This is a genomic window from Paraburkholderia strydomiana, assembly GCF_046030495.1.
Classification (GTDB): domain Bacteria; phylum Pseudomonadota; class Gammaproteobacteria; order Burkholderiales; family Burkholderiaceae; genus Paraburkholderia; species Paraburkholderia strydomiana_A.
Map to the genome: position 1 here is coordinate 1 of NZ_JAQQCJ010000014.1, position 115343 is coordinate 115343.

At 59.7% G+C, this 115343-nt stretch carries 98 protein-coding genes and 8 pseudogenes (1 of these 106 running past the window's edge); 79 read left to right on the top strand and 27 right to left on the bottom strand.

Annotation, left to right across the window (positions count from 1 at the left end; genetic code table 11):
• The first annotated feature begins 90 nt into the window (after nt 1-90).
• From PQQ53_RS19210 to PQQ53_RS19265, 12 genes and pseudogenes are all read left to right on the top strand, one after another.
• Nucleotides 91-1005 carry a LysR family transcriptional regulator gene (locus tag PQQ53_RS19210; protein ID WP_408150228.1) on the top strand — a complete coding sequence of 305 codons (915 nt, stop codon included), beginning with the start codon at nt 91-93 and terminating at the stop codon, nt 1003-1005.
• Nucleotides 1006-1138: 133 nt separating this feature from the next.
• A complete protein-coding gene (locus PQQ53_RS19215; protein ID WP_408150226.1) occupies nt 1139-2059 on the top strand; it encodes an intradiol ring-cleavage dioxygenase in 921 nt (306 codons plus the stop codon).
• A gap of 64 nt (nt 2060-2123) precedes the next feature.
• The gene (locus tag PQQ53_RS19220) at nt 2124-3002 is read left to right on the top strand and encodes a sugar phosphate isomerase/epimerase family protein (RefSeq protein ID WP_408325355.1); all 879 of its coding nucleotides are present in this window, start codon (nt 2124-2126) and stop codon (nt 3000-3002) included.
• Between the two features lie 41 nt (nt 3003-3043).
• Nucleotides 3044-4036 carry an inositol 2-dehydrogenase gene (iolG, locus tag PQQ53_RS19225; protein ID WP_408325358.1) on the top strand — a complete coding sequence of 331 codons (993 nt, stop codon included), beginning with the start codon at nt 3044-3046 and terminating at the stop codon, nt 4034-4036.
• A gap of 24 nt (nt 4037-4060) precedes the next feature.
• Nucleotides 4061-5149, top strand: a complete 1089-nt coding sequence (locus PQQ53_RS19230; protein ID WP_408150222.1) for a Gfo/Idh/MocA family protein — start codon at nt 4061-4063, stop codon at nt 5147-5149.
• A 96-nt stretch (nt 5150-5245) separates the two neighbouring features.
• Entirely contained in the window at nt 5246-6316 is a 1071-nt protein-coding gene (gene chvE / locus PQQ53_RS19235) for a multiple monosaccharide ABC transporter substrate-binding protein (protein ID WP_408325360.1), read from the top strand.
• Nucleotides 6317-6407: 91 nt separating this feature from the next.
• Nucleotides 6408-7946 carry a multiple monosaccharide ABC transporter ATP-binding protein gene (gene mmsA / locus PQQ53_RS19240; RefSeq protein ID WP_408150218.1) on the top strand — a complete coding sequence of 513 codons (1539 nt, stop codon included), beginning with the start codon at nt 6408-6410 and terminating at the stop codon, nt 7944-7946.
• Entirely contained in the window at nt 7939-9147 is a 1209-nt protein-coding gene (gene mmsB / locus PQQ53_RS19245; protein ID WP_408325363.1) for a multiple monosaccharide ABC transporter permease, read from the top strand. Before mmsA ends, mmsB begins: the two co-directional genes overlap by 8 nt.
• A 142-nt stretch (nt 9148-9289) precedes the next feature.
• A complete protein-coding gene (locus PQQ53_RS19250; protein ID WP_408150215.1) occupies nt 9290-9586 on the top strand; it encodes a Dabb family protein in 297 nt (98 codons plus the stop codon).
• 39 nt (nt 9587-9625) lie between these two features.
• The gene (locus PQQ53_RS19255; RefSeq protein ID WP_408150213.1) at nt 9626-10687 is read left to right on the top strand and encodes a maleylacetate reductase; all 1062 of its coding nucleotides are present in this window, start codon (nt 9626-9628) and stop codon (nt 10685-10687) included.
• Nucleotides 10688-10896: 209 nt separating this feature from the next.
• Nucleotides 10897-11037: pseudogene (locus tag PQQ53_RS19260) on the top strand (IS110 family transposase); the annotation flags it as partial.
• Between the two features lie 8 nt (nt 11038-11045).
• Nucleotides 11046-11462: a hypothetical protein gene (locus PQQ53_RS19265; RefSeq protein ID WP_408325365.1), complete on the top strand. Its 417-nt coding sequence runs from the start codon at nt 11046-11048 to the stop codon at nt 11460-11462.
• Here the strand turns inward: PQQ53_RS19265 and PQQ53_RS19270 are convergent.
• Nucleotides 11349-12068, bottom strand: a complete 720-nt coding sequence (locus PQQ53_RS19270; RefSeq protein ID WP_459252111.1) for an IS6 family transposase — start codon at nt 12066-12068, stop codon at nt 11349-11351. The genes PQQ53_RS19265 and PQQ53_RS19270 overlap by 114 nt on opposite strands.
• Here PQQ53_RS19270 and PQQ53_RS19275 point away from each other — a divergent pair.
• Both PQQ53_RS19275 and PQQ53_RS19280 read left to right on the top strand, forming a co-directional pair.
• Nucleotides 12061-12552, top strand: a complete 492-nt coding sequence (locus PQQ53_RS19275) for a hypothetical protein (RefSeq protein ID WP_408150210.1) — start codon at nt 12061-12063, stop codon at nt 12550-12552. The genes PQQ53_RS19270 and PQQ53_RS19275 overlap by 8 nt on opposite strands.
• A 553-nt stretch (nt 12553-13105) precedes the next feature.
• On the top strand, nt 13106-14245 hold the full coding sequence (locus PQQ53_RS19280) for a porin (protein WP_408150208.1): 1140 nt from the start codon (nt 13106-13108) through the stop codon (nt 14243-14245).
• A 39-nt stretch (nt 14246-14284) separates the two neighbouring features.
• Here the strand turns inward: PQQ53_RS19280 and PQQ53_RS19285 are convergent, their stop codons facing one another.
• A complete protein-coding gene (locus PQQ53_RS19285; protein WP_408325368.1) occupies nt 14285-15301 on the bottom strand; it encodes an ABC transporter substrate-binding protein in 1017 nt (338 codons plus the stop codon).
• Between the two features lie 207 nt (nt 15302-15508).
• On the opposite strand from PQQ53_RS19285, the gene PQQ53_RS19290 reads away from it, so the two are divergent.
• From PQQ53_RS19290 to PQQ53_RS19360, 15 genes are all read left to right on the top strand, one after another.
• On the top strand, nt 15509-16468 hold the full coding sequence (locus tag PQQ53_RS19290) for a LysR substrate-binding domain-containing protein (protein WP_408325371.1): 960 nt from the start codon (nt 15509-15511) through the stop codon (nt 16466-16468).
• A gap of 189 nt (nt 16469-16657) precedes the next feature.
• Complete coding sequence (locus PQQ53_RS19295) at nt 16658-17701, top strand: Bug family tripartite tricarboxylate transporter substrate binding protein (RefSeq protein ID WP_408325373.1); 1044 nt, start codon at nt 16658-16660, stop codon at nt 17699-17701.
• A gap of 42 nt (nt 17702-17743) precedes the next feature.
• Nucleotides 17744-18598 (top strand): amidohydrolase family protein, encoded by an 855-nt coding sequence (locus PQQ53_RS19300; protein ID WP_408325376.1) that lies wholly within the window; start codon nt 17744-17746, stop codon nt 18596-18598.
• Nucleotides 18599-18679: 81 nt separating this feature from the next.
• Complete coding sequence (locus PQQ53_RS19305) at nt 18680-20713, top strand: tripartite tricarboxylate transporter permease (protein WP_408325378.1); 2034 nt, start codon at nt 18680-18682, stop codon at nt 20711-20713.
• A 24-nt stretch (nt 20714-20737) separates the two neighbouring features.
• On the top strand, nt 20738-21268 hold the full coding sequence (locus PQQ53_RS19310; protein WP_408150199.1) for a carboxymuconolactone decarboxylase: 531 nt from the start codon (nt 20738-20740) through the stop codon (nt 21266-21268).
• A 16-nt stretch (nt 21269-21284) separates the two neighbouring features.
• A complete protein-coding gene (locus PQQ53_RS19315) occupies nt 21285-22226 on the top strand; it encodes a LysR substrate-binding domain-containing protein (protein WP_408150197.1) in 942 nt (313 codons plus the stop codon).
• Nucleotides 22227-22428: 202 nt separating this feature from the next.
• Nucleotides 22429-23400, top strand: a complete 972-nt coding sequence (locus tag PQQ53_RS19320; protein ID WP_408325380.1) for an ABC transporter substrate-binding protein — start codon at nt 22429-22431, stop codon at nt 23398-23400.
• 22 nt (nt 23401-23422) lie between these two features.
• Complete coding sequence (locus PQQ53_RS19325; RefSeq protein WP_408150193.1) at nt 23423-24448, top strand: amidohydrolase family protein; 1026 nt, start codon at nt 23423-23425, stop codon at nt 24446-24448.
• The gene (locus PQQ53_RS19330; protein ID WP_408150191.1) at nt 24448-25296 is read left to right on the top strand and encodes an amidohydrolase family protein; all 849 of its coding nucleotides are present in this window, start codon (nt 24448-24450) and stop codon (nt 25294-25296) included. The genes PQQ53_RS19325 and PQQ53_RS19330 overlap by 1 nt, the downstream gene beginning before the upstream one ends.
• A gap of 11 nt (nt 25297-25307) precedes the next feature.
• Nucleotides 25308-26165, top strand: coding sequence for an HpcH/HpaI aldolase family protein (locus tag PQQ53_RS19335; RefSeq protein WP_408325382.1), 858 nt, complete (start codon nt 25308-25310; stop codon nt 26163-26165).
• Entirely contained in the window at nt 26165-27715 is a 1551-nt protein-coding gene (locus PQQ53_RS19340; protein WP_408325384.1) for an acetolactate synthase large subunit, read from the top strand. The genes PQQ53_RS19335 and PQQ53_RS19340 overlap by 1 nt, the downstream gene beginning before the upstream one ends.
• A 34-nt stretch (nt 27716-27749) precedes the next feature.
• Nucleotides 27750-28643 (top strand): substrate-binding domain-containing protein, encoded by an 894-nt coding sequence (locus PQQ53_RS19345; protein WP_408325387.1) that lies wholly within the window; start codon nt 27750-27752, stop codon nt 28641-28643.
• Nucleotides 28644-28680: 37 nt separating this feature from the next.
• Nucleotides 28681-29976 (top strand): MFS transporter, encoded by a 1296-nt coding sequence (locus PQQ53_RS19350; RefSeq protein ID WP_408156759.1) that lies wholly within the window; start codon nt 28681-28683, stop codon nt 29974-29976.
• Nucleotides 29977-30005: 29 nt separating this feature from the next.
• Nucleotides 30006-31226, top strand: a complete 1221-nt coding sequence (locus PQQ53_RS19355; RefSeq protein WP_408325665.1) for an MFS transporter — start codon at nt 30006-30008, stop codon at nt 31224-31226.
• Between the two features lie 214 nt (nt 31227-31440).
• The gene (locus tag PQQ53_RS19360) at nt 31441-31719 is read left to right on the top strand and encodes a DUF4148 domain-containing protein (RefSeq protein WP_408150183.1); all 279 of its coding nucleotides are present in this window, start codon (nt 31441-31443) and stop codon (nt 31717-31719) included.
• Nucleotides 31720-31819: 100 nt separating this feature from the next.
• On the opposite strand, the gene PQQ53_RS19365 is transcribed toward PQQ53_RS19360, so the two are convergent.
• The 6 genes from PQQ53_RS19365 to PQQ53_RS19390 all read right to left on the bottom strand — a co-directional run bounded on the left by PQQ53_RS19365 (nt 31820) and on the right by PQQ53_RS19390 (nt 38562).
• Entirely contained in the window at nt 31820-32086 is a 267-nt protein-coding gene (locus PQQ53_RS19365; RefSeq protein ID WP_408150181.1) for a DUF4148 domain-containing protein, read from the bottom strand.
• Nucleotides 32087-33094: 1008 nt separating this feature from the next.
• On the bottom strand, nt 33095-33682 hold the full coding sequence (locus PQQ53_RS19370; protein ID WP_408325390.1) for a site-specific integrase: 588 nt from the start codon (nt 33680-33682) through the stop codon (nt 33095-33097).
• Nucleotides 33683-34091: 409 nt separating this feature from the next.
• The gene (locus tag PQQ53_RS19375; RefSeq protein ID WP_408325393.1) at nt 34092-35531 is read right to left on the bottom strand and encodes an MFS transporter; all 1440 of its coding nucleotides are present in this window, start codon (nt 35529-35531) and stop codon (nt 34092-34094) included.
• Nucleotides 35532-35945: 414 nt separating this feature from the next.
• The gene (locus PQQ53_RS19380) at nt 35946-36107 is read right to left on the bottom strand and encodes a hypothetical protein (protein ID WP_408325396.1); all 162 of its coding nucleotides are present in this window, start codon (nt 36105-36107) and stop codon (nt 35946-35948) included.
• Nucleotides 36108-36141: 34 nt separating this feature from the next.
• Nucleotides 36142-37485, bottom strand: a complete 1344-nt coding sequence (locus PQQ53_RS19385; RefSeq protein WP_408325398.1) for an MmgE/PrpD family protein — start codon at nt 37483-37485, stop codon at nt 36142-36144.
• A 12-nt stretch (nt 37486-37497) separates the two neighbouring features.
• A complete protein-coding gene (locus tag PQQ53_RS19390; protein ID WP_408325400.1) occupies nt 37498-38562 on the bottom strand; it encodes a CapA family protein in 1065 nt (354 codons plus the stop codon).
• 291 nt (nt 38563-38853) lie between these two features.
• On the opposite strand from PQQ53_RS19390, the gene PQQ53_RS19395 reads away from it, so the two are divergent.
• The 4 genes from PQQ53_RS19395 to PQQ53_RS19410 all read left to right on the top strand — a co-directional run bounded on the left by PQQ53_RS19395 (nt 38854) and on the right by PQQ53_RS19410 (nt 43781).
• A complete protein-coding gene (locus PQQ53_RS19395; protein WP_408325403.1) occupies nt 38854-40251 on the top strand; it encodes an MmgE/PrpD family protein in 1398 nt (465 codons plus the stop codon).
• Between the two features lie 121 nt (nt 40252-40372).
• Complete coding sequence (locus PQQ53_RS19400) at nt 40373-41179, top strand: alpha/beta fold hydrolase (RefSeq protein WP_408325405.1); 807 nt, start codon at nt 40373-40375, stop codon at nt 41177-41179.
• 455 nt (nt 41180-41634) lie between these two features.
• Nucleotides 41635-42519 carry a substrate-binding domain-containing protein gene (locus tag PQQ53_RS19405; protein WP_408149446.1) on the top strand — a complete coding sequence of 295 codons (885 nt, stop codon included), beginning with the start codon at nt 41635-41637 and terminating at the stop codon, nt 42517-42519.
• 356 nt (nt 42520-42875) lie between these two features.
• Complete coding sequence (locus PQQ53_RS19410; RefSeq protein ID WP_408325408.1) at nt 42876-43781, top strand: VOC family protein; 906 nt, start codon at nt 42876-42878, stop codon at nt 43779-43781.
• Between the two features lie 114 nt (nt 43782-43895).
• Here PQQ53_RS19410 and PQQ53_RS19415 read toward each other — a convergent pair whose 3' ends face one another.
• Nucleotides 43896-44861: a LysR substrate-binding domain-containing protein gene (locus tag PQQ53_RS19415; RefSeq protein ID WP_408156741.1), complete on the bottom strand. Its 966-nt coding sequence runs from the start codon at nt 44859-44861 to the stop codon at nt 43896-43898.
• A gap of 389 nt (nt 44862-45250) precedes the next feature.
• Between PQQ53_RS19415 and PQQ53_RS19420 the strand changes: the two genes are divergently transcribed.
• From PQQ53_RS19420 to PQQ53_RS19450, 7 genes are all read left to right on the top strand, one after another.
• Nucleotides 45251-46489, top strand: a complete 1239-nt coding sequence (locus PQQ53_RS19420) for an FAD-dependent monooxygenase (protein ID WP_408149440.1) — start codon at nt 45251-45253, stop codon at nt 46487-46489.
• A gap of 26 nt (nt 46490-46515) precedes the next feature.
• Nucleotides 46516-47400 carry a fumarylacetoacetate hydrolase family protein gene (locus PQQ53_RS19425; protein ID WP_408149438.1) on the top strand — a complete coding sequence of 295 codons (885 nt, stop codon included), beginning with the start codon at nt 46516-46518 and terminating at the stop codon, nt 47398-47400.
• 23 nt (nt 47401-47423) lie between these two features.
• Nucleotides 47424-48224 carry an alpha/beta fold hydrolase gene (locus PQQ53_RS19430; RefSeq protein WP_408156735.1) on the top strand — a complete coding sequence of 267 codons (801 nt, stop codon included), beginning with the start codon at nt 47424-47426 and terminating at the stop codon, nt 48222-48224.
• Between the two features lie 29 nt (nt 48225-48253).
• Nucleotides 48254-49690: a class II aldolase/adducin family protein gene (locus PQQ53_RS19435; protein WP_408325411.1), complete on the top strand. Its 1437-nt coding sequence runs from the start codon at nt 48254-48256 to the stop codon at nt 49688-49690.
• A gap of 102 nt (nt 49691-49792) precedes the next feature.
• Complete coding sequence (locus PQQ53_RS19440; RefSeq protein WP_408149433.1) at nt 49793-51199, top strand: MFS transporter; 1407 nt, start codon at nt 49793-49795, stop codon at nt 51197-51199.
• Nucleotides 51200-51281: 82 nt separating this feature from the next.
• Nucleotides 51282-52346 carry a porin gene (locus PQQ53_RS19445; protein ID WP_408325414.1) on the top strand — a complete coding sequence of 355 codons (1065 nt, stop codon included), beginning with the start codon at nt 51282-51284 and terminating at the stop codon, nt 52344-52346.
• A gap of 77 nt (nt 52347-52423) precedes the next feature.
• Nucleotides 52424-53263 carry a class II aldolase/adducin family protein gene (locus tag PQQ53_RS19450; protein ID WP_408325417.1) on the top strand — a complete coding sequence of 280 codons (840 nt, stop codon included), beginning with the start codon at nt 52424-52426 and terminating at the stop codon, nt 53261-53263.
• Nucleotides 53264-53494: 231 nt separating this feature from the next.
• Here the strand turns inward: PQQ53_RS19450 and PQQ53_RS19455 are convergent, their stop codons facing one another.
• Nucleotides 53495-54346, bottom strand: coding sequence for a LysR substrate-binding domain-containing protein (locus PQQ53_RS19455; RefSeq protein WP_408149427.1), 852 nt, complete (start codon nt 54344-54346; stop codon nt 53495-53497).
• 254 nt (nt 54347-54600) lie between these two features.
• Between PQQ53_RS19455 and PQQ53_RS19460 the strand changes: the two genes are divergently transcribed.
• From PQQ53_RS19460 to PQQ53_RS19470, 3 genes are read left to right on the top strand one after another with little or no spacing between them, the layout of a single operon-like run.
• Nucleotides 54601-55398 (top strand): ABC transporter ATP-binding protein, encoded by a 798-nt coding sequence (locus PQQ53_RS19460; protein WP_408325420.1) that lies wholly within the window; start codon nt 54601-54603, stop codon nt 55396-55398.
• Entirely contained in the window at nt 55395-56204 is an 810-nt protein-coding gene (locus PQQ53_RS19465) for an ABC transporter permease (protein ID WP_408149423.1), read from the top strand. Before PQQ53_RS19460 ends, PQQ53_RS19465 begins: the two co-directional genes overlap by 4 nt.
• Before the next feature lie 53 nt (nt 56205-56257).
• Nucleotides 56258-57244, top strand: coding sequence for an ABC transporter substrate-binding protein (locus tag PQQ53_RS19470; protein ID WP_408325423.1), 987 nt, complete (start codon nt 56258-56260; stop codon nt 57242-57244).
• Between the two features lie 245 nt (nt 57245-57489).
• Here the strand turns inward: PQQ53_RS19470 and PQQ53_RS19475 are convergent, their stop codons facing one another.
• Nucleotides 57490-57954, bottom strand: a complete 465-nt coding sequence (locus tag PQQ53_RS19475) for a recombinase family protein (RefSeq protein ID WP_408325668.1) — start codon at nt 57952-57954, stop codon at nt 57490-57492.
• Between the two features lie 33 nt (nt 57955-57987).
• Between PQQ53_RS19475 and PQQ53_RS19480 the strand changes: the two are divergent.
• Nucleotides 57988-59019, top strand: a pseudogene (locus PQQ53_RS19480) (PDDEXK nuclease domain-containing protein).
• Nucleotides 59020-59168: 149 nt separating this feature from the next.
• Here PQQ53_RS19480 and PQQ53_RS19485 read toward each other — a convergent pair.
• Nucleotides 59169-59771 (bottom strand): ANTAR domain-containing response regulator, encoded by a 603-nt coding sequence (locus PQQ53_RS19485; RefSeq protein ID WP_408149419.1) that lies wholly within the window; start codon nt 59769-59771, stop codon nt 59169-59171.
• A complete protein-coding gene (locus tag PQQ53_RS19490; protein WP_408149417.1) occupies nt 59768-60955 on the bottom strand; it encodes a transporter substrate-binding domain-containing protein in 1188 nt (395 codons plus the stop codon). The genes PQQ53_RS19485 and PQQ53_RS19490 overlap by 4 nt, the downstream gene beginning before the upstream one ends.
• Before the next feature lie 402 nt (nt 60956-61357).
• Between PQQ53_RS19490 and PQQ53_RS19495 the strand changes: the two genes are divergently transcribed.
• From PQQ53_RS19495 to PQQ53_RS19560, 14 genes are all read left to right on the top strand, one after another.
• Nucleotides 61358-62605, top strand: a complete 1248-nt coding sequence (locus PQQ53_RS19495) for an urea ABC transporter substrate-binding protein (RefSeq protein WP_408149415.1) — start codon at nt 61358-61360, stop codon at nt 62603-62605.
• Nucleotides 62606-62690: 85 nt separating this feature from the next.
• Nucleotides 62691-64301 (top strand): urea ABC transporter permease subunit UrtB, encoded by a 1611-nt coding sequence (urtB, locus tag PQQ53_RS19500; protein ID WP_408149413.1) that lies wholly within the window; start codon nt 62691-62693, stop codon nt 64299-64301.
• Nucleotides 64298-65434: an urea ABC transporter permease subunit UrtC gene (gene urtC / locus PQQ53_RS19505; protein ID WP_408149411.1), complete on the top strand. Its 1137-nt coding sequence runs from the start codon at nt 64298-64300 to the stop codon at nt 65432-65434. Before urtB ends, urtC begins: the two co-directional genes overlap by 4 nt.
• The gene (urtD, locus tag PQQ53_RS19510) at nt 65431-66186 is read left to right on the top strand and encodes an urea ABC transporter ATP-binding protein UrtD (protein ID WP_408149409.1); all 756 of its coding nucleotides are present in this window, start codon (nt 65431-65433) and stop codon (nt 66184-66186) included. Before urtC ends, urtD begins: the two co-directional genes overlap by 4 nt.
• Nucleotides 66187-66188: 2 nt before the next feature.
• A complete protein-coding gene (urtE, locus tag PQQ53_RS19515) occupies nt 66189-66893 on the top strand; it encodes an urea ABC transporter ATP-binding subunit UrtE (protein ID WP_408325426.1) in 705 nt (234 codons plus the stop codon).
• A 60-nt stretch (nt 66894-66953) separates the two neighbouring features.
• Nucleotides 66954-67949 carry an acetamidase/formamidase family protein gene (locus tag PQQ53_RS19520; RefSeq protein ID WP_408149468.1) on the top strand — a complete coding sequence of 332 codons (996 nt, stop codon included), beginning with the start codon at nt 66954-66956 and terminating at the stop codon, nt 67947-67949.
• Nucleotides 67950-67961: 12 nt separating this feature from the next.
• Nucleotides 67962-68732, top strand: a complete 771-nt coding sequence (locus PQQ53_RS19525; protein WP_408149406.1) for an SDR family NAD(P)-dependent oxidoreductase — start codon at nt 67962-67964, stop codon at nt 68730-68732.
• Between the two features lie 134 nt (nt 68733-68866).
• Nucleotides 68867-69979, top strand: coding sequence for a substrate-binding protein (locus PQQ53_RS19530; RefSeq protein WP_408325671.1), 1113 nt, complete (start codon nt 68867-68869; stop codon nt 69977-69979).
• A 25-nt stretch (nt 69980-70004) separates the two neighbouring features.
• Nucleotides 70005-70838, top strand: coding sequence for a branched-chain amino acid ABC transporter permease (locus PQQ53_RS19535; protein ID WP_408149464.1), 834 nt, complete (start codon nt 70005-70007; stop codon nt 70836-70838).
• The gene (locus PQQ53_RS19540) at nt 70831-72660 is read left to right on the top strand and encodes a branched-chain amino acid ABC transporter ATP-binding protein/permease (protein ID WP_408325429.1); all 1830 of its coding nucleotides are present in this window, start codon (nt 70831-70833) and stop codon (nt 72658-72660) included. Before PQQ53_RS19535 ends, PQQ53_RS19540 begins: the two co-directional genes overlap by 8 nt.
• Nucleotides 72657-73367, top strand: coding sequence for a branched-chain amino acid ABC transporter ATP-binding protein (locus tag PQQ53_RS19545; protein WP_408149402.1), 711 nt, complete (start codon nt 72657-72659; stop codon nt 73365-73367). Before PQQ53_RS19540 ends, PQQ53_RS19545 begins: the two co-directional genes overlap by 4 nt.
• Before the next feature lie 20 nt (nt 73368-73387).
• The gene (locus PQQ53_RS19550; RefSeq protein WP_408325432.1) at nt 73388-74326 is read left to right on the top strand and encodes a DUF1028 domain-containing protein; all 939 of its coding nucleotides are present in this window, start codon (nt 73388-73390) and stop codon (nt 74324-74326) included.
• A complete protein-coding gene (locus PQQ53_RS19555; protein ID WP_408149399.1) occupies nt 74323-75720 on the top strand; it encodes an amidase in 1398 nt (465 codons plus the stop codon). Before PQQ53_RS19550 ends, PQQ53_RS19555 begins: the two co-directional genes overlap by 4 nt.
• Complete coding sequence (locus tag PQQ53_RS19560) at nt 75717-76553, top strand: nitrilase family protein (RefSeq protein WP_408149397.1); 837 nt, start codon at nt 75717-75719, stop codon at nt 76551-76553. The genes PQQ53_RS19555 and PQQ53_RS19560 overlap by 4 nt, the downstream gene beginning before the upstream one ends.
• A 196-nt stretch (nt 76554-76749) precedes the next feature.
• Here PQQ53_RS19560 and PQQ53_RS19565 read toward each other — a convergent pair whose 3' ends face one another.
• The 5 genes and pseudogenes from PQQ53_RS19565 to PQQ53_RS19585 all read right to left on the bottom strand — a co-directional run.
• Nucleotides 76750-77535: an ABC transporter ATP-binding protein gene (locus tag PQQ53_RS19565; RefSeq protein WP_408325435.1), complete on the bottom strand. Its 786-nt coding sequence runs from the start codon at nt 77533-77535 to the stop codon at nt 76750-76752.
• Nucleotides 77535-78338, bottom strand: coding sequence for an ABC transporter permease (locus PQQ53_RS19570; RefSeq protein WP_408149393.1), 804 nt, complete (start codon nt 78336-78338; stop codon nt 77535-77537). Before PQQ53_RS19570 ends, PQQ53_RS19565 begins: the two co-directional genes overlap by 1 nt.
• On the bottom strand, nt 78335-79357 hold the full coding sequence (locus tag PQQ53_RS19575; RefSeq protein ID WP_408325438.1) for an ABC transporter substrate-binding protein: 1023 nt from the start codon (nt 79355-79357) through the stop codon (nt 78335-78337). Before PQQ53_RS19575 ends, PQQ53_RS19570 begins: the two co-directional genes overlap by 4 nt.
• Nucleotides 79358-79406: 49 nt before the next feature.
• The gene (locus tag PQQ53_RS19580; RefSeq protein WP_408325442.1) at nt 79407-81023 is read right to left on the bottom strand and encodes an amidohydrolase family protein; all 1617 of its coding nucleotides are present in this window, start codon (nt 81021-81023) and stop codon (nt 79407-79409) included.
• A 109-nt stretch (nt 81024-81132) separates the two neighbouring features.
• Nucleotides 81133-81225: pseudogene (locus PQQ53_RS19585) on the bottom strand (GNAT family N-acetyltransferase); the annotation flags it as partial.
• A gap of 241 nt (nt 81226-81466) precedes the next feature.
• Here PQQ53_RS19585 and PQQ53_RS19590 point away from each other — a divergent pair.
• Complete coding sequence (locus PQQ53_RS19590) at nt 81467-82411, top strand: cupin domain-containing protein (RefSeq protein WP_408325444.1); 945 nt, start codon at nt 81467-81469, stop codon at nt 82409-82411.
• Here PQQ53_RS19590 and PQQ53_RS19595 read toward each other — a convergent pair.
• The 3 genes from PQQ53_RS19595 to PQQ53_RS19605 all read right to left on the bottom strand — a co-directional run bounded on the left by PQQ53_RS19595 (nt 82408) and on the right by PQQ53_RS19605 (nt 85955).
• Entirely contained in the window at nt 82408-83361 is a 954-nt protein-coding gene (locus tag PQQ53_RS19595) for a LysR family transcriptional regulator (RefSeq protein WP_408325447.1), read from the bottom strand. The genes PQQ53_RS19590 and PQQ53_RS19595 overlap by 4 nt on opposite strands.
• 107 nt (nt 83362-83468) lie before the next feature.
• Nucleotides 83469-84524, bottom strand: coding sequence for a methyl-accepting chemotaxis protein (locus tag PQQ53_RS19600; RefSeq protein ID WP_408149384.1), 1056 nt, complete (start codon nt 84522-84524; stop codon nt 83469-83471).
• Between the two features lie 339 nt (nt 84525-84863).
• The gene (locus PQQ53_RS19605) at nt 84864-85955 is read right to left on the bottom strand and encodes a LacI family DNA-binding transcriptional regulator (protein WP_408325450.1); all 1092 of its coding nucleotides are present in this window, start codon (nt 85953-85955) and stop codon (nt 84864-84866) included.
• A 617-nt stretch (nt 85956-86572) separates the two neighbouring features.
• Between PQQ53_RS19605 and PQQ53_RS19610 the strand changes: the two genes are divergently transcribed.
• The 4 genes from PQQ53_RS19610 (at nt 86573) to PQQ53_RS19625 (ending at nt 92726) form a co-directional block, all read left to right on the top strand.
• Entirely contained in the window at nt 86573-87877 is a 1305-nt protein-coding gene (locus PQQ53_RS19610) for an MFS transporter (protein WP_408325453.1), read from the top strand.
• Between the two features lie 30 nt (nt 87878-87907).
• Nucleotides 87908-89071, top strand: coding sequence for a mandelate racemase/muconate lactonizing enzyme family protein (locus PQQ53_RS19615; protein WP_408325456.1), 1164 nt, complete (start codon nt 87908-87910; stop codon nt 89069-89071).
• Between the two features lie 256 nt (nt 89072-89327).
• A complete protein-coding gene (locus PQQ53_RS19620; protein WP_408325459.1) occupies nt 89328-90884 on the top strand; it encodes a methyl-accepting chemotaxis protein in 1557 nt (518 codons plus the stop codon).
• Between the two features lie 1071 nt (nt 90885-91955).
• Nucleotides 91956-92726, top strand: a complete 771-nt coding sequence (locus PQQ53_RS19625; protein ID WP_408325462.1) for a DUF3047 domain-containing protein — start codon at nt 91956-91958, stop codon at nt 92724-92726.
• Nucleotides 92727-93153: 427 nt separating this feature from the next.
• Here the strand turns inward: PQQ53_RS19625 and PQQ53_RS19630 are convergent, their stop codons facing one another.
• Nucleotides 93154-94506, bottom strand: a complete 1353-nt coding sequence (locus PQQ53_RS19630) for a sigma-54 interaction domain-containing protein (protein WP_408150737.1) — start codon at nt 94504-94506, stop codon at nt 93154-93156.
• 287 nt (nt 94507-94793) lie between these two features.
• Here PQQ53_RS19630 and PQQ53_RS19635 point away from each other — a divergent pair, with 287 nt between their 5' ends.
• Genes PQQ53_RS19635 through PQQ53_RS19645 form a run of 3 tightly spaced genes read left to right on the top strand, consistent with a single transcriptional unit; the run spans nt 94794 to nt 98239 of the window.
• Nucleotides 94794-95693, top strand: coding sequence for an MBL fold metallo-hydrolase (locus tag PQQ53_RS19635; protein WP_408325465.1), 900 nt, complete (start codon nt 94794-94796; stop codon nt 95691-95693).
• A gap of 38 nt (nt 95694-95731) precedes the next feature.
• The gene (locus tag PQQ53_RS19640; RefSeq protein WP_408150729.1) at nt 95732-97399 is read left to right on the top strand and encodes a bifunctional protein tyrosine phosphatase family protein/NAD(P)/FAD-dependent oxidoreductase; all 1668 of its coding nucleotides are present in this window, start codon (nt 95732-95734) and stop codon (nt 97397-97399) included.
• Between the two features lie 33 nt (nt 97400-97432).
• Nucleotides 97433-98239: a sulfite exporter TauE/SafE family protein gene (locus tag PQQ53_RS19645; RefSeq protein ID WP_408325468.1), complete on the top strand. Its 807-nt coding sequence runs from the start codon at nt 97433-97435 to the stop codon at nt 98237-98239.
• A gap of 114 nt (nt 98240-98353) precedes the next feature.
• Here PQQ53_RS19645 and PQQ53_RS19650 read toward each other — a convergent pair.
• Nucleotides 98354-99363, bottom strand: a pseudogene (locus tag PQQ53_RS19650) (tyrosine-type recombinase/integrase); the annotation flags it as partial.
• A gap of 1159 nt (nt 99364-100522) precedes the next feature.
• Between PQQ53_RS19650 and PQQ53_RS19655 the strand changes: the two are divergent.
• Together PQQ53_RS19655 and PQQ53_RS19660 are read left to right on the top strand one after the other, a co-directional pair.
• A pseudogene (locus tag PQQ53_RS19655) lies at nt 100523-100820 on the top strand (ATP-binding protein); the annotation flags it as partial.
• Nucleotides 100821-100966: 146 nt separating this feature from the next.
• A pseudogene (locus tag PQQ53_RS19660) lies at nt 100967-101257 on the top strand (universal stress protein); the annotation flags it as partial.
• Between the two features lie 229 nt (nt 101258-101486).
• Here PQQ53_RS19660 and PQQ53_RS19665 read toward each other — a convergent pair.
• On the bottom strand, nt 101487-102545 hold the full coding sequence (locus PQQ53_RS19665; RefSeq protein ID WP_408150725.1) for an AI-2E family transporter: 1059 nt from the start codon (nt 102543-102545) through the stop codon (nt 101487-101489).
• 241 nt (nt 102546-102786) lie between these two features.
• Between PQQ53_RS19665 and PQQ53_RS19670 the strand changes: the two genes are divergently transcribed.
• The 7 genes and pseudogenes from PQQ53_RS19670 (at nt 102787) to PQQ53_RS35095 (ending at nt 107894) form a co-directional block, all read left to right on the top strand.
• Nucleotides 102787-103932, top strand: a complete 1146-nt coding sequence (locus tag PQQ53_RS19670; protein WP_408325470.1) for an HAD-IC family P-type ATPase — start codon at nt 102787-102789, stop codon at nt 103930-103932.
• Complete coding sequence (locus PQQ53_RS19675; protein WP_408325472.1) at nt 103917-104618, top strand: HAD family hydrolase; 702 nt, start codon at nt 103917-103919, stop codon at nt 104616-104618. The genes PQQ53_RS19670 and PQQ53_RS19675 overlap by 16 nt, the downstream gene beginning before the upstream one ends.
• A 24-nt stretch (nt 104619-104642) precedes the next feature.
• Complete coding sequence (tnpA, locus tag PQQ53_RS19680) at nt 104643-105059, top strand: IS66 family insertion sequence element accessory protein TnpA (protein WP_408150721.1); 417 nt, start codon at nt 104643-104645, stop codon at nt 105057-105059.
• The gene (gene tnpB / locus PQQ53_RS19685; RefSeq protein ID WP_408325474.1) at nt 105053-105400 is read left to right on the top strand and encodes an IS66 family insertion sequence element accessory protein TnpB; all 348 of its coding nucleotides are present in this window, start codon (nt 105053-105055) and stop codon (nt 105398-105400) included. The genes tnpA and tnpB overlap by 7 nt, the downstream gene beginning before the upstream one ends.
• Nucleotides 105401-105649: 249 nt before the next feature.
• A pseudogene (gene tnpC / locus PQQ53_RS19690) lies at nt 105650-106990 on the top strand (IS66 family transposase).
• A gap of 14 nt (nt 106991-107004) precedes the next feature.
• Complete coding sequence (locus PQQ53_RS19695; RefSeq protein ID WP_408156155.1) at nt 107005-107496, top strand: hypothetical protein; 492 nt, start codon at nt 107005-107007, stop codon at nt 107494-107496.
• 134 nt (nt 107497-107630) lie between these two features.
• A complete protein-coding gene (locus PQQ53_RS35095) occupies nt 107631-107894 on the top strand; it encodes a TnsB C-terminal domain-containing protein (protein ID WP_494477700.1) in 264 nt (87 codons plus the stop codon).
• A 170-nt stretch (nt 107895-108064) separates the two neighbouring features.
• Here PQQ53_RS35095 and PQQ53_RS19700 read toward each other — a convergent pair.
• Both PQQ53_RS19700 and PQQ53_RS19705 read right to left on the bottom strand, forming a co-directional pair.
• Nucleotides 108065-108799, bottom strand: a pseudogene (locus tag PQQ53_RS19700) (transporter substrate-binding domain-containing protein); the annotation flags it as partial.
• Nucleotides 108800-108814: 15 nt separating this feature from the next.
• Nucleotides 108815-110368, bottom strand: coding sequence for a patatin-like phospholipase family protein (locus PQQ53_RS19705; protein ID WP_408325479.1), 1554 nt, complete (start codon nt 110366-110368; stop codon nt 108815-108817).
• A gap of 633 nt (nt 110369-111001) precedes the next feature.
• Between PQQ53_RS19705 and PQQ53_RS19710 the strand changes: the two genes are divergently transcribed.
• The 3 genes from PQQ53_RS19710 (at nt 111002) to PQQ53_RS19720 (ending at nt 114287) form a co-directional block, all read left to right on the top strand.
• Nucleotides 111002-111523, top strand: a complete 522-nt coding sequence (locus tag PQQ53_RS19710; protein WP_408325482.1) for a hypothetical protein — start codon at nt 111002-111004, stop codon at nt 111521-111523.
• Between the two features lie 175 nt (nt 111524-111698).
• Entirely contained in the window at nt 111699-113141 is a 1443-nt protein-coding gene (locus PQQ53_RS19715; RefSeq protein WP_408325485.1) for a sensor histidine kinase, read from the top strand.
• A 228-nt stretch (nt 113142-113369) separates the two neighbouring features.
• Nucleotides 113370-114287, top strand: coding sequence for a hypothetical protein (locus tag PQQ53_RS19720; protein ID WP_408325488.1), 918 nt, complete (start codon nt 113370-113372; stop codon nt 114285-114287).
• Between the two features lie 195 nt (nt 114288-114482).
• Here PQQ53_RS19720 and PQQ53_RS19725 read toward each other — a convergent pair whose 3' ends face one another.
• Entirely contained in the window at nt 114483-114866 is a 384-nt protein-coding gene (locus PQQ53_RS19725) for a hypothetical protein (RefSeq protein ID WP_408325489.1), read from the bottom strand.
• A gap of 396 nt (nt 114867-115262) precedes the next feature.
• On the opposite strand from PQQ53_RS19725, the gene PQQ53_RS19730 reads away from it, so the two are divergent.
• Nucleotides 115263-115343, top strand: partial view of an AI-2E family transporter gene (locus PQQ53_RS19730; RefSeq protein WP_408325492.1) — the 5' end (the start) only. 1056 nt of this gene lie beyond the right edge of the window; 81 of the gene's 1137 nt are visible here — the first part of the coding sequence; its start codon is at nt 115263-115265; its stop codon lies off the right edge, out of view.

The window sequence follows — 115343 nt, forward strand, 5'->3', positions numbered from 1 at the left end:
TGCGACAGAAAGAACGACTCAGCGAAGTCGCGCGTGCTCCTGTATCCGGTTCGGATACGGGCGGAGACAAAGACGTCACGGTGCCAGGGAATGGATCAGTTCAAGGAGATGCAGCTGTTTGTCGAAGTAGCCGAGTCCGGCAGTATTAGCCGCGCCGCTGAGGTTGTCGACCTGTCTATCTCGGCGGCGAGCCGGTATCTGATTTCGTTGGAGGCGAGACTTGGAGTTCAACTCGTACGCAGGACCACCCGCAATCTCTATCTGACAGAGGCGGGCGCCGAGTTCCACCGGCGCTGCAAATCCATACTCGCGGACCTCGGCGAAGCTGAGGCTGTCATCAAGGAGGCGGTGGTGCGACCCAGCGGCGTGCTGCGCGTCACAGCCTCTTTGTCATTTTGCATGCTGCACATCGCGCCGATGCTTCCTGATTTCACGGCGCGTTATCCCGACATCACGGTGGAGGTGGTGGCGGCTAACCGTTACTACGACATCATCGAGAACGGCATCGACGTTGCCATTCGCACGAAAGTCCTCGAGCCGGACAGCAACATCACGATTAGAAGATTGGCATCGACACGCCGGATTCTGGCTGCTTCACCCGGCTACATCGAAGCGAACGGCCGCCCGCGATTCCCGGCAGAGCTCGCGAAGCACAGGCTGCTGAACTATCAGCTCGCCGACAATCCACGCGAGCTCTCGTTCACGCGTGGGGGCGAGAACGTCGTGGTCAGGGTGAAGCCATTGGTCGAGTCGAATGACGGTCAGATATTGCGCGTCGCCGCGCTCGACAACATGGGCATCCTGGTGCAGCCCAAATACATCATCTACGACGATGTCAAATCCGGTCGCCTTGTGCCGGTGCTCGACGACTGGGATCTTCCCCGCCTGAACATGAACATCGCGTTTCAGACCCGCGCGCATCTTCCCGTGAAAGTGCGGGTGTTCATCGACGCGCTCGTGGAGCGCTTCCAGCAGAACGACTACGAGCGGCATTGGACGGCGTGAGCCTTGTGCTCCTCGTTGTCGCGGCTTCTTCCCACTCAGCGCGAAAGACTTTCCCTTTCTAGCTCTGTTTTGCCAGCCAAGGCGAATATAGACTCGTCTCAAAGCTGCAGAAAAAGATTGATGGAGACACTCGATGCAAAGCGCAACCTCTACAGTTCAGTCCACGTCGCCGTATTTCAGTGAAGCCCGCTCCGCGGAAGTCGTCAACGCGCGTATGGGCGAAGACGCCGATGCTCGCCTGCGCCAGGTGATGTCGGTTCTGGTCAAGCATCTTCATGCAGCGGTCAAGGAAATCGAGCCGACGCATGAAGAGTGGTTCACCGCCATCCGCTTCCTGACCGAGACGGGTCAAATGTGCACGGACTGGCGTCAAGAATACATCCTGCTGTCGGACATTCTCGGCGTTTCGATGCTCGTTGACGCAATCAACCATCGTCGTCCGAGCGGTGCTACGCCGAACACGATTCTGGGTCCCTTCTACATCGCCAACGCACCCGACTATCCGAACGGCGCGAACATTTGCCTGGACGGAAAGGGTGAGCCCCTGGTGGTCGAAGGCCGTGTAACCGATATCGATGGAAACCCGATTCCGAACGCGAAGCTCGAAGTGTGGCAGACCAACGACGACGGCTTCTATGACGTGCAGCAGAAGGGTATTCAACCCGATTCGAATCTGCGCGGCGTCTTCACGTCGGATGCTGAAGGCCGCTACTGGTTCAAGTCCGTCAAGCCGCGTCATTATCCGATTCCGTCGGACGGCCCGGTTGGGAAACTCCTCGGCGCCATGGGCCGGCATCCGAATCGCGCGGCGCACCTGCATTTCATCGTTACCGCACGTGGCTTTGACCCGGTCATCACGCACATCTTTACGCCCGATTGCCCGTATCTGCCTGAAGACGCGGTCTTCGGCGTCAAGCGTGAACTGATCGCCAATTTCAACAAGATCGACGACCCACGAGCCGGTGAGCGCGTTGGATTGTCTTCGCCGTTCTGGTCCGTGTCGTGGGACTTCACGCTCGCGACGGCCGGCCAGCCCACGCGAGAAAGCACGTAATCGCTCGGCGCGCACAGTGCGCCGTCAGATAACCGATCACATTGAGAGACACAGGAGTATACCTATGAGCGCGAAGAAAGAACTACTGGCTGCGTACTGGACCCTCGCTGGCGACGTTTATCCGTGTGCGCCGAACGAAATCAGCCCGTTCCCACTGCGCGATCGTTGCGAAGCGGCGTCGCGTGCGGGCTGGAGTGGCATCGGCCTCATTCTCGATGACCTTGAGTACAGCATCGGGAAGTACGGGGTGTCCGGCGTCAGGAAGATTCTGGACGATACGGGCATGAAGTACTTCGAACTCGAAATCCTGATGGACTGGTACTTCGACGGAGAGGCACGGGCCGCGTCGGACGACTGCCGTCGCCGTTTCATCGACCTGGGCGGCGAACTGGGCATGCGCAATCTGAAGATCGGCGCGAGCCCATTCGACAAAAATCCGGCCGACTTTCCGCGCATGACCGATGAATTCGCGAAACTTTGCCAGGACGTGGCGGCGGTTGACGCGACGGTCGCAATCGAATTCATGCCGTTCTCTCCGATCCGGAACATCGCAGAGGCGCTGAAGGTTGCTGAAGGTGCAAACCAGCCCAACGGCGGCCTGATGGTCGACCACTGGCACGTAGCGCGCGGCGGCAGCCCGTATAGCGAGGTCGCCCGAATTCCGGCGCGCTTCATCAAGGGTGTGGAAATGGACGACGTGGGTACGCAGGTCAAGGGCTCGCTATTCGACGACTCGACCTTCAACCGCCAGCTTTGTGGCGAAGGTGCAGGCGACTGCCCCGCGTTTGTGGATGCACTGGAGCAGGCAGGCTGCACGCTCCCGTACTACGGCGTGGAACTCATCTCCGAAGTGCACCGGAAATTCCCGCTCGACGAGATGGCAAAGCGCGCCTACGACACGACCATTGCGCAGTTCTCTGCAAAAAGTACAGCTTCCGTCTGAACCTCTTGACCTTAACCGACAAAGTATCTCTGGAGACTCACATGATTCGAATCGCCGTACTCGGTGCCGGCCGCATTGGTCGTATTCATGCTGGCAACGTCGCTGCGAGCCCCAACGCACAGCTGGTCGTGGTCGCCGACCCGGTGGAAAGCGCAGCCACGTCGTTGGCTACCCGTCTCGGGTGCGAAGCCTCGACAGACCCTGCAGCCGTTCTCGAGAGAAAGGACATCGACGCAGTCGTCATCGGCACGCCCACGGACACGCACATCACGTTCATGCTCGAAGCGGTCAAGCGTGGCAAGGCTGTGCTGTGCGAAAAGCCGATCGATCTCGACATGGACAAATCACTCGCCGCCGCCAACGAAGTTGAGCGACTCGGTGGGCGCGTCATGCTCGCATTCAATCGACGTTTCGACCCGACGTCGCAAGCGTTCCGCAAAGCGATTGACGCCGGCGACGTAGGCGAAGTGCGCCAGGTGATCATTTCGAGCCGCGACCCGGGCATGCCCCCGCGTGACTATGTCGAGCACTCGGGCGGCATCTTCCGCGACATGGTAATCCACGATCTGGACATGGCTCGCTGGCTGCTCGGCGAAGAGCCGGTCCAAGTAATGGCGATCGCCAGCCGTCTCGTCGATGAGTCACTTGAGAAGCTGACCGACTTCGATACGGTAATGGTGCAGTTGCGGACGGCGTCGGGCAAACAATGCCACATCAACTGTTGTCGCGAAGCCGTGTATGGCTACGACCAGCGGATGGAAGTGTCGGGTTCAAAGGGCATGCTTCTGCAGGAAAATCTTCGCCCTTCGACGATCCGTCGCTGGACCAGGGAAGCAACCGACGTCCGCGAGCCGCTGCTCAATTTTTTCCTCGAACGCTACGAGGCGGCGTACAAGGCCGAACTCGAAGCCTTCGTCGACGCACTGAGCGCGGAGTCGCCTTTGCCGACCTCCGTGCAGGACGGCCTGAAGGCGCTGCACCTCGCCGACTGCGCGCTCGAGTCCGCATTGTCGGGCAAAGCCGTCAAGGTGTAACTGGAAATCCGGAGGAGATAAGTCATGACGCGAAAGATCGGTCGCAACGAAACGCTCGGTGTCGCCTGCCTTGGCATTACGCACCCGCACACATCCGGGCGAGTCAAGGCAATCCAGCGTCGCACCGACGCGAAGATGCTCGGTGCCTGGGATGCAAGCCCGCTGCTCACGCCATTCGTCGACGCGCTCGGTCTCGAGGCCCGCTCGAAGGAAGACATTCTGGCGGACGAGAACGTTCATGTCGTGCTCGTCCACTCCAAGAGCGAGAAGATGGCCGACCTGACCATCGAGGCGCTCGAAGCAGGCAAGGCAGTGTTGTGCGAGAAGCCCGCGGGTCGCAGCTCGGTCGACGCGAAACGCATCGTTGACGCGGTAGAGCGTACCGGCGGCCTCGTGCAAGTCGGTTATTGCTGGCGTTTCGCCCCTTCGGTCGATGCGATGCAGGCCGCGCTCAAGAGCGGTCGTCTCGGGAAAGTCGTGCAGGTGCGGGCTCACGGCGGCTGTTCGCACGACGAGGCAGGCACGCCGCACATGACTCAGCCAGGCGATATCGGCGGTGCGGTGTTCGTGATCGGCTGCCACCTGATCGACCGCATCCTTTTGCACTTCGGCTTACCGCGTTCCGTGAACGCCCGCATCACGAAGTTCCCGAATTTCCACGGCGACGAATCGCGCGAAGACGCAGCAGGCGCGGTGCTGAACTACGAAGACAAGATCGTCACCGTCGACTTCATGTCGTGGGACGTCCTGCCGTGGACAGAAAGCTGGGACATCACCGCCTACGGGACAGAAGGCATCATGTCATCCCGCTCGCTGCCCGCTAGCTACAAGATTTATGACGCAGGCAAAGGTGAGCATCCCGAAGGCTGGACCGAGTGGCAAGAGACCAGCTTCCCGGAAATCTGGGCAACGAAGAAAACCGAGTATTCGCCCGATATCGCTGAAATCGGCAACCCGGTGTACTTCGACCGCGAGTCGAACGCATTCTTCGACGCGTTGCGCAACGGCACACAGTCGGTCGTGCCGGCCACGCAGGCCTACAACATCAGTCGCGTGATCGAGGCCATGTTCGCTTCCTCCAAAGAAGCCGGTTCAGAGGTCGCTATTGGTTAAGAGTTTGAACGGCTGACGCCCTTGGGCGTCGGCCTGGGATTCCGTACGTTGCTCACCGGAATCACAAATACGCATTCCTAAATAGGAGACGAAATCATGAAGATTCTGAAGAGTGTTGCGATCATCCTCGCCGCTTCGGCTGCGTTCTCGGCAATGTCCGATGCTGCTTTTGCCGAGGATAAGGGTGTCATTGGCATTTCGCTGCCCGACAAGACCGAATCCCGCTGGATTACCGACGGGAAAAGCATGGTCGACGCGCTGAAGGCGAAGGGCTATACGGCCGACCTGCAATACGCTAACTACGATGTTCCGACGCAGGTGAACCAGGTCGAGAACATGCTCGCGAAGGGTGTGAAAGCGCTGGTCATCGCGCCTATCGACGGCAAGACGTTTTCCGATGCGCTTGCACTCGCCCACAAGAGAGGCATCAAGGTCATCTCGTACGACCGCCTGATCAGCCAGACCAAAGACGTCGACTACTACGCAACTTTCGACAACTACGGCGTCGGCGTGCTTCAAGGACAAAGCATCGTCAGCGTGTGGCAGAAAGCCGGCAGCAAGGTCCCGCTCAACATCGAAGTATTTGGTGGTTCGTCGGACGATAACAACGCGCATATGGTCTACGCGGGCGGCATGTCGGTGCTCAAGCCTTACATCGACAGCGGCAAGTTCGTGGTGCGGAGCAAACAGATTGCTTTCGATAAAGTCGCGACACGCAACTGGGATGGCGCGACGGCTCAGTCCCGGATGGACAACCTGCTGAGTGCTTTCTACGGCAAGGACCACCTCGACGCGGTCTGGACGCCCAATGACGCGATTGCAATCGGCGTGATCTCGTCGCTAAAGGGCGTGGGATACGGCTCGGCTCAGCAAGTCATGCCGGTTGTCACTGGCCAGGACGCTGACATCCAGAACGTCAAGAACATTATTCGTGGCGACCAGACTTCGACCGTGTTCAAGGATACCCGCAAGCTCGCCGGCGTGACAGCCGAAATGGTCGACAACGCGCTCAGCGGCAAGCAGGTTCCCGTCAACGACACGAAGAGCTACAACAACGGGGCGAAGATCGTTCCGACCTATCTCGTGAAGCCCATCCTCGTCGACAAGGCTAATTACCAGGCGGAGCTGGTCACGAGCGGTTACTACACTCAGGCTCAAGTCAAGTAACGCGTCCGAACGTCAGCGTGGCAGGGCCCTTAACCGAGCCCCGCTTCTCGCAGGCACGCTCCCGAGCGTGACCAACTAGAGGAATTTGACCATGGATACCATTCTGGAGATGCGCGGAATTCAGAAAAGCTTTGGCGCTGTCAAAGCCCTGAATAACGTCAATCTGAGGGTACGTCAGGGAGAGATTCACGCCATCTGCGGAGAAAATGGCGCGGGCAAATCGACCTTGATGAAGATCCTCAGCGGCGTCTATCCGCACGGCTCTTATTCTGGCGACGTCCTTTACGACGGTCAGGAACGGACATTCGCCGATATTTCCGATAGCGAGGCGGTCGGCATCATCATCATTCATCAGGAACTGGCCCTCGTACCGATGCTCTCGATTACCGAGAACATCTTTCTTGGCAACGAGCAGTCGAAGCGCGGCGTCATCGACTGGCAGGTGTCGCGAGCGAAAGCCAAGGGCCTGTTGGCGAAGGTAGGTCTTAATGACTCGCCGGACGCGCCGGTCGGCACGCTCGGGATTGGCAAGCAGCAACTGATTGAAATCGCGAAGGCGCTCTCGAAAGAAGTTCGCCTGCTCATTCTCGACGAGCCGACAGCCAGCCTGAACGAGAAGGACAGCGACACGCTTCTTACGCTGTTGCTGGAACTGAAAGCGCGTGGCGTGACGTCAATCATCATCTCGCACAAGTTGAACGAAATCTCGCGCGTCGCAGATGGTATCACCGTCATTCGCGATGGTTCGACGGTCGACGCGCTCGATTGCAGCATCGACAGTGTGAGCGAAGACCGCATCATCAAGGCGATGGTCGGCCGCGAGATGTCCGACCGTTACCCGCCGCGTACGCCCGATGTCGGCGAAGTGATCTTCGAAGTCAGGGACTGGCGTGTCCAGCATCCGACACAGCGCGACCGTGCAGTGATCAAAGGCGTGAACCTGAAGGCGCGCAAGGGCGAGATCGTTGGAATCGCCGGATTGATGGGATCGGGGCGCACGGAGCTCGCCATGAGCGTGTTCGGCCGCACGTACGGTCAGGACATTACCGGTGAGGTATTGATGCACGGAAAGCAGGTCGATGTTTCATCGGTGCAGAAGGCTATCAACGCGGGCATCGCCTACGTGACCGAAGACCGCAAGGGCAACGGACTGCTACTCGACGACAACATCAAGCGAAACATCACGCTGGCGAACCTGTCCGGCATATCAAAGCTTGGGATCGTGGACGAACACGAGGAAATCACGGTCGCGACCGACTTTCTCAAGAAACTCCGAATTCGCGCTCAAGGTGTGACCCACGTCGTCGGTAATCTCTCGGGTGGGAATCAGCAGAAGGTCGTGCTGAGCAAGTGGTTGTTCTCCGAACCCGAGGTGCTGATTCTCGACGAGCCCACGCGAGGCATCGACGTCGGAGCAAAGTACGAAATTTACAACATCATCAATCATGCGGTTGCAGCAGGCAAGTGTGTGGTCATGATTTCCTCGGAAATGCCTGAACTTCTTGGCATGTGTGACCGCGTTTATGTCATGAACGAAGGCCGGTTTGTCGGCGAATTCACCGCAGAAGACGTCTCGCAGGAAAAAATCATGCGAGCGATCATGCGAAATGGAGGCATCGAAAATGCGTAAGGCACTCTCTCCGGTGGCCGCCGAAGGCGCCGAGGTTAAGAAAAGCGAAGTCTTTGGTGTGGTCAAGCGTATTGGCAGCGAATATGGTCTGCTTCTTTCGCTTGTCATCATCATGGTGTTCTTCCAGATTTCAACGAGCGGCGTACTGATGCAGCCGCTCAACCTGACCAATCTGGTGCTTCAGAACAGCTACATCGTCATCATGGCACTTGGCATGCTCATGGTGATCGTTTCAGGCCACATCGATCTCTCCGTCGGCTCGACGGCCGGCCTGGTGGGCGCGTTGGCGGCAGTACTGATGGTGCAGTTTGAGGTCAATTACGTCTGGGCGACCATCATCTGTATCGCGGCAGGCGCGCTGATGGGCGCTGTGCAAGGCTACTGGATCGCGTTCTGGCGGATGCCATCGTTCATCGTGACGCTGGCCGGCATGCTGGTTTTCCGGGGCATGACAAACCTTGTTCTGCAAGGCCAGTCCATCGGGCCGTTTCCCGACGCATTCGGCGCCGTGAGTTCGGGTTTCATCCCTGACTTCTTTCACGGACAGTCGCTTCACATCACGTCGATTCTCCTCGGCGTGCTTGTCGGCGCGCTTTTCTTTGCGATCGAGCTCCGCCAGCGTGCCGGTGCGGCGAAACATGGAGTCGAGAGCGGTTCGTTTTCGATGTTCGTGACGAAGAATGTCGTTCTGACGGCGTTGATCGTGTTCTTCTGCTACCTGCTCGCATCCTATCGCGGCTTGCCTACCGTGCTCGTCATCATGGGGGTGCTGATTGGCGTGTACACATTCATCATGAATCGCACGACGATCGGTCGTCGTATCTACGCGGTGGGCGGTAATGCGAAGGCAGCGAGATTGTCGGGCGTCAGCGTGCCGGCAGTGAGTTTCCTGACTTTTGTGAACATGGGTGTGCTGGCCGCGCTGGCCGGGCTGATTTTCGCCGCCCGTCTGAATAGCGGAACACCGAAGGCGGGTACCGGATTCGAGCTCGACGTCATCGCAGCATGTTTCATCGGCGGCGCCTCAGCCTCCGGTGGTGTCGGCAAAGTGGTCGGTGCGGTCGTGGGCGCATTCATCATGGGCGTGATGAACAACGGCATGTCCATCATGGGCATCGGCGTGGACTATCAGCAGGTCATCAAAGGCATCGTTCTGCTCGCAGCCGTGTTCGTCGACGTGTACAACAAGAACAAGGCGTAAGCGCTCTTTTCTACGGCAGACCAGATTTAGAAGTCAGTGGGGCATCGCGCGTCGCGGGGCCCCGGCTGACATGCACACTTGAGTCATGAGATTGCATCTCGAACATTTGGCCTGGTCATCAGCATTACTCATGGAAATAAATATGGTCAAGCATATCGTGATGTGGAAAGTTCGCGGCGAGACGCCCCAGCAAAAGAAGGAATCGGCGATGCTCGTAAAAACGGCGTTTGAGAGTCTGAGCGGCAAGATTCCCGGGCTTACCAGGCTAGAGGTCGGGCTGGATGTGAGTGCCGTGGATTACGCCTGCGACGTAGTCCTGTACACGGAGTTCGAAAGCCAAGAGCAGCTCGACGCCTATGCGTCTCACCCTGAGCATCTCCGAGTGAAGGAAATCGTGGGTGACGCTCGTATCGCTCGCCACCAGGTGGACTACATCTAAGCGGGTTCGTACCGTTTGACGACACAGGAAGCCAATCTCATGTACGAGTTCACCTATACCACGCAGGCGTCGAGAGTCGTGTTCGGTGCTGGGAGCATGAAGCTGATTCAACAGGAAGTGGAGGCACTGGGCGCCCGCCGGGCGCTGGTTCTCTGCACCCCCGAGCAAAAGGCTCAGGCCGAAGTCATTTCCGCTCTCCTGGGGCCTTCGAGCGCCGGGGTGTTCGACGGCGCGCAGATGCATGTGCCGATCGAGAACGCGCGCCGCGCACGCGAACACGCGAAGTCGGTCGGCGCCGACTGCGCAGTGGCGATTGGCGGTGGTTCGACTATCGGGCTCGGCAAGGCGATTGCGCTCGAATCCTCGTTGCCGATTATCGCGATCCCGACAACTTATGCTGGGTCCGAGATGACTCCCATTTACGGCATAACCGAAAACGGTCTGAAGAAAACGGGCCGGGATACAAGGGTCATCCCAAAGACAGTCCTGTACGACCCCGAGTTGACCATCGGGCTTCCGGTTCGCCTGTCGATTGTCAGCGGTCTCAACGCGATCGCGCATGCGGCCGAGGGGCTATACGCAAAGGACGGAAATCCCGTCATGTCGATGATGGCGGAGGAGGGCATTCGTTCGCTCGCCAGCGGACTGCGCGGAGTGAAGAGGGACAGCAAGGATAAGGCGGCGCGCAGCGAATGTCTCTATGGTGCGTGGTTGTGCGGAATGGTACTCGGCAATGTTGGCATGGCTCTGCATCACAAGCTGTGCCACACCTTGGGCGGAACATTCAACCTCCCTCATGCCGAAACGCACGCAATCGTTTTGCCTCATTCTCTCGCCTACAACAGCAGCGTTGCGGTTGAGGCCATGGCTCGAATCGCCAGGGCGTTGAATGTGAATTCAGCGCCTGACGGCCTTTACCAGCTCAACGAAGAACTTGGAATTCCGCGAGGTCTTCGCGAAATCGGACTAGGCGAATCCGATCTCGAGCACGCATGCAAGGTGGCATTGTCGAATCCGTACTGGAATCCGCGACCGATCGAGGAAGAGCCTCTCAGGGCACTGCTACAGCGTGCGTGGGAAGGGGCGCGTCCGGCTGCGTAGCCTGTGGAACGTTGGGCCTCTGGTCGGGGTCTGCAGTCGCGGAACGGCCGACGTGGTTATCCGGGCGCAGTGCACTCGAGCTGCCGGCTAGTAACGAGCGAGAACCGGTCCTGTATGCGATTAACTGCTTGAAGTACGGGATTACAGCCTGGTCAGGGGCAGCGCGGCCTTGAACATACGCCCGACGCGACGAGACGCGCCGTCATGAAGTCATTCTGCTGCATGCCAAATTCATTCGCCCAATCGTTCAAAACAACAAGACTGACGCGGCGGATGCTCGAGCGATATGTATCGCCGCACAACAACCGGGCATGCGCTTTGTGGCACAGAAGACGGCGGATCAGCAGGCGAGAACGTCATGAAGAATTCCGTAAAACCAACTGATACGATGATGTCGCAGGCGAAGACGTATCTGCCACAGAGGCATTCCCTCGGTTTCGATCTTAAGATTTCTGGCCCGATCCTGATGGACTTCGCTCGCTTCGCAGATGCCATGACCCATCCTGGCCCGATTACCGAAGAACTCGCTCTTGCCTGGGCCCATTCAACAAAGAGCGAAAGGGCCATTACCTGGGCGCGCCGAATTGAGGTGAAGGGCAACGTCCCGGCTCTGGTGAAAATAGCCGGTGGGGCGGAGATGTCTTCAATAAATATGGATACCTTATTTATTGAAGAGGGCGGCGTTCCAGATGGAGGGCGCAGCGGTATTCTTGATCCCGAGAGCACAGAGGTCGAACTGCCCCTTGCGAATGCGATGCATCAATTCGATGCCTGAAATCGTGGTCGCGGCACTCCTGAAACGTTTGAAGCCGAGCATCACGTTTGTTCTGGACTTGATGTTTCGATGATCCTGTTCGATCAGGTTGTTCAGGTACTTCGAGCTCCGGACCTTCGTGTCCTCAGGCAGCAGGCCATCAGCCTTCATCTCACGCACCGCCCGGTGCGTGGCAGCATACCCATCCAGTGTGATCGTCTCCGGCGGCTGGTCCTGATGCTTGACGGCCCTGGTGAAAAAGGCTTTAGCCGCAGCCACGTCTCGCTTTGCTCTGAGCATGAAGTCCACCGTCTGGCCGGTCCGATCTACCGCCCGGTAAAGATAAACCCACTTGCCCCGAATCTTCAGATAGGTCTCGTCAACCCGCCAGGACCGGCCCGTGGGGATACCAAACCGATTCCAGCGCTTGACGAACTCTGGCGTAAAGCGCTTTACCCAACGCATAATTGTCGTGTGCGCCAGCGACAGGCCGCGTTCGGTCATCATCTCGACCAGATCGCGCAGGCTGAGCTTGTAGCGAAGGTACCAGCGCACACAGAGAACAATTATCTCGCGATCGAAATTCCGTCCATCGAACATCCCCTCCAGACCTTTACGCTTGCTCATCACTGGCCACCAGATTGATTGGATAGCTACTTTAACCAATCCAATGGATCTAGTTGCACCAGAACCATCACAACCGCAGACTACGCCGACGGCTTCGGTATCTAGCTCATCTACGGCACAAAAAACGCAGCAGCCAACTTCAACCGCCGATGGCCGAAGCATCCAGAGGGTCCATGTTGGAAAAGCGGACGGTGAAATTGTCGGTGCACCTGCGAAGAACAGCAAATTTGCAAAACTTCGGATTGGTATGGGGCAGAGGGAAGTCGAAGACTTGATCGGTGTTCCGAATGACACTCACTCTTACACTACAGGCAAGGCATTTATTCCGTTCTATTTTGGAAAGGACGCTTATCGTATTGAAACTTTTTACAAGAAAGAAGGCTCTCTTACCTTCCAGGGCGGCGGTATTACCGGGTCCAGCGGGGTGCTCATCCGCGTGAGTGTCGATACGAAGGCGGACGGCTACGCACATGACGGCCAATAAATATTCATGGTGATTCCGGAGGCGCCCCAGAAAACTCAAGGTTAAATGAAGCGACCTCCAGATAGTTGCAGCCTCTCCCTGAACGACATTCACCAGGGCGCCAAACTCATCCCGTCAGGGCCAAAGCGCAGCCTGCAGCAGCTCGGCCTGCAACACTTTGGGGCGACAGGGGGAAGCGCATCGGGCAGCACGCGGCCAGTAACGGTCCTTTCCCGGTGCGGACAACCGGACATCTCGACGTCGGTTCCGCTCACGAACCCGTCATGCGGTTCCTGAAGAAGTGGGTCACCGGCGTCGCAACCCCGTTCCAAAGTCACGATCATCAGGGCGCCCGAAGCGCCCTTATTGCCTTGGTTTCGATCGACCGAGTCGTGGCGCGTTCGCGGCGGCATTAACCATTTCCTCAACCGGAATGCGGCTTTATTCAACTTGCAGATGGCATCGCGCTGGCAGAATTTGAACACTGCAATAACAAATCGAAAAACTCACAGGCGCGCGGCGGTCTCTACACCGCTTTCTCGCCTCAGTGAGCGACATGACGGAGACACGAGAAATGAAATACCGGACCGCGATGTGCGTCTGTGCCGCACTTCTTGGCGCTTCATCCGCATGGGCGCAAGACATAGAAGAAGACGCACCGCCCCCCAAGCCCGTCGGCGCCAGCTCTGTGACGCTTTACGGTTTGATGGATCAGGGCGTCGAGTTCGTCAACAACGTCGCCACCGGCAAGAACACGACCGCCAACGGATGGCGCACCGGCGACGGAACCGCCACGTCGTACTTCGGAATCAGGGGAAGCGAGGACCTGGGAGACGGAGTGAAGGCAATCTTCGATCTGCAAGGCGGATTCAGTCCGACGACCGGCGCATCACGGCAAGGCGGCCGCCTCTTCGGCCGGCAGTCGTATGTGGGTATCGACGGGAAATACGGCCGCCTGACGTTCGGCCGCCAGTACACGATGCGCTTCTACGGCATCTCTTTCATCAATCCGTTCGGAACGGGTGCACAAGGTCTCACGACACTCGACAACGGGATTGCCAACGCACGCGCCGATAACGCCGTCAGCTATCGCTACTTCCTGGGCGACTTCGAAGGCGGCGTCAACTACAGCTTCGGCCGCGATGCGGTCGCGGGCAACAGCAGCGTCGCCACGAATTGCCCGGGCCAGACGAGCCCTTCGAATCAGTGCAGGGAGTATTCGGCGCTGCTCAAGTACGAAGGGCATACCTGGGGTCTCGCGACTTCCTACGAGCGCAACTATGGCGGTACGTCTGCGACTTGGGGCGGACTGACATCGCCGGATCTCACGGACAGCCGCTTCACGCTAGGTGGTTACTTCATGATTCACAAGGCGAAGTTCGGCGTGGGCTGGATCAGGCGCGTGAACGAAGGCATCGCCACGCCGCGAAGCAACCTGCTGTGGGTCACGGGCACGGTACCGGTGACGCCGTTCTTCCACATCGACGGCATGTTGGCGCAACTCAAATACGAGCATTCCCCCAACAAGGCGCTGATCGAGGTCTTGCGCGGCGAATACCTGCTTTCCAAGCGTACGTTGCTCTATGTGACCGGTGAGCACATCCACAATTCCGGCAATCTGGCGCTCGCAGCGACCACGCTTTCTCCAGTGCCGACGCCTCCCGCAGGCAGTTCGCAGATCTCCGTCATTGCGGGTATCCGTCACACGTTCTGAGCGAGGCAAGGGGGAAGCGCATGCTTCCCCATAAATAGTCTATCGAACCAGTTTCGCGGCGGTGCCTGCCGCCGACATATCGGCCACTGCGCTGAACGCTTGCTTCCGTTTCAGGCTTCCCACGCCGATATCCATATCCTGCAGATATCCAATGTCTTTCTCAGTCAGCGACAGATCCCTCGAATATGGCCGCTGCGTCTGATTGAACTCCCAGATCGCCTGGGCCGATGCAACGTCGAATTTCTTCTGGGCGCGTTTGCGTGCGTCGAAGAACGCGTCATGCGACGCGGGCGACATCAGATAGTCGTAGAGCGCGCCGTAAGCGGCCATGACGGAGACCAATCCTTCGTGCTTTGCGCCGAGCGCCGAATCCGATGCGTACGCCGTTTGAAACACACAGTTCGGCAGCGCCTGCCACAAATTCCCTTCGCCGATAACGTTCGGACCCGCATCGTCGTTGAGATGGGAGATGCTGGCGCAGCAGGCATCGGCTGCACCGCTCGCGACTGCATCGAAGCATTGGTCGTTGCTGCCATGATCGACGAAGTCGATGGTCGAAGCGTCGATGTCTTTTTCCTTCATCAGTTGCAGGATGAGGGTATGCAGCAAGCCGAGCTTCGGCCCGACCGCGACGGTTTTCCCCTTCAGATCGGCGAGTGTTTTCGCGCCTTCGGGCCTGGCGAAAATCGTCAGTGCGCACTTCTTCATGCCAGCGCCGATGATCTTCACCGGCGCGCCCTGCTCGATGCGCGTCAGCACGAGGTTGTAGCCGGACACCATGCAGACGTCGGCGGCGCCACGCGCGATGGCATCGAACGGCCCGGTCGGGCCGGGCACCTGGATGATTCGCGCGTTGACGCCGAAGGTCCTGAAGTAGCCGAGTTCATCCATCAAGGCGTTCAGCGTTGCGTTTTCCAGCCCTGGATTGCTCACGATGCGGATTTCGGTCGAGGCGGCGTTGGCGAGGTGAGGCGCGGCGAGTCCGCCCATCGCCACACTCATGCCGAGGGCTCCCGCTCTGCGCAGAAAGCTGCGGCGGGTCGAGTCGTACGTCATCTGCATGTCTCCGAACGCCGGTCAAGCCGGCAGATAGTTGTGGGATTTGGCGCGGACGAATCGCAACGCATGCTTTGTGGCCAGACTTCGGCGCGGGCGATGAGCCGAAGCGCACAATCGCGGATTTTGCCCGCGCATCTGCAACCGGTCGATTGAGTAAAATGGCCGAAGACTTAACCATTCACTCATACCGGAAGAGGGTGCGACGTGTCGGCGGAACTCGATTGGTATCTGCAGATCAACCTCAAGGCTCGGCACTTGCGGTTGCTGGTGTCCATCGACACGTATCGCAATCTGAGCCAGGTCGCGGAAGTCACGCACGTCACATTGCCCGCTGTCTCGAAGTCGCTAGCCGAACTCGAACGCGGGCTCGGTCTCACGCTTTTTACACGCACAGGGCAAGGGCTGATCCCCACGCCCTACGGCGAATGCCTGACGCGCCATGCGCGAGCAATGCTGCACGTCCTGCATCAGGCGCAAGACGAATTGAAAGCGCTGAGCGCGGGGACCGAGGGCAAGGTCGAGATCGGCGTGTTGCCGGTTTCCGCATCCATTCTCCTGACGAATGCATTGAAGCTGCTCAAGCAGCGCTCGCCGGGCACCAACGTGAAGATCGTCGAAGGATCCACGGCGTCGCTGCTGCCCGATCTGTGGCAAGGTCACCTCGATCTCGTCGTAGGCCGCCTGCCGCCTCCGGATGCGCTCGGAAGCTTCGAGGAGAAAGAACTGCTCGAAGAACCCGTGATGCTCGTGACCGGGCGGCAGCATCCGCTGGCGCGCAAGAAGACCGTGGAATGGTCGGATCTGCTGCCCTATCCGTGGATACTCCCGCCTCCCGGCTCGATCCTGCGCGATCCGCTGGAACGCGCGCTAGAGGCGCACGGCGTGCCGCTGACGAATAACTACATCGAGACGCTGTCACTGCACGTCATCCGCGCGCACTTGCAGGTATCCGACTGCATCGCCATCATGGCCGATACGTCCGCGCGCGAGACCAGCCATTCACAGCCGCTCCATACGCTGCCGCTGAATCTGCCCCGCCTGCTGCGGCCCGCCGGCGTACTCTGGAATCGCGTCCGCACGCTCACGCCGAGCGCGCAACTCATGATCTCGTGCCTCGAAGAGACGGCCCTGCGCCTCGCGCAAGAAGTACAGAAAACGCGCTGACGTCCCCGCTCCAGGCGCGAAAGGGCGAATGCTCGCACCCTAACCATTCGCTCAACCCCGCTGCTGATTTTCTCAATCCGCCTCGTTCGACGCGCTGGCACAATCAAATTGCGCTCACCACTTCAGCAATCACGAGCGACGACGCGAACCGTACGGACGGTTCCGCGCATCTACACGGAGACGAGCACGATGATGAATCTCAGGACCGCGATCTGCACTTGCGCGGCGCTGTTCGGCTTCGCCGCGACGGCCTGTGCGGCCCCGGCGTCGAATCAATCGGTGGAAGACTTCTATCGAGGGAAAGTATTGACGCTCGTGGTCAGCGCGGACGCGGGAACGGTGACGGACATCGTCGCGCGTCAGTTCTCGCGCTACTTCGTCAAGTACGTTCCGGGCCATCCCAAAGCTATCGTGATGAACGTGGTGGGCGCGGGCGGCATGGTCGCGGCGGCGTCGCTCCAGTCGCGGCAGCCGAGCGATGGCACCGTCATCGGGTTCCTTCAGCGAAACAACCTCTATATTCCGTTGCTCGACGAAAGACAAAACCGCTTCGATCCGCGCAAGGTCAGATGGATCGGAAGCCTCAACAAGGTCGAATACTGTCTGGTTTCGATGACGCGATCCGGCGTGACCACGGCGGGTGATCTGAGCAAGAAGAAGATGTATATCGGCGCGACCGGATTTGCCAACGAGGATCGCACCTTGCCCGCGCTTCTCGACGAATATATCGGTGCGAAGATGAGCATCGTGCCGGGCTACACGGGGCGCGGAGAAGTCTATCTTGCGATGCAGCGCGGTGAAGTCGATGGCTGGGCGTCCACCATCGATGGCCTTCAACAAGGCGAGCCGGTGCAGCTATTGAAGAGCGGAAAGATGAAGGTGCTGCTGCATCTCGGCTGGAACAGCCCCGCAGGTTACGTCGATGTCCCGAACCTCTCGTCCTACATCACGCAGCCGGATGTGAAGGCGCTCTTCAATCTGTTCATTCTTCCGTTTCAGGCAGGACGCCCCATCGCCGTGCCGAAGGACGTGCCGCAGGATCGTTTGAACGCGCTTCGCGATGCGTTCGCGAAGACCATCGCCGATCCGGATTTCATCGACGCGATGAAGCAGTCGGGCTATCCGCTCGATGCCATCGATGGAAGCGCAGTGGAGCAGATCGTCGCCAGGCTGTATGCCACGCCCGAGCCGCAGATTGCGGATGCGCGCAAGCTCATCTTCGGTTCGCATTGAGCAGCGCAGGAAAGAACACCATCACCAAACGGTAAAGCCAACATGACGCCCGAAATCATCGACATTCATCCGCACATCATCTCGGCCGACACGGAGCGCTATCCGATCGCGCCTCAGCACGGACATCGGTCCAAGTGGTCGGCGACCCGGCCCATCACCTTCGAGCATCTGATCGCCGAGATGGACGAAGCCGGCGTATCGAAAGCCGCGATCGTGCATTCGTCGACGACTTATGGCACCGACAATTCATACGTCGCCGACTGCGTGGCGCAGCATCCGGACCGCTTCACCGGTGTCTATTCGTTCGACCTGCTGGCGCCGGACGCGTTGACGACCTTCGACGAGTGGCTCGCGCGGGGCATGGGCGGAATCCGGCTCTTCACCGGCGGCGCCACGCATCAAAGCGATGGAAGCTGGCTCGTCAACCCGGCGACGTTCCCGATCTGGGAACGCTGCGCCGAACTCGGCATGACCATGGCGGTTCAGACGACACCGGACGGTTTGTCGATGGTGGCGGAACTGGCCGAGCGTTTCCCGTCGGTGAAGATCGCGCTCGATCACTGCGGTCGGCCGAATCTGGAAGAAGGCCCGCCGTATGCGAGTTGCGCCGGGCTGTTTGCGCTCGCGAAGTACGAGAACGTCTACATGAAGATCACGCCGCGTACGTTCGATCTCGCACAGTCGGCGCCGGGTGGCGCGGAGCCGTTCTTTGCCAGCCTCGTGGAAGTGTTCGGCGCGGATCACCTCGCTTTCGGCTCGAATTATCCGGCGTCGGCGGGACCGTTGAAGACGCTCATCGAGCAAGGCAACGCCTGCTTCGCGGGCTTGAGCGACGAAGAGCGCGCCTGGATCTGGGGGCGTACCGCAAAAGCGCTGTATCCGATGCTGGCTGGGTGAGCGTCCCGCATCCCGCGGAAGTTTAGCGTCGGACCTAAAACAGGTGAGCCTGCGATGCTCGCCATTCCATCAGGATGAGACATGGAGTTCTTCAATGATGCAACGTTGACGGCGGCCGGACATGCGCTGTCGACGCTCTTGCAGTTCAACCGGATCATCTTTCTGGTATTCGGCGTGACGGTTGGACTCGCGATCGGATTGCTGCCGGGAATCGGCGGACTGACGGGTTTCGCGCTGCTGGTGCCGTTCACGTACACCATGGATCCGTATGCCGCGTTCGCGATGCTGCTCGGGATGGCATCGGTCATCACCACATCGGATGTGATTCCGGCCGTGCTCTTCGGCGTACCGGGTCATGCGGCATCTCAGGCAACGGTGCTCGACGGCCTGCCGATGACCAAACGCGGCGAGGCATCGCGAGCGTTGAGCGCATGCTACATGTCGTCGCTAATGGGCGGACTGATCGGCGCGGTCGTTCTGGCGGTGTCGCTGCCGCTGGTGCGCCCGTTCGTGCTGTCGATCGGCACACCGGAGATGTTGTCGCTCACCGTGTTCGGCGTGTCGATGGTGTCGGCGCTGTCGGGCAATGCGCCGCTGCGCGGCGTCGTCGCGGCGTGCTTCGGCATTCTGGTCGGGATGATCGGCACGAACGTCGCCACCGGGCAGATGCGCTGGACCGGCGACATTCTCTACTTGCAGGACGGTATCCCGCTGGTGCCGATCATCCTCGGCATCTTCGCGTTGCCCGAGTTGTGCGAGCTGGCCATCCGGCGCGCGGCTATCGCGGAGAATGTGCAGTTCACCTCGCGGCAGGGCATGGTTCAGGGCGTCAAAGACAGCTTTCGGAACTGGTTCCTGGTTCTGCGTTGCGGCGGCCTCGGCGCGATTCTCGGTGCGGTGCCGGGCATCACCGGCGCGGTGACGGACTGGATCGCGTACGGCCACGCGTTGCAGACGGCCAAGGGCGCGAAGCAATCGTTCACCAAGGGCGACGTGCGCGGCGTGATCGCGCCGGAAGCGGCCAATAACGCCCGAGAGGGCGGCAGCCTCGTGCCGATGCTCTCGTTCGGCGTGCCCGGCGGCGCGGCACAAGCCATTCTGCTCGGCGCGATGATGGTGCACGGCTTCATCCCCGGCCCCGACATGCTGACCAGGCACCTCGACTTCACCTATTCGATGGTCTGGTCGATCGCGCTCGCCAACATCTTCGGCGCGGGGCTTTGCTTTCTCCTTAGCGGACAGTTCGCGAAGGTTTCGACGCTGCGCTACACGCTGATTCTCCCCGTGATCATGCCGGTCATCTATGTCGGCGCGTTTCAGGGATCGCGGAGTTGGGGCGACCTCTTCGTGCTGCTGATTGCAGGCGTCATCGGATGGACGATGAAGCGGCTCAAATGGGCCCGTCCACCGTTGATTCTCGGACTCGTGCTCGGCGTGCTGATGGAGCGGTATATGTCGATTTCGTTCGTGCGCTACGACACCGCCTGGTTGTCGCGCCCGGTAGTCATCGTGCTTTTAAGTCTCGCCGCGCTGGTCTTTTTCAAGCCGCTTTTCACGGCATTGCGTAGTGGCGGAGTCGCACAGTTCAAACCGAGCGGTTCGATCGTCCTCAAACGCGAGGATCTCGTCCATGTCTTTTTCATCAGCGTCGGGCTTTATATGCTGGTGAGTTCGCAAAGCTGGCTTCTCATGGCGAGAATCGGGCCGACGGTCGTGGCGAGCATTCTTGTCATCGCCGGGACGGTCAGTCTCGCGTACAAGGTCTTCGTGATTCCGGCTCACGGCGTGGCGGGTACGACGAGCGGCGTGCACATGGATGTATCGAGCGATCACGACGAGAAGTTGCCCAATAGGACCGTGCTGGCGCGCGCCGCTCGTTTCTTCAGCTGGTTCCTCGCGTTTCTGGCCTGCATGTCGCTGATCGGCATGTTGCCGACCGTGCCGTTGATGATCGCCGGCTATATGCGCGTCGAAGGGCGCGAGCCATGGAAGCTCAGCCTGATTCTCGCCGGGTGCGTGACCGTCTTTCTCTACGTTGTCTTCGATCGGATTCTTCATATTCCCTGGCCGGACAGCTTCCTCGGACAGTGGTTGCCCGGGCTCGGCGGAAATTGATTTTTTAACGGAAGGACATGACGAATGACGCAAGATCGACTGGCGCGCGTCGACGCGCAGCAAGCAACCGAAGAACAGAAGCGAGTCATCGCGCAGTTGGGTGAAGGTCGCGGGCGGATTCCGACCCCGTTCAATATCTGGCTGCATAACCCGCGTCTGGCCGAGGGGATGGAAATCATCGGCACTCATGTCGATCATTCGCCCGTGCTTAGCGAGGCGGAAACCGAAGTCGCGATTCTTGCCACGGCGGTATTCTGGAACGCACCGTACGTGATCGCGAACCATCACCGGCATGCGCTGAAGTCCGGGGTTCCCGAGGCGGTCGTTGCCGCCATCCTGGACAAGCGCAGACCCGAGGGTGAACATGGGCGCTTCGGCGTGGTGTGTGATGCGGTGAGCGACATCCTGGCAGGCGGGTCGATTGACGATGTGCGTTTTGCCAGGTACGACGCAGTGCTGGGCCGGGCGGTCATCGCGGAACTGCTTGTCACGATCGGCTATTTCACCGCGATATCGCTGGGCATGACGTTGCACGCGCTCAAACCGAAGGACTGAAAGCAGGAGACATATCGTGACGGGGCTCGACGGCTATTTGCAGGTAAATCTCAAGGCGAGACATCTTCGCCTGATCGTGACTATCGATATCTATCGCAATCTGACGCAGGTGGCGGAAGTCACCCATGTCACGATGCCGGCGGTATCGAAGTCACTGGCCGAGTTGGAGCGTGGACTCGGGCTCACGCTTTTTTCGCGCACGGCGCAAGGGCTCGTGCCCACGCCGCATGGCGAATGCCTCATACGTCATGCACGGGAGATGCTGACGATCCTGCATCAGGCGCGTGATGAAATGAAAGCGCTGAGTTCGGGCACGGAGGGAAAGGTACACATCGGCATGCTGCCGGCTTCGGCTTCCGCTCTGTTGCCACAGGCGCTCAACCTGTTGAAGATAAAGTCGCCGGGAACGAACGTGAGAGTAGTCGAAGGCACGCGCGGCGCACTGCTGCCCGAGTTGTGGCAAGGACGTCTCGACCTGATAGTCGGGCGCTTGCCCGCGCCGGACACGCTTGGAAGTTTCGAGGAAAAAGCGCTGCTCGAAGAACCCGTCACCTTGATGACCGGGCGGCAACATCCGTTGGCCCGGCGCAAAAACCTGACCTGGTCAGATCTCCATCCTTATCCCTGGATCTTGCCTCCGCAAGGCTCGATTCTGAGGGATTCGCTCGAACGCACACTGAGAGCGCATGACGTACCGCTGACGAACAACTACATCGAGACGCTTTCCGTTCATGTGACCCGAGCTCACCTGCAGATTTCGGATTCCATTGCCGTCATGGTCGGCACACCGGCGAACGATGCCGCGCAACCCTTGCATGCGCTGCCATTGACTTTGCCCCGGCTATTGCGTCCGTCGGGCGTGCTCTGGAACCGAAACCGCGGTCTGACACCGAGCGCGCAACTGATGGTGGCCTGTCTGGAAGAGGCCGCCCAACAGTTGCAGAGCGGCAAAACCTAAGAAGCACCAAAGTTGCGATGCCGCCTTCATTTTTTTATATTCTGGATCATTAGATATCCATATTAAATGTGCTTTCACCTTTACCGAATGGTTGAGCCTCCGGCATGTTAATTCAATAGACGACATAGCACATCTCGAAAGATCATGTCGTCAATGAAACGAACTCGTGTAGCCGCACGATCATTCCTCCAAGGAGACTCAAGTGATTAAGAAGGTCCATCTCAAGCTCGCGATCGCAGAGCATCCGCATACCTCGGCTATTCGCGACGGTTCGATCCCGATCGAGGGTGTCGACGCGGAGTTCATCACCGTTCAGCCGCAGATCGGCGCGTTTCGCCGCATGGTTCGCGATGTCGAATTCGATGTGTGCGAGCTTGCGCCGACCACCTACATCATCGCCCGTGCCTATGGCGCGCCGTTCGTCGCGCTGCCGATCTTCGTCGTGCGCCGCTTTCACCACTCCGGTTTGCTGGTGCGCCCGGACGCGGGCATCAAGACGCCCAAGGATCTCGAAGGCAAGAAGGTCGGCGTGCGCGCCTACTCGGTGACCACTGGCGCGTGGACGCGGCAGGTTCTGATTGATGAATTCGGCCTCGATCCGTCGAAAGTGACCTGGGTCGTCGACGACGAAGAACACGTCACTCAACTCGAACTGCCGCCGAACGTGATCCATGCACCGAAGGGCACGTCGCTCGCGGAGATGATGGCTAACGGCGAGCTGGTCGCGGGTTTCCACGGCAACGCGGGCATTGGCCGCACCGGTGATCCCACCGGCGGCTGGAAGGAAGTCGAAGCGGATTACCCGGACATGTTCCCGAATGCGGCGGAGCTGGAAGCGGAGTACTACGCCCGCACCGGCGTGTATCCCATGCACGGCACGATCGTGGTGAAGGACTCGGTGCTGGCCGAGCATCCGTGGGTCGCGAAGTCGATCTATGACGCTTTTGACAAAGCGAAGAAAGACTGGCTCGCCAAACTCAATGCAGGCGAATTGAACGACAAGAAGAACAAGAAGTACATCGAGCTGCAAAAGATCGTCGGTCGCGATCCGCTGCCCTACGGCATCGAAGAAAACCGCAAGACCATCGAAGCGCTCGAAGCGACTGCGTTCAAGCAGGGCCTCACGCCGCGGCGCATGCCCATGAATGAGCTGTTCGTCGATCCACGCGTCTAAACTTGCACGGAAGCCATAGAACATGATCATCGATTGCCACGGACACTTCACGACCGTCCCCGCTTCCTTCCGCGACTGGCGCGCCAGGCAGATCGCGTCCGCCGACGATCCGGCGAATGCGCCGCCGCTTTCCGGCGCGCACGTCTCCGATGACGAAATCCGCGAAGGCGTCGGCAACGGTCAACTGCGTTTGCAACAGGAACGCGGCGGCGACCTCACGCTGTTTTCGCCGATCGCCGGCCTCATGAGCCATCACCTCGGCAACGAGCGAACGAGCCTGGAATGGGCCGAGGTATCGAACGATCTCGTGCGCCGCGTCTGCGATCTTTATCCGGACAACTTCGTGCCCGTGTGCCAGTTGCCGCAATCGCCGCTGGCGCCGCCGAAGAACTCGGTTCCCGAGTTGCGCCGTTGTGTCGAGGAAATGGGTTTCGTCGGCTGCAATCTGAATCCGGACCCGACCGGCGGCTTCTGGACCGGCAGGCCGATGACGGACCGCGAGTGGTATCCGGTCTACGAAGCACTGTGCGATCTCGATGTGCCCGCGATGATCCATGTGGCGGCATCGTGCAATCCGTGTCATCACGGCACGGGCGCTCACTATCTGAATGCGGACACGTCCGTGTTCATGCAGTTGCTGCAAGGCGATCTGTTCAAGGACTTCCCGACTCTGCGCCTTGTGATTCCGCATGGCGGTGGCGCGGTGCCGTATCACTGGGGACGCTATCGCGGCATGTCGCTGGAGATCGCCAAGCGTCCGCTCGAAGGTTTGTTGAACAACATCTTCTTCGATACCTGCGTCTATCACCATCCGGGCGTGGAACTGCTGACCAAGGTCGTGCCTACGAGCAACGTGCTGTTCGGCTCGGAAATGATCGGCGCGGTGCGTGGTCGCGATCCGAACACCGACCAGTATTTCGACGATACGAAACGCTACATCGATGCATGCGAAGCACTCAGCGATGCGGACCGGCAGGCCATCTTCGAGGGCAACGTGCGGCGCGTCTATCCGCGCCTGGACAAGCACCTCAAGGCGAAAGGACTGTAATGAACATTATCGACATTCATCCTCACATCATCTCGGACGACGAGAAGCGTTATCCGCCCGCGCCGTTATTCGGCAAGCGCTCGGACTGGTCGCAGGAACGCCCGAATACCGTCGAAGCGCTGATCGAGGCGATGGACGAAGCGGGCGTTGCGAAGGCGGCTGTCGTGCATTCGTCGACGACTTACGGCTTCGATAACCGCTACGTAGTGGACGGCTGCAATCAGTACAAGGACCGGCTCATCGCCGTGGGTTCCGTGGACATGCTGGCCGACGACGTCGCCGCCGTCATCAAAGGATGGGCCGACAAAGGCCTGGCGGGATTGCGGATCTTCACCGGCGGTTCCACCAAGGACTTCGATCCGAGCGAACTCGATAACCCCAGCTCGTTCAAGGCGTGGGAAATGCTCGCGGAACTAAAGCTTCCAATGTGCATCCAGACGGGACCGGTCGGCTTGCCGCAGGTGCGCATGCTCGCGGAAAGGTTTCCGACGGTGAACATCATCCTCGATCATCTCGCGCGTCCCGACGTCCTCGACGGCCCGCCGTATGCGAATGCCGCCGGACTCTTCGCGCTGCGCGATCTGCCGAACGTCTACATGAAGCTCACGCCGCGCATCTTCGGCGATGTGAAGAAAGAGAAGGCGAGTGCGGAGACGTTCTTCCCACGCGTGGTCGAGGCATTCGGCGCGCAACGTCTCGCCTGGGGTTCGAACTTCCCGACGTCGACCGGCACATTGAGCGAGATTCTCGCGACCGCTCAGCAAGGCCTTGCCTGCTTAAGCGTTGAAGACCGTGCATGGATCTTCGGCAAGACCGCGCAGAAGCTCTATCCGGCCTTGAGCCAATAAGAGAGGTAGACATGTCAAACACTCGCCTGAACGGCATCATCCGCGCCTTCGAATCGGGTAAGGCGGCCCACGCTGCGTTTGCGAAACTCGACAAACAGACCGCCATCGAAATGAGCGATGCGCCTTATGACGGCCTCGTCTTCGAGATGGAGCACAACCCGTACGACGTGTCCGCTCTCGGCGATGCACTCCAGTACATGTTGAGCCGCAAGCAGATCGCCGAATCCGGCTCGTTCGCGCCGAAAGTGACGCCGCTCGCGCGCATTCCCGCGAACGGTGCGGAGATGAATCAGAGCTTCGCGAAGCAAGTTCTCGATCGCGGCGCTTATGGCGTGATCTGGCCGCACGTGGCGACAGTCGAGCAGGCGTACAACGCCGTCGCTTCATGCCGCTATGCGCGTCCCAGGAACGCACCGCTGTACGAGCCGAAAGGCGCGCGAGGCGATGGCCCTGCCAATGCCGCGCGCTACTGGGGCCTGTCGATGCAGGAATACTACGAGAAAGCCGATGTCTGGCCGCTCGCGCCGCAAGGCGAGATCCTTGTCGGCCTGATGTGCGAAAGCACCCAGGCAATCGAGAACCTCGACGACATGCTCGCCAACGTGCCGGGCATCGGCTTCATCCTGATCGGCGAGGGCGATCTGAGTCAGGAACTGGGGTTTCCGCGTCAGTACGAACATCCCGAAGTAGTTGCCGCGATGCGTCAGATTGTCGAGACCTGCCACAAGCACAACGTGGTAGTCGGCAATCCGCATGTGACCGCGAAGAATCATCGGCGGTTGCAGGAAGAGGGTTATCGCTTCCTGATGTCGGCGCCGGCACGCACCTATGGCGTGGTCGGTCTCGCGCGCGAACTGGCAGGTTACTGATGAACGGCGCCGAAAGTCTCGTCGCGACGCTGGTCGGGCAGGGCGTCGATATCTGCTTCGCCAATCCAGGCACGTCGGAGATGCATTTCCTCGCCGCGCTCGGCAACAATCCGAAGATGCGCAGCGTGCTCTGTCTGTTTGAAGGTGTGGCCACCGGCGCGGCCGACGGCTGGTATCGCATGAAGGACACGCCGGCGTCCACGCTGCTGCATCTCGGTCCTGGACTTGCGAACGGTCTCGCGAACATCCATAACGCGAAGCGCGCGTCGTCGGGCATGGTCAACGTGGTGGGCGAGCATTCGGTGTCGCATCTCAAGTACGATCCGCCGCTGACGTCGGACATCGAAGGTCTCGCGCGGCCGCTGAGTCATTGGGTGCGGCGCGCGGAATCGTCGAACACGATTGCGTGGGATGCGGCTCAGGCCGTCGCCAAGGCGAGCGAACATCCGGGTCAGATCGCCACGCTGATTCTCCCCGGCGACACATCGTGGCAGCAAGTCGATGCATCGCCTGCTTCGGTACCGGCTGGCGTGGAAGCACGCAGAGGGCCGAGCGCCGAACGCATCGAGCACGTTGCGCGCGTGCTTCGCTCGGGCGAGCCGGCGCTCATCGTTCTGGCGAACAAGGCCACGCGCGGCGCAGCGCTCGAGAAGGCGGGCCGCATCGCAGCCGCAACCGGCGCGTTGCTGGGCTCGCAGTTCTTCACGGCGCGCATCGAGCGGGGCGCGGGCCGCGTGCCGCTCGCGCGCATTCCGTATGCGGTCGCACAGGCAGCGGCGTTCCTCAAGGACTTCAAGCACATCATTACCGTAGAGACGCGGGAACCTGTCGCGTTCTTCGCGTATCCGGACAAGCCGAGTCTGCTCAAGGCGGAAGGCACGCTCGTGCATCCGCTCGTCGATGCCGATGAAGACAGTGAACTCGCGTTCGACCTGCTGCTGCAGGCGCTCGGCGCGCCTGACATGACACCGCTCCTGCAGCAGCGGATCGAGACGCCGGTTCCGACGGGCGCGCTCAATCCTGTGAGCATCGCGCATGCGCTGGCGGCGGCGTTGCCGGAGCACTGCATCGTCGTCGATGAATCGCTGACGACAGGGCGCGAGTCGATGAGCCTCACGATGGGCGCGCGTCCACACGATCTCATCAACAACATGGGCGGTTCGATCGGCTATGCGACGCCTGTGGCGACCGGCGCGGCGCTGGCTTGCCCAGACCGTCGCGTGTTCTGCATGGTTGGCGACGGCAGCGCGATGTACACCATCCAGTCGCTCTGGACGCAGGCGCGCGAAGGATTGAACGTCACGACGATCATCTTCGCCAACAACAGTTATGCGATTCTTAAGGCCGAGTACGCCAACATGGGCGCGGGCGCGCCGGGCGAACGCGCGTTATCGATGATCGATATCGACAAGCCGCGTATCGACTGGCTCGCGATGGCGCAGAGCATGGGCGTGCCGGCGGTGGCCGTCGAGACGGCCGAAGGCTTCCACAAGGCGCTGACCGATTCGACGCGCGAAGCCGGTCCTTGCCTGATCGAAGTGCGGCTTTGACATCCAACGACATAAGCAACAAGGAGCACACACCATGACAACGACGCAGACCGAAGCGCCGACGCTGCGCATCAATCTTGCCGAATATGCCGTGACGAAGGCGATGCGGGACGGCCGCGTGAACTCGGAGCTCGTTAACCTCGACTTCTGTGGGCCGACACCTGCGCACAACGGCTTCAAGGCGATGGTGCGCGAGAGCCAGTTCGACGCCGGCGAACTGGCGATCGTCACCTTCCTTCAGGCGAAAGCCTACGGCAAGCCCTATGTCTTGCTGCCTGCGCCGATCTCGGGCCGTTTTCAGCATCACTGCGCCGGCTACAACATCGACTTCGGTCATCTTGATCCTAAGGATATCGAAGGAAAAAAGGTCGGCGTGCGCACCTACACGCAGACGACCGCGCTGTGGATTCGCGGCATTCTGCGCCACGAATACGGCGTCGATCTCGACAAGGTCACGTGGATGACACTCGGCGACGGCCATCTTGCCGAATACAGCGATCCGTCGAATTGCCAGCGCTTGCCAGCGGGTTCATCGATTCCGCAGATGATGCTCGATGGAGAACTGACGGCCGCCTTGCTCGGCGAGGACATGCCGAAGGACGCGCGCGTGCGCACTCTCGTGCCCGATGCGCAAGCCGCCGCGAAAGACTGGTTCGCGCGCTCCGGCGTCGTGCCGATCAACCACATGTTCGTGGTGCATGAAAGGTTGTCGAAGGAGCGGCCGGATATCGTGCGGGAGTTGTATCGCATGGTGGTCGAGAGCCGCGAAGCTGCGGAGACCGTTCCGGCGGCGTTCCCTCCGATCGGGCTGGAGGCGAACCGGAAAGGCCTGCAGCTCGCAGTCGATTGGGCACTCGATCAGAAGATCATTCCGCGACGCTTGTCCGTCGATGAGCTGTTCGATGATGTGACCGGCAGCCTGGGTTGAAGTGCGACGTAAGACGAATATTGGAGACCAGAACATCGTGGCGATCACCCGGCATCAATGCGGCAACCGCTGGGGCGTGCTGGTGCTGCTCGCGCTCGGGCTGATGATCTCGCACGTCGATCGCACAAGCATGTCCGCTGCGTTCGCGGACCATCACTTCGTGCAGGAGTTCGCGCTGACGTATGTCGAGCGTGGCTGGCTCGGCTCTGCGATGTTCTGGTCATACGGCTTGCTTCAGATGCCGATGGGCTGGCTCGTCGATCGCTACGGCGTGAAGTGGCCTTATGCGATCTGCTTTCTGATGTGGTGTCTCGCGGCGACTGCGACGGGCGTCGTCACCACGCTTGCCGCGTTGATCGTGGTACGGCTCATGATCGGCGTCGCGGAATCCGTGGCCGTTCCGGCAACTTATCGCTACCTTGCCGATCACTTCGATGAAACGCAAAAAGGCACGGCGCTCGGGATCTATTCCATCGGCGGAAAGATGGGGCCCGCGCTCGGCGCACCGATCGCAGCTTGGCTCATTTCGGTAAGTTCATGGAAGGCAATGTTCATCGTCACGGGTCTGGCCGGATTGCTCTGGCTGATGCCGTGGCTCGCGATGGTGAGGAGCGACTTCCCATCGAAAGTGGAACTGGCTGCATCGAAGAGAAGGGCGGCTTCGGTGCCGTTGACGAATCTGCTGTCGAGTCCGGTGGTGTGGGGCGGCTTGATCACCAACTTCTGCTACAGCTATTTCGCGTTTTACTGCATGACGTGGATGCCGGCTTATCTCGTCGAGCAGCGTGGATTGACGCTCGGGGAATCGGGGCTTTTCACGTTCGTAAGTTTCGCGGGCATTGCTGTTGTGGCGGCGATTGCCGGTTGGGCCGCCGACCGTTTGATCGCGCGTGGGCACGATGCCGTGTTGGTGCGCAAATCGTTCATGGTGGTCGGGTTCGTGGGCGGCACGACGGTAGTGCTCGGCGCCTATGCGCGCTCGCCGCACATGGCCTTGTTCTGGAACGTCGCTTCGCTTTCGTTGCTAGGCCTGGTTACCGCGAACAATCTTGCGCTGGTCAAGCTGACGCTTATTCCCAAGCAGGCGGTCGGGCTGAACACGGGTTTGCAGCAAGTCGCCACCAGTCTTGCAGGGGGCGTTTCCGCAAGCTTGTCGGGCTGGCTGCTTCATGTCGGGCACAGCTACACGCTGCCCATGCTGGCGATCTTTGCGTTCCTGCTGCTCGGCGCCACCAGCACCATCGTGCTGCTGCGACGAAAGTGGGCGCCCAAGGTCAACGCAAGCGCGCACAACGACGACGCGGCGCAAGCGACGTCAGCAATCTCGTCATGACGCCTTCACGCGATACCCCATCTCCCGCCATGCAGACGGGCGCCGACGACGTGAGTTCCTTGCTGCGTCACGCGCCGCTCACGCGCTTTCTGATCGCGCGCATGGGTTCCATCACCGCTCAGCAGATGTTGATGCTGGCGATCAGCTGGCATATGTACGACCTGACATCGAGTGCGTGGGATCTCGGGCTGGTGGGACTTTTCCAGTTCGTGCCGGGCCTTGCGACGACGCTCATTGCGGGTCATTGCGCCGACCGGTTGCATCGCGGGCGAATGGTCGCTGCATGTCTTGCGCTACAGGCCTTAGCCGCGACACTGCTTTCGATCTCCACCGCCAGTCACAGCATCACGCGAGACGCGCTGCTTGCGCTTTCCCTTGCGCTCGGCGCGATCAGGCCGTTTCAGATGGCCGGCCAGCAGGCGCTCTTGCCGATGCTCGTTCCGCCGAAGCTTCTGGCACGTTCGATGGCGCTGAGCACGGTGGTTCAGCAGATATCCGTCATCGCCGGACCCGCCTTGGGCGGGATCTTGTTCGCTGTCAGCGTGGTCACGGTGTATCTGAGCAGCGCGGTGCTGTTCTGCATGAGCGCCGTGATGTACGCTTTGGTTCGGTATGACCACACGCCGCCGCCGCGTGAGCCCGTCACCGCCGATTCGATACTCGCGGGCTTGCGCTTCATCTGGAGCAATCCTCTGTTGCTTGGGGCCATCTCGCTCGATCTCTTCGCTGTCCTGTTCGGTGGCGCGACCGCGCTGCTGCCCGTCTATGCCAGGCAAGTCCTGCATGTCGGACCGCAAGGACTGGGATTGCTGCGCTCCGCACCGGCAGTGGGCGCGTTGTGCGTCGGGCTGTTCCTCGCCCGACGGGCCATCGTCAGCGGTGTTGGCAGGAAGCTTTTGATCGCGGTGGCGATATATGGCCTGTCCATTGTCGGGTTTGGACTTTCTCGATGGTTTCCGGTGTCGCTGTTCTTGCTGGCGATATCGGGGGGCGCGGACACGATCAGCGTGATCGTGCGGCAAACCCTGATTCAACTCGAAACGCCCGATCGCATGCGAGGACGCGTGGCGGCGGTGAATACGTTGTTCATCGGCGCGAGCAATCAACTCGGGGAATTCGAGTCCGGCGTCACCGCGACGGGTCTGGGCGTCATCGGCTCGGTCGTTGCCGGCGGTCTGGCGACGATCGTGGTCAGTCTTGCGTGGAGTCGCCTGTTCAAGCCGCTCGCAAGGCGCGATGCGCTGCACTGACCGCGTTACACACACTGAACCGTTTTCTAATTGTTCCGTTGGAGATCCGACGCAATTAACTTCTGGTGGTCTTGCCCCGATGGCTGCATTGCATGCAAAGCGCGTCTGATAGATTGGTAAATCCCCTAACTATCGAGTGCTGCTAGACTGTGATTCAAACTACGCGCAAGCCCGTGTCGTAGTGCAATCACGCAATGCTGGGGGAGGTGTTTCCATGAAATCGCTCGTCAGAGTAGTCGGAGCGCTGGCCCTTGCTGTGCCGGTCATCTCGTTCGCGCAAGGAACCCAGCAGACGCTCACCCGCGCGCAAGTCCGCGCGGAACTCGTGCGGGCTGAAAATGCTGGCTACGGCCCGACTGCCTGGGCGGATTTCCCGGATGGCGAGATCCAGGCTGCGGAGTTTCGGGTCGCGGCGCGTAGGGCGGCCGCGGACCCGACTGGCTATGGTGCACGCTGGAATAGAAGCGCTCAGTCCGGCGATATCGCCCGGTAATGCGTGACGGGGAAGGGTGACCGGCCTCGCGCGATGTGCTATGGACTGCGGGGCTTTCCGCCTGACCCGCTGTCAGCGACGGAGATTCCGCGTCGTTTGGTCATCTGCCCGACTGCTCGGTGCCATCGAAGTTGGGGCCGTAGGCGGCACTTGCATCGTTCTGGTGCCGCGTCAGAGTCGCTTCGGCGCGTCGCAGGCTACCGGGGCAATCGCCCGTGCAATTGCTGAGCGGGTTGTAGCCTGCATTTTCGAGCTGCATGAGTTCCTTGCGGACTTGTTCGCGTGTGAGAGGCTCAATCGAATGGGCGAAGGTGATCGCCGGAATCAGGAAGGCGACGATGCTAGCGGCTTTAACTATGAAATACATGGGCGACCCTTGTTGGCGTAAAGTGAGGCGCGCGTTCTCTGCGGCAATGCTTCATATTTCACACTAGGGTAACCACCTAGTCTATTGAATTTCGCGGCGCGCAGGTTGAGGGTTTGGTTAAGGGCACTTTGGTCGAAACTCATGCCATTTGAGATCGCGAATGTGCGTTTCCAGCAAATAGAACATCCGCTTCGTGCCCGCTCTTCAGGCGGAGAGCGCGCATGTGAGGATCGGCGAAGGCATTATCAGTTTGGAAGAGGACGTTCGAAGTGCACGGCAGTGAGCGTCAGCTTCGGGTCGAAAGTACGCATTCGTTGATGTCACAGCGGTCGTTTCGCGATGGCCGCTGTCGAACGACCGCTGTACTGCGGAAGGCGGGCATGCCAGCGTGAACATCCGAACGGCGGCAATGGCCGATCTTGAGACGCCTGGCGTGGAGGTTCTTGCTTGGGAACGGCCACAGACACCCATGGGGCCAGCCGCAACGATGGTTGACGACCTTTTGCGACGATGGAAGACTTATGGTTGAAAGTTGTCGATCTTGGAAGTTATTTCAGTAAAAAGCCCGGCGCCGCGGCCCATTTTTACCTCAGAATCCGGCCAAAGCGGAAGCTATTTGGTTACTTTTCCGGAAGCCAATCGAGTTCCTCCACACGACTGATTTCCTTCAAGCTGTTCTTGCCCCTACATTACCCCGCAGTACCCCGCAAGAATGACACGCTCACGCCACTATTGCGTCGCAGGCGATTCTGTCGCCGGCGTGGTCGGAGTTGAGAACATTGCGACTGCGCGACTGCCTGCACCGCGATCTGCTTCCGGCATCCACGAGTCTGATACGGATTCGATAACGGATTTTTGCCTTACGTGCTACAGACAGCCAACGTCCCAAACTTTTCGTGTGCCCAGCCCACCGCTCGTTGGTGCGCGCGTTGTGGAAAATGGCTTCATTGGCTTGCTAGGTGTGTCGCTTCTGTGCGGCTAGAGCCTCAAGCGCAGGACGCAGTAACTTTACTTCGCGCCGGCCAGCCGTCGTTTTTGTCGTTTCCGCTGCCCTTTGCTCTTTGCCTCGGCTGTCATCGCTTTCCAGACGCGTACGGTCCCGGCTTGCCAGTCGACGTCGCCCCAGTTGAGTGCAACGAGTTCGCTAGTGCGCAAGCCTGTCCAAAGTGCAAACTGTATGTAATTGCGCATTTGAGGTTCGGCGGCATAGATGAGAGTGGTTTGCTCTTCAGTAGAAAATGGATCGACGCGATCTTTAACAGCAAGTGCCTCCAGATCGAACGTGCTGACGCGGACTGAGATCTTTCGAGAGTATGTGTATGACGCCAGTGGATTGACATCAACCAGCTTTCTTTCTACCGCGATCGCGAGCGCTTGTCGCAGAACCGTTTGGATGCTCGCCAGGCGCTTATTCGACATAGGTCTCTTGCGGCCTACGTCGAGAGACCTAAGCCATGAAACGATACTTTCGCGGGTGCGTTCAATGAGCAAAAGGTTTGCAAGCTGCGGTAACAGTAAATTACGAACCGTGCGAGTCCACCCGGCCTCGGTGCTGGCTTTCAGTTCAAGTTTCTTTTCATCAAACCACGCTTCCAAAAAGTCGCCGGCTCGCAAGTGGGTCGACCGGTCAATCAGCTGAGGTAGGGGCTGTCGGATAGAAGCCGGCTCACTTCGCCCTGCAGACTTGGTCCGGCGCCCGGCCCATGAGCCATGGGCGGCCTCCAGGTTACACAAGCTTTGAGACGGCGAGGCACTAAATGCAGCTTTGGTAGTAGCAGCGAACGCAACTGGGGAGCTGCATCAAAATCTGCCGGCCGATAGACGCTCCGGGCGCCAACTCCACGCACCAGGGTAATCGGGAAACTCGCTGCAGGCAGCCTCCGGATGCGCAAATGCATCTGTAGATCACGTTATGGCTGTGTTAGCTTGACGAGTTCAAGCCATATACTTGGCTAAAAGGTCGCTATCCACGTCTTTCCGCTAACGTGAAAGTGCCTGCATATGATTATTCTTCGATCTGCGGCTCGTGCTTCGATTGCGCGAATTCTCTGCCCTTCCTGCGATCAAGGCGGCCAAAAGAAAACAACGCGACGAGCGTGAATGCGCCCATGATGAAGAAGGTAGGCGGGAAGTCGGCGGTCACCAGATTCTGCGGCGAGTGGCCGTGAAAACGTGCCGTGAACGTCATGCACAGTGACGCGAAGGCCACACCAAAACTCATCGACACTTGTTGCAGCATGGTCGAGAGCGCCGTGGCCTTGCCTGAGAAATGCTTGGGAACGTCCGTGAACGTCAGTGTATTTATCGAGATCATCGTCATGGACTGGAATATGCCGCTAAGGCAGAAGATGACGAACATGATCCAATGCGACGTCTGCTTGGTGAACAGACCGTAACCGGCGAACATGCCCGCCATCAGCACGGTTGAAGTTAGCATGATCGAGCGGAATCCAATCGCCTTGGCGGATCGTTCCATCACCATCCGGACCCCGAACAGCCCAGCCGAAAGCGCGGCACCCATCAGTCCCGACTCGACCGGTGACATTCCACATCCAATCTGCATCCACAACGGAATCAGAATCGGCGTAGATCCTACCGCGATTCGGACGGGCATACCGCCCAACGTCATCAGGGAAAACGTTTTGATCTTGAAGATTCCGAGCGGAATGATCGCGTTGGTTGCATCGCGGCGGTTGTGTATCACATAAGCCGCGAAGGAAAGAAAGCCCACGCCAATCATTGCCCATGTAACGGGCGCGGAAACGAAATTGCGACCGACTGTTTCGAGGCCGCATATGATTCCGGCCAAGGACAATCCCATCAGAAGGAATCCCGATATATCGAATTTTTCATCGACATCTTCCTTGATTGGCGGCACATATTTGAGCGACAGCAAAATACCCAGTAAGCCAAACGGGATGTTGAGATAGAAAATCCATCGCCAGGAGGTGAAGGTGGCGAGTATGCCGCCGATCAGTGGTCCGGAGACGCGGCCAGCGGCGCCGGGAATCGTGAACCAGGTCATGGCCGCTACCATTTGAGCCGGAGGGACACTTCGAAGGAGAATCAAACGGCCCACGGGCATCATCATGGCGCCACCCAGGCCTTGCAAGATCCGAAACGCGACGATCTGCTCGAGAGACGTTGCCAGTCCGCACAAGGCGCTGGCCAGAGAAAAGATGCCGATCGCCCAACAGAAGATACGCCGGGCGCCCCAGCGATCTGCCATCCACCCGCTGGCGGGCAAGAAAACGGTTAGGCTCAACAGGTAGGAGGTGACGGCCATGTTGAGGTGGAGAATCTCCGTACGTAGAGATATGGCCATCGAGGGAAGTGCTGTTCCTAGTACCGAGGTATCGACGGCCTGAAGGAACATAGGTACGGCGATGATCATCGGAATTAATTGAATTTTGCTCCGGACCGAACGTGACGTGACGGCATCCATATACGTCCTAGTAATTCATAACAATGAAAACTGCATGCGATGCGTGTCGCCCGATATGTGCATGGACGACGCGGGTCCGGTCGGCGTCTTCACGGCGGATCTCGTCGATCTTATGTTGCGGCTCCGGTGAAAGACTAATTAAAAAAGCCCAGGAAACTACGGGATTTTTTGATGTATTGATCCTGTTGCGACGTTGATGGGAGGCCCCTGAGTCTATGAAGGACCTATTCGCGGTCGCCGCGTGCGTTCTGGCGTCGTCTCCGAGCGTGATCTCGAATCGGCGGCTGGGTTCGGTTTCGAATGCATTGTCGCCACAGTCCGTTTCAACGAGCGTATTGCTGAAATTCGGCATCTCGTCGCCACGCCAACAGATGTGTGAGTCTGGACGAATCAGATAGAAGGTCGGTGGCCGCGTTACATCTTCGGCAGCCTGGAGGCGCGAAGCTGCTTTTCGACGATTAAAACATCGATGCGGTGTCGTCCCAGATCGATTGCCAGCGTCAGGCCATCGGCCCCGGCGTCAAACACGAGTACGCGCACATCAAGCTTCCTGTGTTGTTCGGAAATACTCGTCAATGAGATTTTTTGTTCCTTTGGGACGGGTGGTGACTCACGCAAACGGCAGGCGATCCTGTTTTTCCAGCGTAATAAGACGGTCTAAAAGAACATCCGAACGTCGCTCACCGAGTGAACGCGTCAGGCTCTTGAACTTGATCGAGACATCGTCGAGGGTAACCGGATTGGTCGGCATGCCCTTATATTCCTCGCAATCATTGACCAATACTGATCCATCGAGAAGACGGATCGTCACGCGAGTATGGCGAACCGATTTGGTCGGCATGGTCGTGACCCTGACCTTACGGGTCAGTGCACGGATTTCCGGATCACTAACGGATTCGCTGCTGAACGATCGCGGGTCGTTCGGGTCACGATACAGTGCCAACGCGACACAGAACGGCAGGCTGTACTGCCCCTGCATGATATCGAGCGGTTCCGTATTATCATGCCGGCCGATCAGGCGTTCATTGCCTTCAATAGTAATGTGATGAACCTCTTGCGGTTGGAATTTATCCCGTCTTTGAAGATCGTACGCCGATTGAGTCGCAGTCTGAGCATTCGCGTGGCACGCATATCGCTTCAGACCCGTACGCATTGTTTCCCAATCTTCGCCCAGATTAGCGGTCAATGAACAGACGTCTTGGGGAAGATTTCGGCAGTAGACGTCAAGGAATCCGAATGGTCCGTCAAGAATACTTTCGGGTCCCTCGAACGCGGAATCGGCCAGACGTGCGGCCAGGACGCCGGATTCAGCGGCACGACCAGGATGCAGACGTTTGACCATCGAACCGTGCCTGGCCTTGCTGAACGTCATTAGGCCGCAAGTCAGCGAACCCGCGAGGCCCAACGCGTTGGTGAGTCCTTCGGCATCAAGTCCCATCAACAGGCCGGCGGCAACCGCTGCACCGAAGGGACCGGTCATGCCAGGCGCGTGGAAACCGATCTTTTCGGGACTGTGATGGCTGGCCACGCCAATACGCGACGCGACTTCCGTACCTAGAATGAACGCCTTCAAGACCGAAAGACCATCTGCCTCACATTCTTCGCCCACGGCGAACGCTGCGGGCGCAATGGTAGCCCCTGCATGAACGCCGGCGCTCGGCTCGCGAATGCTATCCATCTCGAACGCGTGCGCCAGTGCCCCGTTGGCCAAAGCAGCCATGGGGGCGTGCACACGCATCGAGGCGTTGCCAAGCACCGTGCTCGTGCCGCCAACTCCATAGCGTGCAGCGTATGCCATCACGGCCTTGCTCCACGAGAATTCAGCCCCGTAAGTGGCGGCGGAGACGGTATCGATCAGGCAATATTTCGCGTAGGTCAATACATGGTCGGGAATCGGTCGATCGCGAAAATTGACAGCGAAAGACGCCAATGTCTGTGAAGCGGTGAGTGCCATTGTGATTTCAGGTCAGGATTCTTGGGTCAAGGGAGTAAGAACGACGTCCTGACCTTCTATTTCGAGTCCTGCGCCAAGCTTTGCGCTTCGGGCACGCAATTCTTCGAGCATCTCCGTTTCGGCCTTCGGATCGCACAGGTAGGTTTCGTTGTCGTCGTTATGACGAACAAACCGGAAACTCGTACGCGGATCGGCGTTTTTATCGACGGTGAAGTTGACCATCATGCCGACCCAATCGCCATGCTTCTTGCCGGCGTGGCCCGTGTGGAACGAAAAACTTCCCAGTCCGTAGAAAATTGGCCGTTCCTGGTAGATTTCCACTGGCAGCGAATAGTGAGGTCCGTGGCCGATAACGAGATCGGCACCCGCATCAATCGATGCATGAGCCAGTTCCGTCATGTACTCGAGGACTTCCTTGTCCAGACCCCAGTGCAGCGAGACGATCACAATATCGACTTGCTTGCGCAGTTTGGCGACTTGATCCTTGAGGATTCGCAGATATTTCGGATCGACCCACGTATGGATGAGCGGAGGCACGCCGGGGCGATTGGGCGTCGGTTGATCCGGTCCAAGACGATGGAAAGCGATCTGATAAGACGTATGGCCTTTCAGGACCGCGACACCCGGCGTCACCGCCGAGGCTTCGTGGTTCGTCGTCCAATAGACGGCAGTGCGTTGAATGACACCAATACGTTGACCGTTACGTTCGACGATCACGGGTGCGCATGCATCGTCTGCATTCCGGCCTGCGCCTGTACGAGGGATGCCGAGTTTTGCGAGGTTGTCGATCGAGGAGAGGATCGCTGAGGCGCCGTAATTGACGTTGTTCGCGATACCCACGGCCTGGACACCGCCTTCGCGCAGAGCGACACCGGTTGCCGGGTTTGCGAAGAAGCCTTCATTGGTGCGATTGAGATCGACGGACACGCCATGATCGGGTGCGTACAGACAGCATTCGAGATTGCTGAAAACGAAATCTGCTGCCTTGAGGTCGGCAGTGACCTGACGAAAGGGAACTGCGGGATCGGCGACATTCATGAGATTGATATCGCCAGTCAGTAGAATCTTTACGGTCATGTCGGGATATCCGATTCGTTGAGCTATTGGAAAAGTGCTCATCGAATGATGCTCTCTTGAGTCAGCCGATGTCGATTGATAATTAGCGAACCGCGGGTACACACATTGGTTAATCGGAGATGCGCGACTACGGGCCATCCGCAGGACGCCGGGTTATAAAACAGATTAACAGGATCATTTAGTGTGGGTACCGTAATACTCAATAGTATTGCGGAAGCTTTGCTGGCACGATCGCACCGTCTCTGTCTCAATAGACCCGTGCTCAAGACACTTCAAGGATTCGACAATAGAATGGCTGATACTACCCACGACAATCCGCAAACGCGCCGAATCGCAGAATTCGTCTCTTCGCTTCAGTATGAGCAGATTCCCGAGGAAGTGATCCGGCGAATCAAGCTCCTGATTCTGGACTCCGCTGGATGTGCGCTCTATGCGGCGTCGCTGCCGTGGAGCCGCATTCTTCAAGATAGTCTGGCGGCCGTCGATACGTCGAAGGGAAGTCGCGTATGGGGTACGAATCAGCGGCTGTCGGCCCCGCATGCTGTCCTCGTCAATGGTTCGCAAGTGCAAGGCTTCGAACTGGACGACGTGCATCGCCAAGGCGTGTTGCACGTGGGCGCCGTCGTTTTGCCAGCATTGATCGCTATCGCCGAAGGCAAGCCCGGCATCACCGGCCGTGGTTTCCTGGCTGCGGCTGTCGCCGGTTACGAAATCGGCCCGCGCGTTGGCATTTGTATGGGCCCGGAGCACATCGCCCAAGGCTGGCACTCGGGGGCGACAGTCGGCGTATTCTCGTCCGCTTCGGGCGCCGCCCGCGCGCTCGGCCTGAGCGCCGACCAGACCGTCCACGCACTCGGCATCGCCGGTACGCAGGCATCCGGTCTGATGGCGGCCCAGTATGGTGCGATGGTCAAGCGGATGCACGCCGGTCGTGCTTCACAAAGCGGTCTCTACGGCGCGCTGTTTGCAGCGAAGGGCTTTACCGGGATCATCAACGTTCTCGAAAGCGAATATGGCGGTTTCTGCACGACGCTCTCGCGCTCGACCGATCGTTTCGACAAGGGGCAACTGACCGCGGGCCTCGGCCAGGTGTGGCAAACGATGGGCATCGCACTGAAATTCTATTCGTGCGTGGCCAGCAATCACACGACGCTCGATGCAATCCGGCTAATGCAGGCGGAGCGTCCGTTTGGTGCAGGAGACGTCGAGAAGGTCATCGTGCACGGTTCGCAAGTGACGATGGATCACGTAGGCTGGAAATACGTGCCACAAGGCCTGACGTCGGCGCAGCTCAACCTGCCGTACTGCGTTGCGACGCTGCTGCTCGACGGCGACGTTTTCGTTGCGCAGTTCACCGAAGACATGGTGGCCGACCCCGATCGTATGCGTATTGCCGAAAAGGTCGAAGTGCGCCACGACGCGGAAATCACGGCGCGCGGTTCGAAGTCCCGTCATATGGTGCACGTCGAAGTGTTGCTCAAGGACGGCACGAGCCTCAAGCGCACGGTTGAAGCGGGCCGGGGTAACGAAAGGGATTTCGCGAGCGAAGAGGAAGTCGTCGCCAAGTTCATGAAGCTTTCGAAGCAGGCGATCCCCGAAGAGCAGGCAAAGCGTCTCGTCGACTTCATTTTGAACCTTGATCAACAGGCTAGCGTCGGCGAGCTGCCGGATCTGCTCGCCGCCAGGTAAGTGCCCTTGGCCTTCGGCCGCCTAAAGCCGGCTATATCATCTCTAGCTGGCTATTGCAGATTGAGAAATACACCGTCGGCGGAAGGCGCGCCGCTGACATTAGATCAAGGAGAAAATTGCAATGTTGCTCCCGCTTGTCGATCGCACGATCAGCTACGATTTCGTTGGCCCAAAAGACGGACAGGTCGTGATGTTCATGCATTCGCTGGCCGCGGACATGGGACTGTGGGCAGAACAGGTGCCGGCGTTGTTGGCCGCGGATTATCGGGTACTTCGTACGGATTTGCGGGGGCATGGTGGCAGTCGTGCAGCCGAAGGGCCCTATACCATGGACGCGCTGGCGGATGATGTGATCGCAGTCGCAGACGCATTGGGTGTCGAGCGGTTTCACTTCGTTGGCCTGTCAATCGGCGGCGCGATCGGCCAGTCGTTGGCGCTGCGCTATCCGAATCGTCTGTATTCGGCATTTCTCTGCGACACGCAAAGCGAAAGCTTCCCAAATGCGGCTACGCATTGGGGCAATCGAATCGAGAAGCTCAAGCAGGCCGGCAGCGTAGAGGGGCTCGCCAATGACACGATGGGCCGCTGGCTGACGGCGGAGTATCGTAACAAGCACCCGCTGCGCTGGAATCAGATTCGCGCGACCGTCGCGGGCTGCACCGTGGCGGGCTATATCGGTTGCGCGCAAGCGCTCGCAAATTTCAACTACACCGAGCGTCTCGGCGAAGTAAAGTTGCCAGTGCTCGTTGGTTGTGGCAGCGAAGATCCTAGCGCGACGCCTGAAGCAAGTCACAAGATCGCGGCACTGTTCGTGAACGGCCGTTTCGAAGAATTTAACGGTGCTAAGCACATTCCGAACGTCGAACAGGCCGATGCATTCAATCAAGTGCTTCTGAACTGGCTTGAGGATGTGCGGAACGCCGCTTAGCGGTCTAAGGGTGAGGTGCACACGTCAATGCGCTTCAGCCGTGTTGATCATTTTAAAGACGGGATAACTCGGGGTAAACCTCTGCGCATCGTCACTGAAGATGCGCAGAGGCTTCCACTTCCATGGCCGAAGCATCGATATATCGCCGGGCATCGTCAATAAAGTCCGGCTTCTGGATCAACTTCCCTTAGCACCCCCCCACGGCCTCCGGCGCAAATCGGATGGTCTCCGACCCGACATATGCGTGTCGGCCGGATAGGACTGCGCAGATGAATCAGCTCGTGCTGAACCATCGCATACATGGTTAACAGGTCCTCTAACCCTGGAAGCGGTATTACTCAATCAAGGGAGTCGTGTTTCGCGGCATCATGTTCGGCATGAAGAATCTCGTTCATGAAGTCATGGGGCGCGATCGACGGACGATCGTCAATGGGAATTGAAACCGGATATAGAGCATGCAATCAACACTACGCACAAATATGGCGGGCTATCCGAACACGCTCGCATTGAAGCAAGGGCGTGTGACTTCGGATATCGTCAATCTGGACTGCAGTACGGCTCCGCAAGCTGCACACAATGGGTTCAAACCGATGGTCCGCAATGGGGCCTTCGACGCTGGTGAGCTTGCGATCGTCACTTATCTTCAGGCGCGCGCCATTGGAAAGCCGTGGGTGATGCTGCCCATGCCGATTCTTGGGCGCCATCAACATCACTGTATCGGCTTCAACGGCGAATTCGGCCACTTGAATCCGAAGGATATCGAAGGCAAGAAGGTCGGCATCCGCAGCTACGCGCAAACAACCGGTCTCTGGGTGCGCGGCATTCTTCAGCACGAATACGGTGTCGATATCGACAAGGTGCAGTGGATGACCGTGGATGAAGGTCATTTTTCCGAGTATCAGGATCCGCCGAACAGCGAACGGTTGCCGGCTGGATCGTCGCTTCCTGAAATGATGCTCAAGGGCGAATTGGCCGCAGCAATCCTCGGTCAGGAAATGCCGAAGGATGATCGCATCAGTACGTTGATTCCCGATCCGCACGCCGCATCACGGCAATGGTGCAACCGCGAAGGGGTCATTCCGATCAATCACGTTTTTGTGGTCCATGAACGGGTTTCGAAGGAGCGGCCGGATATCGTCCGTGAGATCTACCGGATGCTGATGGAAAGCCGGGCACAGGCGCCGGCAGAAGCGCTTCAGACGCTTCCGGCGCCGGGACTGGAGGCCAATCGAAAGGGTCTGCAACTCGCAATCGATTGGGCGTTGGACCAGAAACTCATCAATCGCGGCCTGTCCGTCGATGAGCTATTCGACGAAACAACGGCGCTTGTTGATGCATAAGAGGGGTGCGGATTCTGAATAAGAACATCCCGTTGAAGATAGCGATCGCCGACTACCCGCATACGCTAGCAAATTGCGATGGTTCGATCCCTATCGAAGGCCTCGATGCCGAAATCGTCAGCGTCAAGCCGCAAATCCCTGACCGCTCTTAACACGCTCGAGCTTCGCGCCCGCTTAGGTGATCGCGCAAGCATTGCAAAGATTTTCTCAATGGTCGAGCGCCGTTGCAGTTGGCATACTTCTACTCGTAGATGGACAACTCGCGGCGTCAAGTGAAGCAGTGATGTGATGGGAGCGGCAGGATGGTGGCCGAAACACCGGGCCCGACTCTCGACTTTTACAATGGAGGTAAGACAATGCCAACGAAAACAGGCATCAGCGGTGTTCGTAGTGTGCACTTCGGATTGCCGAATCTCGAAGAAGCTGCACGCTTTTACGAACAGGATTGGGGTCTCAATGTGGTATCGGCCTCGCCCGATAGCGTTTATCTGCGAGGCACAGGGCGGGACATTTATACGCTTGCCCTGCATCGGTTTCGGGAGTCGCAACTGCTGCGCATCGATCTTTCGATCGAATCGAGGGAACAGGCTGATGCGCTCTTCGCATCACTCCGCGATGCGGGCGTGGAAACGACGGATACGGTCGGCCCTCTCGATGACATCGGCGGCGGCTATGGGTTTTCGTTCCGCGACCCGGACGAGGGCCGCGTTTTCCGGGTAGTGGCGGAACCGAAGCAACATGCTGACTGCGAGACCCAGGCCGATCGGCCGGGCAAGGTCTCGCACATTGTGTTGAATAGTCCCGATCGCGAAGCAAAATTCTTTGTTGAGAAGCTCGGCTTCCGCATGATCGACCAAAGCAAAACCATTACGTTTCTGAACTGCAATTCGGACCATCACAGCCTCGCGCTGTTCATTTCGGAGTCGAGCTCGTACAACCACCTGGCTTTCGAAATGCAGGATATCGATTCGGTGATGTCCGCCGCCGGAAGCATGACGGAAGCCGGTCACGCGATCGGCTGGGGCGTTGGTCGCCATGGTCCTTGCGACAACGTCTTCTGTTATTTCGTCGGGCCGGGCGGATTTATCGTCGAATACACGGCTGAAGTCGAGCAGGTTGATGAGAGCTACAAGTTCAAGGGTCCGGATGAGTGGGGTTTTCCGAAAGGGCGTCGCGATCAATGGGGCCTTGCACGACCGACGCCGGCGTTCCATGCCCCTGAAACGAGCGTGCCTTTCTCAACCATGCTGTTCTTAAAATAAAACTGGCTGAGCACCTGCTGCGTTCCAGCCGGTGCAATGATTACCCGGGGCCGGATCCAATGCGTGGTTCGGCCTGTTGAAGTTTCCGGAGACCGGCGTTCAACGCCGAGCCCCTTAAAAAACGGGATTAGCTTGCGATCGCGCCGTCTCACGTATCGCTTCGGCCGCGCCTTCAAGGCAGTCCATCATTAATTCTGTCGCCGCACTAAAAGGGCGATTCCGGTTCCACATGATGCCGGTCGCTCGCAACATCGGAGGAAGCGCCAAGGGCAGGACAGCGAGCGGCTGAAATTTGTCTCGCGCCGCTGTATTCGCTAGCACCGAAATCGCGTCGCTGCCATAGAGGTAGGAACGTGCGATTTGAACCGACATTGTTTCGATATAGTTCTTTGGGAATTCGAGTCCTTGCATCTCAAGGATGCGTTCAAAGGGTTCGCGAATTTGCGAGGCGGGGGAAGGCAGTACCCACGGATACGTTTGTAAATCGGACCATTGAAGATGTTTGCGCTTTGCCAGCGGATGTTGAGGGCCTGTAACGAGAACAAGCCGTTCTTCCAGCAGGGCTTTTTCATCGAAGCCGCTTGACGGTGGAACGGCAGGCAAGCGCCCGACTATCAGATCGATTTTTCCCTCCCACAATTGTGGCAGCAGAAGCGGGCGAGTGCCTTCAATAACCTGGGCGTTCGTGTTCGGCGAGCGCTGCTTCAACAGGTGTAATGCCTTGGGGACAAGCACGGAACTCGATGCCGGGTACACGCCGATATTAATCTTCCCACCCGATCCGTTGTACAGCGAATTGAGTTCGTCGCGTACTTGCTGCACGTCGGTCAGTATGTTGCGTGCATGTCGAACGAGACACTCACCATACTCGGTTGCACGTATGCCTTGGGAGGTACGGACAAATAGCTCGAGACCCAATCCCCTTTCAAGCTCGGCTAGGGCTCTCGATACCGCCGGCAATGTCACATGCGTTGCCTCGGCGACTTTTTTCAAGCTTCCGAGATCGTCCAGCATGACTAATAACCGGAGATGGCGAGTTTTCAGATTGAGATGAAGATACCAGTCGAGCTGTGTCGGCATGATGGTTGACGAGATAGTTAATCGCGCTTGAGTCTACCTTGCGCCGCTCGAAGGTCGCAACATCAATAATTTCCAGTCCTGCGAAGGAATTACGAACAGGCTAGGGACTTGTACTTATATCGGGTATATCCGGATGTGAATCAACAGATAACGCCGTGGCGTCGATTTTCTCTCGGTTTGACGTCATGCGTATAGGGGAAAACGCAAGGAAAAATGGCGTTATAGCTACTTCGGACGAGGTGCGCGGGCCATTTTCCTTCAGTTCTTTATTTCTTATCTGAAAGCATCATCGAAGCTAATGTATTCGGCTGAATTGTTGAATTGTTGTGTCGTCGTTCGCGCCATATAGTCACTTCACATTCTTAACGACGTCTCTTGAAGGAAAAGCCATGGTAACGAAATGCCGAATCGCAATTGTCGGCGGTGGGCTCGCGGGAACAGCAACTGCAAATGCGCTGAAGACCTTCGGCGTCGATGCCGAGCTTTTCGAAGCAGCGCCCGCGTTGGGAGAAATCGGCGCAGCAGTGAGCTGCAGCCCGCAAGCGGTCAAGGCATTGTGGGGTCTAGGCGCCAGGGAAGCGGTGGATGCAGTGGGCCACCGTTCGCCGGGCGAGTACATGCTTCAGATGCAGACGGGCGAGTTCATTCAATCGCGTGACCGCTTCAAGCTCGCCGAAAAGTGGGGCGCGCCTTACTACTCATTTCACCGCGCCGATCTGCTCGACGCACTCGCATCGACCGTGGACAAGTCCCACATCCATCTCGGCCACCGTCTGGTGAGCGCTGACGTGCGTGAAGACTGCGTTGTACTCAAGTTCGAAAATGGCAACGTGGTCGAAGCGAACTATGTGATAGGTGCAGACGGCGTGAAGTCGGTTCTTCGCCAGACGCTCTATGGCGACGACAAGCCGACGTATACCGGCCAGATGGCATGGCGTGCGCTGCTCGACGCGAGCATCGTGCCGGAAGACATCCTGGCGCCGAACGGCCACATCGAATGGGTCGGCCCCGGTGCGCATATTCGCGCGTACTACATCCGCAACAAGACGATGGTCAATATCGTCACGCAGCAGGACACCGGCGACTGGGTTGAAGAAACGTGGAACGGCAAGGGCAATCCGGACGATATGCGTGCCAGCTTCCCGAATCCGGAGCCGCGCCTGAAGCGGTTGCTCGACCTCGTGACCGACTGCATGAAGTGGGGCCTTTTCGCACGCCCGATCAACGACAACTGGGGCTTCGGCCGTGTCCAACTGATCGGCGACGCCGCTCACGCCATGGTGCCGAACGCGGGCCAGGGTGCCTGCCAGGCATTCGAAGATGCCTACATTCTCGGCCGCTGGCTGTCGTCGGGTTGTTCGGTCGAGGAAGCATTCGAGAACTTCCGTCGCGTTCGCGTTCCACGTGTCCACGGCGTGCAGCGTTTCTCGCTGACCAACCTGCGATTCAAGCACATGAAGGACACGCAGGCGCAGAAGGCTCAAGTCGATCAGCACGGCTCCTCGCACCAATACGCCAAGAACGACTGGCTGTACGGCTTCGATCCGGTGACGCAATGGGATCAAACGCCGTACGTCAACGAGTCGTACGCCGATGGCCCGAATGCCGAGATCGAGTGGAAAGTCTGAGCCTAACCTGAACCTGACTACCAAATATGAAAATCTGCCGTTATAACGATGGCCAAGCAGGCCTGATCGAAGGCGACGTCGTTTATCCGCTGAGCAAAGCCCTCGCGATTGCGGGTGTTACGCGCCAAGGTGCATCGATGAGCGAGATCATCGATGCACTTGCGAACAATCCGGAAGCAGAGATTGCACTCGGCGTCGCGCGTCGAGGTGAATCCGTGCCGTTGTCGGCGGTGAAGCTGCTTGCGCCTACGGACAATCCGCCGGCGATCTGGGCGGCTGCAGCGAACTACCGTTCGCACCAAACTGAAATGACCGGCCGCGTGCAGGCCTATGACCGGTCGAAGCTGACGGCCGATGAATTGATGGCCGAAGCGTTTCTGAAGCCGACGTCGTCACTCGTCGGTCCTGGGGGCACGGTGGTCTTGCCGAAAGTCGCCAAACATGTCGATTACGAATGCGAGCTCGCTCTCGTCATCGGCCGCGATGCAAAGAATGTCAGTGCGGAACGCGCACTCGACTACGTGTATGCCTACACGATTTGCTGGGACATCAGCACGCGTGACCCGTGGGGTCATGGCGTTCACAACACGCGCAATATCCGCAAGGGATTCGATACGTTCTGCGGCCTCGGGCCGTGGTTCGTGACCACGGATGAAGTGGGCGAGCCGCAGGATCTGTTCATCGACGTGGATCAGAACGGCAAGCAGGTGATGCATGCGCACACGGCAGACATGATCAACGGTGTCCGCGATCTCATTCGCTTCCTGACCATGGACCGTACGCTGAAGGCAGGCACGGTGATCACGACCGGGACGTCCGCAGGCGTGTCGCAGCTATTCCACGGCGACAAGCTGAAGGGCACGATTTCCAAGGTCGGAACGATGGAACTCGACGTCGTCGACGCCAGCTAACACGCTCTTCAAGGTAAAACGCCATGCTACTTCGTTCGCGCGATCGCGTTACCAGTTATGACCTTGTCGGTCCGGAAGACGGACAGGTGGTCATGCTATGTCACCCGCTTGCGGCCGATATGGGGCTATGGGCAGAGCAAATCCCGGCATTGCTCGCCGCTGGTTATCGCGTATTGCGTACGGATCTCCGTGGTCACGGTGGTAGTTCTCCGACGCCGGCCCCGTATTCAATCGACTTGCTGGCGGATGACGTCGTTGAAGTTCTCGACGAAACTGGAATCGAGCGCATTCATTTCGTCGGGCTGTCGATCGGCGGGATGATTGGACAGTCGCTGGGCCTGCGACATGGAGATCGGTTGCATTCGCTGTTGCTCTCCGATACCCAGTCGCAGTCACCGGCGGATGCAGCCACGTTCTGGGACCCGATGATCGAGGCGATTAATGCGGCCGGCTCACTGGAGCCGATCGGCGACAAAACGATGGCGCGCTGGCTCACTGCCGGTTATCAGGCGGCTAAACCGCGCCGCTGGAAGCAGATTCGCGACACCGTGGCGTGCTGTACACCGATGGGCTATATCGGCTGTGTTCGTGCGATCGGCAATTTCAACTTCACCGACCGATTGCATACCGTGCAGACGCCGGTTCTCGTTGCATGCGGAACTCAAGACCCAAGGGCGACACCGGAAGAAAGTCGTTACATGGCGAGCCTGTTTCCCACGGGGTGTTATGTGGGTTTCGAGGGTGCCAGGCACATTCCTAACGTGGAGCAATCCGAAGCGTTCAATCAGGCGCTCCTCGCCTGGCTCGCACAGGTCAAGCAATAACACATCCCCCTAAACTAAGAGTGCTTCCCATGGACGAGTTGGTTGTGAAAGCCCTTAAAGCGTGGAGATTCCTGTATCGCCACGGTTTCATCGAAGGTTTCGGCCATATCAGCGTCCGGCTGCCGGGTAACCGTTTCATGGTCACAAGGCACTCGCTGGGACTCGAAGCCGGATCGGAAGATTTCGTGGTCATGGATCTGGATGGGAACAAGCTGGAAGGTGCCGGCGACCCTCCGCGCGAATATCCGATTCACCTCGAGATATACGCGGCCAGACCCGATGTGAATTCCGTCGTCCACTATCACGGCATGTACTCGACGGCCTTCACGACCAGTGGTCGTCAGTTGCGTCCGATTCACCTGATGGGCACGCTGTTTCATGAAGGCATTCCGACTTACGACGATCCGCGGCTGATCAACGATCGTGAACGCGGTGCGTACCTGGCGCAGACACTGGGCCGCAATCGGGCAGTCCTGATGTGTGCGCACGGTGCGACAGTGACGGGCGAGAGCATCGAGGAAATGGTGGTCGGCGCATTCCTCTTCGAGGAAAACGCCCAGCGCGCGACGATCAGCGCGACGCTTGGCGAGCCCGTTTGGATCAACGACGAGTTGGCGGCCAACGCTGGGAATGAATTGCTGAAATCACGCGGACCCTTCCGGCGAGTGTGGGCACTGGTTGAACAGGAGCACGAGGAATTCAGCGTGGAGAACCGGAGAGCGGAAGAGGCCGGCACGTTCCGTGTCATGACCTCGGGAATTTTCACTGCAGCCTATCAGGCTCTGGTTCCAAAGCTGGAAAAGCTCATCGGTAAAAAAGTCGTGACGCTGACGACGTCTATCGGAACAGGCGAGAAGTCGATTTCGAATCGTTTAAAGCGGTTCGAAGCCGTGGATCTCGTTATCGCCGCGGAATGCAATATGCGCGAGTTCGTCGACCACGGTCTCATCCTTGAGGATAGCGCCCGACTGGTGGCCAAATCATCGCTCGCGTTGGCTGTGCGCGAAGGACGGCAGGCACCGGATGTCAGTACACCCGACGCTTTGAAGGAAACCTTTCTCGCGGCAGAAAAGATTGCCTACTCGGCGAGCGCCAGCGGCAAGTACCTGACAACGCAGCTTTATCAAAAGCTCGGTATTGCCGATGAATGTCTTCCGAAGAGCCTGTTCGTCGGCGACGGCGAGCGCACCGGTGCTGTCGTTGCCCGTGAAGAGGCTGATCTGGCATTCCAGCAGTTGAGCGAACTGCTACCGGTGCCAGGCATCGCCCACATCACGCCTATTCCGGAAGAGTTCCAGGTGTCGTTCCGCGTAGGTGTTGGGGTGCCGACATGGAGTCGAAATGCCCAACTTTCGCGCTCGGTAATTCGTTATATCGCGTCTGAGGAATCGAGGGACGCCATTGCGGAAAGTGGCCTCAAGTGCCTGATTGATGCATCAGATTGCGAATGGCTCGTTAGCAAATAGGGCCGATCTGGTATTGGACGAAATGTGTTGCAAGAAAATAGGTGGGTCGAATTCGATCCATCACATCAAGGTCTACTAAGCATAGACCGCCAGGAGACATAGATGGCAAGTCTGTCGATAGAGAAGGACAAAAGCGTTACGCGGCTGACTGCGGCGACACGCATGAACTACGTGGAGTTCATCGATGAATCGCCGATGAACCCCGTGCTGTGGATTTTGCTCATCGGTTGTATGGTCGCGCAAATTCTGGATGGCTTCGAGAATCAAACGATCTCGTTTGCGCTTCCGCTGCTCTCCAAAGAGTTTGCCATCGATCATTTGCAGGCCGGCGTGATTGGCTCGGTGACGAATTTCGGGCTGTTTTGCGGCGCGCTGCTGGTCGCGCCGTGGGCGGACAAGATCGGCCGCAAACCGATCCTGCAATGGGCAATCTTTTTCTATGCGTTCGGTACTTTGCTCGCCGCACTTGCTCCGACGTATAACACGCTGCTTTGCGCCCGTTTTATCGCCGGCTTGGGCATGGCCGCCGAATTTCCGGCTGCGTTCGCACTGTTGTCTGAAATGGCACCGCGGCGGCTCCGCCATATTTTCGTTGGTTCCGGATCGATTGCGTATGCATCGGGCTGGACGGTGTGCGCGATCGTAGCGACACTGGTCATTCCGGCATTCGGTTGGCGTGCGCTTTTGTGGGTGGGTGTTCTGCCGGCATTGATGATCTTTTTCGTTCGTCGTTATATCCCGGAATCAGTGCGTTTTCTGCTCTCCCAAGGCCGCACGGAAGAGGCCGGTCTGATCGTTCGCCGACTTGCCGATTCATCGGGCTATCGCGAACTTGAACTCGTGCCGCCGCCTGCCGCGGCCAAGGCAGAAAAAGTTACCTGGCGAAGGCAATTTACGCTGCTGCGTCTTTCGGCCGTCACGATCGGGGCGCTCGCACTGTTCCAGCTTGCAAACAACGTGCAGGTGACCGGCGTTGGCCATTGGCTGCCGTCGATTTTCGTGAAGCAGGGTTTCACGCTGACCACGAGCTTCAGATTCACCATGATCGTGCTGGTCGCTACGCCGATCGGTCAAGTTCTCGGCATGTGGCTTCAGGACAGAATTCCGCGTAAGTGGGCAATCCTGTTGTTCTCGGCGCTGAGTGCAGTCTGCTTCGTTGGCTTTGGCCTGTCGTTCGAATATCGGGCACCAGTCCCGGTAATCCTCGGCTTTGACATCGGCTACTCGTTCTTCTCGGGCGCTGTGATGCCGGTCTTCTTTACGTTGAGCAATGAGTTGTACGACACGCGGATTCGCGCGCTCTCGGCTGCACTCATTCTCGCAGGCGCCCGTTGCGGTTCGATTACGGGGCCGCTCGTTCTGGGTTGGTTGCTGACGCTCGGAACGGAAATTCACCAGATCATCTACTACTTCTCGATGCCGCTGCTGGTTGCGGCAATCATCCTCCTGTTCGTGATCCGGGGTGATAGTCGCCAAAAGTCGCTCGATGATGTGCCCGTTGGACACTAAAAGAAAGGCGTTCAGGGAGGTCTTGCCGCGTCTGCGCAGCACTTTCCGGTTTTCCTTATAAACACAAGCTTGGAGACAAATAATGAATAAAGCCCTGATCGCCCTCTCGGCGGCGTCATTGGCGAGTACCGCTGCGATGGCCCAAAGCAGCGTGACGCTATATGGCATCGTGGATGCAGGTGTTCAATGGACGAATCACAACCTGACGAGTTCGGGCGGTGGTGCATCGACGTTCGCGGCGGAATCGGGCGGGGCTTCAACGTCGCGTTGGGGCATTATTGCTCGTGAGGACCTCGGCGGCGGTCTGGCGGCGGTTGTCAACCTCGAAAACGGATTCGACGCTACGAAAGGCACAGTCAACAACGGGGGGCGTCTTTTCGGTCGCTCTGCATTCGTCGGCCTGAAGTCCTCGACATACGGTCAATTGACATTCGGTCGTATCAAGACTGCGGTTTACGAATTCGGTGTTCTATATGACGCCGTGGGGCCTGCGACCTGGTCGGCTTCCGTTCTCGATTCGGCAATCGTAGGTCGTGCGGACAACTCGGTGAACTATGAGGGTAGCTTCGCAATTGGTGGCGGCAAGCTAGGAATCAAGAACCTGTACAGCTTCGGGTACGATTCGGTCGCGGGTGCGGGTCCAGTCGCTGGCGACTATAAGATCGGCAAGGAAGAAAGCCTGATGCTGACCTACGATTACGGCGCGGCGAACATCGGTCTGCTTTATGACGCACAGAACGGCAATACGGTGGCGGCACGGAACACACGAATCTCGCGTTATGGCGTGGGTGTCTCGTATGATTTCAAGCCGTTTCAACTCATCGCCGCATATCGTCTCTATACGCAGCGGGCGGCGGTCAATACTTCGGAAGCGCTCTACTGGCTGGCTACACGTTATCAGGCGACGCCATTCCTGAACATCAACGCGGCCGTTTATTACGTGGACGATCGCAACACGGGTCACGGGCAGCCGATTATGGTGTCTATCCTCGGAAGCTACCTGCTTTCCAAGCAAACGGACATCTATCTGAACGTGGCCATGGTCGCGAACAAGGCGAATAGCAGCCTCGGCCTTGCGGGGTACAACACCGTTACGGAGGGCGCATTGCAGACGGGTGCGATGATTGGTGTGAGACACCGCTTCTAATAGCGGGTAGCTCCGGTAACGCGTCCGGTCAGTAACGTCCGGACGTGTGAATCGAATTGCGGGTAAGGAGACGATAAATGGTTCGTGCGTTGAAATTCGCGTCAGTCATACTCTTCGGTATTGTCGGAGTCGCCTACGCACGGCAACCGGCTGATCCCGACGACGCTCTGAAGGAGCAGCTCGTTCAGGCGTACAAGGTACTAGTCCACGAGCATGTGCTCGACGGTTTCGGCCACGTCAGTGTGCGTTCAGCCAAAGACCCGAACATATTTCTAATGCCGCGTGCAATGCCGCCTTCGCTGGTCAGCAAGAACGATATTCTTGAAGTGCGCGTGTCTGACAGCCAGCCGGTCGATCCGCGTGGCCGCAAGCTCAATGGCGAGCGCTATATCCACGGCGAGATCTACAAGGCACACCCGAACGTGAACGCGGTGATTCACTCGCACTCGCAAGCGGTCATCCCGGTCAGTCTGACCGATATTCCGCTCAAGCCTGTGATCGCGCAAGCCGGCTTCTTGCCGCTGGAAACCAAAACGTTTGAAATTCGCGATGTCCGAGGCAAGGATGGCATGGGTATGCAAATCACGGACATGAAACGCGGTGCCGCACTAGCGAAAGCGCTCGGCAACGATCCCGTGATCTTGATGCGTGGTCACGGCGATACGATAGTGGGCCGCTCGATCGAGCAGGCCGTCGTGTTCGCAACCTACGTCGATGTCGATGCCCGCATGCAAACGCAAGCGATGCTTTTGTCGAAGAACATCGTCACGATGGACAAGGCGGAACTTTTCTCCGAAAAAGACTTCGATATCAACCGTCCGTGGCAGTACATGCTGTCCAAAACCATGACGCCCGGTGAAATCGCGAAGATCGATCATTCGCAATTCGGCCTCGAACAGACGCAGAAGAAGCAGTAATTTTCGAACACCTCTCCCACCGGAGCAGATACCGGTATGTCTTTGTTCGTGCACCAGGAATCCGATGCGTCGATCACCTTTATTGTGGTGTCCGCTGATTATGTCCTCCCGTCGAAAATGAAGATGCCGGCCGGGGCCGGAATATTTTCAGGCGGCTATGGAAGCGCGTCGCCTCGTTTTGCATGCCGACCGTGATTGTTATATCGGGTTCGGATGTTTCGACAAAGGAACCTAACTGAACATCTTTTCCAAAGAATCGAATAAGTGGCGGGCCAACGGATTGGGAGACGATCCGATATACATCTTGTAGGTAATGTCCGGTAATCGGGGAAGACCGTCGGCCTCGTCCAGGATCCGGAATTCAGGCCCCATGACTTCTTCCGAGCGTGCGGTCACGCCCATGCCGGCTAGCACAGCGGCGCGAATGCCAGGAAGACTAGGTGCGATGTATCTGATGCGGAAGTTAATGCCGGCGTCGTTAAGGTGATCGAGGGCTATCGTTCGGAGAAAACTCGGTTCGTCGGCGACGATGAGATCGAGAGGTTGAGTTCTGTCGAAGTGGTAACTATCGGAGCAAAACCAGACCATACGAGAGGTTCGCAAAATGATACGACGATACTCCGGGTGCTCCTTCGCCGAAATCGTCATGTTGATTTCGCCGCGTTTCATCGCTTGCATCAGAAATGCCGTCCGACGTACATCGATGGAAATTCGGATGTTGGGGAGAGTTTTGGAAAAGCGTTGTAACAAGTCGGGAAGGATCGAATCGGCGACGTCGGCGGGCGCGCCCAATCGAACCTCACCGGTAAGTGTCGATCCTGCGATGGCTGAGCACGCTTCATCGTTCAGTGCTAGCAGACGACGAGAGTATTCGAGCAGCTTTAAACCATCTTCCGTCAGTGTTTTCTTGCGTCCTGATTTATGGAACAAGGTTTTGTCAAGTTGCACTTCCAGTCGTTGCATCTGCTGCGTGACGGCTGACTGGGTCCTGTGTACCGATTCGGCGCCCGCGGCGAAAGAGTCCTGTTCAACGATGGCGACAAACGTCCGTAACAGCTCCAGATCTAGATTCATGACGCTCATTTTTTTGATCTCATAGCCTACCAGATAAAAGGGCTGGGCCCTCAGAGGCCGCAGGCATCGCCGGGAAATTGTAAACGAAGAATTTAAAAATACCTAACAGCGAAGCGCAGGGATGGCTGGAAATTAAATGAAATTGGGATTTTTTGCGCGCAAACTAATTACATTACTTTCGTTTTCTATGAGGCAAACCCTGATGAAATAAACTGTAGGTGGTTTGTAAATTCGGTGAACAAAATTTACTGAGGAGACGAAAGTTGGACGCGATAAAGTTAGCAGTACGGAGTGTAAAAAAGTCTTTTCGTGTCAGAGGGAAAAGTCGCGAAGAAGATATAGTTATCGATGTTCTTGGCGGCGTTGATTTCGGTGTCGAGCAGGGCGAGATAGTCTCTTTGATTGGGGAGAGCGGCTGCGGAAAAACCACGCTTCTGCGTATTATCCAGGGCCTGGTGAGGCAGGATGGCGGCGACGTCCTGATCGACGGTAAGCCCGTCACGCGACCGGGCCGTGATCGCGGTCTCGTATTCCAGCAAGCTAACTTGTTGCCGTGGCGTACGTCACGAAAAAATATTGAGTTCGGGATGGAGTTGAAGGGCGTTCCGAAGGAAGAGCGTCGGATTCAGGTCCAGGCGCTGCTCGAACTCGTTGGTCTCGGACACGCATCGGAGCAATATCCGAATCAGTTATCGGGCGGTATGCAGCAGCGTGTCGGTATTGCTCGTGCGCTTGCGATCGAGCCATCCATTCTATTGATGGATGAGCCATTCTCCGCGCTCGATGCACAAACCCGGGAAGTGCTTCAGTGTGAACTCCTGCGCATTCACGAGGAAACGCACACGACCGTGCTGTTTGTTACACACGATCTCGATGAAGCCATTTATCTATCGGACCGCGTGGTCACCCTTGCAGCTAAGCCGGGCCGCGTGCGAAAAGTGATCGAGATTCCATTTCAACATCCACGTCCACTTCTGCCGGAGTTACGCGGCGATCCCGTATTTCAGGCAATTCGCGCTGAAATTTGGTCTTCGATTCGAGGTCGAGAGGTTAAGCAATGATTCATCAAGAACAGGCAGAGCCGCAGATAGAACTGATGGAGGCTCCGAAGCGCAATTTCGATAAGTCGCAAATCATTCGCATCGTTTCCATTATCGCTGTCTTGATCGCGTGGGAATTTTTTGGGAGGCAGGTCAATCCGCTTTTCATGTCATATCCCACGGCGATCCTGGAGGCGGCGAGGACGCTAATTGCCAATGGCGAGTTGCTCGGTGCGATTCGAAGTAGCTTGACGACACTGTTGGTCGGTTTTGTTGGGGCATCGGTCATTGGTGCTGCGCTGGGCCTGCTGATCGGCCGCTACCGTTATTTCGACGCCGCGACTGACTGGTTCGTCAATGCGCTGTATGCCACGCCGTTGGTCGCGCTTATCCCGCTCGTCGTGCTCTGGTTTGGCCTCGGCGACGCGGCGAAACTCTTCATTGTGACGCTGATGGCCATGTTCCCAGTGCTGATGAACACCGCGGTGGGCGTGCGTAACGTGCCGCGGGCGCTGATTGATGTCAGTACTGCGTTTGCCGCCAACGAACGGCAAGTGTTCCTCAAAATCATCTTGCCGGCGTCGGCACCTTACATGATGACGGGGCTTCGGCTAGGAATCGGCCGTGCAATTATCGCCATGGTGGTTGCAGAGTTTTTTACGTCTTTGACTGGATTGGGCGCACTGATCGTTAAGTATGGCAACCAGTACGACACGGCATCCATGTTTGTGCCGATCCTCGTGTTGATGCTTTTGGGTGTCGGTCTTACCTCGATCGTTCGACGAATGGAAGAGGCACTTGCCCCTTGGCGCAAGGATGGCGAGTAACGACGTCGACTATTCAACGGTTAAGCCATCGGGCAATTCGTGGGGAGACAACATTGCAAAAGCATAATCGAGCGTTTTTGAAGATGGGTGCGGGAGTCATTGCATCCATCGTCATCGGCATTTCATCGATGTCTGCCTCGGCGGGCGAAGGGATGGCGACGGTACGCTACGCCATTCCGTCTTACGGTGCTGCTTTTTGGCCCAACTATGTGGCCGACAAGAAGGACTTTTACAGCCAACAGAGTCTGGATGTGAAGACGATGCAGATCGATCCGAACATCACGGTTACATCGCTGATCGGCGGTTCGATCGATATCGCATTTGCCGATTCCACACAGCTGGTCTATGCGATTCAGAAGAAGTCGGATCTGGTTGCGGTGGGTCTCAGTACGGATAGACATCCTTATAGTCTGATCGGCGGTCAACACATCACATCGATCTCTCAATTGAAAGGAAAAAAGATCGGAGCCGTATCCGAGATCGACGTCTTTACCTATGTGACCAAAAAGATGTTGCGCAATGGCGGCCTCGATCCGGACAAGGATGTGCAGTGGGTGATCGGGGGCAATCAGAATCGCCGCATGGCTGCCATGACCGCAGGTCTGATTGATGCGGGCTTGTTCACGCCGCCGTCGGACTCGCGCTTGGCCGGTCAAGGTTTTCACCGGCTCGCTTTTGCGCCCGATCTGTTTCCTCACCTGATGCTGAGCACGCAGACGGTTCGGCGCGATTGGGCAGAAAAGAATGGCGATGTCCTGCGCCGTATGCTGCGTGCACAGGTCAATGCGCTGCACTGGCTGTACGATCCTGCGAACGCAACCGAAGCACAGCGCATTCTGATGAACGCGACGGGCGCGAAGCAGTCGGATGCCCAGGAAGCGTACGACGCATTCGTCAAGCCGCACGCGTGGCTGGATGGATGCGTGCACCGCGAAGGATTGGTAACGGTGGTAAAGATGCTCCGGGAGATGAAGCAACTGCCCACGCTCACGGAAGCGGATGTGCCGAAATTTTCGGATCCGGCGTGGTGTCCGAAATAGCGGAGGAATTGCGTAAGAGAAAAAGATTTAAGGCGTCTGAGTACCGAAGGGCCGGGTTCTATATTGCACAGGACTCGGCCCTTTGCGTACGCCGAAAATGCCTGGATGCTAAACCTCCGCGGAGGCTGTATCAACTTGACGAGTTCAAGACGTAGACCTGGATGGGGTCGTCTCAGAATTCGGAAAAAATCGTACGCTAGCAGTTGCCGGCATGGCTGGTCGCTCGTCCGTTCAATGCTTTCTCGTCATCGTTCTAGCGCCCGGTAAAGCGTGGCCCGATGGACCCCAAGCAGGCGGGCAACCTCAGCTACAGGCTTTCCGTCTTGCTCGATAAGCTGGCGCGCGTGGACGATACGTCCAGCATCAAGTGTTGGAGTTGGGCCAAAGCGCACGCCGCGCGCTTTGGCGGCAACCCGTCGGGCGCTGGTACGTTCCACGATCAGGGAGCGCTCGAAATCCGCTATACCGGCGAACACGGTGAGGACCATGCGACCGGCCGGGGTGGTCGTGTCTGCCCACGGTTCAGCCAGCGATCGCAGACCCGCCCCGGCGTCCTTGATACGTTCCGCGATGTCCAGCAGGTCGCGCGTAGACCGGGCCAACCGATCAAGGCGGGTGACCGTCACCACGTCGCCGGCGCGGAGATGCTCAAGCAGACGGCCAAGCTCGGGCCTGTCGCGTTTCGCGCCACTGACCTTTTCTTCGAAGATCCGTGTGCAGCCGGCCTCGCGTAATGTGCTTCGCTGCTAGGCGAGTTTGAGCAGGGTGGTGAGGGCCGTGCCGCATACGGCGAGGCACTGATCACGCGTCTGGGCGCCGACCTGTCGCAGCGGGTCGGCCGTGGTTTCGGCTGGCGCAATCTTGCGCAAATGCGGGCCTTTTACCTTGCCTGGCCGACTGAACAGATTTTGTAGACGCTGTCTGCAAAATCGCCGTCTTCCCGGATTGTCCCGGCGCCGTCTGCAATTTCCGCCGGACTTCCGCATTCCGGGCCCCCTGCGCGAAACGGTCCCGAACCGGGTGCCGTCGCGCAGGCTTTTCCTTTGTCCTGGTCGGCCTATGTGCGCCTGCTTTCAGTGAAGACGGCGGCCTTTCGTGCCTTCTATGAAGCCGAAGCGCTGCGCGAAGGCTGGTCGGTGCGCCAGCTGGACCGCCAGATCAGCAGTCAGCTTTACGAACGCCTGGCGCTGTCGCGGAACAAGGCGGCCCTGCTCAGGAAAGCCGCGGATGTCCAGCCGGGTGATCGCCTCACGCCAGAAGAGGCGATTCGCGACCCGTTCGTACTCGAGTTTCTCGACATCAAGGACGAGTACTCGGAGTCGGATCTTGAGGAGGCGTTGATCCAGCATCTGGCGGATTTCCTGCTGGAGCTCGGCGACGACTTCGCTTTTATTGGCCTGCAGCGCCACCTGAGAATCGACGACACGTGGTTCAGGGTCGATCTGGTGTTTTTCCATCGACGTTTGAGATGCCTGGTCATCATCGATCTCAAGGTCGGTCGCTTCAGTTATGCGGATGCCGGGCAGATGCATCTCTATCTGAACTACGCACGCGAGCACTGGATGAAGCCTGGGGAGAATCCACCGGTCGGTCTGATCCTTTGCGCCGAAAAAGGAGCGGCTGAAGCACACTACGCGCTGGACAACCTGCCGAACAAGATTCTCGCTGCGGAATACCAGACGGTGCTCCCAGACGAGGCGACAATCGTACATGAACTGGAGCGCACGACGGCGGAACTGCAGAGGCGTACCGGGGCTTCGTCAAGTTTGAAATGACGGGATGAGAGCGAATACGAAGTTATTCATGCCTTTGGCTAGAGGCCCGTCTTCTATCCGCTCGAAGAACGGGTGGCCTCGTTACCGTTGCGGATCAACCGCGTTGCGATACATGGATGGCGAGGTTGCGCGACGCCACCGCGCCCAAGTTAGAAACTCAGGGTTTCGTGTGCCTTGACGATGTCGCCGGCCACCGTCTCGATCTGTTCGCGTTTGAGCATGGCCTTTGAGCGTAGCAGCTGATACGCATCCTCTTCAGACATGCCGCGCGAGTCCATTACGATCCGCGTGGCCTGCTGGATCACCCGACCTTTCGCCTGCTTCTGCTCGAGCCGCTCGATGTATCGCTCACGTGCGCGGGATGCCTTGAATTGCGTGAGCGCGACAGCGATGGCGGTCAATAAGCCAAACGAGCGGACCGGCGACGGGATCGTAGCGAACGCATTCAATCGCAGCACCGCTTCGATGGTGATCGGATTTTCGTAGGTCACGACGGGAATCACCGGCGGCGACATGCTGCTTCCGAGCCACGGATAGTCGACCGACAGCGCCTCGGGACGCATTGCCATGACGACGAGGCCGGTGTCGGAAGGCAAGCTGTCGAGGCGCGGCCAGCATACCTGCACGTCACAGCCGATGCGCTGAAGCTGCGCGAGCAACTCTTCGCCATCCTGATCCTGCGGATGAATCACAACGACTTTTAGCGAACGCAGGTCGCGCAGGATCGCCGGCGTCTGCGCGGTCCGCTTCATCGAACCGCTCCCGCGCGTGCGAGTTCAGGATGCACTTGCGCGGTCCACGCCGGCGTGCTGTGAGAGACGACGTAGGGGTCCGCCTTCACGCGTTCAGGCGCGCGTCCGATTATGTCGAAGCGGCCATGCGCGTCGACCCGGCCGATCAACGGATGCAGGTATGTATGGTTATTGTGCTCGTCGATACGCACGCGGCCTTGCGGCGCGTCGAACTCGAGTCCGGGCAACACTCGCAGCAACAGCGTCGGGTCGTCGGAGCCGACGCGGCGGATCGCATCCGCGAGCAGATGCATCTGGAAATAGGAGGCTTCCCAGCACATGTTGGTCGGCTGATCATCGCCGAAGCGGGCTTGATAGCGGGCGACGGCGTCGTGGTTCGCTGCTGTATCGACACTCTGGAAGTACGCGGCCGAGGTGATGTGTCCTTGTGCGAGGTCGCTTCCCATGACCGCGATTTCGGCTTCACTGGTCATGTGGCTGGCGATAGGCGTGCGGTACGGATCGAGCCCGACCTGCGCGAACGCGCGGTACAGATGCGGAATGCCTTCACCGACTACGGTGGAGAAAATGAAGTCAGGTGCCAGTTGCTTGATCCGCTTTGCGACGCGCAGATAACTCTCCCACGGTGCATCGAGCGACAGATAGGTTTCGTCCACCTTTTCTCCGCCGCGTTCGAGGATCAGATCGCTCATCACCCGATTCGATTCGTATGGGCACACATAGTCTGAACCGATCATGCTCACGCGTGAGCCGAACTGCGTGAGCATGAACCCGGCGAGCGGCAGTGTGTTCTGATTCGGTGCCGCACCCGTATAGATGACATTACGGCTGTATTCGAAGCCTTCATACGGCGTCGCATAGAACAGCAGCGCATTGTGCCGTTCGACAATCGGAATGACCGCCTTGCGCGTGCTGGACATATAACAGCCGACGATGACCCGAACCCGGTGTTCGAGGATCAGTTGTTCGGCGAGGTCGGCATAACGCCGCGGCTGACATTGCGGATCCAGACAGACGAGCTCGATCTCGCGGCCCGACACCCCGCCTGCGCGATTGATTTCCTCCACCGCAAGCATGGTGGCTTGCAGTTGAGTGAGTTCCGCGGCTGCGGTCACGCCTGAGCGTGAGTAGAGCACGCCAATTCTGATTGGGTCCGAGGTGTGGTCGGCATCAATACGGGTCATTCGTCAGAACCGATGGTCACTACGTTTGGGAAGTGCGCTGTTTGTGCACGCGGCACGCGGCTGGTGCGTATGCGCACTGTCTTTGTGCGGTGCTGAGCCAGTCAGCCGCGTAGACTGCGTTATTTATGATGCCCTCCGCTTTGACAGAAACGCAACTGATCAATTTGCATGCGCTCGCAAAAGGGTTTTGTGGCGCGCATCACGACTGACTGCAAAATCTGGCATGGCCATTGCATAGAGAGATGCGCTGACTCGCCGAGTATCACGGGGGTCTATAGCATCCATTTTGCTGTTCGAGACAAAGGCGTCTTGAGCGGCACCGGCCAAAAAAGCCCGAAACCAGCTTGTCTGGTTTCGGGCTTTTTGCGTTTGCGATTTCTAATCCATGTCGGAGTGAAGCAAATGAAAAGACGTACCTTCCTGTCGGCAGTCGGCTCCGGATTGGTGAGCGCCGCGGGCACTGCGCTACCCAAGGCTGCGTTTGCCGCGGGAGCCAGCGATCCGATCAAGCTCGGCTTGCTGTTTTCGCAATCGGGCACGATGGCCAACGGCGAGTCGCTGCTAAAAGATACGGCACTGATGACGATCGATCAGATCAACGCCAAAGGCGGCGTGCTCGGGCGCAAGCTTCAGGGGGTCGTCGTCGATCCGGCGTCGGATTGGCCGATGTATGCGCAGCTCTCGAAGCAACTGCTCCTGCGCGACAAATGCGCCGCGCTGTTCGGCTGCTGGACGTCGGTGTCGCGCAAGTCGGTGTTGCCGGTGGTCGAGTCGCAGGACAGTCTGCTGTTCTATCCGCTTCATTTCGAAGGCGAAGAGCAATCGAAGAACGTCGTCTATCTGAACTCGCCGCCGAGCAGCTCAGTGCTCCCGGCGATCGATTACCTGATGAGCGAGCAGGGCGGCGGCGCCAGGCGCTTCTATATGATCGGCAGCGACTACGTCTGGCCACGCACGATCAACAAGATGCTCAAGGGCTATCTGAAGACCAAGAACATTTCTGAGTCGGCATGGCGCGAACACTACGTTCCATTCGGGCAGTCGAACTTCCAGACCATCGTGCGCGACATCAAGGACTTCGCCGCGCAACCGGGCGGCCAGGCCATCGTCGTGATGACGGTTGTCGGAGATTCGATTCCGGCGATGTTCAAGGAAGCGATCAATCAGGGCGTGCGCGCAACCGATATTCCGATCCTTGGCCTCGATGTGGTCGACAGCGATCTGGAAGGTCTCGATACGAAGCCGCTGGTCGGCCACCTCAGCTGCTGGTGCTACTTCCAGAACGTCGTTACGCCGCAGAACACCCAATTCAAGAGCGACTGGAAGAACTACGTCAGCGCCCATAACCTGAAGCATCGCCCCGACATGGTGATCGACCCCATGGTGTCGACTTATCTCGGCATCAATCTGTGGGCGCAGGCTGTGGCGAAAGCGCAGTCCACCAGCACGGACGCTGTGCGCAAGGCGCTCGCGGGTCAATCGATGGTCGATCCGGCGGGTTACACGGTGAAGATGGACGCTTCCACGCAGTACTTGTGGCGCGGCGACATGATCGGCTCGATCAACGCGACCCAGGGCTTCGACATTATGTGGAAGTCCAAGGACATCGAGAAGCCGGTGCCATTCAGCCCGTTCATCGGCAAGGCTTGACAGCCCCTGTCGAATAGTCAGGCAGTGGTGGGATCGGCATACGCAGGCATGCCGATCCCCGTAGCAGGATCGAATGGAAACACCCATGATCAATTTCAGGCAGATCTTTTTCGCGATCGCTTGTCTGGCGCTTGTCTGGGCCACTACGGCAAGCGCAGCGCCGGCCCGCGCCGCGATGCTCACGTCGTTCTGCGCGGCCAACGGCGATAAGGCCGCTGCACTGGAGCAACTCGTCGAAGCTGGCGTGTCGGACGATGCGCGTGAGCGTGCGTGGGCGCGTCAGGTCGTCGATGCGATTCGTAACGGCGCGCTGGTGTGCGGCGCAGACGGCCAGACGACGCTGCAGGGAAACCCCGCGCTCGACGCCGCGACCCTTCAGCCGCGCGCTAACGCGCTGGCGGATTCGCCCTATGTGCCGAGCATCGTGATGATGCGCAGGCTCGCGGTGGCGTCGGCGGAAATGGACCTCTTCTCGCCGCAGCAGGACACTCGCGCGACGGCTGCGCGGCAAGTCGACAAGTTCTTTGCGTTGCTCGATCCCGCTGTTGTCGCCCGTGCGGTCAAGGCGCAGCACGACCCGGATATCGCGACCGTTCTCACGCTGGCTCTGGCTAAACGCGGGCTGAACAGCAATGTGAAGGCCGACCGTCTGGCGGCGATCAAGGCCGTCGCCGAGGTGCCGAGCGAAACCGCGCGCACCGCGCTGGCGAACTTTGCGGCGCAGGATTCCGTGCGCTCGGATCCGGATGTGCTGGCCGCAGTGCAGGACGCGATTCGCCATATGGACACGTGGCTGTCGCTCGGCAAGGGCTTGTCGATTCTGTTTAGCGGCTTGAGCTACGCCGGCGTGTTGTTGCTGACGGCGCTCGGCCTGTCGATCGTGTTCGGCCTGATGGGCGTGATCAATCTCGCGCATGGCGAATTCATCATGATCGGCGCGTACGCGACGTACCTCGTCGAACGTTTCATGCAGGCCTATCTGCCGGGCTGGTTCGACGCCTACATTTTCGTTGCGATTCCCGCGGCGTTCATGATCTGCGCAGCGTGCGGCATGTTGCTCGAATTCTTCGTCATCCGGTTTCTGTATCGCCGGCCGCTGGAGACCCTGCTCGCCACCTGGGCGGTCAGCATCGCGTTGATCAAGCTGGTTCAGGTGCTATTTGGCTCGCAGAACGTCGAGTTCATCACGCCCGGCTTTCTCAACGGCGGCATGCAGGTCGCGCCCGGCTTTTTCGTGACCTATAACCGCGTGTTTGCAATCGTGCTCGCCGTGTTGATTTTCCTCGCAACCTTTGCCGTGGTCCGCTTCACGAAGCTCGGATTGCTGATGCGCGCCACCACGCAGCTGCGCGACATGGCGCGCTGCCTCGGCGTGCCCGCCGAGCGCGTCGATCGCATCGCGTTCGGCCTGGGCGCTGGCCTCGCGGGACTGGCCGGCGTGGTGTTGACGCAGATCGCCAGCGTCAATCCGTCGATGGGCGCGGGCTTCGTCGTCGACTCATTCATGGTGGTGGTATTAGGCGGTGCGGGCAGTCTCGCCGGGACAGTCGTCTCGTCGCTCGCGCTCGGCGAAATCAACCAGTTTATCGAGCCGTTCTACGGAGCGGTTGCCGCCAAGGTCGCCGTGCTTCTGCTCATCGTGCTGATTATCCAGAAGCGCCCGCAAGGACTCTTTGCATTGAAGACCCGCGTATGAACACGTTTCCCGATCCGCGTACCAGCAGGAGATTCACCCTGTCGGCATTCGCAACGAAATGGATGGGCCAGACCGTGGAGGTCGGCATCGTTCCGATGCTGGTCCTGGTGGCGCTCTATCTGCCTTTTGCCTATTTTGTGATTCCGGAGTCGAATGCGCTGCATCTGTCGTTGTTCGGCATCAACCTGATCGGACAGATCATGTGTTTCGCGCTGCTCGCGCTGGCGCTCGATCTGGTCTGGGGCTATGCGGGCATCCTGAGCCTCGGGCACGGTATCTTCTTCGGCATAGGCGGCTATATGATGGCCATCTATCTGTTGAACGGCGCCTATGCTGAGACGCACGTATTGCCGGACTTCATGCAATACATGGGCGCGCACGAGTTTCCCGCCGCATGGACGATGCTCTCGCGGCTCGACGTGACAATCCTCGTCACGATCGTCGTCACCGTGCTGGTTGCAGGCGCGTTCGGCTTCGTCACGTTCCGCTCGCGCATCAACGGCGTGTATCTGTCGATCATCACGCAGGCGCTCACGTATGCGCTGATGCTGCTGTTGTTCATCAACGACGTCGGCCTCGGCGGCAACAACGGCATGACCGGATTCACGAGTCTCGCGGGCCGCAAGCTTGCCGATACGTCCACGCAGATCGGCCTCGCGGTATGTTCGTGCCTGCTGCTGGTGGCGGCCTATTGCGGCTTGCGGTTTCTCGCGCGCTCCAGTTTCGGCCGGGCGCTAATCGCGGTGCGCGACGACGAAGCGCGGATGCGCTTCCTGGGCTACCGCACGCATACGCTGAAGCTTTTCGCATGGTGTCTCTCGGCGGTCCTCGCCGCGTTTGCCGGAATGCTGTACGTGCCGCAGGTCGGCATCGTCAACCCGACTATCGTTTCGCCGCAACTGTCCGTCGAGATTGCCGTGTGGGTGGCCATCGGCGGGCGCGGCACCCTGATCGGCGCAATCGTCGGCGCGATCGTGGTCAACGGACTCAAGTTCTGGCTGACCGCGCAACTGCCGGCGGTGTGGCCGTTCATTCTTGCCGCCGTCACGCTCGTGATCGTCGTCTATTTCAGCAACGGCGTGTGGGGCACGCTCAAGGCCGCCGCCAGCGAAAGCAAGGGAGGTGGCCAATGACCACCCCGCAACGGGCTACGGCCATCTATATCAGCGGCCTGTCTGTCACGTTTTCCGGCTTCGCGGCGATCACCAATCTGTCGATGGAGTTCCGTTACGGCGAGATCCGCGCCATCATCGGTCCGAATGGTGCGGGCAAGACGACCTTGATGGACGTCATCACGGGCAAGACCCGCCCGGCCCGCGGCGAGGTCTTTCTGAACAAGGTCACGAACCTCGCGACGCTCGACGAAACGTCCATCGCGCGCCTGGGCATCGGCCGCAAGTTCCAGAAGCCGAGCGTGTTCGAGGCGTTGCGGGTTCGCGAAAACCTCGAACTCGCGATTCGCAACGGTCGCGGATATGCGGCGATGGTTCGCTCGCGCCTCGGTGCACAACAGAACCGGCGCATCGACGAAGTGCTCGAGACGATCGGTCTCGCCTACGAAGGGCAGCGGATGGCCGGCACGCTCTCGCACGGTCAGAAGCAGTGGCTCGAAATCGGCATGCTGCTCGTCGCCGATCCGCAAGTGATCCTGCTCGACGAACCGGTTGCCGGCATGACCGACCACGAAACCGCGCGTACCGCCGAATTGATCGCGCGGCTCAAGTCGCCCGAGCGGGCGGTCGTGGTGATCGAGCACGACATGGATTTTGTCGGCGAGATCGCGGACCTCGTCAGCGTGTTGCATGAGGGGCAGCTGCTCGGTGAGGGATCGATGGAGAGCGTGCGCAACGATCCACGCGTGATTCAGGTTTATCTCGGACGGTGAACATGCTGAAGATTTCCGTACTCAATCAGTTTTACGGCAGCAGCCACACGTTGCGCGACGTGTCGCTGAACGTGGCCGAAGGCGCCTGCACCGTCGTGCTCGGCCGTAACGGTGTGGGCAAGACGACCTTGCTGAAGTGCCTCGTCGGGTTGCTGCCGGTCAAAGGTGGCGAAATCGAACTGGCGGGCCAGCCGCTGACGCGCACGCCGTCGCATCGACGCGCGCTCGCGGGCCTTGGCTACGTACCGCAAGGACGCGAGATCTTTCCGCGACTCAGTGTCGAGGAAAACCTGCGCATCGGCGCCTACACGGGTGAGCGCAATCAGACCGCCAACGGCAAGCAATTTTCCTTCGACGACGTCTTTCATACCTTTCCTGTGCTGAAGACGATGCGCCGGCGCATTGCGGGCAATCTGTCGGGCGGACAGCAACAGCAGCTTGCGATCGGCCGTGCGCTTCTGACCAATCCAAAGCTGCTGATTCTCGACGAACCGACAGAGGGCATCCAGCCGTCGATCGTGATGGAGATCGAAGCGGTGATCCGTTCGCTGAAAGGATCGCTGTCGATCCTGCTGGTAGAGCAGTTTTTCGATTTCGCGCAGGCGGTAGCCGACGACTATGTCGTGCTGGTGCGCGGGCAAGTCGTGTCGGCGGGCTCTGGGGATCAGATGGAAACCAACAACGTCAGAGCGCTAATTTCAGTGTGATGCGGCGCCGGCGTTGCACACATTCACTTCGACAACCCACCTATGAGCGGAAACACCATGATGACATGGCTCGAACAATCGATCATGCACACGCGCGGCGTCGCACGCGGCCAGGTCCGCGAGACGCATGAACTCAGCGAAGCCCGTCAGGGCACATTCCACTACACCGTCGGACCGTACTCGGCGCCGGTGATGAATATCGCGCCGGGCGACCGGGTCGTGGTTCAGACACGCGATGCATTCGACGGCAAGATCCTCACGGAACAGGATCTGCCGAGTCAGAAATTGCGGGTACCGTTCCTGAATCCGCAAAGCGGCCCGATCATGATCGAAGGCGCCGAGAAGGGGGACGTGGTTGCGGTGTACATCGAATCGATGTTGCCGCGCGGCGACAATCCGCGCGGCACCTGCTGCCTGATTCCGCGCTTCGGCGCGCTGACCGGCACGGACTACACCGCAACGCTCAATGAGCCGCTGCCCGAGATCACCCGCAAGATCGACGTGGACGAAGAAGGCGTCTACTGGAGCAAGCGCGTCACGCTGCCGTACAAGCCGCATATCGGCACGCTGAGCCTGTCGCCGGAAATCGACTCGATCAATTCGCTCACCCCGGACAACCATGGCGGAAATATGGACGTGCCCGACATGGGCCCGGGCAGCATCACCTATTTGCCGGTACGGTCTGCCGGTGCGCGGCTCTTTATCGGCGACGCTCACGCCTGCCAGGGCGACGGCGAAGTGTGCGGCACCGCTGTCGAATTCTCCAGCACAACCACGATCCACGTCGATCTGATCAAGGGCTGGCACATCGAATGGCCTCGCCTCGAAACCGATGAGCTGCTGATGGCGATTGGCAGCGCGCGCCCGCTTGAAGACGCGACGCGCATCGCGTACCACGAACTGGTGCTGTGGATGGAAAAGGAATACGGCTTCGACCGCTGGGATGCCTACATGATGCTCAGTCAGTGCGGCAAGGTGCGGCTGGGCAATTTCGTCGATCCGAAATATTCGGTCGGCGCGGCGATCAGCAAGAAATATCTCGCACCGGCTTCCTGAGGAGACACCACCATGGATCTGAAACTCAAAGGTTTGAAGGCACTCGTCACCGGCGGCACCAAGGGTATCGGCCGCGCGATCGCGCAAACGCTGGCAGCCGAAGGCGCGGACATCGCGCTCTGCGCGCGTGACGGCGCCGCCGTCGAACAGACGGTGGCCGGCATCGTGCAGATTACGCGCGGTGCGGTCAAGGTATGCGGCGCCTCGGTCGACGTTTCGAACGGTCCGGCGTTGCAGGTCTGGACGCGCGACGCCGCCGCGCAACTGGGCGGCATCGACATCGTGGTCGCCAATGTGAGCGCGCTTTCGATCGGCAACGACCTCGAATCATGGCGCAAGGAATTCGAAACCGACCTGATGGGCACGGTCAACCTGGTCGACGCCGCGCTGCCGTTTCTGGAAGCGAGCAAGGCCGCCTCGATTATCGCGATATCGAGCGTGTCCGGCCGTGAAATCGACTTTGCCGCCGGCCCTTACGGGACCTTCAAGGCGGCGCTGATCCACTACATGCAAGGCCTCGCGTACCACCTCGCGCCGAAGGGCATTCGCGCGAACGCCGTGTCGCCGGGCAACGTCTATTTCGAAGGCGGCGTGTGGGATCACATCGAACACAACGATCCGAAGCTGTTCGCGGAAGCACTCGCGTTGAATCCCAGCGGACGCATGGCGCGACCGCAGGAGATCGCGAACGCGGTCGCGTTCGTCGCGAGTCCGGCGGCGAGCTTCGTGAGCGGGGCGAATCTTGTAGTGGATGGCGCGCTTACGCGCGGGGTGCAGCTCTAAGTGCGGCGAAGCTGCGTCACTTGAGTTGATTCGAAAAAAACCAAGGAGTCTTGACGATAATGAAAAGAATTGCTTCCCTTCTGGCCGCCGGCCGCTCAGGCGGCGCGGCGGCCGCCCTGCTGGTATCGCTTTCGATGGCGAGCCACGCGGCGATGGCCGCGGATCCGATCAGGATCGGCGTGCCTGTGGGTCTGAGCGGCGCGAATAGCGTGGTTGCTCCGTCGGTGGTTCAGGCGGCGCAACTGGCTGTCGACGAGATCAATGCGAAAGGCGGCATTCTGGGACGCCAGGTCAGCCTGGAAGTGGCCGATGACGGCAGCGGCGCGGCCGGCGCACAAAAGGCGTTCGATTCGCTGATCTTCGAAAAGAAGGTCAACGCGCTCATCTCGATGGAAACGAGTGCCGCGCGCAACGCAGGCCTGCCGATCGTGACGCGCGGCAAGGTGCCGTTCATCTATACGTCGTTTTATGAAGGCCGCTCCTGCAACCGATACATGTACGTTGATGCATGGGTGCCCGACCAGCAGGTCGCGCCGATCGTCGATTACTTCATGAAGCAGCAGAAGGCGAAGACGTTCTTTCTGATCGGCAGCGACTACGCGTTCGGTCGCGGCATGCTCGACTTCACGAAGACCTACATCGAGAAGCACGGCGGCAAGGTAGTCGGCAACGAGTATCTGCCGATGGACGGTTCCGACTGGACATCGATCATCAGCAAGCTGCAGGCGGCCAGGCCCGACGCGATCATCACCTCGACCGCGGGCGGTGCGCCGAACGTCACTCTCACCAAGCAACTGCGTGCGGCGGGTGTGAAGGTTCCGTACGGTAATCTCGCCGTCGACGAGGGCACAGCCAAAAGCATGGGCGCGGACGCGCAGGGCATCTACATCTCCGGTTCGTATGTGACCAACATCGATACGCCGGAGAACCAGACGTTCCTCGCCGCGATGAAAAAACGCTTCGGCGCGGATCTGAAGACGCCGAACGATCTGTCGGTGCCGGAGTACGAGGCGATCTACCTGTACAAGGCCGCGGTGGAGAAAGCCGGTTCGGTCGACACGGCGAAGGTGATTCCGGCGCTCGCCCAGGTTTCGTTCGACGGCCCGCGTGGCCGGATCCAGATGAACAAGCAGCGTCATACGCCGCTCACGATGTATCTGGGTCAGGTGCAGTCGGACGGTTCGGTGAAGGTGATCGAATCTTTCCGCAACGTCGATCCGGGGGCGCAGTGTCCGGCCTTGAATTAAGCCGTGCTAGGGAGTCCCGGCCATGTTGAATCTCGGGCTTGATGTCGTCACCACGGCGGCCATCCTGTTCATCGTTTCGGCGGGGTTGTTGATGGTCTTCGGCGTGATGAAGATCATCAACTTCTCGCATGGGGCGTTTCTGACGACGGGCGGCTATGCGAGCGTGCTCGTCGAGCACGCCGGCCTGAACTGGTGGTGGGGCGTGCCCTGTGCGCTCCTGATCGGCTTCGTGGCGGGGATGGCCGTCGAGCGGTTCATCGTTCGTCCGCTGTACGCGCGCCCGCTCGACGCGATCCTGGCGACCTGGGGGCTGGGCATCATCGTCGGCCAGCTTATCACGCTGGCGTTCGGCCGCGGCGTGCAGATGGTGGCCAGTCCGGTGGACGGCGCGATCTCGCTCGCCGGCACTCAGTACTCGGCCTACCGGCTGATTCTGGTCGGCGTGGCCGTGCTGGTTGCGCTCGCGCTCGGCTGGCTGCTCAACGGCACCCGGCTCGGCTTGCAGACCCGCGCGGTGATCATGAACGAAGCCCTCGCACGCGGGCTCGGCATCAGCAGTTCGCGGGTGCGCTTCATGACCTTCTGCACCGGCGCGGCGCTGGCGTCGGCCGCCGGCTGTCTGATTACGCCGCTTGCGAGCGTCGATCCGAATATGGGCGTGCCGTGGATCGTCGGCGCGTTCATGCTGGTGCTGGTGTCCGGTTCTTCGCTGGTCAGTCTTGCGGTGGCGAGCGTGGTGCTCGGCGGCGCGCAGGTGCTGGTCAGCACCTTCGTCAATCCCGTGCTCGGCGGTCTGACCATCGCGGTATTGGCAGCTTTGTTGTTACGCGTTAGACCGGAGGGCTTCGCACGTGGCTGATCCCGCTTCCACCCTGTCGTTTCGCACCGCGGCGGCGTCGCCATGGAAGGGGCCGGCAGTGCTCGGCGTCGTTGCGCTCGTCGTTCTGGCCATATGCAGCGTCACGTTGCCGACCTTCCTCGTCAACAACCTGATTCGCGCGTTTCTGTATACGGCAGTCGCGTTGACCGTCGATCTGTTGTGGGGGTATACCGGCATCCTCACATTTGGGCAGTCGGCGTTCTTCGGCATCGGCGCTTACGCGGCCGGTCTGATTTTCACGCATGCGGGCTTTTCGTTTCCGCTTGCGGCGGCGGCCCTCGCCGCGGGCGTCGCCGCAGCATGGATCGTGTCGCGCGCGATTGGCTGGCTGGCGTTTTACCACGGCGCATCGCCGCTCTATGCCTCGGTTGTCACGCTCGTATTGCCGATCGTGCTGGTTCAGTGCATCTATTCGGGCGGCGAGTTTACCGGATCGAGTAGCGGCCTGTCCGGCTTCGATAGCTTTGATATTCCGCTCGAAGCCTGGTTCTTCATCGCGGGCGCCTTGCTGGTTTTGCTGGCCGTGGTGGCGTGGATGTTCGTGCGCAGCGATGCGGGGCAACTCCTGGTCGCCATCCGCGAAAACGAAGCGCGGTGCGAGTATCTCGGCATCGATGTGTCGCGCTACAAGGCGCGGCTGATGGACACGTGCGCGGTCATCGCCGCGTTCGCGGGCTTTCTGTTTGCGTGCGTGCAGATGGTGGTGGCGCCGGAATACGCCGGCTTTGTGTTCGGCACCGAGCTGGTCATCTGGGTCGCGCTCGGCGGGCGTGGATCGCTGTTCGGGCCCATTGTCGGCGCCATGCTGATCGACGTCGGCAGTGCCTATCTCAGCGGCAATCTGCCTTATGTCTGGACGCTGCTGGTGGGTGTGGCGTTCGTGGTCGTGATCGTGGCGATGCCGCGCGGGCTCGCGCCGCTCGTAGCCGGCGCAGCGCGCCAGGCGTTGCCGCGCCGCCGCCGAGCGGCGCCAGCACCGGTGACGCTGGTTGCAGCGCCGCCGCGCGCTGAGGGCATGGGGGACGACAGCCGTGTGGCGCTATCGATCAAGCAGGTGCGCAGGCATTTCGGCAGCCTCAAGGTGCTTGACGACATCAGCTTCGACGCGCGTGCCGGAGAGCTGCTCAGTCTGATCGGACCGAACGGCGCGGGCAAGAGCACGCTGATGCGCTGCATTGCGGACGGCGCGGAACGCTCGGGCGGCACGGTCGAGATCGGCGGCAAGGAGATCCGCACGCTCGCCCCGTACGACTGTGTGGCGCTTGGCGTCGGCCGCAAATTTCAGACCGCGACGGTGTTCGAATCGCTAAGCGTCGGTGAGGCGTTGCGCGTGGCGCGCTATCGGGTGGCGCCGCCGTCGAAATGGCAGCGCGACCCGGTGCTCGCGCTGCCGCAGCCGGCCCTCGACGTGCTGCGGCTGACCGGGCTCGACCGGATTCTCGATCGCGAGTGCCGCTACCTGTCGCACGGCCAGAAGCAGGCGCTCGAACTGGCGATGGTGCTCGCGCTCGAGCCGCGCACGGTGCTGCTGGACGAACCCACCGCGGGCTTGACGAAACAGGAGCGCACGCAGATCGGCGAGATTTTCATCGAGCTGTCGTCGCGCTACCGGATGTGTCTGCTGCTGGTGGAGCATGACCTCGATTTCGTCCAGCAGATCAGTTCGCGCATCGTCGTGCTGCACCAGGGGCGCATTGTGATGGACGGCGGTGTCGAGGAAGTCGTGCACTCCGAAATCGTGCGTGCGGTGTATGCGGGCGGTGCGCATGCCGCCGCCAGTCAGCCGGAGGCGGACGCATGAATGCATCGACGATTGTTCAGGTCGACGCGCTGCACAGCGGGTACGGCGAGGCAATGGTGCTCAAGGGCCTGAACCTCACGCTCGGGCGCGGCGAAGTGGTGGCGATTCTCGGCAAGAACGGCATGGGCAAATCGACATTGCTGAAAACGCTGATGGGTTTCATTCGCCCGAAGAGCGGCGACATCGCGCTGTTCGGCGAGCGGACCACGGGCGTGCCGCCGAACCGGATCGCGCGGCGCGACGTCGCGTACATCCCGCAGGAAAAGGCCTTGTTTCAGGACTTGTCCGTCGAAGATAACCTGAAGCTTGCCCTCATGCGCGATCGTGATTTCAAGCCGCTTTTCGAGCGTATCGAGGATCTTTTTCCGTTTCTGAAGGATCGCCTCAAACAGAAAGCCGGCACGCTGTCGGGCGGCGAGCAGAAGATGTTGCTGGTCGCGCGGGCGTTGATTCGCCAGCCGAAGCTGATTCTGGTCGACGAAATCACCGAGGGCATGCAGCCATCGGTGATCGAACGGCTGGTCGGCATTCTCAGCCGGGAGCGGGACACCGCCGGCACGACGATGCTGCTGGTCGAGCAGCACGTGCATTTTGCGTTTGCCGTCGCGAATCGCTATGCGGTGCTCGAACTGGGTGAGATTCCGGCGGCCGGGGACACGGCGGACAAGTCGGCGCAAGCGACGGTTTCGCGTTTCCTGTCGTTGTAACGCCAAGGGGAGAATTTGCCATGACGTTTTCCATCGTCGCGCGCTGTGCGCGGACCGGCGCGTTGGGCGTGGCGGTCAGCACGGCGGTGCCGGCGGTCGGCGCGATGTGCATGTATCTGCGCACCGGCGTGGGCGCGGTGTCGACGCAATCCTGGGTCAATCCGTATCTCGCGCTCGATGCGCTCGATTTGCTCGATCAGGGCGTGAGCGCCGAGCATGCGCTCGCGCGGGTACTGGATGGCGATGCCGCCGCGGATCTGCGGCAGCTCGGCCTGGTCGACCGCAACGGTCAAAGCGCGTGCTGGACCGGTTCGCAATGTACGGGCTGGGCGGGGCAGCGCAGCGGCACGTCCTGTACGATTCAGGGCAACATGCTGGTCGGCGCCGGGACGCTCGATGCGATGCTCACCGCGTATGAGGCGAGCGATGAGCTCGCGCTGGAGGAGCGCCTGATGCGCGCGCTCGAAGCGGGACAAGCCGCTGGCGGAGACAAGCGCGGCCGTCAATCGGCGGCGCTCAAGGTGGTGCGCAACGAGGCGTATGCCCACCTCGATTTGCGGGTCGACGAGCATCACGAGCCGGTTGCCGAATTGCGGCGCGTGTTCGAAGTGGCGCAGCGGCAGTTCGTTCCGTTCGTCGAAGGGATGCCCACACGCGGCGATCCCGGTCGTACGCCGCCAGCCGCCGTGACCGAGTTGTTGTTGACCTCGCCGCAATCGAGGCCGGGCGCAACAGGGCCGTTGGATGCCGACATGCGGGTTGCCGACATGCGGGTGCTCGGCCGGTGGCTCGGCGTCGAGTTCGCTGAGCAGCGCGTGGCGCACAACCTCGCGACCTACGCGCCGATCCTCGCGGAGATTAGCAAGTTGCGAGAACTCGATCTGTCGGAAGTGCACCCGGTGGTCGTGTTCGATCCGGCGCGCGCTTATGCGGGACCTTCCACCACGGGCGAAGCATGAACGACGATCTCACCGCCATCGCCGCGCGTATTGCATCGGGCGACGTCACGCCGGCCGACATCATGGACGCGCTGCTCACGCGCATCGCCGCGCTCGATCCGCAAGTGCTGGCTTATGAATGTCTCAATCCGGCCGCGCGCGCCGAAGCCGGGCAATGCACGGAAGAACTGAAGCGCGGTGTGCGGCGCGGTCCGCTGCATGGCGTGCCGATAGCGGTCAAGGACAACTACCTGACGGCCGGCATGCCGACCACCGCAGGCAGCCGTGCGCCGGGCTATACGTTCGCGAACGAAGACGCAGCCGCCGTTGCGCGCCTGCGGGCGGCCGGCGCGGTAGTGATCGGCAAGACCCGCACGCACGAGTTCGCGTGGGGTACGCAGACGCCGCCCACTCGCAATCCGTGGGACCCGTCGCGCATTCCCGGCGGGTCGAGCGGCGGCTCGGGCGCGGCGCTGGCCGCGCGCATGGCCTACGGCGCGCTCGGCTCGGACACCGGCGGCTCGATTCGCATTCCGGCGAGTCTGTGCGGCGTCGTGGGTCTGAAACCGACGTTCGGTCGCGTCAGCCGCGCGGGAATCGTGCCGCATAGTTGGTCGCTCGATCATGCGGGGCCGTTGACGCTGTCGGTGCGCGACGCGGCACTGCTGCTCAACGTGCTCGCCGGACACGATACGCGCGACCCCGGCAGCGTCGACGTACCGGTGCCGGATTACACCGCGTCGCTGGACGGCGGCATCGCGGGCATGCGCATCGGCGTGTGCCGCAATCACTTCTTCGGCGCCAACGAGGAGGAAGTCGAGGCACAAGTCGAGCGCGCCATTGCGGTGCTCGCCGCGCTCGGTGCGCAGGTCATCGATTTCGAGGTGCCCAATCTGCAATACGGGTTGGGTGCGATCTTCGCAATCGAACTCGCGTCGTCGAGCGCCTATCACGATCGCGGCCTGCAGCGCGGCGCGACCGCCGCGATGGCCGACGACGTGCGTACGCTCGTCGAGATCGGCCGTATGGTGTCGGCGGCGGACTATCTGAAGGCCGAACAGTTGCGCGCGTGCCTGATCGACGATTTCAAGGCGGTATTCGAGCGCGTCGACGTGGTCGTGACGCCCGCGTCGCCGGTTACCGCATGGCAGCGCGGACAGGCAACCGTGGTGACTGGGGGTAGGGAAGAAAGCCCGCTTGCGGCTTCATGGCGTCTTACCTATCCATTCAACCTGACCGGTTTGCCGGCGCTATCCCTGCCATGCGGCTTCGATTCGCGCGGCTTGCCGATCGGCCTGCAGATCGCCGGCAGACCGTTCGACGAAGCTACGATCCTGCGCGTCGCCGCGGCCTATGAAAGCGTGCACCGCTGGGACGCGGTGCGCTCGCCGATTGCAAGGAGTGTGCAGCCATGACGCCAGGTAACGAGAGCAGGGTGACGGTGGCGTGCGTGCAGATGTGCCCCGAAGTAGGGGCCAAGGTGCGTAACGTGGCGCGCTCGATCGAATTGATCGAGCAGGCGCATGCGCGCGGCGCGAACCTGATCGTGCTGCCGGAGCTATGCAATTCAGGTTATGTATTCGAGTCGCGTGAAGAGGCGTTCGCGCTGTCCGAAGCCTTGGCGGACGGCGACACGATTGGGCAATGGAGCGCGCTTGCCGCGCGTCTGGACCTCACGCTGGTGGCCGGGTATGCCGAACGCGACGGCGATTCGCTCTATAACTCGGCGGCTGTGATCGGTCCGGGAGGCGTGCTGGGCGGCTATCGGAAAATGCATTTATGGGGTGACGAGCAACTCTTTTTCGAACCGGGTAACCTCGGCATGCCTGTCTTTCATACGCCGTTTGGCCGGCTGGCTTGCGCGATCTGTTATGACATCTGGTTCCCTGAAGTTTTCCGGATGGCGGCGGCCAGGGGCGCCGATATCCTGTGCGTGCCGACCAACTGGGTACCGATGCCTGCGCAGCCGGCCGAACTGCCCGCTATGGCGAATCTGCTGGCAATGGGCGGCGCGCATTCGAACGGACTGTTCGTGGCCGCGGCGGACCGGGTCGGCGTTGAACGCGAGCAGCCGTTTCTTGGACGCAGCCTGATTGTCGACTCGCAAGGTTGGCCGGTGGCGGGTCCTGCCAGTCCCTCGGACGAAGAGATTCTACTGGCGTCGGTGAATCTGGCCGACGCGCGCCGGCACCGGCAATTGAATGCGTTCAATCACGTATTGCGGGATCGCCGTCCTGATATCTACTGAGAGGGGCGGTCAATCGTGAGCGCTCGCCCCCTCGCTTCGCTTATACGCCCGTATAAGTGGGGTGCGCTAACACGGCCTTGGCGTAGCCTACCTTGAGTAGATTCGCCCTCCGGGTCGACCTGATTCTCTCCCAGTGCCACACGCTCGCAGTTCGGGCCCACGACGACGCGACGCTTCCGGATGCGCGCAGGCGCAGTCAGTATTCAACCCCTGTCGTTTCGCGGACTGTCTGAATGATCTTCGTCTTCATGCGAAAGAACATCTCACTGTCTCTCAGGGCCAGGGAACGAGTTTTTCCCAACTGGGAGGTCACGTCGATGTCCTCGATCACCCGTGCGGGTCTTCGTGAAAACACGATGATCCTGTCAGCAAGGAAGACGGCTTCTTCGACATCGTGAGTGACAAAGATGACGGTACGCGACTCCTCACTCTGAATGCGGCGCAACTCCACCTGCAGCTGCTCGCGCCGCTGCGCGTCAAGAGCGCCAAATGGCTCATCCATCAGAAGCACTTCGGAACCCGCAGCGAGCGTCCGGGCGATCGCGACGCGCTGGCGCATGCCTCCAGAGATCCGGTTCGGGTAAGTGGCGGCGAACTCATGAAGACCGACAAGGCGAAGATAGTGGTCGGTGCGACGGCGCTTTTCGTCCTTGCCAAGGTCGACTCTGTAGCGCATGCCAAAGGCCACGTTCTGGCTGACGGTTAGCCAGGGAAACGACGAGTACGATTGAAACACCATGCCGCGTCGCTGGTCGGGTTTGCCGACCGGCTCGCCCTCAAGCCGGATTTCGCCTGTACTCGGCGTGTCGAGGCCACCCGACATTCGCATCAGCGTCGTCTTGCCGCAACCGGAGGGTCCGAGAAATACGACGAACTGGCCGCGCGGGATTGTCAGGTCGAAGGGCGTTTCCACGACTGGCAATCCGCCAAAGCGCTTGGTAACCCCGTCGAAAACAAGGTACTCGGTGGTTCGAATGTTCATCAATCAGTGCTCTTGAGATAGCGGAACAGGCGCCGATGAAATGCACGAATGAGCTGATCACTGACAAGTCCGATCATGCCGATCACAAACACGCCCGCCATGACCCGGTCTGTCTGCATGTAACGGCGTGCGTTCCAGATGACGAAGCCCAGGCCGCTGTCCGAGGCCACGATTTCAGCAATGATCAGGTAGGTCCAGCACCAGCCGAGCGTAATGCGCAGGTTGTCCACCAGGTTGGGCAGCATCGATCGCCAGGCGATATCGACAAGAATCTGGAACGGGCGGGCGCCGAGCGTACGTGCGATCTCGATGTACTCGTTGGGAACGCGGTTGGCATCGTCGACCACCAGCAAGACGAGCTGAAAGAACGTTCCGAGCCATAGCAGGAAGATCTTCGTTTCCTCTCCGACACCGAACCAGATGATAGAGATCGGCACCAGCGCCGGCGTCGGCAAGTACCGGATGAAATCCACCATCGGTTCGAGCGCGGCGTTCACTGGACGATAGCTGCTCATCAACAGGCCAATGGGAATCGCCATCGCAGCCGATAGCGCGAACGCAGCGAGAATGCGTCCGATCGAGACCAGTGCATTGCCGACGATCTGCCCTTCGAGGGTCATGGACCAAAGGCTTTGCGCGATCTCCATAGGCGAGGGGAGGAAGGTCGGATCGACCCATCCGTCCCATGACGACACCTGCCACACCAGCAAGACCGCGAAACTGGCGCCGAGGCCAATCAGAATGTTGGCTCGGCGGCTGATGCTTCCGCGAAAAGCGAAGGCGTTCGGAAGCGGCTTGTTCACTTGAGGTCGGCAGCGGAGATGGACTGCAACACCGAACGGTCGAACGAGCCGGCTGCCGACAGCGTGTGGTCCGACGCACCGTTCGCCAGATTCAGCTTCATCAGCGTGTCGAAGGTCTTGTAAATGGGGCCTGGCGAGTCGGGGGCACCAAAATAATGCTTCGCGGTATCGATCGATGTGTAGGAAAGGCTTCCATCGATGCTTGCCTTGAAGTCCTTGTCGCTCTGATTGAAGTGAGGGGCGGCAAGATGGATAAACTCAGCCGGCTTGGCGTTGTAATAGGCAATCGCCTTGTACACGCCGATCATGAAGTTCTTGTAGGCGAGCGGGTCGGCCTGGAGTTTTGACTGGTTGACGATGATTGCGTCCACAATCGTACCCGGGTAGGTCGCCGATGAAACCAGAATATGCGCGCCACGTTTCGCGTCGAGCGTAATCGCCTTGTTCATGAACGGCTGGAACGTTCCGATCGCCGCAACGCTGCGGTCTGAGAACACAGAGAGCGCGTCAGATCCCGCAGTCTGCTTGATCGTCATGTCCTTATAACTGAGCCCGGCCTTGCTCAGTTCAAGTTGAAGGAGCAGGTAGGCGGGAATATCCGTTTCCATTGCCACAACCTTTCCTTTCAGGTCGCTGACCTTCTTGATGGAACCGTCCGCTACCACGCCGTCCCCGCCGTTGGACTCGTCAATGGTGCCGATCATGACACCGGGCGTCGAGGGGCTGCGCGGGCGGCGTTGATAGTCGTCGACCGTGCGCATGTCCACTTCGATATCGCCATGGGCAATCCCTGCCAGCGCGTCCGCCTGTTCGTCGTCGAACTTGACGGAGACCTTCAGCCCCAGCTGTTTGAAGTAGCCAAGGTCGCTCGCCACGAAGACCGGCGCGAACCCGGACCAGTTATTGCATATCACGCGGATTGTCTTGTCTTCCGCGTGGGCAGCCTGTGTGGCCGCTACGAAGCCCAACGCAAACAGGGCGGCACGAGCGGCGATCTTGCGTTTGAAATGATACGGCATGCTATGTACCCCTATTTAATTAACAGAGTCAGAAGAAGAGGAGCGAAAATCAGTTGCGCGTTGGATTCGCGTCGCCAACCCAACGGTTCATACGGACATCGATATCGAGCATCTTCTGGTACATGGCGCGGTAGTGCGGCAACCACTCGGCCGCATCCCGCATCAGGGCTTCACGTTGCTCGAAGGCTGCAGCCATGATCGTGTTGGCCTCCTGCCGCAGAGCCCGCTCGTCGATGGTCAGAAGCTTTCCGTCTCGCATAACCACGCGCCCGGCGACCATCGTCATCACGACAGCCCGGCTTGCATCTGCGTATACGAGTTGCCGGGCGAGATCGTTGAGAGGGGTGAACGGCAGCGTATCCAGATCGAGCATGATCAAGTCGGCCTGGAAACCCGGCGCGATGCGCCCGAGCCTATCGGCTTGCCGCATCGCCGTGGCGCCGCCTTCGAACATGCACTTGAGGATTTCGCCGGCGACCGGCCAGCGGTCGGGATCTGGATCCCCGATCGTATGGATGAGCGCGGCGGTCTTCATGACCGACCACATGTTGGCGGAGTCGTCGGCGATGATTTCGTCCGAGCCCAGCGCAATCGAAACGCCAGCTTGCGCAAGCCGTCTGAACGGCATGACGCCGCTGCCCAGCCGAAGGTTGCTGATCGGGTTGTGGATCACCTGCGCTCGAGCCTCGGCCAGCAAACCGATATCGGTGTCGTCGATCCATACGGCATGGATGACATTCATGCGGTCCGACAGAAGCGCCAGGTCGTCGACATACTGGATAAGCGAGCGGCCGTTCAGGCACACTTCGCCGAAGACGCGCTGCAGACGGGTCTCCAGCATATGGATGTAAAACGGCAGATCATGTTGGCGGCTCAATTCGTTTAGGGCGCGAAGATAGTCGACGCTGACGCGTTGCGGGGCCGAGCACGAGACCGCGGCTCGCAGCCGTCCGTCGTCGACCTGATGCCAGTTGTCGATCAGATAGTCGTAGTGGCGCAGCAGTTCGTCCGCCTCCATCGCCGCGGGCGCTTCGAGCCGCGCTCTAAGTTCGGCCGGAACGATTTCGGCGAGGAACGGGAGTTTGGCGATTTCGGGGAGATTGGGCTGGTCGAGAGCAACCGTCGCCCGGATGCCGATATCCCGATACGCACCCATCACCGCATCGATCTCAGCGTGACTCGGGGAGGGCAGGAAGAACGCGTCATCCTGGATGGCTGTCACGCCCAGCTTGAGCATTTCCGCGGCGCCGAGCTGCGTGCGTACGTACGCGGTGCGGGCGGACACTGCGGCATCAGGGGTGCTCGGCACCTCGTAAAGCATGAAGAGTTCGAGGGGCAGGCTGTCCAGTGCGCCCTTGAGAAAATTGGTCGGCGAATGGAAGTGGGCATTGATCAAACCCGGCATCACCAGGTGACCGGCTCCATCGATGACGATGTGCTGACCACTGACGCCTCGGGACGCATCGGGTCCGATAGCGCGGATGGTTCCCCTCTCGATAACGATGTCCGCACATGCCCGTTCAGGGCATGCAGGATCCATCGTCAGCACGCGAGCGTTCTTGATGATGGTCAGTTGTGCTGTACCGTCGCTTGTCTGGGCCGAAGCAAGCTTCGCCGGCCCAACAGGGTTGTCGCGCATCGCGATCACCTTTTGCTGGACGGGCACGCCAACCCGAGATCCTCGATGAATGCGAGGAGCGCTACGTTCAACGGATGCGACGTTAAAGGAAAGTTATTTTGTCGTCAACGCCTCGTAGCTCAGTCAGTGCGTTGGCGTTCGCGCGGTCGATCCGCATCAGCACGAGCGTGCCGACTGCCTTGTCGATCGCCCGATCGATCACGGCGTGGTGCAGCGGATCAGCCGACATCAGGAAGCAGCCGAGGTAATCGGCGGTATTTTTGCTGGGCGTGTGGTGCCGCATGAGCCTGTTTCGGGTGGCAGCTTTGGCTCCCGAAATGGACGCACGGTACCCCCTTTTGCGCAAAGCTGATTTCGACGTCCGGCACTTCTGAGGCCAGCGACCCGCGCCTATAGTCGGTTCAGCTTTCGGGCGCTAACCGCAACCTTTGGGGCCCGCACCAAGCTTTCCGAATCTTAAGGAGCAGTCTATGTTGACCAGGACGTCCCCGGCGCCTCTCGCCGAACCCGCTGCCGCCACCCTCGACGCGCAATACTTCGAATATACGTCGTCAGCCAATCCGATCGGCGCGAAGCTCATCTCGCGCGTGCCGTTCCGCAGTTTCCCGCCCTCGCTCTACGCAACCGGTGCAACCCGCATCGTACCCCTCGACCTTTCCGCGGAGTTGGGTTGCGCCGGTCCCGCGACCGGTCCCGGCCTGTGCGCCAATTTCCTGCGCATCAACGCAGGGGATGCGCTGACGCTCGCCCCGAACGCAACCTCGCAGGTTAGCTACGTCATCAGCGGAACCGGCAGCGTGACTCAGGGCGAGACCCGCTTCCCGTTTGCGCAGGGCGATTTCTTCACTCTGCCAGGGGGCGAGGCTGCCGTGCTGTCCGCGGACACGGCGGCCACGCTCTACTACGTCAACGACGCGCCACTGCTCGCGTACCTCGGCACGACCGGCGTAAAGGCGCGCTTTGCACCGACGCTCTATCCGGCCGCCCAGGCTCAGGCGGAATTGCGCAAGGTCTCGGAAGAAGCCAATGCGGGTCGCCGCAACCGCATCAGCGTGCTGATGGGCAACGCCAATTTCCCCCAAACGCGAACGGTCACGCATGTCTTGTGGGCCATGTTCGGCATTGTGCCGCCCAACTCAATGCAGAAGCCGCACCGCCACCAGTCGATCGCACTCGACTTCATCGCCGGGGGCAGGCCGGGTGTCTATACGCTGGTCGGCACGGAACTGGACGAGAGCGGCAATATCGCGCATCCAACGCGCGTCGATTGGGAAGCCGGGATGGCATTCGTTACGCCGCCGGGATACTGGCATGCGCATTTCAATGAAACAAACGAGAATGCCTATGTGATTCCGATCCAGGATGCCGGCTTGCAGACCTGGTTGCGCACGCTCGATATCCGCTTCGCCCGTTAAGGCTGTAGCGCCAGCGCGAGTCCGTCATCCCAGTACGGCGGCTCGCCAATCGCCTCGGCGTAGAAGTCCACGAATGCGCGCACTTTCGACGATACGATTTTCTTCGGGGGGTAGACCGCCCAGACCGCTGGTTCGGCTCGCCCCGTGCGCGCCTCCCATTCAGGCAGCGCCTGCTGCAGGCGGCCTTCGCGCAGGGCCGTGGCTGCGAGCCATGTCGGCAGAAGAGCGAGCCCGCAGCCGGCCACAGCGAGTTCCAGTACGGCTTCAGAGTCGTCTGCGCGCAAGCGCCCTTGCAATTCCACCACCACATGCTCCGACGGCGCGTGATTATTTGCGGTGTGGATGAAAGACCATTTGTCGTCTGGCTGCAGGGACAAGCGCAGCGCATCGTGCGCGGCCAGATCTTCAGGCACACGTGGCATCCCGCTTCGCTCGAAATACGCCGGGCTGCCGCAGACGATACGGCGATGTGATGCAATGCGTCTGGCCATCAGTGACGAATCGGGCAGCACGCCGATACGGATCGCCACGTCAATCGCGGCGTCGATCATGTTGAGCGTTTCGTCGGTCGACACGATATCGAGGCCGATAGCCGGATAGCGCGTCATGAACGCCGGCAGATGCGGCACGATATGCCGGCGCCCGAATGCCGACGGCATCGTGACGCGGAGCACGCCTTGCGGTGTGCGATTCAGTGATGACGTAACCTGGCGCGCGTCATCGAGCGCCTGCAGGGCAACCACGGCGTGTTCACGAAATAGCCTGCCGCCCTCCGTCAGGACGAGCCCCCGCGTCGACCGGTTAAACAGGGCAATGCCCAGATCCTTTTCCAACTCGCTCACGTAGCGCGAGACGGTCGAGGTCTTGACCGCCATTTCACGAGCCGTCTTACTGAAGCTTTGCAGTTCAGCTGCGCAAACGAAGGCCCTTACCGCCGCAAAGTAATCCATGGTATTTCCGACGCGAATTGCGCGTCCTGCAAGAAAGCCTCTTTCCGAACGGGACTTGGGCCACCGGTGCAGACCCTGACCCGCGTGTGTCCACGCCAGTTACACCGTTACGGTGTTTGATCCGGCTGTTGCTCGATTATGCCGAACCAACCCATGCCGCGATACGTTTCATAGCCGGGTGTCAGCGCATAGCCGACAAGCGATCCTTTCGCCGTACGGTAAGTTCCGATATCAACCGTGTTCGGCGGCAGATCGAAGCGCGTACCGTCGCGCTCCGCGGTCGCGGAAGAAGCGATCACTCGACCACTTGCGTCAACGATCATGCAGCGCGTGCGATCCCGTTCTCCACGGGTCAACCGGACGCCATTTACGACAGTCGACGCCTGCTTGGCCCAATCGAAGAACACGGCCAGAACGCCGACGACCTTTCCGTTACTCGCACCGTCCTGGCGGATCGCCGTCGCATAGGTGGCAACCTGCGCGCCGTTCAATTCCGCGGCTATGTCGACGTTGGAGGTGGCGTACTCATCGCCGGAGCGCGTAGCGAGCGCCGCGGTGAACCAGCCATGTTGGGCAGCGTTCACTTTGTCGGCGACCGGAAACAGCGAAGGTCTTCCATTCGCCACGACGCAACCCTCGGTATCCAGCACCCAGATGTCGAGATATACCGTATAGCTATCCAGGATGACCGACAGCCGCTTTGCCGCATGCGCGGCAGCCGACGCCGATCGAGCCGTCATGCAATCGACAACCGCTGCATCGGTTGCCCACCAACGTACATCGCATGACCGTTCGTAAAGGTTGCGGTCAACCACGTCTATCATGTTCAACGCAAGGTCGGTCAGACGCTGGCCCTGTTGTCGCTCAAGCTCCGTCACCATGCGTTCGCTGATGCTGGCTAATTCCTTACCGAGCTCGCCGGTGAGCTGCCCGATCCGGCCGGACACGTTCTTGACCTGGTTTGCGACGACCGCAAAGCCTCGGCCTGCTTCTCCAGCACGAGCGGCTTCGATCAACGCGTTGATTGCCAGATAGGTCGCCTCGCGATTGATCAGGTCGATATCGGCGATCTTATCCCGGGATATCTTGCGCACTTCGCGGGTCAATCCGGCGATGATCGCGCCTTCGGACGATTGAGAAGCTTTTGCCTGCTCTATGGACATCTTGTGGATCCCAGTTGCGTGCGGGATGGGGAGCGCATGGCTCCTCGCTGCGTCGAAGAACTAATCGGAATTAACGGCAGCCTGAAACGGATACTTGAGGAAAAACGACCGACATAGCGGCGCTTTTGATGCGCCATTTTCGTGCGCACCGACGCCGTGCATGTTTTTGTCACCGATTGCGCTCGTCGCGAGTTCGGCCGCTGGTTTTCCACAAGGCTATGCGGCGTCGTCTGGTGAGTGCAATCGGCCAGCAAGGGACGGTCGTCATGTCGCTCCGGATGGCCGTTCATCGCCACATAGCGGTCCTTTGCATGCCGATATAGCGTCGAAAAAGTGACGTCAGCCCTGCGTGACGCTAACCTTGCGGGCCGTACGTTTTCGACGGGTGTCCGAAGTATCCGTTGCTCGCGGACCGCAACTCGCGCGCGGTTCAAACCACGTTGGAAGATAGACAGGCTCGTTCGTGCCCGGCGTTTCTGATTGCGCGAGCAACAATTCCGCCGCGCGCTTGCCGAGCAGTGCCGAATCTCGCATGACGGTCGCGATAGGAGGCTGATGGAAGCGGCCAAGCGGAACGTCGTCGCAGCACACAAGGGACAGGTCCTTCCCAAGCTGCAAACCGCGACGATGCACCACGCGCAGCGCCCCCTCGAGCAACTGATTGCCCCCGAGAATGACTGCGCTAGGAGGGACGGCGCCAGAAAGCATCTCCTCCAATGCCTCCTCCCCATGTTCCGGCGACAGTGTTCCGCGGTGAACCAGCAGGTCACGCGCGATACCCGACCCATCGTAGGCGTCTTCTACCGCACGGACCCGTTCCCTTGTGGGCCGCACGTCCCGGCCCACAACAAGTCCTATACGCCGATGTCCCGCTGCCAATAGATATCGGCTGGCATCTCCGACGCCACGGTAATGGTCCGACAGCACGTACTGCGCGCGAATGTCTGCGGGTAAGGTTCGATCGATGAGCACTATCGGCGTCTGGGTATTGCGCAGCGCGGCGAGCGTGCCGGGATCATCTTCGAGGGCAGGCAGGACGATCAATCCATCGACCTGGCGCTGCAACAGCACTTCGATGCGCTCCGCGTCCACGCTCGGAATGCCGCCTGAATTGGTCAAGAGAACCGAAAAACCCGCCAGACTCAGCACACTTTCCGCACCGCTCACGATCGAGGCAATCAACGGATTGGTAATGTCCGATCCGACGAAGCCGATTGAGCGTGTAGTGCGACGGCGCAAACCCTGCGCGAGCGCGTTGGGTGCATAACCGAGCTGCCGCGCAGCATCGAGCACGCGCTTAGTCAACTGTGGGCTCGATCCGCGCTGTCCCGATAGTACGCGTGATACCGAGGCAATGCCGACGCCGGCAAGCTCGGCCACTGCCTTGATACCAGATCGTCCACGCGTAGTGCCCGACGTGTCCTTGCTCATTGTTTCCTCGTTGATCTTGACATCACAGTTTACATCACATATCTTAGGAAACGTTTCCCGGAAACGTTTCCTAAGCTTGAGTCTGGTTACTCGACGACGGCAGGACGGCCGGCCCTCGGCGCGAAAATGGAGATTCTGGCGCCGAAGTCCGCGGAGCATCGGCCGCGGCCCTGGGGGAGAAACAGCGCGCTCCGCGTCGTCGCCTTATGGCGTCTCATGCGGCGCAATCAATTAGAAAGAGATGACTCCTGGAAAGTCAGGTGCCAGAGGTGCGGGGTGCTGTTCGCAACGCCATCTTCAGCGCGATCGTCGGCACGACAGTGGAGCAGTGCGACTGCCGCCTGTACGCCACCGCCGTTGCAATGCTGGTCGATGAAGCGCATGGGGAGCGCGAACGGTTGGCAACGGAAGTTGGATCTGCGTTTCATAGCGCGATGTTTTAGCAAAAACATCGGCGTTGACGACTGCGAGAGAAGACCAGTTCGTGGTCCTTATCAAAGGGGTGGTAGCCGATGCGCAGGCGCTTGCGGCCCATCCAATAATTAGAACAGAGGTGACCTTTGCAAAGTGCAGTCCATCAAACGTCCGAAGTCAGCCGCGCCATCCGAAACGCAATATTGAGTGCTATAGTCGGCACCGCCATGGAGTGGTACGACTACTATCTCTACGCGACCGCCGCAGCGACGCTTTTCAACAGACTTTTCTTTCCCTCCTACGATCACCTCACGGGCACGTTGCTAGCCTATGCGAGCTTTGCGATCGGCTTTTTCGTCCGGCCCGCGGGCAGCTTGCTTTTCGGGCGGATGGGGGATCGCCTTGGACGCAAGAAGGTGCTGGTAATGACGCTGCTCCTTATGGGCGGCTCCACCACGCTAATGGGATTGTTGCCCACCTACGCCATGATCGGCGCATGGGCGCCGCTGTTGCTCTGCGTGCTGCGGGCGCTGCAGGGGTTGGGCTCCGGCGCCGAATATGCGGGCGCCGTGCTCATGGTGATAGAAAATGCGCCGCCCAGGCGCCGCGGGTTATATGGGTCGATGCCGTATATCGGCGTCGCGCTCGGGCTGCTCATGTCGCTTGCGACGTTTCACCTTTCCTCGAGTATTTCCAAGGACGCATTCGAAGCGTGGGGATGGCGCATTCCATTCCTGCTGAGCGCCGTGGTGGTGGCCTTAGGCCTCATACTGCGCAGCTCGCTCAAAGAGACGCCCGTGTTCCTGCAGATGCAGAAGAAAAACACGACCATCAAAGCGCCCGTCACCGAAGTCTTCAAAACATCGCTGAGGCCCATGCTGTGCGCTTGGGGCGCGCGTCTGGGCGACAACTCGCTCGCCTACATTTACGAGTCGTTCGTGATCGTCTACTTCACGCAGCAGCTGCACATGGCGCGTGACGTGATCGTGACCGCGCTCATGGTCAGTACGGCGCTGCAGTTCGTCACCGTACCGTTGTTCGGCTGGGTGTCGGACAGGGTCGGCCGCAAACCTGTTTACATGGGCGGCGCGCTGATCTCGGGCCTATCCATTTTTCCGTTCTTCAGCATGCTCCAGACCGGCGAGCTGGTCTGGATCTACGCGGGATTGTTCCTCGTCTCGTCCATCGCGAAGACAATGATGACCTCGGCTCAAAGTCCGTGGTTCGCCGAAATGTTCCCGTCGCGAGTGCGCTACACCGGCTTTTCGCTCGCACGCGAAGTGACCTCGCCTATCTCGGGCGGCATTGCGCCGATGATCGCAGTCGCACTGCTCGCGGCCGGGCATGGGTCGCCACGATACGTAGCCTGGTATGTAGTCGGACTCGGCGTGATCACGGCGTTCTCGGTCTTCATGGGACCCGAGACGCGCGGCCGGCCTCTCGATGACGATCCCGTCGGCGCTGAAGATGTATTGCCTCGCGCGAGAAGCATTCAGGCCACGCATTAGAACCATTTGCTTTATCAGTCAGGAGTATCAATGAAAATCACCAGGGTGGAACCGCTGCACGTCGGTCAGTTCATGTTTGTCCGTGTGGACACAGACGAAGGCATCACAGGATACGGTGAGGCCGGCGCCTGGGGCCATATTGAAGCATCCGGCGCGGCAATTCGGCGTTTCGGCGAATACCTTGTCGGCAAAAACGCGTTTGAAATTGAGCATCACTGGAACGTGATGCATCGCTTTAGCTACTTCCAGGGGCTTGCGATCAACGCGGCCATTTCGGCCATTGACATCGCCTTGTGGGACATTAAGGGCCGCGCGCTGAACGCGCCGATCTACGAGTTGCTGGGTGGGCCGGTCCGTACAAAAGCGCGTATCTACGGGCACATCTACGAGAGCAGTATCGAGAAGATACTCGTGGAGTGCAAGGCGAAAATGGAAGCGGGTTTCACTGCATTCGGTCACCTGAACCCGTTCCTGGACGAAGGCAACGACCAGGTATATTTCAAGACACATATCAAGAAGATGCGCGACGCTATCGATAACGTGCACCGCATGCGCGAAGTGGTAGGCGATCGTGTGGATCTTCTGATCGAGTTGCATCGGCGGTTGACGCCGGCCGAGGCGATCGTGTTTGCACGCGGCATTGAAGACACGCATCCGATGTTCATCGAAGATCCAATTCGCCCGGAAGGCCCGGACGCAATGGCGCGCGTGGCCGAAAAGATCCACATTCCAATCGCAACGGGTGAGCGCTTCTCAACTATTTACGAATTTCAGGCGTTGATGGCTCGTGGTGGCATGGAATACGCGCGCGTGGATCTGTGTCTGTGCGGCGGCATCACCGGCGCACGCAAAGTGGCCGCAATGGCTGAAGCGCATCATGTCCAGGTGGTACCGCATAATCCGTTGTCGCCAATTGGCCTGGCCGCCTGCCTTCAACTCGATGCAGCCATTCCGAACTTTGCAATTCAGGAATACGCGACCGGGTTCGAAGCGGGGATCTTCGAATCGCGTCCAGAGCATTTGGGAACGAACATTGTCGACAAGGTGCCGTTGCCAAAGGATGGTTTTGTCGATATTCCCACGGGTCCGGGTCTCGGCATGGCGCTGTTGCCCGACGCTCAGCGCATTCGGCCACCGCTGTCCAAACCTGTCTCCATGCGGCCGCATTTCGACGGGTTCATTGTCGACCAATAAGGCGGGATTTATTCCGACGGGGCGCGTTTATCGACGAACAGCGCCCCGTTGCGAGATGCAAGCGCGTGGTTAAGGCAACAACAGGAATGCGGCACGTTAGGTGTCGCTGCACGCGTTCGCCCGTCACATCCACATAGCCGGCGCAGCACGTCTAGTTCTTTCGGTTCAAGGCAATGACGGGCAAGAATAGAGATTAAGTTTTTCCTTTAGATGGCCGTTAGTACACGAGCGGGAAAAACTTACGGGGGAATAGGCGATGGGGCGGCTGGGAATTGGTGGAAAACTGTGGACTGCATTGATCATCATGTGGATTGGGCTGTTCGTGCTTGGCGGCTGGGCAGCGCTGCAAAGCCGGCGGTCGATGATGGAAGAGCGCCAGACCGGTGTTCGAAATGTCGTTGAAAGCGCGCTCAGTGTTGTGAAGGCCTACGGAGCGAAGGTCACCGATCACACCATGTCACGTGAACAGGCGCAAAGCGCAGCACTCGCGGAACTGGGATCGATCAGATTTGGAAAGGATGGCTATCTATTCGTGTTTGATTCCCGCCCGGTCGTGTTGGCAATCGGTAATGCATCGGTCAAGTCGCTAATTGGTCAAAACGTTGGCGAGCGCGCTGATCCTAACGGCAAGAAGTATTACCTCGAGTTAGCCAAGGCCGCGGCCGCTGGCGGCGGTTACGTCGACTATTTCGGCGTGGCGCCCAATACGGGCGAACGGGTTCCAAAAGTAAGCTATGCAGGCGTTTATCAGCCGTGGGGCTGGTACGTTGGATCGGGGGTGTTTCTGTCGGATATCGACGCTGCGTTCGAGGCAAACCTGGTCGGTTATCTTTTGATACTCGCGTGCATTGGTGGGGTTGTTTCCACAGTGATGCTGGTGATTATCCGCAACATCAAGCGTAGCCTTGGAGGTGAACCGGCTTATGCGGCAGGAATTGTCGAGCAAATCGCCGCGGGCGACCTGTCGGTTCGCGTGGGCGGTTCGCTTATTCACGACGGTAGTCTGCTCGCGGGTATGAATCGAATGCAGCAGAGCCTCTCAACGGCGGTGGGACTGGTGCGGCAGAGCGCGAACGCAATCGATGTCGCTTCGCGTGAGCTGGCAATCGGCAATAACAACCTATCGGCGCGTACCGAGGAACAAGCAGCCTCGCTGGAGGAAACCGCGTCCAGCATGGAACAACTGACAGCCACGGTGAAACAGAATGCGGGACATGCGCATGAGGCAAGCTTGCTGGCGCAAAATGCATCCGAACTCACGGACCGCAGTAGTGACTTTGTGGCCGACCTCGTCGCGAGCATGCATACAATAGGCGAGCAATCGAAGCATGTTGTCGACATAGTCGGCACGATCGAAAGCATTGCATTCCAGACCAACATTCTGGCTTTGAATGCGGCGGTGGAAGCGGCCCGCGCAGGTGAACAAGGACGCGGTTTCGCGGTTGTGGCAAGTGAAGTACGTATGCTTGCACAGCGCTGCGCAGCCGCTGCCAAAGAGACGCGCACCATCATCGACGCGTCTGCGGGCACGGCTTTGAGCGGCTCGAGCACGGCAGACCGTGCGGCCCATTCCATGGCTGAAGTCGTTGACGCAATCCGCCGGGTGACAGCTGTGATCACCGAAATATCGGCTGCTTCCAGCGAACAGAGCGCGGGCATTGAACAGGTGCGCCTGGCGATCGATCAGATGGACGAGGTCACGCAGCAAAACGCAGCACTGGTGGAGCAGGCGACGGCGGCGACCAATTCGTTGGCGGATCAGACGGGACAGCTACAGGCCGCGGTATCGGTGTTCAAAGTCGTCAACGCGTGACGCGGATCCGTTCCATTGAGGGACTTTTACAGACGCATCGCTGCGAGGTGGAGTGGGAACGTTGCACGGCTTAACTTCCTCGCCAGTTACTCGATCCGGGACGTCAGGAGGATTATTGCCGCGAGCATCGTGGTCGGCATCGTACTCTGGTGGATGCGACCGCGAAAGAATCCCTGCATTGACACGATGTTATTGGGCAATGCAATGGCGTCGGAGAATGCGGAGACAAGGCGACCGTCGGAACCATCGTTCACTGTCGGCCCTTGTGCCGCAAAGTAGCCTCGGGGCACAAGTCAGATTTCCCTAGCTTTTACGACTTTCGGGCCGCGTCTGCGGTTTTTTTTTTGCCGGGCATGCGCGCGACAGCTTGGGGTGCGAGTCGCCTGTGCAACCTGGTGGTGGTGAAGGACTGGCGAAACGCAAGGGCCTCGTCGTGAGGCGGGATCTGAAGGAAGCGCGTGGCACAGTCACGACCTGACGAACAGAAACCAGATAATGGGGCTTACCCGGGCGGACGAGCGAGCGAATGATCGCGAAGCCCATAATCGGCAAAGGACATGAAGGACAGCCACTCGCATCGCCCCACCGGGTGTTGATTTCCACGGAATACTGACCCACCGACTGTGCGGACGAGAACCGCGTCCCCACGCTCGATCTGAAGCAACGTCCGGGGACGAACCAGCAAGCGCTCGATCGCGCGCTGCAAAGACGGTGAAACAAGGTTCCTGTTCGCCACAATGCACGACAGTATGCGCTGCGACTTGTCGATGCACACCCGCGCAGCTGCGAGGAGATCAGCCGGCGACACTCTCCGGATAGACCGTGCCGCTATATCGAGATGACGATGGGTTTTGCTTACGCATCTCGTCAACCGTATTATTACGTATAACTAACGAAAAGTAATCAATGTAGCGGTGCCGCGTGTAGGCAGTGGCGGCTCTTATGCGTCAGATTGACGGCCCCGTGGTTCCGCTTCACAGCATGTAAGCATCGGTGTAAGAGATCCCGCTAAAATGCCGTCGGCCGAGCCGACTACAATGGTTGCTAGCCAAACGATCAATACGACCAGCCATGTATTTTCCCTCGATCCATCGCGCGCGAAAACAAACAGCCCGACCAGTCTGCAGCGCCCTGTGCATTGCGGTCCTTCTGTTGCCGCTAGCCCTCCGCGCTCAGGACCAAAAGCCGGGGATTGTCTTTTCCACGATGGAGCGCGGCGCACCACTGCCATTAGGCTGGAAGAACCTGCCGGTCGTACACGGCAAGCCCGTGACGCAATACACGCTCGTTCACGAAGGCCAGACTGCCGTCCTGCAGGCGGATGCGAACCGCTCTGCGTCTGCGCTGATGCACAATGGCAACATCGACCTCGCCCGCACACCTGTCGTGGCGTGGCGCTGGAAAGCAGAAGGACCGATCGAGGGGGCCGACAACCGCGTCGGATCAAAGGAAGACGCGCCGACGCGACCGGTGTTCTTGTTCGACGGCGACAAAAGCAAGCTATCGTTTTTCGACCGGGCCAAGCTGGATCTGGCGAAGCGCCTGGGCGGCGAAGAGCTGCCTTATGCCACGCTTATGTATATCTGGTCGACCACCGCGGCGTCAGGCACTGTCATAGCCAACCCTCACACCGATCGCGTACAGATGATCGTGGTCTCCGGTCTGCCCGGCGACGCGGGTCAGTGGCAAAGCCTGCGCCGCAATATCGTGCAAGACTACGAACGGGTCTTTCACGAACCGCCAGGACGAATCAACGGCTACGGGCTGTTGACCGACACCGACAATACCGCTACTACGACGCGCGCCTGGTACGGAGACGTCGAGTTCCTGCCCGGGCCTTGATAACGCAATGGCGGCGAACGAACTGAGTCCGTCAGTACGATGCGAGTGGCTCTCTTTCAATGCTTGCGCTGTACGCAAGCATTCTCCCTGTGGCAACGACAGCTTTGCGACGGCATTGCTCATCGAGGGCGACCGGGTAGTCTCGGCCAGTCATGTCGCCGCCCGCTGGCCGGTTCGGCGGCGACATAAGACATCCACCGCAATATCTTGCGTTCGAGGCTTGTCACTTCGGCGCGACCGTGTCCCGTAAATCGAGGATCCTGGCTGATGGGATGCCCAGCATGCATCGGAAATGTGCTCGCACGCGATCGCCGACGTTCTTTCGGATATCCGAGGTGCAGCGCGATGATCGTTACGTCATTGTTGGCGCCGGCATTTCCTGCCCCGCTGCCACCGTCTATCGAGACCCGACTTGCCGCCCGCCCAGTCACCTTCGCGTCTTTAGTCGACGATACAGCGTGCGTTCGCTCATCCCAAGGTGTTGAGCAAGCGCGCCGCGGGTCCCTGAGAACTCCTGTGCGAACCGCGCAAGCTCACGATCGGTAAGCTCGCCGCGCGACGAAAGCGAGGCTGAGCCCGAATTGTTCCTCCGATTCGCCGACTCCCTCTCCATCATGTGATCCGGCAGATGTTCGACCCGGATCACCCCGTCGTCGGCCAGCAGGCACGCCCGGTCGAGCACGTTGCGCAGTTCCCGGATATTGCCGGGCCAGGAATAGGCATGGAGCCTCGCGAGAGCGTCCGGCGTCACGCTGAACTTACGGCCTGACGTGCTGCCTGCCGCGCCTCGGGCTCTACCAATACGCTGCAGTATCGAGTCGACGAGTAGCGCGATGTCGTCGGGGCGCTCGCGCACCGCCGGCAAATGAATCGGAAATGCGCTGATGCGGTAGTAGAGATCCTGGCGGAATCGGCCATCGCCGATCATGTCACGCATGGGTTTGTGCGTCGCCGCCACCAGCCGGAAATCGGCGCGCAAGGTCTCGATTCCGCCGACCCGGCGGAATGTGCCTGATTCGAGCAGACGGAGCAGCTTGACCTGCATCGACAGCGGCACATCGCCGATTTCGTCGAGAAACAGCGTTCCGCCTTGCGCGGTTTCGACCAGACCGGGTTTGCGCGCGGCTGCGCCCGTGAATGCGCCCTTTTCATAGCCGAAGAGTTCGCTTTCGAATAAGGTCTCCGTGATACCCGAGCAGTCGACGACGACAAAAGGGTGTCGCGCGCGCTCGCTTGCCTCGTGTAGGGCGCGCGCGAACAGTTCCTTACCGGTTCCAGATTCGCCAAGCAGCAGGACCGGCAGCATCGAGGGCGCTACGCGATGCAATGCCGAGATTGCGTCGTTAAACGCGATCGAGCGGCCGACCAGACCTTCCGCGCTCGGCTTGGCGGACGCGCTGCGCACAGTGGAGAGTCGCTCGACGTAAGCTACGACCTCCCGCTGCGCATTGAATATCGGCCGCAACTCGACATCGACATGCTCAGGTCCGCGAGGCGTGTGATGAATGTGGAGCACACGGTCGGGGCCGCGCAGTTCAAATGCCCGCTTCATCGGACAGTGCTCACCCGCCTGGTCGCAAGGTACGTCGTAATGGTGAGAGACCTGGTAGCACTTGCGACCAACGTGAGGCTGGTTAGCAACGCCGAACTGACGTTGATAGGCGGTGTTGGCTGCAAGGATGCGATACCGGGGATCGAGGACGATCATCGGTTGAACGTCGTGCTCCAGATAAGACACGAGGGCGTCGACATCCGGCGCCTGAGGTGACTCGTCCGGCATCGTGACGAGGGGCGTAATGGGGATAAATGACTTGGGGGATTTCACGGCAGCGACTCCAGGAAACCTCACTATACCGCTGCACTGCGACTACTGCCACCACTGCCACCGGACTGCCAGAAGTGGCAGTATTCGGTCCCGGTGGTCCGTCTGCGAATCTGCTGCCCAGCATGGCAGATTAAAAATATTGTTAAAAATCAACGTCATATGTGACTCAATATCAAATGGGCGCGTGATGGCCCGGTTCTTGTATCAAAGGGTCGATCCTGGCGCATTGGAAGAACCGTTTGATGGAGGAGATGATGTTGAATACCACGAGCCCCATGCAGGTCGAAGGTTTCTTCGACCCCGGTACCTCGACGATTAGTTACCTTTTGCTCGATGTCCGCACGGGCGACTGTGCACTGATCGATAGCGTTCTCGACTACGACCCGAAGGCAGGCCGTACCTGCACGACGTCAGCCGACAAGCTTGTCGCTCGCGTTCACGAGCTGGGCGCGAAGGTGCAGTGGCTTCTCGAAACTCACGTGCACGCCGACCATCTGTCTGCCGCGCCTTACCTCAAGGAAAGGCTCGGCGGAAAAATCGCGATCGGCGCGCATGTGACGCGCGTGCAGGACGTGTTCGGCAGGCTCTTCAACGTCGGCGCGCGATTTGCACACGATGGCAGCCAGTTCGATCACCTGCTCGCCGATGGGGAAGGATTCGCAGTCGGAGCGTTGCAGGCCTGCGCCATCCATACCCCGGGCCATACGCCGGCTTGCATGACCTATGTGGTCAGCGATGGGGCGCAGACCGCGGCTTTTGTTGGGGACACGCTGTTCGCGCCCGACTACGGCACCGCGCGTTGTGACTTTCCCGGCGGCGACGCCCGTACGCTCTACCGGTCAATCAACAAGGTGTTGAGCCTGCCGGCGGACACGAAGCTGTACATGTGCCACGACTATCAGCTCGGCGGCCGGCCTTTACAGTTTGTCAGCACGGTAGCCGAAGAACGCGAACACAACGTCCATGTACGTAAAGGTATCAGTGAGGAATCCTTCGTTGCGATGCGCACGGCACGCGACGCGACGCTCGACATGCCGGTGCTGATGCTGCCGTCGGTGCAGGTCAACATGCGCGCCGGACATATGCCCGATCCGGAAGATAACGGCGTGCCGTATTTAAAGATTCCCCTCAACGCAATCTGAGCGTTGCACCTGGTTAGCAGAAGCGACTGGAGAAGTCGATGGACATCAAGAAACTGACGGCTGAACTGGCGGTATCACAACAGATTGCCGCATCCGACCTGCATGCGATCGCGGACGCTGGCTTTCGCGCCGTCGTCTGCAATCGCCCCGACGGCGAAGGTTCCGACCAGCCCAACTTTAGCGAGATCGAGGCGGCGGCCCGTGAACAGGGTATCGAGACCCGCTACCTGCCAATCGAGTCCGGGAAGGTCGGCGATGACGAGGCTGCGCAGTTCGGCGAACTGATGCAGGCACTGCCGAAGCCGGTGCTCGCCTATTGCCGCACCGGGATGCGCGCCGCGACGCTGTGGGCGCTGTCCGAAGCGCCCCGCCGGGCGTTGCCGGACATCGTCGCCGCTGCCAATGCAGCAGGCTATGATCTGTCCGCGCTGGCGCGGCGTATCGCCAACGGCGGCAAGGTGCCCGTCGAAGTCGCCGTGGCCAGTCACGACATTGTGATCATCGGCGCAGGCGCCGCCGGCGTGGCGGCAGCCGCGAGCCTGCTCGCGCGCGACCGCAACCTCGACATCGCCATCATCGACCCGGCCGACGTCCACTATTACCAGCCAGGTTGGACCATGGTCGGAGCCGGTGTGTTCGATCCCGAGACCACCGCCCGCGAGATGGCCGCCGTGCTCCCGCGCAAGGTGCACTGGATCAAGGCCGCGGTGGCTGCGTTTGAGCCGGAAAAGAATTCGGTTGTTCTCGAAGGATGCCGGGTGGTGAGCTACAGGCAGCTCATCGTTTGTCCGGGACTGAAGCTGGACTGGCATGCTATCGACGGGTTGCCGGAAACTCTTGGCCAGAACGGCGTGACGTCCAACTATCGCTACGACCTTGCTCCCTATACCTGGCAGCTCGTGCGCGAGCTCAGAGGTGGCCGCGCGCTGTTCACCCAGCCGCCGATGCCGATCAAATGCGCCGGGGCGCCGCAAAAGGCGATGTATCTGTCCTCGGATCACTGGCGGCGTTCAGGCCGGCTCGAGCAGATAGATGTCCAGTTCTTCAATGCCGGGGCTGTGTTGTTCGGCGTGGCCGACTATGTCCCGGCATTGATGGAGTACGTCAGGCGTTACGACATCGCGCTGAACTTCGGTTTCAACCTGAGTGCGATAGACGGGCCGGCCAGGCGCGCGACTTTCAGGCGCACACTCGAGAACGGCAGCGTGGAATCGGTGACCAGTGAGTTTGACATGATCCACGTGGTGCCGCCACAGAAGGCACCGGACTTCATCCGCGTCAGTCCGCTGGCCGATAAGGCTGGCTGGGTCGACGTCGACCAGGCGACGCTGCGCCACAAGACCTTCTCAAACGTCTTCGCGCTCGGCGATGCCGCGAACCCGCCAAATGCGAAAACCGCCGCCGCCGCGCGCAAGCAGGCACCCGTTGTCGCCCACAACGTGCTTGCCGCCCTCGGGAAGGTCCCGGGCGAGGCAGCATACGACGGTTATGGATCATGCCCGCTGACCGTCGAACGCGGCAAGATCGTGCTCGCGGAATTCCTCTATGGCGGCAAGGTCGCGCCGACGCTGCCGACCTGGCTGATCGACGGCAAGCGCCCGTCGCGACTCGCGTGGTTGCTGAAGGAGCGCATCCTGCCGCCGCTTTACTGGCAGGGGATGCTCAAGGGGCGCGAGTGGATGGCGCAGCCTGAACTCGTGGGCTAACGCAGCGGTGGCTCACAACCTATCGGATTCCTCATGCTAACTTCACTTATCCTCGGCGCCATCGTTGGGGCGGTGCTCGGCCTGACCGGCGCTGGTGGCGGCATCCTCGCAGTTCCGGCACTGGTGGCCGGCATGGGCTGGCCGATGCAGCAGGCGACGCCGGTTGCGCTGGTTGCCGTGGCAGGCAGCGCTGCGATCGGTGCGCTCGAAGCATTCCGGCGGCGGCTCGTCCGCTACCGAGCTGCGCTGTTCATGGCCGCAGCGGGTGTGCCGCTGACCTCGGTCGGCGTGCGCCTCGCGCACGCATTACCGCAACGCGTGTTAATTGCGCTGTTTGCCGCCGTCATGCTGGTGGTGGCGGGGAGGCTGCTGTCGCAGGCTTCGCGGCGCGGGCGTCCGGACCACGCGGAGTCACGGTTTTGCGTCGGCCATATCAACCCTGCCACCGGACGGCTGATCTGGTCGTGGACCACCGGGGTCGCACTCGCGGCAACCGGCGCGCTGACCGGATTGATGACCGGGTTCCTCGGCGTGGGCGGCGGCTTCATCATCGTGCCCATGCTGCGCAAAGTGACCAACGTCTCGATGCATGGCATCGTCGCTACATCGCTGATGGTGATTGCGCTGGTCGGCGTCGGCGGTATCGTTGCGACGGTCCTGCACGGCGCGCCGCTGCCGCTCGACCTGACACTGTTGTTCAGCCTGACGACAGCGGCCGGCATGGTGGCCGGGCGGTTGGCCTCGCACCGTCTCTCTGCGCAGCACGTACAGGTAGGGTTCGCAGGCGTGTTGATCTGCGTGGCGCTCGGGCTGATGGCAAAAGCTGCACTGGGTAATTGACCATCGTGCCCGTCCATCGCATACCACTTTGGTAACCGTTGCGCTACAAAATAAGCGTGGTCGCTACCCATTTCCGGATCGCCGCGTCCCGTCACTAACGGTCCGGGCGAGACTTCACCAGTCGCTCCGGTGCTTTTCTTCGGTCTCCCGGTGGCGCTCTTCGTCGGGTGTGTGAAGGTAGGGGTTGGTGCTCGTCAGCGACGCGTGACGCAGGTTGTCGCGAACTGTCCGCAGATCGGTGCCGCCGTCGGCCATGTGGGAGCCTGCGGTGTGGCGCAACCAGTGTGCGGACGCGTGATCGAGCAGATCGGCCTGTCCCTTGAACCCGTCGCCACGCAACCGGAGCCCTTCGGCCGCGCCGGCAAAGATGCCCTTGACGATTGTGTGCAGTGCGGCGCGTGTGAGCGGCTTCATCGATTTGCCCAGCGGCAGCACGAGTGGCGTGTCTTCGTGCCTTGACGGCAGGGCGGACAGGCCGCACTCGAGCCGCTAGCGCCCGAGTTCGACCATCATTTCCGCGGAGACTGGCACGAGCCCTTCCTTGTCGCCTTTGCCCATCACTTCGAGCCACCAGCGCTCATGGCCATCGGCATCGCGCCGGCAGAAGAAGCATCCCATCGTGTTGCCGCTGACCTCGGAGATACGCAGACCGCCGAGATAGAAGAGCGTGAACAGCCACCGTGCGCGCAGGTAACGCTCGCGCTCGCGTGGGTGTCGATATGGAGCTTCACTTCCTGCCATAGCTCGCGGTCGAGATAGCGCGTGATGCGCGGCTTCGTGCGGCGGGTGCGCTGCCGGGACAGCGACAGCGGATTGCCAGCCAGATAGCCTGCTTCGACCAGCCAAGCAAACAGCGCGTTGATTATCACCATCGCCTGACGCTGGCTGCTTGCGGCGAGCGCGCCGTAGAAGGGACGCCAGCGCGGATCATGGCGCGGGAATTTGCGGCCGCCTTCCGCGACCCAGTGTGGGCGCGGCTGCGGGTCCTGCAGGAATTGCCGGAACAGTTGCAGGTCTTCGTGCGTGAGCAACGACAGCGGTTTGCCCAGCTGCACGATCGCCCATAGCAGCAGCCGTTCAGCTTCCTTGCGGTAATTCTCGAAGGTGGTCTTTTTGTCGGCGACCGTAGAGCGAAGTAATATTGTCACTAGCCACTGCCCGCTGGGACGGGGCGTGAGCCTCCGAGTTGACGCATTTACTTCGTCCCGCAGCGAAGAAAAGTTGTCAATTCGCATCAGTGCGCATTAATTTCGTCAACTCACGTTCGTCCTAGACCATGAAATCCTCAGGCAGGAGGCCCGCATGGTCGGCGTTCCGCGAAGTTTCGAGCCGCTCACGCTGACTCGCCCTCGCGGCGCGCACCGTTATGGCGTGTTCAGTCCGAAACTGGGGCGACATCTGACGCTATAAAGGCGCAGCGCTTTCGAAGCATGGCTGATGCTCGAAGCGGATCCTGTTGCAAAGGCATTCTGTGAGCGGCCTGGCCTCATGGCAGTCGACCGGCAACGCTGCGTCGTAGATTTCTGGACAACGTCATGACATCCATGAATGCCTGGCACTACTATCGGAAACAACACCCGCGACGGATCGGCTGTGCGCACACCCTGATCCAGTTGATGAAGGTTGACATAGACCGGTACGAGGGCCTGGAGCCGATGCGCGATGTTTGGGATCTAAGGTGCCTACGACGCAGGCTGCAGATTCCCGCCAAGGTGTTGCGAGAGTCCCTTCTTGAGGGTGCTCCGCGAGGTGGCATCACCCGGCATTCTGATATTGCTGGCATTGCGCGCCCCTTGGTCACCACAGCGTGATACCAAATGTTCAGCGAGAATCGCTGCCATGCGCACCAGCGCACGAGCGGCTTGTCGCGTCGCCCCAATCGCTGATTACCATAGAGCGTGAATTCTCCACGGGCGATCCATCACTCGTCCGGCCGGCCGTTTTCGAACTGCTGCATCGCGGTCGCATCCAGGCGCTAGAGTTACACACTGAAAGCCTGTCGTTTCTGACGCGCTTCGTTGCAATACAGGCCCCATTATGAGCTGCCGCGGAACCGAATTTCAGACGCTGGATCTCACCTCGTGGCCCACAATCGCATGGACAAAGCTCGACGCCGCCGGGCGCAGTCGCGTCCAGAGGCATATCGACGCCATTGAGCGTTATGCCACAGATGAGCCTGTCGGAAGTATTGAGGCCGCAACTGGAGTCAACCGCAGACAGTTCTACCGGCTTCTCAACAGGGCGCTCTCGCTGCATGCCGATGGGCGGCTATACGGCTTCCGTGCCTTCCATGGCATCCGCAATGCCGAAAATGTCGCCACGTGTCTGAACGGGTACGACCAGACAGCCTATCCGGAGGGCACGCAGTGGAGCTTCACGAGGTCTTACCTGCCACAGGCGTTCGATGCAGGTTATCGACTTGTCAGCGATACTGACTCTACTCTGGAATGCCTTCGAGGCCGCGCACCACAAGGCGACCCTGCCTGGCCGTCTCGAAATACCTATGGAATCGTTTGCGCGGGCCGTCGAGATCGTGCTCAAGGATAGCGAACTCAGGGATGCTCCGGGGTATTGTCCGGACGCCTCGTCGTTGGCACCCGACAGCACCGTCGGCTACTACGTTGGCTGGAAGGAACAGTCTCTGAGCGTCTCGCGCGAATGTGCCCATGTGCCATTCTGGTTGTTCCAGCTTCCTATGAAAGAGATGTCTGCGGCGGTCCCAAGCGAATGCTCTTCGCCGTCGACGGTAGCGCTCCATCGCAGCATGCCCTTCAATACGGTTTAAAACTCGCCACGAAACAGACATCCTTGCGCATCGTAAACATTCTTGATCAGGCGGTGTCGATGAGCGATTTCGTGCCGCTTCCTTTGTTTCAAGATGCACTTGTCAAAGAGAGCAACGCAGCGCTTGCGGCGGCAGCGGAGTTGCTTGCCGGATTACGAATCGAGGTGGAATCCGCGATGATCAACACGGAAAGGACCGGCGACGATGTACCCCACGCCATCGTGAGGGAAGCCGATCATTGGAATGCCGATCTGGTCGTGGTGGGCACACACGGTCGACGTGGTCTCTCGCGCTGCTGCTGGGTAGCGTGGCGAGCCGCGTACTGCGTATCACCCATGTACCGGTGTTGCTCGTCCGCCCAATCCAAGCATGAAGCAGGCTTCGGTCGTGGCGCAACATTGGGTGAAATGATTGTACGCATGTTCCGATTCGATAAACTCGTGCCCGACCACCGGCAATCCATTACTTGGGGGTGTCATTGCGTTGAACCGGTTGCCGCAGCTGTTGCCGTGCCGCCTCTGTCTGCCATTCGCGCCACAGCGCCATCAGAACAGCCAGTATCGCGGGCCCAAGGAACAACCCGATCAGACCGAATGCGGCGAGTCCCCCAAGCACCCCAAACATGACGAGCAGAAATGGAATGCGTGCGCTGCTGCTAATGACAAACGGCCTTATCAGATTGTCTACCCAGCTTATGACCAGCATTCCCCATAGCAATAATCCGACTCCGGCCACCGTGCGGCCTGCAAATAGAAGTCCGACTGCCACCGGTACCCATACCAATGGCGTGCCAAAAGGAATCAATGCTACGAGAGCAGTGATCCCTGCCAGAGTGACGGGCGCAGCTACGCCTGCGGCCCAGTAACCCAGCCCCGCCAAGACTGCCTGCGCGATCGCTGTCAGCACAATGCCGTAGACGACGGATCGGGTCATGCTGCCGATCGCGGTGAGATAGTCGTCAAGGCGCTCACCGAGGAAAGGCCGCAAAGCCTGCCGTATCTGATTCAGGAGACTTTCTCCATCGCGGTACGCAAAAAACAGCGTCACGAGAGCAAACCCCAGCTTTGTGGCGTTTCGGGCCGCACTTCCGAGGATGTCACCGATTTCGCTTGTCCAGCGATTCGCCCATCCTGAGAGATGGGAGCGAATGGCAGGGGGATCAATCTCCACATGATCGAGAAACGCCTGCAACGAGGACCCGATCCAGGGGATGCGCGCCAGAAAATCGGGTAAGTCGCGAGGACGATCGGAGAAGTAGGCGACGATAGCCCGGCTGGCGTCCCTTAGATCTTCCGTCAACGGCTTCATCAGCCAGAGGACTGGCAGTATGCACGCACACGTCAGGAGAAGGGTCATCAGCAGCGCGCTAGTCCCCGCGCTTTCGCGGAGCAAGCGTCGCAAACGGCTGTAGGCGGGCCAGGTGACATACGAAATAATCAGCGCCCACGCGACCGGAACTAGAAAAGGGCGCAGAACCAGGAACCCCAAAGCTACCAGACCAGCCAGAAGCAGTGCTAGCACGACATGCTTTCCCGATGGCATTGAACGCTCCCGTTGGTGGATTCGGTCTTTCTGTATCTGGGCAGTGATCGCAGGCCGAAACAATGCTCCAGATGCGAGGCAGGAGACCATATGATTCGCCCCTACCCGCACGTGACTGGTTGACAAAGGTCAATCAGCGAGTCTTACCTTCACCGATACTGGCACTTGCCGCGTACATCTTCCCTGCGACGTTCGTCGACTCTCACAGAAGGATCGGTCCATGTTGACTCCGACGCGCACGATTAGCCCTGAGGCAGAAGGTTTCGACAAATGGCACGCAATGCAGGTCGCGACCGTCGCCATGCAACCGGGCACCGATAGCGATTATGGTCTGACACTGGCAGAGGCGGACCGGCGCCTCGCCAGAGACGGGCCGAACGAAATTCGTGAGCAGCGGCGCCGGAGCGTCCTTGACATGCTGATCTGTCAGTTCAAGGACTTCATGATCGTCGCTCTGTTGGCTGCGGCTCTCGTGTCGGGCCTGATCGGCGAGGCCGCGGACGCGCTCGTGATCATCTCGATCGTATTGCTTAACGCCACAGTCGGCTTCATCCAGGACTATCGCGCCGAGCGCGTGATGGCGTCGCTCGCACAACTCGCCAGGCTGCAGGCGACAGTCATTCGCGAAGGCGAATGTCAAACGGCCCCGGCATCGGGCATTGTGCAGGGCGACGTCGTTTTGCTGGATACCGGTTCTACCGTTCCCGTCGATCTTCGTCTTGCCGAGGCGTCCGGGCTGAAGATCGCCGAAGCGGTTCTCACTGGGGAGTCGGTGCCGGTAGAGAAGGGCACCGCGTCGCTTGACGACGCTTCGCTACAACTCGCCGACCGGACAAACATGGCTTTCAAGGGCACTGTTGTCACCTACGGTCGAGCACGAGGGATTGCCGTTGCTACCGGCATGGCCACCGAACTCGGCAAGATTGCCGGGGTGCTCGAAACGGCACCTGCAGTCCAGACGCCGCTGCAAAAGCGTCTTGCAGAGTTTGGGCGCCGACTGGCTACGATGATTCTTGTGATCTGCGCGATCATCTTTGCGACGGGTGTGCTGCGTGGCGAGCCAGTGCTGCTCATGCTTCTCACGAGCCTGAGTCTTGCTGTCGCCGCTATCCCTGAAGCTTTACCCGCAGTGGTGACCGCGATGCTTGCCCTTGGTGCGCGCAATATGGCACGACACAACGCCCTGGTGCGACGTTTGCCTGCGGTCGAAACCCTGGGATCCGTGAGCTGGATCTGCACCGACAAGACCGGCACATTGACCTTGAACGAGATGCGCACAACTGAACTCTACGCTGATGGCGTGCGGTTTCCAATCGCATCGTTCGATACAAAAAGGCCGCTACGAGATGCTTGCTGGAGGCATTGACGTTATGCAACAACGTTAGCCGTGCTGCGGGCGGGGAGGTCGCTGGCGATCCGACCGAGGTTGCGTTGTGGAGAGCGGCCGATGACGCTGGCTTCGACAAGAGCGCGCTCGAAGTCACGGACCCGCGTTCACTGGAGTTCCCGTTTGACTCCGATCGCAAGCGGATGACGACGATTCACCGCAACGGAACGGGATTCATTGCCTACACGAAGGGCGCACCGGAGACAGTCGTTGAACGTTGCAGCGCATGCCTCTTGGATCACGGTATAGTCGCCGTGGACCACGAACGGGTGCTGGCGGCTGCTGAGGCGATGGCGGAGAGTGGTCTTCGTGTACTCGCCGTTGCGAGCCGGAAGTGGGACAGCCTGCCTGCCGGTCACAATATCGAAGAAGTCGAATGCGGTCTCACTCTGCTTGGCCTGGCTGGCATGCGTGATCCCCCGCGGCCCGACGTCCGGCAGGCGGTTAAGGCCTGCAAATCCGCAGGAATCACTCCCGTAATGGTTACGGGGGATCATCCCGTAACCGCGTGCGCTATCGCTCGCGAACTCGGCATCCTCGTCCCCGAGGACACCGTGTTGACCGGCCGCGAACTCAGTCGCCTCACGCATGAAGCTCTGGTCGCGCAGGTGTATCCGTCAGCGCATCCCGTCTTGAACGCACGCAAGCCCGGTGCGAAGGGGTAGCCATCGTAACAACGGAGCACGGCGATGGACGACGCTACGGGAGAGACGGCTGTACCGACGGGCACCCGACGCCCCCGGCAAGGCGAAGCATTCTGGCGCGAGATGGTCATGGCATGGACCACAAGCGGACTGGGCCTTCGACGTTTCTGTCGTGAGCAGGGGCTCGCCGTCAGTACCTTCGGCCTGTGGCGCAAGAAGCTCTCTGGCGAGGCACGAGCAGGCGCGCACCCGCTCGCGGTCACCCCCGACGCGGCATTTATCGTTTCCCATCCGGACACCGCACCAGCCACTCCTGCGCCACCGTCGACGGCGGACGCTTTGTCATCTTCGCGTGATCGGGTGACGTTGTCGCTCGCCGGTGTTCGCATCGAGCTGACCGGTGCTCATGCCGAGCGCATCGTGCGTTTCGTGCTCGGACAGCTCGGAGGTAGCCGGTGCTGATCGCAGCCGGTGTTCGTGCGTATATCTGCCGTGAGCCGGTCGACATGCGCAAATCCATCGACGGCCTGTCGTATCTGGTCGAGCCACTGCTTGCCCAGAACCCTGTCTCGGGCAATCTGTTCGTGTTCGTCGGCCGGGACCGCTCGAAAGTCAAATGCCTATACTGGGATCGCACCGGTTTCGCGCTCTGGTACAAGCGCCTTGAACGGGGCCGCTTTCCATCCCCGTTGGCGCTCGCGCAACGCGGCTTCACGCTCGCCGAACTCAACGCCTGGCTCGAAGGTATTGAGATCCCGGCACGCGAGCCGCATCGCGCCGTCGCGGTGACGCGCGTGAGCTGAACGCGCTGTCGCCTGCGCAGATACAACGCTCCCCCGAGCTTGTAAACGTAGCGCGAGTTGGGCGTCATGATAGCCATGCCGCCCACCGCCATCACTGTCGCGGAATTGCCGGTCGAGCCCGACGCGCTGCAAGCCTTCGCGCTCGAACAGAACCGGCTGGCATGCGTGCTGTGGGAGCAGCTGGAAGCGCTGCAGCACCGGATTGCCCAGGCGAACCGCGCGCGCTTCGGCGTCAGTTCCGGGCGGCTGATGGGCCAGGCGGAACTGTTCGATGCCGCCACGGAGTTGCCCACTCTTCCTGAGCAGGCGCAGATTCCGGTCGCGGGCCACACCCGCAAGGGCCGTCCAGCGCTGCCGAAGGATCTGCCACGCAAGCGCGTTGAATATGATCTGAGCGACGAACAGAAGGCCGCATTCGATTCGCTCGAGCGTATCGGCGAGGAACGCAGCGAGACGCTGCACTACGAGCCGTCGAGGCTCACCGTCATTGAACATATCCGTTTCAAGTACGCGGCGAAGAAGGATGGTGAGTCGACCATCGTGGCCGCGGGTGCCCAGCCCTCGCCGCTGCCGAAGAGCAATGCGAGCGCGAGCCTGCTGGCTAACATCCTGGTCAACACCTACGTCGATCACCTGCCTTTGAACCGGCAGGAGATGCGCTATGCACGACGAGGTGTGCATCTGCCCCGAGCAACGCTGTGCGAATGGAAGCTGGCGGCAGCCGAACTGCTCGAAGTGCTGCTGCCGCCGCTTCGGGCTCACCAGTTGCAGGCCGCCCGCATGCACCTAGATGACACGACGCTGCCGTTGCTCGAGAAGGGTCGCACGGCGACGCGCACCGCGCGATTATGAGGCTATCCTGGCGCCGGCCAACGCGAGGAGAACGGTGTCTGGGTCGACCACCCGCCGGCGGTCGTGTTCGAGTTCGCGGAATCGCGCTCCGGTTCGCATCCGCTGCGGTACCTGCAGAAGTACAAAGGTTACCTGCAGGCGGACGCGTACAGTGGACATGGCGCACTCTACGAAACCGGAGACATCGTCGAGGTCGGATGTTGGGCCCATTGCCGCCGACGCTTCTTCGAATTCGCGAAGGCGCAGAGCAAACCTGGACTTGCGGCGCAGGCGCTGGAGTGGATCGCCCGACTGTATGCGATCGAGTCGCGGATCCGGGACCAGACACCTGATCTCAAATATGCGGCGCGGCAAGCCGAGGCGCTGCCGGTGCTCGCACAGTTCCGGCAATGGCTGGAAGGCAACGTCATCGGTTTGCCAGCTCAGGCGCCGCTCGCAAAGGCGTTCGGCTATGCGTTACGTCATTGGCCGGCGCTCGTTCGTTACACCGAGAGCGGTATCCTGCTGCCTGATAACAATGCTCTCGAGCGTCAAATTCGCCCTATCGCCCTGGGGAGAGCCAACTGGACATTCGCGGGCTCGCCGCGTGGCGCCAGGGCCGCCGCCACGATGTACTCGCTGCTCGGCACGGCTCGACTGAATGCCTTCGAACCCTATGCATGGCTCAAGGACACACTTGAGAAGTTGCCGTCGTATCCTGTCAATCGCGTGCACGAACTGTTGCCGCTCGCCCGTTAAACGCCTACACATTCATGGACATTCTCGACTCGCTTCGGCAGGCGCCCAGCGCCGAGTTGTATCGCCTCTATCTCGCCATCGGCAAAATGCTGGACGACCCGCGTCGTATTCTCGAAGTACGTCAACGCTTGCACTTGGGAATGGAGGTCAGCTATATCGGGGGCGATCCGCTCGCACCACCTTCGCACGGAACGGTGGTGGAGCTGCGGCAAACCCAGGCGGTGATTCAGGACAACCAGAGCCGTCAGTGTTGGTCGGTACTATACGCGGCGGTTATCCCTGACACTGCGCGCGGTCCGACTCACGCGCCTCCGTCGCCGCCACCGCGAGCACAACGTGAGGAATTCTTCGTTGGCGACACCGTTGGTTTCACCGACAAACATCTGAGCGAGCGAGTCGGCATCATCGTCAGGCTCAACGCAAAAACCGCCTCCATCGCTGTTAATGATTCGGAAGGGCATTGGCGGGTCTCGTACGCCTTGCTGCGAAAGATTGTCGACATCTAACCGCGCGATACCGTCAATACGGGTTCCGCTGACGGATACTGATCTACACGGACTCCGACACACCATCACCATCATGCCCGACGCGCGCGCGAACGCGAAAACGGTCGGGCCGAGTCGCTTACGCAGACTGGCCCATGCGAGGCATTCCGCGTGTCCTGCATCTCGATAACGCAGCTGAGTTCAAGAGCAGGGCGCTCCGCAGCGGGTGTCGTGAATACGGCATTGACCTCATGTATCGTCCAGTCGGTAAGCCTCATTTTGGTGGCCATATTGAACGGTTGAACCGGACGTTGATGGAGCGCGTGCGTGGGTTGCCAGGAGCGATGGGATCGTCCGCAAAAGGACGCAAGGCTCGCCAGGCTATCTTCACCAGGCCCTTTCCCTCGTGGGCTGAATAGTAGTCCAGACCTGCCGAGCCCTGGACAATGGCGTCCACCTTCCCATCCAGCAAAGCTTGATACTCGTCGCTGGTTTGCGAAAACTCCTGCACCACTGCGTTGTGTTCCTGGAGATAAGCAAGCGGAGTGCCACCGAGGAGCGTGGCAACCCGCTTGCCGGGTAAATCTTCCGGTCCATTGATGGCGCCTCGAATCTCCTGCACGGTCAGCGTCGTCGTCAGCTGCGCAGTGTAGAACACCACGTAGACCATGCCGACAAACATCCAGAGAACTGCGAGCATCCGGCCGGGCCATGGACGCGGACTTTCGTCTCCCTGTGTCAGCATGGTCGTGGTGGCCCAGTACATCGTACGGAGGATGCCGGGATAATATTTTCGTCCGGAAATGGTGTCGTCCTTCTGCGCACGTTCGAAGATCCACATCAAGTGGGCAGAGGCTACGATAAGCGCCAGCGCGACGCCAAGCCAGGTGAGGCTCGTGCGCGAAAATAGCAACGCCAGCAAGGTCCGTAACGGGGTCGCCGCCGCGGTCTGCCCGGTATCCCGCACCATGACCTGAAGGCCCACCTCCACGATCGGATAAGAGAAATCGAATTCCCGGTCACGTTCCCTGCTGTAGAACAGACCGGACACGGCGATATCAGCGTTGCCCGAGCGCAACGAATCGAACAAGCCCTTGGTGTCGGGCGTCATCTGATAGCTGGTCTTGACGCCCACCCTTGCCGCGATTTCGTTCCAGAGATCGATGCTGAACCCGGTCAGCGCCCCCCCTTGCTCCATCACGAACGGTGGCAGAACGAATGTGACGACACGCACGGGCGGGTCCAAAGGCTGTGCCCATGCGCCGGAAATCAACATCATCACCAGCGACACCGTCGAGGCCAAGCGGCTGATCATGACTGACATGCCTCTTTTTTTACTTCAACCTCGTCTGCCGGCAACTACTTCGCCCTGTTGGGCATCTTTCCTGCAGGGCATCGTCGCAACGGTCCGGCTGCTTCCGCGTGTTATTTCGTAGGGGGGCCCTGCTTCCAAGCCCCCGCGCGGCGGCTGTGCGACGACTTTCGCTCCGACGTCCCGCAACAGCCGCTGGAACTCCGGCGACGCCTTGATGATTGTTGTTGCAGCGGCCCGCAGGCGGTCGACGGCCTCGGGCGGGAGTGAGAACGACGTAGGCAGTTCGTTCAGATAGTCCTGTTCCGCCTTGTCCGTGAGCCGGTTGAACGACACGTCGATGGTGTAGATTGTAACGTCCGGTGTACGCAAATCGGCGGCCACCTGAGTATCTTTACTCCCGTTAAATGCGGGCGACGCCCGAAGCTGGCGCATGGATTCCCAATGGGCCTCGGTGTCCTTCAACAGTTCAGTTGCTTCGTATGAGTAATGGTCAATCGGAACGCCTGCGGCTTTCAGCAGAATCGGGACCGTTCCCGGCGGGGATTCCGATTTGTCCCATTGGGTCTTGGGCGAGGACAGTGAATTGACGACGAAGACGACAATCCTGTGTATGTGATCGAATGGCGTGGGCTGATCGATTGAATACAGCGTTTCCATGATTTCCAGCGCATCCAGCACGCTGCGCATCCCAAGATTGTCTGAAATGCCGCCGTCCACGAGGTGGATGTATGGCCGGCTGGCGCTGTCTTCGAACGTCGCCTGTTCCGTCATATGGCGAGTGGTGCGTGCGGCAGGCCGTGGCGGGTTGCCAGTACCGACAAACGGCTGCATCCATGCAGGAGGTTCGTAGCCACAAGTGCCGCCATAATTGTTTAGCGTAACAGGCGACAGCACCACGGGTACCGCAGACGATGCGGCCGCGGCACGCGAAAGACGTACCGCGCTCAGATCAGAGCAGAGCACATCGAAGGTGCCCTGTGCAAAAGACACGCTGGTACCTGTAGAAATGTCCGTGGCCGACGCGATGATAAGCGGGCCTTTGCCGCGATTGAGGTCGCCAAACGTCGCGCCTTTGAACAGGATCTCGTCGTATAGGTCGGCGGCCAGCTCAGACCGGCCCCAGCTCCGCGACCAGAGCGACGGCCAGCGAGCTGGGTTAAGCGTGCGCCACGTGATTTCGCCCTGCAGATTGCGCTTTAGAAAGCTCTGCTCGTAATCGTCGAACAGTTTGTCACCGTAGAGCCCGTAGGCCAGCGCTGTAAAGCTTCCACCGGACACGCCAGAAATGATGCTGACATTGTCGAGCAGGCGCGCCCTGTTGCCTCTCGGTCCAACGACTTCAGTATTGCGCAGGAACTCGAGGACGCCATACGAGAACGCCGCAGCGCGTGTGCCGCCACCCGAAAAGGCAAGGATCACGAGGTTCTCGTTGTCCGTCGAATACTGCGGGCGCGTCGCTAACCGATAGCCTGCAGCCGGATCTACGTGGGTAATCGGTGGGTTGACTGCTCGGGTCGCGCAGCCGCCGAACAGGAGCAACAGTAAAAACGCCAGCGATGTCGTGTTTGGCAATCGCATCAAGGGACCTCCTCAGCAATCCATACAGACACACTGGCGCAAGTACCATTCAGAATCTGCACGAGACGACTCTGCGGCGACGTCATCAGTCATTAGACGCCGCACGGACCGGTGGACGTTGACTTGAGTCAACCCGTTCATTCGTACGGGGCGGCCCGGCCGACATACCGCGCAGACGTGGGCGACTCGGGCGGGACTCGCGACGATTGTTCCGTCCAGTCTTTGTTGTGTCATCGGACGTACTTCCGCCACGATGACATCCTCAGCGGCGTAACTCGCGTCGGCGCCGCTCGCACTCGGCGCGATGAATACCGCACTTCAGGACGGCTGCTGACAAGTGCGGTTGCAGCCATCGCGCTTGCGCACTGCACGAACATCATTCTTAACGTGCGCTGAAGGATCGCTAGCCGTTCGGGTTCAGGTGCAGGACCGATTCACCGACTCAAGCGTGGGGCGGATTCCATCGATGAAGGCAGCCGTTTGTTGAAATCGTCCGGGCGCAGCTGATCTGAACCGTGGCTGGGATCGCACCGCCCTGATCTAGATCAAGTACGTTGAGGCCAACGGCGTCGATGCTTCTATCAAGCAGGGAAGTCGCTATTCGATCTATCGAACGACGTCAGGAGATTGGCCATGAAGAATTTGATCGTTGCAATCGCCACCGGACTTGCCTTCACTGGACAGTGGGTGCCGCTAGTAGCGGCGGCTCAGGCTTCGCAGACGAAAGAAGCGAGTTCTGCTGCCGCGCCCAACGTCGCTGAATTTGATCGGCAATTGGCCCACGTCCAGGAACTGATGAAATCGATGCAGGCGCAGATGGCCCTGATCCGCAAGACGCAGGACACGCAGGAGCGACAAAGGCTGTTACAGCAGCACCGTGCAACAATGCAAAGCGCTATGACCGCCATGCATCGACTATGGGGGCCCGGCATGATGGGCGGTCGAGGGATGACGGGCGGGGGTGGAATGATGGGCCCGGGAATGATGGGCGGTGGTTGGGGACGCATGGGCGACTATTATTCGAACCTGACTCCGGAGCAGGTTCGGCGACGCCAATACATGACCGACCAGTACCTGGACATGCAACAGCAGATGATGAACAACATGATGTGGAATCAGCAGTACTGGATGGGACCGCCTGCGCCGACCAAATAAGAGCAAGGCGTGAGAGCGCGGACGTCCCACGCTTCATCCATCGGACACGGCATATGGCGGGCGGATCGTCGGCGCGCGTTTAGCATTGATTCGACGAAGGGATGTTCAAACCAGTAGTTCAGTCACATTGACGATGACGGCTCACGGTGGGCTGAATGCTGATCGGGAGATTTCGATGATTGACCTGACCTCGTGGAGAAGGAGCCGCGTGACGGACATGGCGGGTGCCACAATCGAGCGGCATATACAAAGATTTCGCCATCCGCTGAATCCTCCACCAGATGTTCATGTCGTTCCAGGCATCTCTGACCCGGACTGTAACGGAACCGGTCCATTTCTGCATGCAGTTGGCGGAGCACCGCTACAGTCTGCACATCTGAACGCTGGGTTGCCCTTCAGGCATTCTGTGCCCGGCGAACGTGATCTCGTGGATTCCCCGCCAAAATGGTGGTCACGTGCTGCATGGCTGCGTGGACGTGACCGGGAAAAGCAACGCATGTTCGACATGAGGGTGCAATTACGGGACGCGCTGGAGATACTGCCGCTCCCAGTTATTGTGATTGACCAGCGGGACAGGATCCTCTTTGCAACCTCGATGACTACACAGCTATTCGGGTACAGGACAGAAGAACTGCTCGGCGCATCGTTCGACATTCTGTTTCCGATGCTCGGCGAGTGGGAAGGGTGGCCCGCGGTCAACGAAAGTCGTTCTTCCATCAACGGCCCACCGGGCGCGACGAACAAGTTACTGCTTGCCAGGCGGCGTAATGGCAGCGGCTTTTTCGCGGAAGCCACCATAGTTCGATCCAACGTATGTGGCCAGGTCTTGCGGATCGCGACGATATCGGATCGCAGCGCGTGCGGCGAAGCCGAACAGAACCTGACGGAACTCGCTCATCTCGCGCGCGTTTCATCGTTGGGAGAACTTGGGGGCGCGCTTGCTCATGAAATGAACCAGCCGCTCGCAGCCATTTTGAGCAATGCGCAGGCGGCACAGCGCTTCATCGAATCAGGGATGGCCGATGCGAACGAGTTGCGTGAAGCGTTGAAAGATATCGTCGCGGATAGTTGTCGGGCGAGCGAGGTTATTCAGAAGATCCGTATGTTCATCAGAAAAGGGGATATTGAGCTGAAACTTCTGGACCTCGGAGATGTGGTGCACGATGTCGCCTTGCTGGTACGTAACGATGCGCTGGTCCGTGGTATTCGAATTAGCTTCGACATCGCCAGAAATCTTGCGAACGTTTGCGGCGACAAGATCCAGCTTGAGCAGGTCGTGCTCAACCTGCTGTTGAACGCCTGTGACGCCGTCAAGGAGTGTGGCATAGCCGAACGCGCGGTTGAAACAACCGTGTGCGGAGAACCGGGTGGCGGCGTGCGCATTACCGTGAAGGATTATGGTCAAGGTTTGACGCTTGGCAACATGGACCAGATATTCAGATCGTTTTACACGACGAAACCTCAGGGGCTCGGGCTAGGCCTCTCGATCAGTCGTAGCATCGTGACCGCACATGGCGGGCGTCTTTGGGCAGAAAACAACCCGGGCAAAGGCGCAGCTTTCCACGTCACGTTGCCGTCAGGCGGCACCTCGCAGATAAGCCGCGAGCGACGGACATGATGACCCAGGCAGGGAGCCGGGTTTAAGGCGCGGGCGTCCACGTGAGGTGGCTGTGATTTCGTTTGCTCCAGATCAATCCGGGTTGGCCGACCTTGCCTTATTTATTGTCCATTGAGATATTTTGGCCGGAGTCAAGCGATGGGATTTTTCCATGGATTATTTGGGTGTCATCGGGCGCACACGGTTCCAGATCTGAGGGCCAGGGAAGCGGTTGCTCGTGTTCTTGTCATGAACCCTGGACTAAAGTACGCGCGTCACTACGAAGCGAAGCTCACCCGGGCGGTGGCTCTGTCACTGCGCTATGCAGACGATCTTGTCGCTTCGCTGCAGCCGCTGCACGATGCCAATGCCGACGCATGGTCGTCCGATCCGGCGATTCGCGCCTTCTTTGCCACGCGCGACGATCTGGCTCAAGCCTTTAGCCGGTCGGAAACCTTGCGTGCTTATTTCGAGAGACACGCGAATTTGACCGAAGCATACGCGGTCCTCGGGATGGCGATGACCGAGCGGCACATATTGGGCGTCACGATGGAAGGAAACTCTGTTCGTCATGACGTGCCACAAACTACGCTGTGCTTCAGCGACCATCGCATCAGAATCTGCAGCGATTCCGAGGCGTCGTTACGCGCAGAGATTGCCCGCCGGATGATCGATCAACTGGCCCTGGAAGGCCTTGCAGGTCTAGCCGTGAGGCGACGCGATCTGGTGAAGCAATCGCGAGCCCTGATCGAGGAACGTGTCGCGCTGCTGGAACGTCAAGGAACGGGTCTGCGGGCGGTCATCGGCGCGCCTTTAAATGACGAATCAGCCGAGCTGGATCGGCTCCAGACGCAGATCAACGAGAATACGCAAACTCTGGCCACCCTCAGGGTGCCCGGGACGCAAGCCGAGCTCGAGCTGGAGTGCGTATGCAATGTGTTCTCCACGCCTTCCGATCACCTTTACGTTCAGCGCAGACTTTTGCGGCTCGACATGATGAACGTAGTCCAGCCCGAAGGGGGCGAGGCGGGGCAGGAAATTCAGTTCGACTTCGCACGCATTCCAGGCAATCCAGCCATAGTGCGAGTCTTTGTGCTTGTGCGGTTTCCGCGTCGGGAACTGTTGCCTGGCGGCCTGAACATCGATGCGGCGATGCGAGCGATCTAAGCCGGTCGATACAATTGCAGAAGACGAAACGGTCAGGGCCGGTGTTTAACTGTGCCGGCGGCACATTCCACCTGTCGATCACACCCAGCGAGGCAAAGGGATGATCGTAAGAATCACGTTGTTGCGCCGCATGGATCAGGTCGATTAAGACACACTCCGGTCAAGTCGCTGCATCGCAGTTCACCACGTGGCTAGTTAACCGGATTGAGCACCCGCTGAAGGATCCGTAGGTTGCGGACCCGTCGATCGGAGTATTGCCGCTGGTGCGCGGCCCGTCACTGTTTCAGGAGCGTCAGTGGACATTGAGTGGGATCGATTTTCGAAAGAAAGCGTGATTCGCTGCCCTTTGTACGAGAGCGAATCATGCTGCAGAACCGCTTGAAGAATTTGTCGCTTTCCTAACTGGAAAGCGAGGCGAATCTGTTCTTCCGTGGTGTCGCCCGCGCCGAGCGATTCGCAGATCACTTCATATGAGACCGCGAACGCGCGATAGCCCCACCCGAAACCATATGCCGAAAACCAGACCGTGGATCCGTCGGACAGGTCTGGCGCTGTAATCCAGATCATGGGTTGATTCATAGCGGCACTCTGCTGAATGACTCACGCGCTCAACCGACGATTTGCATGGGAGCAAACACCGTCGATGCATGTCTCGCGACCGACGCATGACTGATTGACAGAATAGGGCTCGCAGTCGGATTCCGCTTGATATAGGTCAATGCCCGGTCGGCGCGGAGAAATCCGGCAGTATGCTGCTGCCGGGGTGAATGTCAGTCAGGACCGGCGGCCATTGTGGGGAGGCGACATCGATCTGATTGACGTGGATCAAGAGGCGGGGGTACATACGCGCGTCTATTAGGGATTAGCACCGTAGGCAGCGGAGAACGGGCCGGAGCGCGGCGATGAATTTCTGCTGCTGGTTCGGCTAGCCCGCTATCCGCACGGATGCGTTCTAAAGAGAGGGGAGAGTTCAAAATGCTGAGCTCGCCAACATCGACACGCGTACTGTCCAGACAATTGCTCGATGTACTGATTCGCGCCGGACTGATCGCGGTG

Bases quoted from the DNA above. Each gene is read 5' to 3' on its own strand.
- PQQ53_RS19210 (WP_408150228.1), top strand. From the start codon at position 91: ATGGATCAGTTCAAGGAGATGCAGCTGTTTGTCGAAGTAGCCGAGTCC.
- PQQ53_RS19215 (WP_408150226.1), top strand. From the start codon at position 1,139: ATGCAAAGCGCAACCTCTACAGTTCAGTCCACGTCGCCGTATTTCAGT.
- PQQ53_RS19220 (WP_408325355.1), top strand. From the start codon at position 2,124: ATGAGCGCGAAGAAAGAACTACTGGCTGCGTACTGGACCCTCGCTGGC.
- iolG (WP_408325358.1), top strand. From the start codon at position 3,044: ATGATTCGAATCGCCGTACTCGGTGCCGGCCGCATTGGTCGTATTCAT.
- PQQ53_RS19230 (WP_408150222.1), top strand. From the start codon at position 4,061: ATGACGCGAAAGATCGGTCGCAACGAAACGCTCGGTGTCGCCTGCCTT.
- chvE (WP_408325360.1), top strand. From the start codon at position 5,246: ATGAAGATTCTGAAGAGTGTTGCGATCATCCTCGCCGCTTCGGCTGCG.
- mmsA (WP_408150218.1), top strand. From the start codon at position 6,408: ATGGATACCATTCTGGAGATGCGCGGAATTCAGAAAAGCTTTGGCGCT.
- mmsB (WP_408325363.1), top strand. From the start codon at position 7,939: ATGCGTAAGGCACTCTCTCCGGTGGCCGCCGAAGGCGCCGAGGTTAAG.
- PQQ53_RS19250 (WP_408150215.1), top strand. From the start codon at position 9,290: ATGGTCAAGCATATCGTGATGTGGAAAGTTCGCGGCGAGACGCCCCAG.
- PQQ53_RS19255 (WP_408150213.1), top strand. From the start codon at position 9,626: ATGTACGAGTTCACCTATACCACGCAGGCGTCGAGAGTCGTGTTCGGT.
- PQQ53_RS19265 (WP_408325365.1), top strand. From the start codon at position 11,046: ATGAAGAATTCCGTAAAACCAACTGATACGATGATGTCGCAGGCGAAG.
- PQQ53_RS19270 (WP_459252111.1), bottom strand. From the start codon at position 12,068: ATGAGCAAGCGTAAAGGTCTGGAGGGGATGTTCGATGGACGGAATTTC.
- PQQ53_RS19280 (WP_408150208.1), top strand. From the start codon at position 13,106: ATGAAATACCGGACCGCGATGTGCGTCTGTGCCGCACTTCTTGGCGCT.
- PQQ53_RS19285 (WP_408325368.1), bottom strand. From the start codon at position 15,301: ATGACGTACGACTCGACCCGCCGCAGCTTTCTGCGCAGAGCGGGAGCC.
- PQQ53_RS19295 (WP_408325373.1), top strand. From the start codon at position 16,658: ATGATGAATCTCAGGACCGCGATCTGCACTTGCGCGGCGCTGTTCGGC.
- PQQ53_RS19300 (WP_408325376.1), top strand. From the start codon at position 17,744: ATGACGCCCGAAATCATCGACATTCATCCGCACATCATCTCGGCCGAC.
- PQQ53_RS19305 (WP_408325378.1), top strand. From the start codon at position 18,680: ATGGAGTTCTTCAATGATGCAACGTTGACGGCGGCCGGACATGCGCTG.
- PQQ53_RS19310 (WP_408150199.1), top strand. From the start codon at position 20,738: ATGACGCAAGATCGACTGGCGCGCGTCGACGCGCAGCAAGCAACCGAA.
- PQQ53_RS19325 (WP_408150193.1), top strand. From the start codon at position 23,423: ATGATCATCGATTGCCACGGACACTTCACGACCGTCCCCGCTTCCTTC.
- PQQ53_RS19330 (WP_408150191.1), top strand. From the start codon at position 24,448: ATGAACATTATCGACATTCATCCTCACATCATCTCGGACGACGAGAAG.
- PQQ53_RS19335 (WP_408325382.1), top strand. From the start codon at position 25,308: ATGTCAAACACTCGCCTGAACGGCATCATCCGCGCCTTCGAATCGGGT.
- PQQ53_RS19340 (WP_408325384.1), top strand. From the start codon at position 26,165: ATGAACGGCGCCGAAAGTCTCGTCGCGACGCTGGTCGGGCAGGGCGTC.
- PQQ53_RS19345 (WP_408325387.1), top strand. From the start codon at position 27,750: ATGACAACGACGCAGACCGAAGCGCCGACGCTGCGCATCAATCTTGCC.
- PQQ53_RS19355 (WP_408325665.1), top strand. From the start codon at position 30,006: ATGCAGACGGGCGCCGACGACGTGAGTTCCTTGCTGCGTCACGCGCCG.
- PQQ53_RS19360 (WP_408150183.1), top strand. From the start codon at position 31,441: ATGAAATCGCTCGTCAGAGTAGTCGGAGCGCTGGCCCTTGCTGTGCCG.
- PQQ53_RS19365 (WP_408150181.1), bottom strand. From the start codon at position 32,086: ATGTATTTCATAGTTAAAGCCGCTAGCATCGTCGCCTTCCTGATTCCG.
- PQQ53_RS19375 (WP_408325393.1), bottom strand. From the start codon at position 35,531: ATGGATGCCGTCACGTCACGTTCGGTCCGGAGCAAAATTCAATTAATT.
- PQQ53_RS19385 (WP_408325398.1), bottom strand. From the start codon at position 37,485: ATGGCACTCACCGCTTCACAGACATTGGCGTCTTTCGCTGTCAATTTT.
- PQQ53_RS19390 (WP_408325400.1), bottom strand. From the start codon at position 38,562: ATGACCGTAAAGATTCTACTGACTGGCGATATCAATCTCATGAATGTC.
- PQQ53_RS19395 (WP_408325403.1), top strand. From the start codon at position 38,854: ATGGCTGATACTACCCACGACAATCCGCAAACGCGCCGAATCGCAGAA.
- PQQ53_RS19400 (WP_408325405.1), top strand. From the start codon at position 40,373: ATGTTGCTCCCGCTTGTCGATCGCACGATCAGCTACGATTTCGTTGGC.
- PQQ53_RS19405 (WP_408149446.1), top strand. From the start codon at position 41,635: ATGCAATCAACACTACGCACAAATATGGCGGGCTATCCGAACACGCTC.
- PQQ53_RS19410 (WP_408325408.1), top strand. From the start codon at position 42,876: ATGCCAACGAAAACAGGCATCAGCGGTGTTCGTAGTGTGCACTTCGGA.
- PQQ53_RS19415 (WP_408156741.1), bottom strand. From the start codon at position 44,861: ATGCCGACACAGCTCGACTGGTATCTTCATCTCAATCTGAAAACTCGC.
- PQQ53_RS19420 (WP_408149440.1), top strand. From the start codon at position 45,251: ATGGTAACGAAATGCCGAATCGCAATTGTCGGCGGTGGGCTCGCGGGA.
- PQQ53_RS19425 (WP_408149438.1), top strand. From the start codon at position 46,516: ATGAAAATCTGCCGTTATAACGATGGCCAAGCAGGCCTGATCGAAGGC.
- PQQ53_RS19430 (WP_408156735.1), top strand. From the start codon at position 47,424: ATGCTACTTCGTTCGCGCGATCGCGTTACCAGTTATGACCTTGTCGGT.
- PQQ53_RS19435 (WP_408325411.1), top strand. From the start codon at position 48,254: ATGGACGAGTTGGTTGTGAAAGCCCTTAAAGCGTGGAGATTCCTGTAT.
- PQQ53_RS19440 (WP_408149433.1), top strand. From the start codon at position 49,793: ATGGCAAGTCTGTCGATAGAGAAGGACAAAAGCGTTACGCGGCTGACT.
- PQQ53_RS19445 (WP_408325414.1), top strand. From the start codon at position 51,282: ATGAATAAAGCCCTGATCGCCCTCTCGGCGGCGTCATTGGCGAGTACC.
- PQQ53_RS19450 (WP_408325417.1), top strand. From the start codon at position 52,424: ATGGTTCGTGCGTTGAAATTCGCGTCAGTCATACTCTTCGGTATTGTC.
- PQQ53_RS19455 (WP_408149427.1), bottom strand. From the start codon at position 54,346: ATGAGCGTCATGAATCTAGATCTGGAGCTGTTACGGACGTTTGTCGCC.
- PQQ53_RS19465 (WP_408149423.1), top strand. From the start codon at position 55,395: ATGATTCATCAAGAACAGGCAGAGCCGCAGATAGAACTGATGGAGGCT.
- PQQ53_RS19485 (WP_408149419.1), bottom strand. From the start codon at position 59,771: ATGAAGCGGACCGCGCAGACGCCGGCGATCCTGCGCGACCTGCGTTCG.
- PQQ53_RS19490 (WP_408149417.1), bottom strand. From the start codon at position 60,955: ATGACCCGTATTGATGCCGACCACACCTCGGACCCAATCAGAATTGGC.
- PQQ53_RS19495 (WP_408149415.1), top strand. From the start codon at position 61,358: ATGAAAAGACGTACCTTCCTGTCGGCAGTCGGCTCCGGATTGGTGAGC.
- urtB (WP_408149413.1), top strand. From the start codon at position 62,691: ATGATCAATTTCAGGCAGATCTTTTTCGCGATCGCTTGTCTGGCGCTT.
- urtC (WP_408149411.1), top strand. From the start codon at position 64,298: ATGAACACGTTTCCCGATCCGCGTACCAGCAGGAGATTCACCCTGTCG.
- urtD (WP_408149409.1), top strand. From the start codon at position 65,431: ATGACCACCCCGCAACGGGCTACGGCCATCTATATCAGCGGCCTGTCT.
- urtE (WP_408325426.1), top strand. From the start codon at position 66,189: ATGCTGAAGATTTCCGTACTCAATCAGTTTTACGGCAGCAGCCACACG.
- PQQ53_RS19520 (WP_408149468.1), top strand. From the start codon at position 66,954: ATGACATGGCTCGAACAATCGATCATGCACACGCGCGGCGTCGCACGC.
- PQQ53_RS19525 (WP_408149406.1), top strand. From the start codon at position 67,962: ATGGATCTGAAACTCAAAGGTTTGAAGGCACTCGTCACCGGCGGCACC.
- PQQ53_RS19530 (WP_408325671.1), top strand. From the start codon at position 68,867: ATGGCGAGCCACGCGGCGATGGCCGCGGATCCGATCAGGATCGGCGTG.
- PQQ53_RS19545 (WP_408149402.1), top strand. From the start codon at position 72,657: ATGAATGCATCGACGATTGTTCAGGTCGACGCGCTGCACAGCGGGTAC.
- PQQ53_RS19550 (WP_408325432.1), top strand. From the start codon at position 73,388: ATGACGTTTTCCATCGTCGCGCGCTGTGCGCGGACCGGCGCGTTGGGC.
- PQQ53_RS19555 (WP_408149399.1), top strand. From the start codon at position 74,323: ATGAACGACGATCTCACCGCCATCGCCGCGCGTATTGCATCGGGCGAC.
- PQQ53_RS19560 (WP_408149397.1), top strand. From the start codon at position 75,717: ATGACGCCAGGTAACGAGAGCAGGGTGACGGTGGCGTGCGTGCAGATG.
- PQQ53_RS19565 (WP_408325435.1), bottom strand. From the start codon at position 77,535: ATGAACATTCGAACCACCGAGTACCTTGTTTTCGACGGGGTTACCAAG.
- PQQ53_RS19575 (WP_408325438.1), bottom strand. From the start codon at position 79,357: ATGCCGTATCATTTCAAACGCAAGATCGCCGCTCGTGCCGCCCTGTTT.
- PQQ53_RS19590 (WP_408325444.1), top strand. From the start codon at position 81,467: ATGTTGACCAGGACGTCCCCGGCGCCTCTCGCCGAACCCGCTGCCGCC.
- PQQ53_RS19595 (WP_408325447.1), bottom strand. From the start codon at position 83,361: ATGGATTACTTTGCGGCGGTAAGGGCCTTCGTTTGCGCAGCTGAACTG.
- PQQ53_RS19600 (WP_408149384.1), bottom strand. From the start codon at position 84,524: ATGTCCATAGAGCAGGCAAAAGCTTCTCAATCGTCCGAAGGCGCGATC.
- PQQ53_RS19605 (WP_408325450.1), bottom strand. From the start codon at position 85,955: ATGAGCAAGGACACGTCGGGCACTACGCGTGGACGATCTGGTATCAAG.
- PQQ53_RS19615 (WP_408325456.1), top strand. From the start codon at position 87,908: ATGAAAATCACCAGGGTGGAACCGCTGCACGTCGGTCAGTTCATGTTT.
- PQQ53_RS19620 (WP_408325459.1), top strand. From the start codon at position 89,328: ATGGGGCGGCTGGGAATTGGTGGAAAACTGTGGACTGCATTGATCATC.
- PQQ53_RS19625 (WP_408325462.1), top strand. From the start codon at position 91,956: ATGTATTTTCCCTCGATCCATCGCGCGCGAAAACAAACAGCCCGACCA.
- PQQ53_RS19630 (WP_408150737.1), bottom strand. From the start codon at position 94,506: ATGCCGGACGAGTCACCTCAGGCGCCGGATGTCGACGCCCTCGTGTCT.
- PQQ53_RS19635 (WP_408325465.1), top strand. From the start codon at position 94,794: ATGGAGGAGATGATGTTGAATACCACGAGCCCCATGCAGGTCGAAGGT.
- PQQ53_RS19640 (WP_408150729.1), top strand. From the start codon at position 95,732: ATGGACATCAAGAAACTGACGGCTGAACTGGCGGTATCACAACAGATT.
- PQQ53_RS19645 (WP_408325468.1), top strand. From the start codon at position 97,433: ATGCTAACTTCACTTATCCTCGGCGCCATCGTTGGGGCGGTGCTCGGC.
- PQQ53_RS19670 (WP_408325470.1), top strand. From the start codon at position 102,787: ATGTTGACTCCGACGCGCACGATTAGCCCTGAGGCAGAAGGTTTCGAC.
- tnpA (WP_408150721.1), top strand. From the start codon at position 104,643: ATGGACGACGCTACGGGAGAGACGGCTGTACCGACGGGCACCCGACGC.
- PQQ53_RS19695 (WP_408156155.1), top strand. From the start codon at position 107,005: ATGGACATTCTCGACTCGCTTCGGCAGGCGCCCAGCGCCGAGTTGTAT.
- PQQ53_RS35095 (WP_494477700.1), top strand. From the start codon at position 107,631: ATGCGAGGCATTCCGCGTGTCCTGCATCTCGATAACGCAGCTGAGTTC.
- PQQ53_RS19705 (WP_408325479.1), bottom strand. From the start codon at position 110,368: ATGCGATTGCCAAACACGACATCGCTGGCGTTTTTACTGTTGCTCCTG.
- PQQ53_RS19710 (WP_408325482.1), top strand. From the start codon at position 111,002: ATGAAGAATTTGATCGTTGCAATCGCCACCGGACTTGCCTTCACTGGA.
- PQQ53_RS19715 (WP_408325485.1), top strand. From the start codon at position 111,699: ATGATTGACCTGACCTCGTGGAGAAGGAGCCGCGTGACGGACATGGCG.
- PQQ53_RS19720 (WP_408325488.1), top strand. From the start codon at position 113,370: ATGAACCCTGGACTAAAGTACGCGCGTCACTACGAAGCGAAGCTCACC.
- PQQ53_RS19725 (WP_408325489.1), bottom strand. From the start codon at position 114,866: ATGAATCAACCCATGATCTGGATTACAGCGCCAGACCTGTCCGACGGA.